Source organism: Bacteroides sp. GM023 (genome assembly GCF_014750685.1).
Taxonomy (GTDB): Bacteria; Bacteroidota; Bacteroidia; order Bacteroidales; family Bacteroidaceae; genus Bacteroides.
Genome location: NZ_JAAXGE010000006.1, coordinates 1 through 115343 on the forward strand (window position 1 = coordinate 1; position 115343 = coordinate 115343).

The window sequence follows — 115343 nt, forward strand, 5'->3', positions numbered from 1 at the left end:
TTTCTATCAACTGCTTGAATGCATCGTTCATATCGGTATCGTTTTCGGGCAATCCGGTGTACTTGTCGCCTGCCATCTTACGGTAAAAATCCGTCAACGTTGAAACATTGGCTGTCAATCCGCCGAGGTCGGTTAAATTTGCCTTATCTTTCGTACCCGTGACAATGTAGATACGTCTGGCACCGGATGTGGTCTTTATGGTGAGGTTACCGGAGCCAAACTCCTCGTTGTTTAGCAGTATGCCCGTCACGTTGTCGAAAATCAATAACCGACCATCGGCAAGAGACGTTTCATCCACACCCGTATCGTCCGTCATGGCAGCACGGGACTTGTTGTTGCCCTCCATCTTGAAGCTGAATGATGCGTATGTCTCTACACCTGCGGGAACAGTGTCAGGAGTATCTTTCCCGACAGTTTCGTCATTGTTGCCACACCCGGCAAAGGCAAATGCCGCCAGTGCCGTAAGAAATAGATTCTTTACTTGTTTCATAAAATGTTTTTTTTAATAAATAATTAATTAATTGTCCTCAAAATATATTTTCACGTAGCCTGCGTTGCGCTGGTTGGGAAAGAGGTGTTCCAGCATCCAGCGGTAGGGAACACCTCTGCGTAGCTCCATCAGCAGCTTCTCTCTCCCCTTGAGCACGGGAACCGTGTCGATGATACGCAGGATCTCTTCACGGTAAGGCACATTGTCCTGGCGGGCGACCATATCGCGCAGTTCGTCCCAACCTTCACCCATGTTGATGATTTCCACGTTTGACTCCGGCACGCCGCGTGCTATGGTGTACTCCCGCAGCGTGTTCGCACGTTTGCCTGCCAGGTAGGTGTTATATTGCAAGGTGCCTTCGATAGAGGCATAACCTACTATCACCAGGCGGGTGATATGGACGGCGCTGTCCTGTGTCATCACACGTAGTACCCTGCTCAGGCGGTTCAGCGTGGCGGTATTGTCCTTAAAGGCGGTATCTATCTCTGCACACCCCTGTCGGAAGAATACACGCAGGGCATTCGGGTCACAGTAATAATTTGCAGTCTGTTTATCGGCTTCATACATTTCCGCGGGGCGGACAAATCCCTCTTCCTGTGCGAGTAATCTTGTAGGAGAAAGCACCGGAACGGGAACGGGAACTACAACGGAGTCTTCCGGTTCGGAGTTTGGTTCGGATTCAGGAATGACAAGCGCCAAGTCGCCGGTTACCAGTGCCGGGGAGAGCATCACCGAACTGCAACAACCGCTTAAGCGGTTATTGATATGTAGTGAAGCATGATTCATCCACGGCTCATAGGGCAATGTGGCTTCATAAAACAGGGTGTCGGAAGCCTGAATGGCAAGCGGCGCGTCAGCCGGCGCAGTACGTGATAAAAGCTCCCTGCGTTCCTGTGAACGGCGGTTCCTGTTTCCTGCAATACGAACAACAGGCAGCAGCACTTCTTCTGCCCCTTTGCGGATGGCAGGGGTAAGGTCCATACGGTAGTTGGAAGATAGTTCGATCGCTTTCAGCACAAGCCGTACATGCACGCTGTCGTCTGCAAAGTAAATATGGGAGTCGATGATCCGGATATCCGCTTTCCGGGCATGTACCTGACCTGACGCCAGAAACAGTAACCCTATAAGGGAAAGAATTATTCTTGATTTCATATTTGTCATAGATAAAGGAAGAGAATTACTTAATAAGATAAATTACGGAAATACCCGCCCGGGTAGGTGTAAAGAAGCCTTTTGTATGATTGGATTCGAGTTTCTTGCCACAGGCGGCGCATTCGAACTTGTCGTAACGGGCATACATATAACCCAGCCCCAATGAGGCTTCCAAATTCCACCTCCGCCCTATCATCCACTGGTAGCCGTAAGTCAGCCCTGCACCTGCCGCGTATCCTTCATAGCGAAACTTATCGTTCAGACCGGGAAATGGAATACCACCAATGTTAAAGGAGCCACCCGACAAATGAACACCGAAAAAATGACCGTTAAAACGTTCGCAGAGCCAGTAGCGTACTTCGGGACGGATAAAAAGATGCTTCATCTTTTTATTGCCGGAAAATGTCCAGGGATTGTAACCTACTGAAATATCTAGTCCCCAATGGGGAGACAACCCGACCTCCGCACCTAAATTAGGGGTAAGCGTTCCCACACCGTAGAGTAGGTTGGTTTTGATACCGATTTTGCCTTGTGCAAAAATAGGCAATGCGAAAAATAACATTGCAAAAGATAGTATTAATATCGTATTGATTCTCATGTATCTCTTTATATTATATAAAAAGCTTTTCCAATATTCTGTCTGTTCCGGTTCTATCTGGTGTTTCCGGTTCACGTATGTGTGGATATAGTGCATATTTCCTGTTTTTAATCATTCTCTATTCCGTAATAGAGAATAGTATAAGTAAAACATATACATACAACTGAATATCAAAGTATTATAGCAGAAAAGCAAACAAAGTGAATGTTTCAGAATCATTAGATAGAAATAAAAAAAACTATATTTGAATAAAAAGCAGATATTTAATTTATTAGGAAAATAGATACTGAAACAATTGTGAAACAAATAAAATCGCACAGATCAAACAATTTAAATAATTATATTCATAAAAACAAAACATATGGAAAGCGAGTTATTATACATTGAAGAGCATCTGTCATGCCAAAACTATATGACAACTATCGAAACCGGATTTAAATTTATTGAATTTACTGAAAACACGGAGTTTGGAGAAGACAATACAAATAAAAACTATCTGTTATTCTTTCTCAAAGGTGACTTTATCATAGACTACAATCAATTTCAAAACAAGTCATTTCAGACAGGAGATATGATACTGATTCCGCGTTCTTCATTATTTAAAGGGGTTGCCCCAAAAGGGGCAACTCTACTTTCAATGTTTTTCGATGTACCCGAAAATAGCTGCGACAAGCTCGCATTACATTTATTATCAAACATTTGCAAAGAGATAGAATATAATTTCGAGCCAATAAAGATACGTTATCCGCTGACTCCCTTTTTAGAAGTACTGACCCACTGTATGAGTAATGGCATGAATTGTTCGCATCTGCATAAACTGATGCAACGGGAGTTTTTCTTTCTGCTACGCGGATTTTATGAGAAAGAAGAAATTGCAACGTTGTTTTATCCCATTATTGGAAAAGGAGTTGAATTCAAAGATTTTGTCATAGACAACTACACTAAAGTGAATAATATTGAGCAACTTATATCTCTGTCCAATCTGGGGAGAAGCTGTTTTTTTGCAAGATTCACTGAAGTCTTCGGAATGACCGCTAAGCAATGGATGCTGAAACAAAGAAACCAACTGATTCTGAAAAAACTGACTGAACCGGGAATATGTATAAAAGATGTGATTGAAGAACTGGGATTTGAGTCACAAGGTTATTTTGGTCGTTACTGCAAACACCATTTCGGATGTACTCCCAAACAAATAATCAAGCGCTACCAGGCTAATAATGAAACAAATTAGCAAGTGTTTTCCCCCATTTGTACAAAATGAACAAATTTTTGGACTTTAGTGCAATTAATATGAAAAAAAATAAGCTTACTTTGCAGCGTGAAAGTTGATAAATCAATAGAGACTTTTTATGCGACTCTCTATTACGGAATAGATTACAATACTGCAAATATATATAAAATATTAATACTCACAATATTTTATTAGGAATTATAGTATAAAAATTCAGACTTTTAGAACAAATTGGTCACTATACTATTCACTTTATCAAGTTGGGACACGTCGAATTCCTTCAGATAAATACGGGTCATTTCTTCTGATGTGTGTCCCAACCCTGCACTAATCACGGAAACCGGCGCACCACAGTCACGGGCAAGGGTAGCCCAGGTATGTCGGGCGGTATAAGTGGTCAAAGGTATGTTGACATCAATCATAGCAGCTATTCTTTTCAGATGCCGGTTTATACGCCCCAATGCCAAACGGTACTGCGCATATTCCGAAGAAGAGTTATCACGGATAATCGGAAATACATATTCTCCTTCTGTTTCATACTTATCCATCAACTCCTGCATCTGAGGGGTTACGGCAATGCGAATGAACTGTTTGGACTTATGCCGGGAATAGGTCAGCACACCATTATAAATATCGGATTTCTTCAAGAGGACAATATCTACAAAGGCCATTCCCTGGGCATAGAAGCTAAACAAATACAGGTCGCAGGCAAACTTCAGTTCAGGAGCATCCTCCAGTTTGAGAGTCGCCAGAGTTTGGAGGTCTTCACGGCTCAGGGCACGCTTCACTGTTTTAGCCGGACGCGTCTGCGCCTTCACAAAGGGGTATTCTCCGTTGGGACGATAACCATCTATCACAGCCTGATTATAAAGAGTCCGCAAATTCCGCAAATAATAGCTCACCGTATTTGCGCCAACCCCGCTATTATACAGAAAATCCTCATATCGCCGGATAAAACGCAAATCAATCGCTGACATCCGGATATCCGAACCGTCAAGAAACTTAGCCAACGATGAACGGGTGCTTTTATATGCCGCAGCCGTCCCCTCTTTCTTCAGCGCCTTTTTCCGTTCAATTTGCGTATCAATATAGCGCAGCATGTAAAATTGTTGCCTTACGCTCTTATGAGTGCATTGTATCAATACATCTTCCACCGTAAAAGATTCCGTTGTCCGTTCAAGCCGCTGAATCCGTATGTGAATCATACTTCTCATTTTCCGCAGTTCACGATTCATCTTTGTGATGTCCGTAGCAGTTAGTACGGCATCCGCATCATCAATAATCTTTTCTTTCAACTCATTGAATGATTCCTCTTTTACCCGGAATCCGGTATATAATAGTCTCTTTTTCCTATTATGTATCACCTGAAACACCAAAGGATAAGTGCCATTATTCAACCTCCTGCCTTTATTCAGCATAAGTTTAACTGATGTTGTCATATTCTTTTCTTTTTTCTATTATTTGTACATTATTAAAATCCCCAGATTGCCCCTCGCAAGCGCGAATAAAGCGTAAAGTTACAACGTTCACTTTATTTATCGGAATCATTTATCAAAAAAAACAAGGAATAGGATAAAAGGTTTTGCAAGTATAAGAATACTTGTAGTATAAATATAGTTAAATTATATATTCATATATTCATTCTATTTTAATTACAAAAAAGCTGTGTATATGCGCGTAAATCAAACAGGTATAATAATAGTAATATTTAGATACATAAATATTATTTTCACATTGGAATACTCTTTGAAAAATCAGAATATTACGTATAGTTTTGCAGTATGGATTTTAAGGAGCCGCCCGTTCCTTTAAAAGAAAGAGGTCGTTCCTCGGTGTGCAACGGGTCGTTCCTTTTAAAGGAACGGCCCGTTGGTTTTAAAGGAAAACCGACATCTGTAACCATTTGAATTTCAACTTCTTACTGAATTAGAATTCCGTCCCCGTACCCATGGGATTTTCTCTAACAAACACGACGGAATCTGCCGCTTCAAGTGGCAATCAGTATACAACAAATTTCAACAATTTAAAAATTCAAATCCCATGGTTACAGTTACGTTTGCCATTAAGCCATATCTGGCGAGGTATATGTATGTCCGGTACGGACAAAGTTCAGAATTCCAACCCTGCAATAATCCACTTTCAAGGCTACCCATTCCCATCCACCTCTCCCACTTCACACTCATTTATCACTTCTTACACCAATTATCCGTTCCTCATCCGCAAGGCGTCTCCTGGAAAGAGACAGGAAATATCACTTTCGTTCTCCCCAGTCCAAGGATTGGCAAAAATCCCGAAGTTTATAATTACTACGGTCAGGATAGCATCTCTATTATAGAAAAAGAAATCGAAGTGGAAATGAAAGCGGATCTCTACTCATTTTTACTGGAAAAGAAGTTCAAAAATGGGGTAATGTACATTAAGGCAGTGCATGAGTTCGTGGAAAAGTATAATATGGTGGAGTTGGTGGAAGAGGAAAGTTTGATGAGAGGGTTTCAGAGGTGGAGAAAGAAGATGAAAGAATAAATCGGGCATCAATCATCCACCGGAATCACTTCCTGCATATAAATAGCATCCAAACTCCAAAGGGCGGCATCATTCGTACTGATACTGATACATTCCTCCAACGGAGCCGGAACTTCCGGTGGAAGCAGGGTCGTGATGCGGAAAGGTGGTGCGGGCGTATGTTCCAAACGGGTAAATAAATCTGTCCAGGCTTCTTTTGCCATTTGTCTGTCACGCAGATGATAAGCTGCATATGCCATCAGGCGGGATACACGAAAACGACTGTGACTAAGTTCCCACGCCTTCTTTTTATAACGGGCGGCGTGGTCAAGCCACGCATTTTTCCATTCAGGGATATCAATCATGCGCATCATTTCATTGGCTATTTCAAATCCGCCCATAATGGTCATTAGGTGGTTGGTTGTCTCCAGTTTCGGGTCACATTCAGTCGTGATGATACCTGTTGCCGGATCAAATCCCAAGGCTTTAGGCCCGGTGAAAAGTCGATTGGGCAGGGCGGATATACTCTTCATTCCTGCTATGATTTTATCACGGTAGGCGGTATTACCTGTACGCTCCCACTCTGTCATCCAATTGCCTGCATATGCCAGCCAGTCGGGGCCGATGCGCAAACGGGCGGGGGCGGTACAAGGATATTCACTTCGTGGTTGAGCCAAACGCATGGGGTCTAGTTCATAGAGTTTATGGTCGGCATCTTTGACTTCGGTCATTAAGTCTCCACTGCGTTCGTCGGTAGTGAGATAGTAATAGAAACGATTCCAGGCAGACTGGCTGATTCTTGCTTCTTTGGCGCCACAGCCCCAATGGCTCACATTATGACGGCTACCCAGTCCGGCATTCACGCCGGTGTGGTAGACATCCACTTCGGCCGTATGGCGAGTCATAGCTTCGGCCATTCGCCAAATATCAGCACGTCCGGTACGCAGGAAGCTATACCAAAGCCACATATTCGAAGCTAGTTCCGTATTGTCCCAAGCAAAACCGCCAACGTCATAAAGCCAAGTATGACGGACGGGGTCATAAGCATGCATCACGTCACCGTAATTCCAAAAGCCGTACCATTTATTCTGTTCGATGGCTTTCTGATAAAAGTCGATGTAGGCTTCCAAACGGTCTTCCACACGGGTACGGAAGGGAGTACTACGGTCGGGAAGGCTCCATATTCCGAAAGCCTGGCGGTCGTGTAGATACTTCGGGGTCGGCATTAGTACACTTGGGGCAGAAAGCTGTTTGGCATAGTCTGCAAAAGCTTTCTTTCCGGCATAACCACTTTGTGGTACGAGTGTGAATGTAGTTGTACGAGCGATTCCATAAGGAGTGCTCATTCCTTCCTGGACATCTTCATAACTGGCATTCAGTCCATGAGGTACATTATCATAATGGCGCAAATCCATAGGTTCTGCTTCAGGGCTCCATAACCAGGCAGTAAGCGTGGCAGTCGGGGTTCGCGCATCGGATATTTCAATCGAAGACGGATAAGATTGCCAAAAATCATGCAGGCAAAGTCCCAGTCCGCCTGTGACATCGCCGACAAAAACGTATCCTTCACTACGAGTGCCGGAAAAAGTTCCTATCCAGGAATTGTCATTATTGGCACGTTTGCGAATTGAAAAAGCATCGGCTGTGAGTTGGGACAGGCGGTAATCATTCCATGAAGCCCAATTATCAAGCAGTTCACGGTTTTTCCCGTCAAATCTTTCATAGGCAGGAATGCGTTTGCCTTCCATCTGTTGCTGTTGCAGGGAAGTTTCATTGTCTAAAGTCAGTACGCGACGACCGACTAAGGGTTGTACCGGCTCGCTCCACACTCCGCCATCGGCACAGGAAAAGGCGACGTGACGATTATATAAAGTTTCACGCATAGGCACATCGAAACGGATTCCTAAACTACGGATGAAGTCCTTATTCTGCTCTCCGTCATACATAAAGCTATGTACCATTTTTATTTGTTCGCTCCCCGCGTAGAAGTAGAGACGAATGACGTAAGGAAGCCATTCACGAATCTCTTCATGGCTATCTTTTGAGTTCTCTTTATCCCTTCTTCTGTGCACACCTTCCAACTTGACTAGTGCACGCACTGAACCGAAACGTTCTACGCTGACAGCTTTTATTTCGCTTGTATAGTGGGCAAAGGATATCTGCGAAGTATTTTCAAGAATCGGTTCACTTTGGGTACTGCATACAAGTCGTGCCTTCTCTCCTACTTTAGTTCCTTTATACAGCAGGCTGTCAATCAGAAATTCTCCATGCCGCGGGATAAATGCAGATAGTACTCCAGTCTCTATCTTAATATTTTCAGACGTTTCAATGATAGAAATAGAAGATGCTTTCTGTCGGACGTCTTTAGGCTTTGTTTTCTTCTCCGCTTTCCCTAACGTCAATGTTTTTGTTCCGGCGGGAATAATACCGGCAACACCGCTCCACTTCACAGAACCATCCGGCCAATATGCCAATGTCCATGTATCAACGGGAATTTCCGTATCATCCATAGTCTTTAATTGTAATGGAGTGTCAGGAAAGACTTCTCCCTCATCAAAAGGGACTCCAAAACTTACCGCTTTATCTTGTTCGGGAGTATCTCCAATCCAGCGCAAGGGAATTGTAGAAGAACTTTGTGGTAAACTCTCATAATGGAAATTTGTAATACGAGTACGGGATAAGGTGGTGCGAAAGCCGAACCAACCTTCCGTCAGAGGTTCGGCATCGCAGAAGTCCACCAATCGCTCACCATCTATGTAATAACTAACCCTATTATTCTCATTGGTTATCTTGATGTGATACCAATGATTTGCTTTCAGCAAATGTCCGGCATCCGTATATTCTTTCAAAACAGTAGGACGGACTTGTGAATCTGTAATACCTGCCTCATTGCCATCATAACGACGAAAGCGCGTAGTGGAGTTGTAATTTCCACCATATCCCATATAATAAAGCTGCAAAGAATAACAATTCAGAAAGATTCCGTTACGCCACTTCTCCCGCTTCCATATATTATCGGGATATTCAGGATCCGAAGCCATCCAAAAGCAATTCAGATCACTCAGGCGATCTCCTTCCCTTTCTACAACGACGCACGCGTCGTATTCAATGGTCACCCGTCCACTCATCTTTTCTTTCCGCCAAAGTGTGAGTCCTTTCGGAGAGAGAATTTCGGCTGTATCACCAACAAATGTCACTTTATAATCGGGAAATTCCGACTCTACTTTCCAGTATTTATGAAACTGACGAGCATTGAGTCCGGAAACTTTATTGGCTTGTGCGTTCGTATTTGTTCCACAAATAATAAACAGGAACAAAAGAGTAAAAATGTTCTTCATACGTAAATAAGCTATCTTACTTTGCAAAGGTAAGAAGTGGTTGTTCATAACGGAATAGAATATCATCCATTTCCATGGCTATTCGTTCATGTTCATGCCGATTCATTCAGACACAAAAAAAGGACAATTCGGCACGACAGCCGAATTGCCCTCTTTCAACAAACTTTTATCAAATGAGTGCTTAATTATTCTGAAACCTTTTTCACCTCTGCTTTCTTCAAAGTTTCCGCACCGACATAATAACCTAAATTGGTTCCTTGGTTGTATCCCATATTCTGCATAGCTTGTGACATATCATAGTTGTGATCTGTCAGCAAGTGAGGAAGACGGAATTCAGTCGGGTGGTTGGTGGAGAAGATGTAAAGAGACTTGCCATCACTCGAGCCCATAATCACTTCTTCACGATAATCTCCTAAAAAGTCACCGTAATAACAAGGATTATATTTAGAACTGTGATTTCCATCACTACTACCGTAAGCTCCAAAATATACTAAACGATTCTTATTCGTCTTGTTAACATCCGGATTTTGCTTATAACTCACAACACAAGCACGGTCTAACATTTCTCTGGTAGGTTGTCCGCTCCAATAAATAGCCACATTATACATAATTCCACTACCAATACCGGTAGGATATGTACTGGAAACCAATCTGCCGTCATTACAACTATATACTCCTGAATTCAAAGAAGACCAGTATTCAAAGTCCGGGCTATCCGGGTCAATATCTGCTACAATACAACGACCAACATCAGTAGTCGAACCCGCCCCATGACCAGTAATCAAACTACCATCTCTTGCGTCAATGACTTGACATGCATAACCATGTCCCTGACCGTTATAATTGCTCGGTTCTTCAAATGAAGCGACAATCTGTAATCCGGAACGATCTTTTATAAATTTCCCTACATATAAACAGTCACCATGGCCGTTTCCAGTGCACCACAATTCACTTCCATCATGATCAATGGCAGCCGAGCCATATAATATTTCATCTTTGCCATCACCATCCAAGTCGGCTACACGGAAACAATGCGAACACATAGACAGCCATTTTGATGAATGATTTGCCGTATCAAATTTCCAGCGTGGAACTAATTCACTTCCTTTCAAATCAAGTGCCCATACCTGCCAGTTATGATAGATACCTCTACTAATAATCAAACTGGGATTGCTGGTTCTTATTCCGGTTGTCTCATCCGGAATACCATCCAAATAAGCGACGCCAATGAAAAAACGATCCATACGGTTTCCGAAATCGTCGCCCCAATATTCACTCCAATATTTTGCACGTGACGTTTTTGAGCCTTCTCCACCACGTGGTATATTGTCGATACGAGTAATTTCACGTCCATCATAACCTCTGCAAATAGAAATATATTCAGGGCCTTCCATGATTAAGCCACAAGTGGTAGCCGTAGAAGCATCATTCTGATCGCGTTGGATAGCCGCCCCTGAATACCAACCTTTGGCATCCGACTGACGAATACGGTAATCATTCACTTTACCATAAGCATCGGTAATAATCTTTCCATCAGCAAATTTTGTTCCTTCAGAAGAACGGAAGGCAATCTCACACAAGCCGTCACCATCAAAGTCATACAAAATATAAGAAGTATAGTGCGAGCCTGAACGAATATTGATACCCATGTCTATTTGCCACAAGAAAGTTCCATCCATCTTATATGCTTCCAACAAAGTGGTACCATTAAACCACACTCCTTGATTCGCTCCATCATAAGGTTCTCTCTTCACCACGATTTCCAATTCACCGTCTCCATCCAGATCACCGACCTGTATATCGTCCGGTGAGTAGGTTACCGATGCATCGGGCACGTTCATATTCAATGAGATCTCACGATAAAATTTCGTTGCCATCTCCGGAGCAAAAGTAAACTCACAAAGAGTTTCTGTCTGATCGGTGAGAGTGACACGATATAGATTCGTTTTTGTAGCGTCAATATCAGCATCGGACCAGGAAGTAGCGTTCGATATCGGATTTTCATTCAATTTTTCTTCTACTCCACCATCTACAGACTTATAAATATCAAATGCGACATTAGACGGATCAGTCTTCAGCAATCTCCAGCTAATCAATGCAGATGATATACCTGAAGAGTTATTAGCATCAGCATTCGGCGTAGGGTCATAACTAACCCACATTGCACGGCTTCCGGTTATAACTTCAGTTGGCAGAGGGGGAAGTTCCTCCTCTGTCTGATTGCCATCATTTACTTCAACAACGGGATCATTGTCCGAGCAGGCAACTACTGCCAGCAAACTGAATAGTCCCAATAGTATATAATATTTCTTCATTTCTCCGTTTTTTATTCTATAAACAATTCTTTTACATAAGCATTCCTTTTTCCGGAATCCGAGATAGATTACCATCCCGGATTCTGTGCTAAATTAGGATTCTTCGACCTTTCACTTTGAGGAATCGGGAAGAAATACATTTTGTCGTCCCATTGGCGGTTGACAACTTTACGGGTGTATGTATATGTATCCGAATTCTTAGTGATTTTCATCTCAGTAATGCTCTTAAAATGCTTGTCGCCTTCTTTCCAACGACGCACATCCCAAAAACGATGTCCTTCGAAAGCCAGTTCTACCATACGTTCGTTCTGATATTTCTTCCAGAAAGCGTCATTACCCATGCCTGTAGGAAATCCCGGCATTTTGGCACGGTCACGCACCTTTTTAACAGCAGCCCTGGCAGACATTGTAAACTCATCTGTAGTAACATCAGCAGCCTTTTCCGTACCACTCAATTCCAGATATTTGAATAACGCTTCCGCATAGTTCAAATAGAATTCTCCCAAACGGAAAGTAATCCATGTATGATAAGTTGTAGACGCAGTACTGGAACGTAAGTCAACGGCTGTCTGACAATACTTCTTCAAATAATAACTTGTCGGTGTAGCACCACTCAATGGTTCTGCATTCACTCCACCCTGATAAGTTTGCAAAGGAGTGGTATTCCAGTTCGGCCATTTCTCGTCTCCGTTTTTAGCAATAGTCAGATAGAAACGCGGGTCACGTCCATCGTAATATGGCAGACTTGAATCATAGCCTGTCGTTTCGTCCGGTCGTAATCCTGTGGCCTGCATTTCATAAGCATCTACCAATGTTTGGGTAGGACAGTTTCCACCTTTACAGTTTTCCAATCCTATCGGGAAGTTATAACCCTCAAAGGAATTAGTAGTTCTTGTGGCACGACGTCCGAAAATCAATTCATCAAGTGCATCGGAATAACTGTCCTTACTCCACAATGAAGAATAGTCATCAATCAATTTCATCTTTGCAGACTCACAAGCATTAATCAATTCCTTATTGGCGAGAGCTGCACGATGCCATAATTCCACATCATTATTGGTATTGAACAAAGGACTTGCGGCATACAGGGCAGCACGTGCTTTCAATGCCAGAACGACCCGTTTATTGGCGCGTCCCGTTTCCAATGATTCTCCCGAAGGAGCCATATCGCCCAAGTTCGCATAATCTTCAACAATCAGATCCTTAATTGCGTCACACTCAGAGATTACATAATCAAAAATCTCCTCTGCCGGACGACGTTCCAGAGTATTGACTTCCGCAGCTGTCAATACATGGTCTGTGAAAGGAACAGCTCCATACTGCCGTACCAGATAGAAATAATAGTATGCCCGCAAGAAACGAACTTCGTACTGGTAGTTGTTATAACGGAACATCTCCTGCTTATAATCCGAGATTAATTCATAATCAGAGAAAGTCAATCCCGTAAATTCCTCCAGATAGAGGTTACAGTTTGCTATCTGATTATAACAGGTAGTCCACATACTGCTTTTTGCATTTGTCGGACTCCACGATCCGTTATAGAAATCTTCGATTTGGTTACCCGAATAAGCATATTCCGACTCATCGGTTGCCGATCCTAAAACCGCTCCGCTATAGTTTCCGAAATCGGTATCCAAGCCTAAATAGATGTTGGCAACCAATCCACCTACATCTCCAAAGGTTCGTTTTACATAATTCGCATCATAATTACTGTATTCTTTATAATCCATCTTATCCGCACAGGAAGAGAGGAAAAAGCAACTCAAGACGCCATATATTAATTTATTCAGTTTCATTCTTTCGCTTTGTTTTTAGTGATTAAAAACCAATTGTCAAACCGACTATCACACTCTTGTTCAGTGGATTTGTCGCACCATAAGATTCCGGGTCTACCACATCAATCTTGTCGAAACAAAGTAAATCCACTCCACGAACGTACAATTTGGCACTGCCCAGTATCTTCGTTTTCTGCAGTAAAGCTTTAGGGAATTTGTAATACACCTCTAAATTTCGTAGTTTCAGGAATGAACGGTCTGCCATCCAAATAGTATTGGTCTGGTAGTTGTTCGCATTGCTCTGTGAACTTAGACGCGGATATTTGGCATTCTGGTTTTCCGGTGTCCAACGGTTTTCATAGTAATGATTGGAAAGAGTAGTGTTGTTTATCAACGGCCAAAACATACTCTTCGTATTTAAAACAGCGGAATAATTGGCAGTTCCCTGAAACATAGCATCAAAACCAAGTCCTTTCCATTCGGCTCCCAAATGAAATGAGTAGTATATTTCCGGTGCAACAGTGCTATATCCAATAGCTGTCTGATCATTAGAATCAATGATGCCATCACCGTTTACGTCTCTATATTTGATATCACCCGGCACTACCGTACTGAAATTTTGTGTAGGACTGTTCGCAATGTCTTCTTCATCTTTAAAGAATCCTTCGGCTATCAAACCATATACCTGGTTCAACCGATTACCTGTCTGCACCAGATTGTTATATAGACGAGGCTCTTCCAGTTGTTCTTTGATTTCATTCCGGTTCCATGCAAAGTTCCCACCAATATTGAATACTACATCGCCTATTCGTTTCGTATAGTCCAAGCCTATTTCTGTTCCCCAGCTATCTACTATACCGGCATTCTCAAACGGAGCATCCATACCCAATACCTCTGAATATTGTCCTGCGGAAGCTACCCAAATGTCTTTTCGTCTCTGATAATACCCCTCTAAAGTCAGGTTCAATCCTTTGAACAGAGTGGCGTCAATACCTACATTATACTTATATGCCTTTTCATGAGTTGAATTAGCTGTTGCCAAACGACTGATGTATGTACTTCCAAAAGCAGAACCATAACCTTCATCAAAACGATACATTGTACCGGTGGTAGTATATATCTGATCCCAGTAATTATTGACTGTTGTATCTCCGTCTTTAGGCAAATAGTCAGCATTAATAACACCAAAAGAAGCGCGTAACTTCAGAAAATCAATCCAGGATACATTCTTTAAAAAGTTCTCTTCCGAAACCACCCATGCAGCGGACACTGTCGGCGAAAAAGCCCATTTATGTCCCGGAGCCAGTAGACTGGATTGCGAACCGACTAACGCAAGATCCAAATAGTAACGTTTGTCATACCCAAAATGAGTATACCATGAAACATTCTGACGATAAACTGTTGTATTCAAACCGTAAGTGTCACGGTATTCATAATCCCACTTCAACTGAGAATACACATCATATTTTCCAAAAGAACGACCATAATCCAAACTACCGGCAAAATTGAATTGACGTGCCCAATCATTTGTATTAGCGTCTTTCGACATTTCACTTGGAGCACCACCGGAAATATAAGTATAGAACGGACCGTTTTCCGTCCAACTGGTAGTGTACCCACCGTAAGAATACGTCTTGCTATGATTCTCCCAAATAGACGAATAGTTGTCGTATGATAAACGGAAGTTAGCTCCCAGCCCTTTCAGGAAACCGGATAAGTCTTGCGACAGAGTCAGGTCGGCATACAAGTTACGGGTATGTCCCTTACTATAGGACGCTCCTTGCGATTGTGCAATAGGATTTGATGTACCTGCCCATGTGGTGCTTCCACCCCATGTTCCGTCTTCCAGTTTCACTGGAAAAGCTGCTGATGGCAATGAATAAATCATATCCCACAAATCCACGGAGGCGCCAGGACGGCTTGATTCTGATAATGTACCAAGAATATTCAATTTCAACTTAGTTGTACTTGTCAGGTCAATATCCAGATTCGTACGCAGATTGGCTCTCGAGTATTTGTTCTGAGTGGAATATCCATCATTTTCATTCGGGTTTTTCACGAATCCTTTGTCTGTCAACAAACCGACCATCGTATAATAGCGGAATTTGGCTCCACCGCCCCGAAACTCAATCGTATATTTATTGGAAATACCTGTATCTTTAAAAGTTTCGTCCATCCAGTTGACATTAGGGTAGATGTAAGGATACAGCCGGGAAGCACCACCACTGCCTGCACCATTACGAAAGGCATCCACTTCTTCGGGAGTGTAACGCGCACTCAACCCTTCATAGCCACGTGCTTCATTCACAGCGTCAGCATATGTGCCTGCGTCTACAAATTTAGGACGACGAGACTGGAAGTTTGTCACATGATCGTAAGTAAAAGTTATTTCTTTAGAGTTATACTTACCGCGTTTGGTTGTAATCAATATCGCACCGTTAACACCTTTATATCCATACAGCGCGACAGCGGCCGCATCTTTTAATATAGAAACGGACTCCACTTCTTCGGGTGTCACAAGACTCATGTCCCGCTCCAACCCGTCAACCAGTACCAATGGTGTACTACTGGACAGGCTCTGCAAACCACGTATATAGAATGTAGGTTCTACTGATGCATAATTGCCTGCATTTTGCAGGGTTGTCAAGCCAAGCCCTTGTCCGAATAAAGAATTAGATATATTCTTGGAAGCCCGCTTATTAAGTTCTTCATTATAAACCGTGGATACGGCAGCAGTCGACTCATGACGACTGAACGTCCGATTGGCTCCTACATCAATCGTCTGTTCTGCATAATCCATCCGAATCATCATCGGTTTTCCCGGCTCTATCTCAACTGTAGCCGATCCCTTATCAACCGTCACAACTTGTAAGTTCTTTCCTGCTTCAGCGGCTATTTCAAACTTACCATCCTTATCGGTTTCCACCCTTTTATCCGGTGCACCCACCACATGTACAGATGCGCCATATACAGGATTTCCCCTTTTATCAACAACAACACCTGTTATGTTACCATTGTCTGTGTTCTGTGCTCCGACCGGAATGCTCAGACAAGCCATCAAAGCCAGTATCAGAATTTTATTTTTTCTCATATTATTATTCTAATATCGTTTAAACATGTTTCCTTGCCTCATCACCAGCCCGGATTCTGAACCAGTCCATATCCCTTATTGATTTCAGCCAATGGGAACGGAGAAAGATACCACTTCGAATCAAATCCATGAGTCCACCAATGACGGACAGGATTCTTCAATTCAAACGGTTCATATTCAAATTTAGTAGGTTGCAAAGCACCACCATTCTTACTGTTGCTGCCTGTACCGTCTCTCCATGCAGTAAGGATACGTTTGCCATCCTCTCCCAAACGATAAATCAGTAGTCCATGTAGACGTTTTTCGAAGCGGTCGGCACGTTTGTAACGTACCAAATCAAAGAAACGGGAATCTTCCATTCCTAATTCACAAGCGCGTTCACGAAGGATTTCCTCCAACAAAGCATCTTTATCAGTCAATAAGTTCTTGTCCGGATTACAGTCTACCAAACCGGATAACCCAACCCGTGCACGTACGGTGTTGACTTGCTCGACTGCCCCGCGAAAATCATTATTTGCCTGAAGCAAGGCTTCTGCATAAGTCAAATAGAGGTCTGAAAGGCGAAGAGCCACCCATTGTGTATATTGACGTAAATAATCATTGTCACCCAAATAGTATTTCATATTATCATATCCGGTGGCATATCTCATCGTTTCATTCTGAGAATTTGTTCCGGCATGAGTACCACCTACCCAAAGTTCATAAGGGTCTCCTCCCATGCTTACAGAGCCCCAACCCAGATTTCCCGGCAGTCCATTTACAATCACTGATTCATATAAGCGTGGATCACGCGTCAACACTATGTTTGAAAGCAACTGCTCTCCTTGATTAAATGTACCTGTCAGGAACATTTCATTCGACCTACCTGCTGCTTTAGTTTCTTCCCAATCGAAGGGAGTACCATCACTCCATGGAAACATTTCCACATATTCCTGTGTCGGTGTATACGAGTTACGCCCATTATCACTCCATGAATGCCAGCAATATGTACTTGAGTTGAATGCGTCAGTTGTGGTGACACGAACAGAATGCAACACTTCAGGACTATCCAGTTTAATATATCCCATGCGATATGCATAACGATATTCTGCCGGTGTAGGATTAGTACCGGAAGCTGTATTCAGCCGATAAGTTCCATTTGCATCCACAGCTTTAAAGAAATCTTCGCAAGCTTTCAGACAGTTATTCCACAGGTCGGCACGATAACCACCATACCATACCAAATGCTGTTGTTCAGCCTCGGAACCACCACCGGCAAAACCCTGGCTGGCATTGAATAACGGTGAAGCAGCAAACTGCCATATTTTGCATTTCAAAGCCATTGCTCCGGCTTTAGTCCAATGTCCTGTTTCAGTAGTAGCATCCGCCCCAGTATATGACCACTCCAATCCACCGGAATTAATGGCATCGTCAAGTAAACTAATCATATAATTCACAGTTGCTTCCACTGTGCCGCGCGGCATACTATAACTTGACTCCGTTCCTGTAAAGGAAGCATAAATCAGCGGCAGACCACCGTAATGACGGAACATATCGAAGTAACGGGAAGCTATCAGACATTTAGCTTCCGCCACCAGTTTATTTTTTTCCGTATTATCCATCCCCGGCACCCTGTCTATGTTTTCAATGAGCAACCAGCACCAGCGCACTACTTGCCATACCATCTCCCGGGTATAGCCAAATACATCACCACGAAGGTCGTAATTGGAGGTATGCGAACCACTATAATAGCTGTTATAGATAGTGGTTGAAGTGTAATGAAGCTGCCAGCAGTCTGTCAATGCCTCAAACTTGCCCAAATAAGGATTGGACGAATCGGGAAGATCACCGGATGAGTCATTTACATATGGTAATCCATAATACTGACGGCTATAACAAGTATTCAAAAATTGCCGCGTATATGTAGCACTATTGAAAACCGTATCAATAGTAGCAGAACCACCCGGAGCTTTATCCAAAAAGGCATTTCCGAATTTTATTTCGTCTACGCAGGAAGTTGAAGCGAGACTGATTGCCACTCCCATCACTGCACCGGTAAGCCATTTATATTTTTGTTTCATTCTATTTTCCTTTCAAAATAATTAGAATCCTAATTTCAAGCTCAATGTATAAGTTTTAGTCAACGGATAGGAAGGTGCATTACTTGCCGTTGCCTCCGGATCACCCCACAGATAAGGAGAGAAGGTCAGCAAGTTGTATCCGCTGAATGCCAACTGGCAGGTAGACAATCCCAGTTTCTTCATCAACGGGAACTGGAAGTTATATGCCACCTGAAGTGTTTTCAGTCGCAAATATTTAGAGTCCTTCTCAAACAGAGTGGAAGTCGCGTAGTTGTTCGTAGCATTCACCTGAGTAGCACGCGGATATTCCGCATTTTGCGACGGATTATCCGGCGTCCATGTATTCTCTAAATGATAGGCTAGCAAACCTCCCGCCGTATTACCCGATGAAGAAACGAACGGTTGACGGAATACATCCGAAATCATACGGCTGACGTTCCATGCCCCTGTCCATTGTGTACTAAGTTCCCAATTTTTCCAGGCAAAACCAAAATTTATACCAATCATATATTCCGGATCATCTGTAAATCCGTAATCATAACTCATGTCATTGCCGTCAATAGTACGGTCACCGTTTAAGTCTACAAAAACAGCATCACCATTCTGAAGTGTTACCGAATGTGTCGGAAATGGACGATTGAACGTTTTCTGATACAACTCGGGAGTTTGTTCATCATAATACCGCCAGAATACATATTGGCTGCGGGCACCGATACGATGACCTTGCTGATATTGATAACCATAGTCTTTCGGAGACTCTTTCATTTCCAATATTTCATTCTGATTATAAGAAAGATTTACACCCGCCCAATAACGGAAATTCTTACCTATTTTATCATTCCACTTCAACGAAAGTTCCCATCCCCAGTTATTCACTTCTCCAAGATTAGAATAAGGCGTAGTAAAACCAAGCATTCCCGGTGCAGTACCATCTCGTACCAGAATATCCCAACGATGTTCGCGATAGTATTCGAACGTAGTTGATAAACGGTCATCAAAGAAGTTTATATCAATACCGTAGTTACGTTTGAATGCTTTTTCCCATGATACATCTGCATTATTTTTAGCCAGCTCACGCGCTCCCATACTGACAGTACCGAGATCGACACCATAAACATATCCCCAGGCATTTGCATTATCATTACTATTCGGGATACGATTAGCAAGACTATTCAGATTCACATTGTAAGGATCGGCTGTATACATAAAACGTTCACCACCAATCTTATCATTACCAACCAAACCTAAACTGGCACGTAATTTCAGAAAACTGACATAAGGTTTCAACGGTTTAAACCATTTTTCCTCGCTCATGATCCATCCTATAGAACCAGCAGGGAAAGGCGCAAAACGCTTTTCAGGCGCAAAGTTCTCAGAGCCATTATATCCAATATTGAATTCAGCCATATAACGGTTCTTCCAGTCATAGGTGACACGTCCCACCAACCCTACGTATCCTCTAGGAATATCTGTGTAGAGACCTGAAACGTAATATGATTTCGATTGATTATAAAGCAATAAAGCACCGACACTATGATTACCGAAAGTGCGATTGTAATTAAATCCTGCTTCCATATACCAGTCACGAGCCTTTCCTGTCCCACTACTGTAGCTTACATCTGTGTACTTACTCCCGTCAATCGGTTTGAGTCCTACAGTCCCATCACTCAGATATGCAGGGTTATAAATCATTTCCGTTCCTCCCGACGCATACTTATAAACAGTAAATGAACTGTTATAAGAGCCTTTCAACTTAAAAGTCAATCCTTTAGTAAGAAAGTCCAGTTTTTGGTCCAGAATCAAGTCAGCGCTCAGAGAATTATTACTGGTTTGGGTACTACCACCACCATAATAAGAAAATGGATCGGTATCACCAACGAAAGGTAATTGCAAACCATCGTCATACGTTTCCGGAGTAGTGTAAACCAATTTATCATTTACAAATCCTGCACTTTTGAACGGAGTAGAATAATAGATATTCTTCACCATACCTGATGATCCTTGACTCGTACGCGGTTTATCAGAAGTATTCACATTGCCACTGATATTGAATGATAGCATAGTAGTCTTGGTGACATCTATATCCAGATTACTACGGTAATTGAACCGACGATATTGATAACTAATGTTATACGGCAAACTGAATTCATTGAACAGACCGCCTTGTGTATAAGCACCGGCTGAAATAAAGTAACGTACTTTGTCTGTTCCACCTGAAATGTTCATATTATGCTGGCTCTGCAATGTAGCATCTCCCATAATATAGTCTGTCCATTGAATGCTTGGGAAACGAATAGGATCCGAACCATCTCTGAATTTTTGAATGACTGCATCGCTAAATACTTGTTGTACTCCATCATTCTTATTCATTGCGTTATAGAACGTAGTATACTGATAAGAATTAGCTTGTTCAATCATTTTTGTCGGTGACAATATAGATGCAGACGTCGTAAATGATATTTTCGCTTTACCTTCCTTACCACGCTTGGTAGTTATCAAAACCACACCATTCGCACCACGCACACCAAATACTGCAGTAGCCGAAGCATCTTTCAATATTGTTATAGATTCTATTTCATTAGGGTCAACCTCATTCATATTACGTTCCACACCATCTACTTGTATCAACGGCGATGCACCATCCTTTGTAAATGTCGCCTTACCGCGAATAAAGATATTTGCGGCATCCGAACCCGGTTCTCCAGAATACTGGACAGTAGTCAAACCTGTCATCTGACCTCCCAACACATTGGATACGGAACCAACGGAAGTACGAGTCAATGCTTCACTTTTCACACTGGCAATAGCTCCAGTCATCGTGATTTTCTTCTGTACCCCGTAAGCTACGATTTCAACTTCCTGCAAAGCTGTAGCATCTTCTGACAAAATCACCCGCATATCATTCTTTGCTACTACCGTCTGGTCCGTATAGCCGATAAAAGATATTTTCAATTTTACGCCGGGATTCACATTGAGCCTGAATACACCGTCAATATCGGTAATGGTACCTACAGAAGTACCCTGAGCAACCACATTTGCACCGATAACCGGTTCTCCCTGGGCATCTACCACTGTTCCTTTTATGACACCTTTCTGCTGTACTACGTCAACAGCGGCCGAAGCAGACTGGAATCCCAGTGCAGGAGCTAAGGTAATCATGGAGAAAAACAATGCGACAGGCAAAGCAGTCCCTATTATAAAGTTTTTCTTATTCATATATTTACATTTTCATGATATAAGTATAGTTGACGGACTTATACCGCCTTGTTTTAATATTAGAATGCAAGCATCATACGGAAATAACCTGCCCCTTCATTGCGTCGTTTATCATTTATCACACCTGTAGAAAAGTTGTGTTGATATACTATTTGTGCATTTCCTGTACGTTCAGCATTACTCCAATGGCGAGACCCCTCAATCAGTTCCTCTCCTCCTACAGCTTTCAACCTGGCATTAATTGTTGATTTCAATCTGTACAGCAAATCCAGTTCCTTTAAAGAAGTGAGGAACCAATCGGAAGTGACTTCAGGCGCAGTTACGTCCATGCGATATGCCTGAACAAAATTTACACCAGCTTCGCATGCATTTACCAACGTAGGGGAGTTAATCATCAATACTGTATGATTATAACCTAAAAATGGCATAGCTGCCACGCCATCACTATCAGTTGTTTTAGTGTCAGTATTAATAAACTTACCAGCCCAATCTTCATCACTACTAAACCAGTTACCATGGAAATAGTCTCTTGCATTTGGAGAAAAGACAGAGGTACTCGCATCGTTATATTTAGCATAATTCACTGCCACGACTAGTCCGTGAGTGCAATTCGGATAATCACGACGTAAAGCATCTTGAGTTTCCGTATATTCTTCGTGTGTTATTGAGGGTTGTATATTACCCGCATAACATACAATGCCAATTACATTCTCCGGCACCGTTTCTGACTCTACAGAAACAATACTTCCATCAGCACAAAAATAATCTCCTACTTGTAAAGTATGGTTGATTTTATTCGCATCATTGATTGTGTACATCTTAGCTGTACCACCATCAAGGGTACCACCGGCTGTGTATGCCATTTCTTTGACTCCACTATATGTTCCCTCGATAGAAAAAGTCTTTTTCGGATTAACCAAAAAGCGATAAGTATCCGTGGCTTCCTGATAATAAGGAGTAGCCTCAGCATTATTCAAGATAAAAGAACCGACATTGACAGGCAATGCATACTCATCTATATTACCGTTTGTAAAACTATAAACGATCTTTGGCATTTGTATAACAGCAAGTGCCATCTGATGCTTCATTGTGAAAGAAATTTTTCCTTTCAAGCGATCGCCTTCCACAACTCCTGTACTCGTCATCAAATCATATTTCGTATATTCACCTTCTTTCTGGTTTTCTCCAATTTTCCAATTACTTACATACGTTTCAAATGGGTCTGTTTTAGCAGGTTCAAAGGTGACATTGGCATCATACGGATAATAAGCATAAAAATTCATTTTCTGATATTCGGAACCTTTATATTCAATAGGATCACCATCATCGTCCAGTGTCCAAATACCATCTTCCATAGTGAACTTCCGGTTATTAATTTCACTTACTATATTTTCACCTTTCACAGCGAAGATACCTATTGCATCTCCTTCGGCAAATTTAGTAGAGTAGCCACTCTCGGTTGCACGTGTCTTATTTTCATCCATACTCTGATACCCCTCATCGAGTACACTGATTTGAAAACCCTGTATGGAGTCCATATTTTCCCCACTCACTTCTTCGTCCTGCGAACATGACGCAAAAATGGCTGTACCGGCAAGGAGAAGCATTGATATATAATTATATACTTTCATAAAGCGAATTTTATTTGTTCATTAGTATTTTTGTATCTCTATATAAGGTCTGAGAAAGATTACTTTACAGGTGTAGGAGTAATCGTTTCTTCTGTGATATTCCAAGAAGGATTGGTAGTCTCTGCATCCGTTCCGGCTACACTTGGATCAGATTCAATAGTTCCTCCGTCCTCATTCTGCCATCCGACAATCTGCGTTTCTTCAGTAATAGTCAACACAAACGGATTATCTTTATATTCGTTTGCCTGGATTGTGTAATTATAGGAAACTCCCGGTTTTAATTCTGATAAATTAGGGAAATGAACTTCATAATAATATCCGTTCATTCCTGCCTGAATATACACTTCCTTACCAACTGTTTGTGGAAGCAAAATAGCCTGTATGGTGTAATTATCAACAGAACCAACCTTTGTCCATACGATATCATCGTCTTCCGTTGCTGGTTTTTCCGTTACTGTTGTAACTCCTGTATTCGGGTTAAAAGTTCCTTTTGTCCTTAGATTAATAAGATAACAAGTTATATCTGACAAAGTAACATTTTCACCGGCAGTGAATGTCAGCTTAATACGGCTCATTACATGATTAAATGCTAATTTTACATTCGGATTTTCAGCTGTAGCCTTGCCCGATGCATAAAGAAAGTCTATTTTCTCGCGGGTTGCAGCTGTTGCTTGATTTTCACTGTCAGTAGTCACCTCCAAAGATAAAGGTTCTTCACCTGATGTTCCCGTGAATGGATAGTAAGCTGTCACATCATACTCTTGAGTACCCAGCACCCAGATATTTTCTGCATATCCACTTTTTGCTGTAAACATACTATTTTCTCCACCAGTATATTCATACTCAATATTCACTTGTCTGGAACCACATGTGATTCCGACTAAGTCTCCCATTTCCCAGTTTGTTTCTGTAGCTCTAGTTACAAGTTCGCTTGCTTCTTGATTATTAATCACTGCACTGAAGGAAACCTTCGCGCCCGACTCTCCCGCAAACTTGATATCGGATTCTTTTACGTCGTTGCTACATCCTGCTAAAAGAAGCAGAGCAAAAGCAGCAGTTACATAGTTTTTTTTCATACCATGTTTTTTAAAGTTAAACAAATATATTTTCATTATTAAATTCACTAAAAGGAATAAAGAATAGCAATCGCAGTGTATTCTTAGCGATAGCTATAAACGAGTAGCAGTGTTTTTCATAAGTTATCATACTTCTAAATATCAATTTAAACAAAAGTTAGATTACTATTTTGAAGTAATAATATTGTATATAAACGAGTTGTTTAAAAAGAACAGTTGGCTAAGGGCAATAAAAAGGCAACTATTGAACATTGTTCAATAGTCGAGAAGAGTATAAAATTGGAGAATATACCTTCAAATAAAATAGTACGGAATTGAGTGATTATAATAACTGATCGAATATTTCTCTAAATACTTTATCAGCATGTTCCTGCATAATTTTTATATAATTAAAAATAGGACGATTGTTCTTCATGCTGTGCCCTATACAATATTCTATCTTTTCTATTTGTATTCCTAAATTATAACCATGTTGCGCAAATGTCTTTCGTGCGGAATAATATGTAACTTTTTTAGTTATTCCTGAAAGCTTCATCACCTTATCTATATGTCGGAAGATTAAACTATATATCTGTTTATAAGATGAATACTTCCCGAACTTCAGTTTGCCTTCTCTAGTTAGATATCTGTTTATGATAGCTTTCGCTTCAGGCTGCAAAGTAAATGCAATTTCATTTACTCCTTTTTTACTATTACGTGTTTTATGGCGTACATATCTCATATACTCTTTATCTATAAAGTCATATGCAAGCAAGTCTCTTAAATTGATACCACCTAAATAATAGGTAAGCATAAAAATATCTCTTACCACTGATAGCGTAGGCTTTAGTAAAACAGTATCTCGTATCTTCTTTAGTTCTTCTATTGATAAATCGAGTTCTCTTACATTACTAGCCGGCATTTTAAAGAGAATAAAAGGATGGATAGAGTAATTCACATAATTCATTTTACCTGCATAATTCAATATCACTTTTATCAGGGTCAGGTATATTCTGACCGTTGTATCAGCCAATTTATCATCTTGCAGCACTTTTGCGAATTCTTGTATATGTAAAGGGGTTAGCTGAATTAACGGAAAGTCACCTTTCATATACTTGATAAATCTTTCGGAAGCTATTTTATAAAGCTTGAAAGATTTATCCCGCTCTTCTCCCTTCATAAAGTTCATGTATTCGGATGCGACCGTTTGAAAAGTAATCCCTTTTTTCTTCTGTTCATAAGTAATAATACGGATTAGCTCTGTACATGAGATTGCAGGTAAATAACTGATTGATGTAACAATTTCCTCATACTCATTTATCAGCTTCCGTAAGCAAGCATTCATATTTGTTGCATTTTCATGCCTGATAACTCTACCATTTTTTAATTGACTTGCAGAATCTAATGTGAACTGGGTTGATATATATCTGGTTTTCGAATGATGTGCTACTGCTATCCTTATCCGATGCCTGCCATTTGCTAGCTTTTTAGTTGGAACAATCACTATTGAAAAATTCGCCATATCGTTTTTTAGGTTTATATAATACTAATCTCCATACAATAAAATAGAAACAAAAAGGTTCATCCCCATTAACCACTAATTGAAAATCTGGCCTACAGCATGGAATATCGTGCAAAAGACGGTATTTTCCATGCATTTGTACGATTCTGCATTGCTATATTTTGATTAAGTCGTTATGTTTGCAACACTTTTTTACAGATAGAGTGTGAAAAAGCTCCTTAAAAAAGAGAATCTAACTTTTGTTTAACTGAATAGCCAAAATGAGTATATAAATATACAAATATTACAATAAGATATGATACTACCAGGCTTCTATATAATACTTTTTAAAGTGATTCTCTAAGAAGTAACAGCAATATACGAGAAATAAAGAATATACAAGTAAACATTTAGAAACTAATGATTAAACATATGAAAAACAGCAATTTTAGGGTACTTCCCTATCATCTACAACGTGAGTACAATAATAATATATTCGTTTAACTTAATAATAACAGTATGAAAAGCAACAAGAAAAGTTATCATTTGTTTGCCAATACGGACATTATCCGACGGCTATTTTTCCTCGCTTTATTTTCCTTTTTAATGGTCGAATCCCATGCCCAAAATAAGACAATATCGGGCACAGTTACCGACTTTGCGGGAGAGCCGGTTATTGGTGCCAGTGTATTGGTGAATGGTACTACCAACGGTACAATTACAGATTTAGATGGTAAATTTACTCTAGCCAATGTACCGGCAAAAGGAACAATCACTATTACTTATATAGGATATAAAAAACAAGAATTATCCGTTGCCGGAAATACCAATTTCAGAATTACTCTTCAGGAAGACACCGAAACGCTGGATGAGGTAGTAGTTGTGGGATACGGTGTGCAGAAAAAAAGTGACGTAACCGGTGCTATGGCCCGAGTAGGAGAAAAAGAACTGAAGGCTATGCCTGTAAGAAATGCATTGGAAGGAATGCAAGGTAAGACAGCCGGTGTAGATATCACATCCAGTCAACGCCCCGGAGAGGTCGGTAACATCAATATCCGTGGACAACGTTCCATCAATGCAGAACAGAGCCCGCTGTATGTTGTAGATGGTATGGTGATTCAGAATGGTGGCATTGAAAACATCAATCCTTCCGATATTGAAGCTATTGATATATTGAAAGACGCTTCGGCCACAGCCATCTATGGTTCACGCGGTGCCAATGGCGTAATTCTTGTAACTACCAAAAAAGGGAAAGAAGGTAAAGTAACCCTGAATTACTCCGGTACTGTTACATTCGAAACATTACATGATGTCACTAAAATGATGTCTGCTGCAGAATGGTTGGATTATGCCCGTTTAGCTAAATACAATGCAGGTTCTTATGCTTCTGCCACTCCTACTTATGAAGCTGATAAAGCCGCGTTCGGTAGCGTAACCGCTTCCTGGCAGAACATAGAAAAAGCATGGGTGAATGGAAATTATGATCCATCGCTAGTTGGCTCCTACGACTGGGCTTCTCACGGAAAACAAACCGGAATCACTCACGAACATACTTTAAGCGCATCCGGCGGTTCTGATAAATTCCAGGGTTATGCCTCATTCGGTTACCTGGATCAGAAAGGTACACAACCGGGACAAGCCTATGAACGCTACACATTGAAAACATCATTCGACGTGACACCTGTCGATTGGTTCAAAATGGGATCTTCAATCAATGCGTCTTACTCCACTCAAGACTATGGATACAGTTTCTCTAAATCCGTTACCGGTTCCGGTGATTTCTACAGCGCATTGAGAAGTATGATTCCGTGGACAGTACCTTACGATGAAAATGGTGAATATGTCCGCTATCCGAGTGGTGACGTCAATATTATCAATCCTATCCGCGAATTGGACTATAATACCAATCAGCGCCGTACTTTCCGTGCATCTGCCAGCATGTACTCACAAATTGATTTCGGTAAAATATGGAAACCGCTGGAAGGTTTATCTTACCGGCTTCAGTTCGGTCCCGAATTCCAGTTTTACACATTGGGAGTTGCTAATGCTGCCGATGGTATCAACGGTGACGGTAATAACGGTGCCCAGTATAAGAACGAACAAAAACGTGCATGGACATTGGACAACCTGATCTATTACAACAAGACTCTAGGTCAGCATAGCTTAGGAGCTACATTAATGCAATCAGCTTCGGCCTATCATTATGAAATGGGAGACATGAGAGCTACCAATGTAGCGTCATCAGATGAACTCTGGTATAACATGGGCTCTGCCGGTACTCTGAATTCTTTTGGTACAGGTCTGACAGAAACTCAAATGGCATCTTACATGATCCGTCTTAACTACGGCTATAAAGACAAATATCTATTAACCGCATCTATGCGTTGGGACGGTGCTTCCCAGTTAGCAGAAGGACATAAATGGGCAAGTTTCCCCTCCGCGGCTATCGCATGGAGAATGGATCAGGAAGACTTCATGAAAGACATCAGTTGGCTGAATCAGTTAAAGCTTCGTGTCGGCATGGGTGTTACCGGTAATGCAGCTATCAAAGCATACGCCACCAAAGGCGCCATCACCGGCTTGTATTACAATTGGGGGCAGAATGAATCGTCTTTAGGTTATGTACCTTCAGACCCTTCACAAAAAGAACCTGCCAAAATGGCTAACCCGACCTTGGGATGGGAAAGAACAACACAATACAACGTCGGTATCGATTATGGTTTCTTCAATAACCGACTCTCCGGTAGTATTGATGCATATAAGACCAAAACTGACGATTTATTATTGGAAATGTCAATTCCTTCACTAACCGGCTATGTCTCTACGTATTCCAATGTAGGTAAAACATCCGGTTATGGCGTCGACTTGCAAGTAAACGCAATACCGGTACAAACAAAAGATTTCACATGGAGTACTACCCTGACATGGTCGATGGACAGAAACCGGATTGATGAACTATCTAACGGCAGAACCGAAGATGTAAACAACAAATGGTTTGTGGGCGAAGAAATCGGTGTTTATTATGACTGGGTATACGATGGTATCTGGAAAACAGAGGAAGCCGAAGAAGCTGCTGTGTACGGACGCAAACCGGGACAAATCAAAGTGAAAGATTTGAATGAAGACGATAAAATAGATGCTAATGACGATAAAAAGATTGTAGGTCATATGCGTCCACGCTGGACAGGTGGATGGAGCAATACTTTCAGTTACAAGAATTTCGAACTTTCCTTCTTCATTCTGTCACGTTGGGGGTTCACAGTGCCGCAAGGTTCTGTCACACTGGATGGTCGCTATATGCAGCGTAAAGTAGACTATTGGGTAGCCGGTACAAATGAGAATGCAAGATACTATTCACCCGGTTCGAATGGTGAAGGAGCCGATTCTTATAATAGTGCCATGAACTACCAAGACGGTTCATACATCAAAGTCCGTAACATCTCATTAGGTTATAATTTTACCCCACAACAATTGAAGAACCTGGGTATCAATAATCTTAAACTGTATGTTCAAGCGATGAATCCATTCAATATCTATAAGGCATGTGACTTCTTGGATACTGACCTGGTAAATTATGACAATAACACCAAGACATTTGGTTCACCTACTACTTCGAGAAGCTTTGTAATAGGCGTCAATATCGGATTCTAATAACCAATTAAAGTAAAGACATTATGAAATTAAACAGAATATTATTTGCAGCCATGCTGGCAAGCGCAATGGGAAGTTCGATAACCTCATGCAGCGAGTCTTTCCTGGACGAAAATCTAACGACTCAATATAGTACCGACCGTTTCAAGACACAGGAAGGTCTTGATGAACTGGTGACCGGAGCCTATCAGAAACTGAAATTCAAATTCAATTATATATGGGGTATCCAGTGTTACAATATGGGAGTAGACGAGTTTACCGATGCCAACAATGTTATTCCGGCATGGAACCACTACAGTCAGGATTTAAACTCTTCTGAAAATGGAGCAAACCAACCTATATGGGATAACTATTACGGATTGGTCGAACCGGCAAATATATTACTCGAGAACCTGCCACAGTATTATAACCAAAGTTCGCCAACCTATAACACACGCTTAGGAGAAGCCTATTTCCTCAGAGCTTATGCCTACTTCGAATTAGTGAAGCAATTCGGTGGCGTACCTTTGAAATTAACCCCTTCTACAAGCGCAGAAACATTTTTCACACGTAATTCTGCTGAAGAAATATATTCCCAGGTTATATCGGACTTTGGAGAAGCCTACAGACTGCTGCCGGATAAAGGGGCATCCATCGGCCGCATCAACAAATATGCTGCCGCACACTTCCTAGCAAAAGCACATCTATTCCGTGCTTCTGAACTATATAGTGACTGGAACAGTAGTTATGTATCCGCCGATTTGGATGCTGTTATCCAATATGGCTCGGAAGTAGTAGCCGCGCATCCTTTGTGTAATGACTATGTGGAATTATGGGATTATCAACAACCGAACGGTGGCAATGAGAAGGTCAGCGAAGTTGTCCTGGCCGCCCAATTCTCCAATGACGAATCAACATGGGGACGTTATGGAAATCAGATGCATCTTTATTATCCTTCCGTATATCAAGGTAATGATATCGGTGGTTGTAAACGCGATATCTCCGGCGGACGCGAATTCTCATATGTAAGTGCTACCGAATATACCATGCAAGTGTTCGACCGCGTCAATGACTCTCGCTTTTGGAAATCATTTACCACTTGCTACGGAGCCAACGAAACCAAGAGTGCTCCTACCTGGACAGCAGAAGATATGCCATATGCACCTGCTGGTGTGAAAGAGGGCGATAAACGCTTTAGCGGTGGTGAACTCGGAATGAAGTACATCGTCAATGATCCGGGAGACAACCGATACGAAAAGTATCCCAACGCTCCGGCCTACACAGCTCTGAAAGACGGAAAGATGTGTAATACTTATACTTACGTACGTTATTTCAAAGGACAGGCACATAGCTGGAACATAAACGAGAAAACCGGAAATTACTATGATATCATACCGCATAAACGTTCAGTCGCATTATCCAAATTCCGTGACGGTTACCGCGTTTCCATTGCATCGCAATTCGGTACCCGCGATGCTATTATCGCCCGTTCGGCAGACGACGTATTGATGGTTGCCGAAGCATATATCCGCAAAGGTGAATCCAATTATGACAAAGCTATCGAATGGATGAACAAACTACGTGAACGTGCCGGTTACGAGACTGGTGAAGACCGTAGCAAAAACGTTGATGGCGGACAGGCGTATAAAAACAATCCTTATTGTTCAGGAAAAGGTGGTGGTCACTCCTCCGAAGGTGCTATTTACTGGGAAGAGAACACTTACTATGAGTCTAATAATATATCGCAGACAACAGCTTCGTCAAAAACAACCATGAAGCTGAATGATGTGGCAGATATTTATAACTCCACAGTTGACACTCCTATTTACAATGAATTGGGTTGTACCTCTAATGCAGATAAGATGATGTGTTTCTTATTGAATGAAAGGACTCGTGAGCTTTGTGGCGAGTTACAACGCTGGGAAGACCTGGCACGTACCAAAACGCTGGATACACGTTGGCATAAATTCAATGATGGTGTCAGCAGAGGACTCGGAGAATTCAATCCACAGAAACACTACTATCGTCCGATTCCACAAGCATTCCTGGATGGTATCACCAACTCTAACGGTTCTGCCTTAAGCAACGAAGAAAAGAAAGCAATGCAGAATCCGGGATATTAATATCATAGACTTTTATTGCCACTTATACTCCTTGAATAAATGCTTTATAATCAAGGAGTATAAGTGGCAATACTTTTTTTATCACAGCATAGGAGAATATACTACTATCTACTTAGATTTCTCCACCATAAACTTTTTAACTTGCTCATTTATCTGCTCCATTCCTTTCACTGAAGGATGCCCACTCTTCTTGTCAATATCATGCAATTCAATGCAATCAATATTATAATGCTTGCAGATAGTTCTTACCGATTCATTAACCTCTTCTTTCAAACCAGTATTCAATATAAAATAGATTTCAACATTGGGATAGCGGTTAGTCATATGATCAAGCATATAGGTCATGGCAGGACGAAATTCATATAGTTTCTCCTTTGTCCATTCCTCATATTGATAGTCTCCGAGAGGAGCACCAGCCCAGTTATCATTTGTAGCACCAAAGATAAAGATTATATCCGGGCATCCCAGTTTGTCCATACGGGTAATAAAGGAACGGTCTGAGTAATCGGCTTGACGATAGCCCGTATTACAAATCGTTGCACCTGAAAAAGAATTGTTGATACAAAGACGGTAGTTGTTTTCTTTGATGAATTTATGCCACCAAGTCTGTTTAACAGAAGTCACGTCCGTCTTGTGTTGCGGAGAGTTGTAATACCAGATGCTATTTGTATCAGGTTGTATATATCCTTCAAAAGTTGAATACGAATCGCCCAAAATAGAAATTGATTTCAGGCTTTGAGCGAAACTAAAGCTGCTACATAAGATGGCTAGTAATAGTACGTAATATGTTTTTTTCATGTTAGAATAAAGTTTTCTATGTTGCGGCAAATATAGTATATATTACTAATATTGCAATATAAAGTTCTCCGCAACTTTCAGAAAAAAGTATCCATCGTACTATTACTATTATTTTAAATTCATTCAAAGATAAGAATCTTATTCAACATCTACATCTTATTCAATATTTACATCGAAAACACCAATACACCCGCTGTTGGAATCTCTGTGGTTCCTACTAATGCCTTGCCGCCTTTCGGTAATTTAAAGGTATAAGGACGATCCGAATAGTTCAGCACAATTCCCAATCCATTCCGGTATTCAAGTGTCACACCATACGGCAAATCCATTACGGGAATATCCAACTGTGAATATAGTTTTTTCAAAAGTTCCTTTTCTAATGTCCCATCGTGGCTGTCCACTCCGATATAAGTAATCGTTCCCTTCCCTAGTTTACGGAAAGTTACAGCCGGACTTCCTTCATAAAATTCGTTCGTATATGTCGCCCAAACCTGTGCGTCAACGGCAGGTATCAGGATTTCTCCCCACGTATTCCATGCATACTCTTTTCCATTCATAACGACTGTACCCGGGTCTTCAGGCAATAGTAAATCATAAAAGTTCATTTCATTGCCGGTCAGAGGGGTAATCATAGAGCCGAAAGGAGCTTCCGGCAGGCGGCCGTAACGGTCTTTTTGTGCCGTACGACAAGTCAATATAAGGTTTCCACCATTTCTGACATAAGTAATCCATTTATCTACCAGTTCTTTATCAGCCAGTTGATAAGCCGGTGCAATGACAACCGGATAATCAGAGAAATCTTTCGATTCAGAAATAAAGTCAACGGGCGCTCCGAATGATTTTAAAGTACGGTAATACTTTTCAATATGTCCGAAGGTATCCCATGTACGGTTCTGTTTTTGCCGTTCAATACTCCAACAGTTTTCATGGTTGAAGAGAATGGCAGTACGACGTGCTATATAGTCGGCAGATTTCGTTTCACGGGATGAGCAATGCTTGCGAAGTTCGTGAATCTCCTTAATGAAAGTCTCATATTCCTTTCCGCCGGGGGTGACGGTTACTCCGTCCGTACCTACTATTCCATAGTGATACTGTTCAGTACCATACAAAGGTTGACGATAACGATAAGTACAGATAAAATCACTTCCACCGGCAAACACGCTCCACATCCACAAGCGGACAGCTCCCGGAAGTGGTTGGGGATTGATACTGCCCCAGTTCACTTGTCCCGGTTGTAGTTCCATTACACCATACGTTCCCTGTATCGGACGGAAGAAATCATTCGCCCATGCGATACGCAATGGATTACCGACACGATAACCACGTCGACCGATACCTTCGTTATCACCATATACCATATATCGGGTATAACTTTGGAAATCAAGAGAAGGAGTTCCGCCGATATGACCTTCGTCATAGTTCGGGATATAATTCGTTGTTACCCATTGATTCTTTGCATATTTCTTTATCAACAGACATTGTTCGTTCAGGAAATCATTGGTCTGCGCTGCTGCAAAACGACGGTAATCCAAAATCTGATGATGATTCATAAACATCTGTACACGTTTGGGAAGCGTTATTTCATCAAAAGTGGAATAAGCTTCGCTCCAAAAAGCAGTGCCCCATGCATCATTCAACAGTCGGATATTATTATTGTATTTGGTACGGAGAAAGTCACGGAAAGCAAGTTCAGCTTTTAGGTTGTAGTCAAACTGTACGGCAGGTTCGTTATCGAGTTGCCATCCGATGATACGGGAGTCATTTCCATAATGCTGCGCCAATTTCTCAATCATCTTATAAGATAACTCCCTATAAAGAGGAGAAGCAAACGAGGCGTGTTGCCGGGCTCCGTGGTCAAGTATCGTTCCGTCCTCGTTCTTCAACAGTATTTCGGGATATTTCCGGCTCATCCATACAGGAGGGGTAGCAGTGGAAGTACACATGATAACTTTCAAGTCATATTTAGCGGCTAGAGCCACAGCCTTGTCCAGCCAAACAAAGTCATAGCGTCCCTCTTCCGGTTCCAGTTGCGCCCACGCAAACTCGGCAAAATGGGTAAATTCAAATCCCAGCTCCCGCATTTTCTTGAAGTCACGTTCCCACTGGCTTTCATCCCAGTGTTCGGGATAATAATAGACACCCGTCAGAGTCAGATCTTTATCATCAAACCAAGCAGAAGTCTGCCTTTTCAAGGCTTCTACGACAGAAGCATCTACTGCAAACGCCGTTCCGTGGCGGATACCTCTTGGGAAAGAAACCAGTTCGGAAACATCTTCCCATGTTTCGCCATTATCAAGGGAGCGGACAGCCCCGTAACGATGGTCGCGGTACTTATCGAAATAGACATAAAGCGTATCGTCCACAAAAAGAGGTGCAGGACCTTCTGCCCAATAATTACCGGTGATTGGTGCCGATACCTTTGTCGGAAATCCCTTTTCTATCTTTTTAGTGCGCGTGACACGCAGATTCTTTTCCGGTGGATTGGAGTTTTCATTCTTGACTACCATTATCAAATCCCCTTGTTTCGGGTCTTTCACAATAGCCGCATCAATCACGCTGAAATCGGGATTGAAAAACATCTTTGTCTTTGAGAATGTGCGGAAGTCTTTCGTAGTCACATAATAGATACGATGGTTCAACCCTTTCTCGCTCTCACTGGTAGGCACTTCCTTATGACGGCCGGGAATCGTGGTCGCCCAAAAGATATAGTATGTCTGCGAAGGCTCGTCATAAAAAAGCTCGGGTGCCCAGCAATTATGCGCATCCGATTCGTGCATCATCACGGGGATGGCTTGTTGCTCACTCCAATGCACCAAGTCGCGGGAAGAAGCATAGCCGATAATCCGGTCTGTCCAACTGGAAGTCCACACCATATGGAAAGTCCCGTCCGGCGACTGGCAGATACTGGGGTCACGCATTAATTTATCTTTACCGACAGCGGGCGTCAGATAAGAGCGTCCGCCGTTTAAAGGCATCCAGTTCAAACCGTCATAACTATACGCCAAGTGCAGTCCGTCCTTACTATTATTTATAAAATAAGAAAAGAGATAAGCAGTCCCGCCCGCGAAAATTGACATTACCGGGCAAAGACACAGAGCCATCCATAGAAATACTTTTTTCATGGTTCCTTTTAAGATTAAAAAGTTTACTCCGCAAATATATCGCATCTCTGAAATATATCGGAACGAAAGCAGATGGATATATTATCAAATCCATGTAGTTTTGTACACCAGCCCTCATACAGGCTCATTTTGATACAATATTCTATGTATCTGTACATCTTTCTATTTATCGAACCCCTAAAAAGCCCTACTTTAGCAGCAGATTTCCTAAAAGGATGAAAAACATATCAATTCTATATATCATGAAACGAATTTTAGCAAGTATTGTCCTCGCAATTGCTTCTGTATGCATCGTAGAGGGGCAAAACCACTCTTTCAGCTTATCCGGCAAATGGAATTTCCAAATAGACCGGGAAGATGCAGGCGTCAGGGAACAATGGTTCAAGAAATCCTTCGACGATTCCATCAACCTGCCCGGTTCCATGCCCGAAAAACTGAAAGGAGACGAAGTGACCGCCCGCACCCAATGGACTGGAAGCTTGTATGACAGTTCTTACTATTTCAATCCATACATGGAGAAATACAGGATGGAAGGACAAGTGAAACTCCCCTTCTTCCTGACTCCCGACAAGCATTATGTAGGCGTAGCCTGGTATCAAAAGAAAGTTACAATACCATCCAATTGGAGAGGGGAAAGAATCACCCTCTTCCTGGAACGTCCGCACATCGAAACCACCGTTTGGGTAAACCAACAGGAACTCGGTATGCAAAACAGTCTTTGCGTTCCTCACATATACGACCTGACTTCCGCGGTCTCTCCCGGCAAAACGTGCCTGATTACCATCCGTATCGACAACCGCATCAAGGAAATCAACGTAGGCCCCGACTCCCATAGCATCACCGACCAGACGCAAGGCAACTGGAACGGTATCGTAGGACGAATAGAACTGCAAACCACTCCGAAAGTCCACTTTGAAGATATCCAGATATATCCCGATTTGAATAATCGGAAAGCCGTGGTACGCATGAACATACAGTCCGCCGCTACCACCAAAGGAGAAATCACTCTTTCCGCCGAAAGTTTCAATGCCGACATACAGCATACGGTAGCTCCCGTCAAACAAAGTTTCAGCATCCGCCCGGGCGATAATCCGATTGAGATGGAACTCCCGATGGGAAAAGACTTCCTGACATGGGATGAATTCAGCCCCGCACTCTATAAACTGACTGCCACGCTAAACAACGGCAAACAGCATGACACAAAACAAGTGCAGTTCGGCATGCGTGACTTCAAAATAGAAGGAAAATGGTTCTACGTGAACGGGCGCAAAACGATGCTCCGTGGTACGGTAGAGAACTGCGACTTCCCATTGACAGGCTATGCGCCAATGGACGTAGCTTCCTGGGAACGGGTATTCCGTATTTGCCGCAGCTACGGTCTGAATCATATGCGCTTCCACTCCTTCTGCCCACCGGAAGCTGCCTTTATCGCTGCCGACCTTGTCGGTTTCTACCTGCAACCGGAAGGCCCGAGCTGGCCGAATCACGGCCCGAGACTGGGCAACGGTCAGCCGATTGATAAATATCTGATGGACGAAACCATCGCCCTGACCAAAGAATACGGGAATTATGCTTCTTACTGTATGCTCGCTTGCGGCAACGAACCTTCCGGCCGTTGGGTGGCATGGGTAAGCAAATTCGTAGATTACTGGAAAGCTACAGACCCGCGCCGCGTATATACAGGAGCATCCGTAGGAAATAGCTGGCAATGGCAGCCGCATAACCAATTCCATGTGAAAGCCGGAGCACGCGGCTTGAGCTGGGCAGGTGCCCGACCGGAAAGTATGTCGGACTACCGTTCACGTATCGACACTGTGAAACAGCCTTATGTATCGCATGAAACGGGACAATGGTGTGTTTTCCCCAACTTCAACGAAATACGCAAATATACCGGAGTCAACAAAGCGAAGAACTTTGAAATCTTCCGGGACATTCTGAATGACAATCATATGGGAAGCCAAAGTTATGACTTTATGATGGCTTCGGGCAAATTGCAGGCGCTCTGTTACAAACACGAGATCGAAAAGACTTTGCGCACTCCCGATTACGCAGGCTTCCAGTTGTTGGCTCTCAACGACTATTCCGGTCAGGGAACCGCACTGGTCGGCGTACTGGACGTATTCTTTGAAGAAAAAGGGTATATCAATGCCGAACAATTCAGGCGCTTTTGCAGTCCGACTGTTCCCCTGGCACGTATTCCCAAATTCGTATATGCCAATGATGAAACATTCCATGCGGACATCGAAGTGTCCCATTTCGGAGCAGCGCCCCTGCAAGGAGCAAAAACAATCTATACCATCAAAGATAAGTTCGGAAAGGTATATGCTCATGGAACGTTTGGAGCAGGCGGAACGGACGATACTGTCGGCACCGCCGGCACCAGCACTGTCAGCACGCAAACTATTCCTGTCGGCAACCTCTGTTCCCTGGGTAGTGTGGACTTGGCTCTGAAAGGAATCGACACCCCGCAGAAACTGAATCTCGAAGTACGTATCGAGGGCAGCGATGCAGTCAACGCTGTCAACGACTGGGATTTCTGGGTATATCCCGCACAAATGGAACTGGCGCATGGAGACGTCTATACCACCGACACATTGGATGAAAAAGCAATCTCCGTATTGAAAGAAGGTGGAAACGTACTGATTACGGCAGCCGGAAAGATACAATACGGTAAGGAAGTCAAGCAATACTTCACTCCCGTATTTTGGAATACGTCCTGGTTCAAGATGCGTCCGCCGCATACGACAGGTATCTTCCTGAATGAGTATCATCCTCTTTTCCGTGAATTTCCGACAGAATATCATAGCAACCTGCAATGGTGGGAACTGCTGAATAAGGCACAAGTCATGCAATTCACCGACTTCCCGGAAGAGTTTCAGCCAACCGTTCAGAGCATTGACACCTGGTTTATCAGCCGGAAAATCGGAATGTTGTTCGAAGCAAACGTATTGAACGGCAAACTACTAATGACGAGTATGGATGTTACTTCCCAACCGGAGAAACGAATCGTTGCCCGGCAAATGCACAAGGCAATCCTGGATTATATGAATTCAGACGCTTTCCGTCCGGCGACAACCGTCAGCCTGGAACAGATACAGGGATTATTCACCAAGGTGGCAGGAGATGTGAAGTCTTATACCAAAGACTCGCCCGACGAACTGAAACCGAAAATTAACTAAACGATTGATTACCGACATGAAAAGTAGAAGCATCCTCTCCCTGCTCCTGGCAAGCACGTTGTTCATAGCATGTACTCCGCCCCAAAAGGCGGGAAGCAACAGCTTCGAATGGGGACAGGTACCGCAACAACCCGATTTGTCATGGGCTGACAGCGTAGGCAGTCGCCGGACTCCCGGGAATCACCTTATTTTATCCGCTAATTCCTTTGGCGCAGTAGCAGACAGCACAGTACTTAGCACGGAAGCTATCCAAAAGGCAATCGACAGCTGCGCAGTCTCCGGCGGTGGCACAGTCACCCTTCAGCCCGGGTATTATCAGACAGGGGCACTGTTTATCAAAAGCGGTGTCAACCTGCAACTGGGAAAAGGGGTCACTCTGCTCGCCAGTCCCCATATCCATCATTATCCCGAATTCCGTTCGCGAATTGCAGGTATCGAAATGACATGGCCGGCGGCAGTGATTAACATTGTCAACGAAAAGAATGCCGCCGTCAGTGGAGAAGGTACTTTGGACTGCCGTGGAAAAGTCTTTTGGGATAAATATTGGGAAATGCGTAAGGAATACGAAACGAAAGGTCTGCGCTGGATTGTGGACTACGATTGCAAGCGTGTGCGGGGTATCTTGGTGGAACGCAGTTCGGACGTCACTCTAGAAGGATTCACCTTGATGCGTACCGGCTTTTGGGGATGTCAGATTCTTTACTCCAATTATTGTACCATCAACGGACTAACGGTTAACAATAACTTGGGCGGTCACGGCCCAAGTACGGATGGCATTGACATCGACTCGTCCACCAACATCTTGATAGAGAACTGCGATGTCGACTGCAACGATGATAACATCTGCATTAAATCCGGACGCGACGCGGATGGTCTGCGTGTCAATCTCCCCACGGAGAATGTGGTAATACGCAACTGTATCGCCCGTAAAGGCGCAGGCCTCATCACCTGCGGCAGCGAAACTTCCGGCAGCATCCGAAACGTATTGGGATACAACCTCGAAGCTATCGGCACTTCAGCCGTGCTCCGCTTGAAAAGTGCCATGAACCGTGGCGGTACTATCGAAAACATCTATATGACCGGTGTAAAAGCCGAAAACGTCCGCCACGTCCTGGCAGCAGATTTGAACTGGAACCCCAGTTATAGTTACAGCACCCTGCCCAAAGATTACGAAGGCAAGGATATCCCGGAACACTGGAAAGTGATGCTGACTCCCGTAGAACCACCCGAAAAGGGTTACCCCCGTTTCCGCAACGTATATGTATCAAAGGTTAAAGCGGAAAATGTGGATGAATTTATCTCTGCTTCAGGCTGGAACGACTCTTTGCGTCTGGAAAATTTCTATCTTTACGCCATCGAAGCACAGACCAGGAAACCGGGTAAAATCTGCTACACGAAGAACTTCAACCTATCGGAGATTACACTGGACGTGACAGAAAAAGGCGCTATCGAACTAAAGGAAAATGAACAAAGTAATATCAAATTCAACTATGCTGAAACAACTCCTGACCATCGCACTGCTGGGAATCTTGCTCATTGATGCGCAAGCACAGGCTCTGACACCGCCTGCCGGTATCTTCAAGCTGGGAATATCGAAAGGAAACGAAAGCCACTGGCTGAAACCGAAAGAAAAGATACAGGGAATCACTTTCCAATGGAAAGCCCTGCCCGATACCCGTGGATTTATACTGGAAGTGGAAGTCGCTTCCACCGCCAAAGCCGATGTACTATTCTGGAGTTTCGGCGATTGCCAGCCGGACTCGGACGTGAACGTATTCAGTGTAGAGGGACAGGCTTTTACCTGCTATTACGGAGAAAGCATGAATCTGCGGACAGTGCAGGCAGTCACCCCTACCGATGACATCCGCTTAAGCGACGGACATAAGGACGAAACTCCCATGACGCTCTACAACTCGGGAAAACGGACAGACCGTCCCGTACTGGCAGGCCGTTGCCCGCTCGTTCCCGACAGCAAGATTTACTTCTGCTTCTACGAACAGAATGAGAAAGCGGATTATAACTATTATATGTTACCGGATATTTTTGCCCAAATCGACAAAAAATGAAAAGGATTTATTTACTATTCAGTCTCCTGATAGGTTGCATCTATACCTATGCAGCCATCTACAACGTCAAAGACTTCGGAGCCAAAGCGGATGGAAAGACAATTGATTCTCCCGCTATCAACAGTGCCATTGAAGCTGCCGCACAAGCCGGCGGCGGAACGGTTTATCTGCCTGCCGGAGAGTATGCCTGCTATTCCATCCGGTTAAAAAGTAATATTCACCTGTACTTGGAACAAGGGACACGCATTATCGCCGCCTTTCCCGGAAAAGAGGAAGGATATGATACTGCCGAACCAAACGAACATACTAAATACCAGGACTTCGGACACAGCCATTGGAAAAACTCCTTGATTTGGGGAATCGGACTGGAGAATATAACTATCAGCGGCCCCGGACTTATCTACGGTAAGGGGTTGACACGTGAAGAGAGTCGCCTGCCGGGTGTGGGCAACAAGGCTATCAGTCTGAAAGACTGCCGGAATGTGACGCTAAAAGATTTGTCCATGCTCCATTGCGGACATTTCGCCCTGCTTGCTACCGGTGTAGACCATCTGACGATTCTGAATCTGAAAGTGGATACCAACCGTGACGGATTCGACATTGACTGTTGCCGGAATGTACGTATCAGCCAATGCACGGTAAATTCTCCGTGGGATGATGCCATCGTACTGAAAGCTTCGTATGGGTTGGGACGTTTTCAAGATACGGAGAATGTGACTATCAGCGATTGTTATGTGAGCGGATTCGACCAGGGTAGTGTACTGGACAGTACCTGGCAACTGGATGAACCGCAGGCTCCCGACCATGGTTACCGCACCGGACGTATCAAGTTCGGTACGGAAAGCAGTGGTGGTTTCCGCAATATCGCTATTACGAACTGTATCTTTGAGCATTGCAGAGGATTGGCGTTGGAAACCGTGGACGGCGGACGTCTGGAAGATATTGTAATCAGTAATATTACCATGAGGGATATTGTCAATGCTCCTATTTTTCTCCGGTTGGGTTCGCGTATGCGCAGTCCCGAAGGTACGCCGGTAGGGAGTATGAAGCGTATCCTTATCAGTGATATAAATGTGTGGAACGCGGACAGCCGCTATGCTTCCATCATCAGCGGTGTGCCGGGAGCTTGCATCGAGGATGTGACTTTCCGGAATATTCACCTCTATTATAAAGGTGGTTACAGCGAAGAGGATGGCAAACGCGTTCCGCCCGAACAGGAAGAAGTATATCCCGAACCGTGGATGTTCGGCACGATTCCCGCCAAAGGATTTTATATCCGCCATGCCCGGAATATTACTTTCGACGGCATCCGCTTCCACTTTGAAAAGCCGGACAGACGACCGCTTTTTGTAACCGATGACGCAGAAAGCATAGACTATTATAACACACCGAAAGAATGATGAATAAGAAGCAAATTATAATTCTCTGTCTGCTTGCAACAGGCGGAGTGATGCAGGCACAACAATGGCCGGATGCTCCGGCAGAAGCACGTCCCGGCACCCGATGGTGGTGGCTGGGAAATGGCGTAGACGAAAAGAACCTGACGTACAACCTGGAAGAATATGCCCGCACCGGAATGGGTGCGGTGGAAATTACTCCTATCTACGGTGTGCAGGGAAATGACGCAAATGATATTCAGTTCCTCTCTCCCCGTTGGATGGAAGTGTTCAGACATACCCAGGCGGAAGGTAAGCGCACGGGCATCGAAATTGATATGAATACGGGAACGGGCTGGCCTTTCGGTGGACCGGAAGTCAGTATCGAAGACGCTGCTACCAAAGCTATTTTCCAGACTTACGAGATAGAAGGTGGAAAGGAAATCGTGCAGGATATTCATGTGACCGACCCCAAACAGCAGCCATCTTCCGTACTGAGCCGTGTGATGGCTTATGACGAAAACGGGCGATGTGTGAATCTGACTTCCCATGTCAGGAAAGATAAGTTGCAATGGAACGCTCCTGCCGGTAAATGGGAGATAGTAGCCCTTTATACAGGCAAGACACGTCAGAAAGTGAAACGTGCCGCTCCCGGTGGCGAGGGGTATGTGATGAACCATCTTTCTAAAAAGGCCGTGAAGAACTATCTTTCCCGATTCGACCGTGCATTCAAAAGTAGCAAGACGAAGTACCCGCATACTTTCTTCAATGACTCTTACGAAGTGTATCAAGCGGACTGGACGGATGATTTTCTCGAACAATTCGCCCGTCGCCGGGGATATAAACTGGAAGAGCATTTCCCTGAGTTTCTGGACGAAAGCCGTCCGGAAGTCAGCAGGCGTATCCTGTCCGACTATCGGGAAACGATTTCCGACTTATTATTGGAGAATTTCACCCATCAATGGACGGACTGGGCACACAAGAACGGCAGTATCACCCGCAACCAGGCACACGGCTCGCCCGGCAACCTGATTGATATTTATGCAGCCGTAGACATTCCCGAATGTGAGGGGTTCGGACTTTCACAGTTCCATATCGAGGGACTGCGCCAGGATTCATTGACCAAGAAGAATGATTCGGACTTATCCATGTTGAAATATGCCTCTTCGGCTGCACACATTGCGGGAAAAACCTATACTTCTTCCGAAACATTCACGTGGTTGACGGAGCATTTCCGTACCTCCCTCTCGCAATGCAAACCGGACATGGATTTGATGTTCGTTTCCGGTGTCAACCATATGTTCTTTCACGGGACTCCATATTCTCCGAAAGAAGCCGAATGGCCGGGTTGGCTGTTCTATGCTTCTATCAACATGAGCCCGACAAACAATATCTGGCGCGACGCTCCTTCGTTCTTCAGTTATATCACCCGTTGTCAGAGCTTTCTGCAAATGGGACGACCGGACAATGATTTCCTGATTTATCTTCCGGTATACGATATGTGGAACGAGCAACCGGGACGATTGTTGTTATTCACCATCCATCATATGGATAAGTTGGCTCCCAAATTTATCGACGCCATCCACCGTATCAACAACAGCGGTTATGACGGTGATTATATTTCTGACAATTTTATCCGCAGCACCCGTTTCAAGGACGGACAGTTGGTCACTTCGGGCGGAACCGCATACAAAGCATTGGTAGTACCTGCCGCTCATCTAATGCCGGATGATGTCCTCGCACACCTTTTGGAACTTGCCAAACAAGGGGCTAACATCGTATTCCTGGAGAATTACCCGACAGATGTGCCGGGATACAGTCAGTTGGAGCAGAAACGTAAGAGTTACCAACGTACGCTTCAGCAACTTCCGTCTGTCTCTTTCTCTGAAACGACCGTCACTCCGGTTGGAAAGGGAAAGATTATCACGGGAACGGATTATGCACGTACATTAGCCAGTTGTAATATTCCATCTGAAGAAATGAAAACTAAATTCGGTCTGCAAACGATTCGCAGAGTGAATGATACGGGACATCATTACTTTATCTCTTCTTTGCAAAACAAAGGAATAGACGGTTGGGTGACATTGGGAACGAATGCAACCGCAGCCGCCCTCTTCAATCCGATGACCGGAGAATGTGGGGAAGCAAAAGTACGTCAAGCGGATGGCAGGACGCAGGTATATCTGCAATTAAAATCCGGTGAATCGGTTATCCTGCAAACATACCAACAGCCTTTGCAGGTATCCAAACCGTGGAAGTATCTCAAAGAACAACCGTTCAGCCTTAGGTTAGACCATGGTTGGAAGTTGCACTTTGCCGAAAGCAAACCGGAAATACAAGGCACATTTGAGATTGACCGCCCCTGCTCATGGACAGGCATCGACCATCCGGCAGCCAAAATCAACATGGGAAGCGGTGTTTATTCTTTAGACATCGAATTACCGGCTTTGCAGGCTGACGAGTGGATACTTGATTTGGGTGATGTACGCGAAAGTGCCCGTGTCCGCATCAACGGACAGGAAGCGGGATGTGCATGGGCAGTGCCGTATCAGCTAAAGGTAGGGCAATTCTTAAAACCCGGAAAAAACCACATCGAAATAGAAGTCACAAATCTCCCTGCGAATCGAATTGCAGAATCGGACAGACAGGGGGTACAGTGGCGCAAATTCAAAGAAATCAATATTGTAGATTTGAACTATCGTCCGGCCAATTACGGGCATTGGAGTCCTTTGCCTTCCGGGCTGAATGGTGAAGTACGGTTAATTCCGGTAGATTTTATGCAGCACTAAGTGTCTGTATTTAGTTGATTTCTTTCTGTTACATAGTCGTCACTTAAAAAAGTCTATTTTTCAAGTGACGACTATGTAACAATCAAAGTACACGCTTCAGGAGCATTGGTATTATTTCATTGCTAATTCATTAGAGAAAAAAGTTCAAATAATTGTTCCTTCTTCAAGGGCTTTGTCAGAAATGCATTACATCCTGCTTCCATAGCGTCTACTTTGTCAGTATCGAAGGCATTAGCGGTAAGCGCAATAATGGGGATAACAGGATTCAGTTCCCTGATTTTCCGTGTCGCTTCCAAGCCTCCCATAATTGGCATCTTCATATCCATAAGAACAATATCGAACTTGTCGCTTCGTACTTTTTCCACCGCTTCTACTCCGTTCACTACACGGGTGATTTGATATTCTTTAAGGATATGTTTTACTAACGAATAATTGCTATCATTGTCTTCGGCAATCAGAATTCTCCATTTTCCGTAGTCTTTTTCTTTTAAAGAGCTTGATGGCTTTGAAGAAGTCGCTTGTTCTGATTGGGCAGTAACTTGGGATTCATTATCTTCTTTCATGTTTATTTCGCACGGAACCCATGCCCAGAAAGTAGAGCCTACACCGGGGGTAGAAGTAAATCCGATTTTTCCCCCAGCACCTTCGACTATGGCTCTTGAAATAGCCAATCCGAGTCCTGTTCCTTGTGCAAATTCATTAAGTTTCTGGAATCGTCCGAACACCCTGTCTTGCAATTCTGTCGGGATCCCGACACCCGAATCTTCCACATAGAACCTTATACCACCGTTCTCAATACCAAATCCCATTTTTATTTGTCCGTCATAAGTACATTTTACGGCATTGGTAAGGAAATTCGTCCATACCTGTTTAAGCCGGTTTCTATCCAGTTTTACCCAGCAATTTTGAATAGGGTAATCCAAACAGAACTCAACATTCGGATTAGTGATTTTCGGTTGAATTATGGTGTAAAGCTCACTGGCTACTTTTGCAAGATTAAACTCTTCTCTCTTACGTTCAAGAATACCCGACTCGATCTTGGAAAGGTCAAGAATGTCATTAATCAGTCGTAACAGCAATTCGTTGTTTGATTCAATAATACTCAGGTATTCTTTCTTCTCTTCGGGATTGTCACAATCCACCATCAAGCCGGAGAAGCCAACTATGGCATTCAGCGGAGTACGTATTTCGTGGCTCATGTTGGCGAGAAACGCCGATTTGAGACGATCGGACAACTCGGCTTTTTCTTTAAGTTCCACAAGTTGTTGTGCCATCTTCTCCCATTTGGTATTGTTGAAGCTGATGCCAGTGTAGCGGATTGTTCTACCTCTCTTGTCTTTCTCCACCTGAACGCCGGTAATGATTAGGGTCTGCCATTCTTTATCCCACTTTGTCTTTGAACGATATTGGAAACTAAATTCATGCTCTTTACCCTGAACCATACTTTCGAAATGTTTGCGCACTGCATCCGCATCGTCCGGATGGGCGGCACTCACATATTGGTCGATAGAAATCGGAGTCTCCGGGTGATAATCGTTCACAGGATCATTAAACGCAGTGAATTGCTGGCATATCACATCAAAGTCCCAATAAGACATCCCGACGGTTTTGAAGGTGAGATCCATTTTGTAATTTCTCTCTTTGAGTTCTTCGTTCAACCGATGCAGTTTAGAAATGTTTTGGCGGAAACCGGTATAACGTATGGTCTTTCCGTTTTCGTCCTGTTCGAAAGGAACACCGATAACATTGCAATACTGCCATGCAGTGTCGTACTTTGTCTGTATGCGGCAGGTGAAATTAACCGTCTGGTTTTCCCCCGAAAGCATGGATTGCATGGCGTCGAAATAGGTAGAACGGTCGTCGGGATGTACGACGTTTTGAAATTCTTCGACACTCACAAGTTTATTGGGAGCATAATCATTGATAGGGTCATTGTAGGATTCAAATTTTCGGGTATTTATATCGAAATCCCAATGCACGATATTGCTGACCTGCATAGCAAGTTCACGCTTTGTTATAAGGTCTTGCGTTTTTTTCAACATTTGTACTTTCTCCGTTACATCCATCTGAGTACCGATAATTAACAATTTTCCCCGATGTTCGGAAGATAAACGCATTCGGCTTTCGTAAAAGCGGTACTGTCTCTCTTCTCTATTATAAAAACGCAATGTCGTTTGCACTTGCTGGGTTTCCTTGTTTATCAGTTGAGAGAAAAGTTGCATTAAATGTAAACGGTCTTGCGGATGCAACACACTTTGCATCTGTTCCAGTGACATTGTTTCTTTTGCCAGAGAATCTCCATACAAGGTACTGAATGTCTTCTTATGCACATCATATACCCATGATGCCATATTGGCTGCTTCCATGGCCATTTCCAAATTCTTCTTGCTTTCCTCTGTACGGAATTCCACTTCTTTCACGCTAGTCACATCATTAGAAAGTAGTATGTACCCGATGATGTTTCCTTTATCACTTAATACCGGAACTATCCGTGCTTCATAAATTATAGAGTTTGTATTTTTACTACTGAAGTAAGCATCGTTGTTTATACGTTCAAAATCATATTCGAATTCTAAAGTAACTTCCTCTCCCCTCTGCATCTTGGATTTTACATCTTCGTCCATATAGGGGCTTTCAAATAGATTGACTTTATTTATTACCGTTTCCCGATCACTGACTCCGTACATTTCCAATGCCTTGTCGTTTATCTTGCGCAATACGCCGTTAATGTCATAGACTTCAATACTCATGGGCATAGCAGCATAAATATTTTCCGCAAACAAGAGTTGGTTTTGCGCCAATTCGGAAAGTTCATTCTTTGAATATGCAGAGTCATCTGCGAGGTAGTGTAAATTGTTTTGTTTCATTTGTCGCTTTTTATAAAAAATTAGAACTGATAAATTTAAGCTTTCAGACTCATCGCATTGTTTTACAACCTTAAATACAGTAAGTATCTATCTGCAAATATAGACCTTTAAAGCAAGAAAGCGAAATTATGTATGATAAAAAAGAAAAAACGAACAGCATTTTTTATTTACCTTTCAAAACAAACATATCAGCATACTGATTAAAACAGTATTCGGAAAACAATCCTAAGATACAGGAAAAACAAAGAACATTTCCACTTTTAAGACGTTCCTTTGTTATTATTGCACAATAAAATTACCCCCCGAAGGGGGGATATAATAGCCTCTTATAAATGAAAAAACTATAAATTCTTGCCGATTTATTTTAATTCTGTCACTGCTTGTTCCAATTGTTTCAATGCCCGTTCCAACGTAGCACGGGGACAAGCGATATTTAACCGCATGAATCCTTCACCCTCTTTACCAAATGTAGTTCCCTCATTCAATGCCAGATGAGCATCTTCTGTGAAAAGACGGTTCAATGCTTCCTGATTCAATCCTAATCCGCGACAATCTAAGAAGATAAGGTAAGAGGCTTGCGGACGAATCATCTTGATGGCAGGAATATGTTCTTTCAGGAAATTCTCTGTAAAGTCCACATTTTCTTTGATATAGGCAATCACTTGTTCCAGCCATTCCGTACCATGACTATAAGCAGCCGCTACACTCAAATAAGCAAAAAGATGTCCTTCACTAAATTCACTTGCTTCCATATAAGTCTTGAAACGGTGGCGGAGTTCCTCATTTTCTATGATTACATAAGAGCTTGCCAGTCCCGGCATATTGAATGCTTTACTTGGAGACATAAAGACAAGTGAGTTCATTTGTGCTTTCTCTGAAATAAGAGCGAAAGTAGGATGCTTGTAAGGCGGTAAAGTCAAGTCGGCATGAATTTCATCGGAAATGACTAATGTGCCGTTTTCGTAGCAAATATCGGCTATTTGAGAAAGTTCTTCTTTTGTCCACACACGTCCGCCGGGATTGTGAGGATTGCTTAGGATAAGCAATTTACAACCTTGAATATCTTGACGGAAGCGGTCAAAGTCGATATAATATTGCCCATCTTTCAATACTAACGGACTGAATACCACCTCGCGTTCATTCTTTTGAGTAACCAAAAAGAAAGGATGATACACAGGGGGCATCACCATGACCTTATCTCCTTTTTGCGTAAAACAGTGGATGACAAAAGCCAGTCCACGTACAATGCCGGGAGTGAACGTCAGCATTTCCTTGTCCACTGTCCATCCGTAGCGTGCTTGCAACCAGTTGACAATGGATTCCGACCATTCTTTGCAGGCAAAAGTGTATCCCAGCACTTCATGCAACAGGCGTTTCTTTATAGCTTCTATCACGAAAGGAGCTGTGCGGAAATCCATATCAGCTACCCACATAGGAATCAGGTCCTTGCGTCCCCAACGACCTTCTACACTGTCCCATTTAACGGAATCTGTACCGTTACGGTCTATTATTTCATCAAAATTATACTTCATACTGCATGATGTTGTTATGTTATGTGAGACAAAAGTAGTACATTTGTACTCAATTCAAAAAGGAATCTATGACGAAAGCATTATTTTTTGATATAGACGGAACTTTGGTTAGTTTTAAAACTCACCGCATCCCGTCTTCTACCATCGAAGCTTTGGAGGCTGCCCGTGCAAAAGGACTGAAAATATTTATCGCTACCGGACGCCCGAAAGCCATCATCAACAATCTGTCCGAACTACAAGACCGGAATCTCATTGATGGATATATAACCATGAACGGAGCTTATTGTTTTGTCGGCGAGCAAGTGATTTATAAAAGTACTATCCCACAAGAGGAGGTAAAAGCCATGGGTGCTTTCTGCGAGAAGAAAGGAGTTCCTTGTATCTTTGTAGAAGAGCATAACATCTCTGTCTGCCAACCGGATGACATGGTCAAAAAGATTTTCTATGATTTCCTGCACGTGAATGTGATCCCGACTGTCTCTTTCGAAGAAGCGACAAGCAGGGAGATTATACAAATGACTCCTTTTATCAATGAGGAAGAAGAAAAGAAAATACGCCCTTCTATCCCTACTTGTGAAATAGGCCGCTGGTATCCGTCGTTTGCCGACGTCACTGCCAAAGGAGATACAAAGCAAAAGGGAATTGATGAAATAATCCGCTACTTTGATATAAAACTGGAAGATACGATGGCATTCGGAGATGGTGGAAACGATATCAGTATGCTTCGCCATGCAGCTATCGGAATAGCTATGGGACAAGCTAAAGAGGACGTCAAGGCGGCTGCCGACTACGTGACGGCGCCTATTGACGAGGACGGAATCAGCAAAGCAATGAAGTATTTCGGAATCATTGAATAAACAGAATAAAAAGGATTTACCGTATTTACAAGAATGAGCGTAGACACTAACAACGCTGAGTTTCAGGATGCCCTGAACCTGATTCAATATACACGCCAATCGGTTTTTCTAACCGGAAAGGCGGGTACAGGGAAATCTACATTCCTGCGTTATGTCTGCGAAAATACGAAAAAGAAGCATATCGTACTTGCGCCGACTGGTATTGCCGCAATCAATGCCGGTGGAAGTACTATGCATAGTTTCTTCAAGTTACCTTTCTATCCGCTATTGCCGGACGACCCGAATCTAAGCCTTCAACGGGGACGTATCCACGAGTTTTTTAAATATACCAAACCACACCGGAAGTTACTGGAACAGATAGAACTGGTTATTATCGACGAGATTTCAATGGTACGGGCGGATATTATTGATGCTATCGACCGTATCTTGCGCGTATATTCCCATAACTTACGCGAGCCTTTCGGTGGAAAACAGTTGTTATTGGTAGGCGATGTTTTTCAGTTAGAACCTGTCGTGAAGAACGATGAACGGGAAATATTGAATCGCTTCTATCCCACTCCTTACTTTTTCTCGGCACGGGTATTCGGACAGATAGATTTAGTGTCTATCGAACTGCAAAAGGTCTATCGGCAGACTGACCCTGTTTTTGTCGGTGTACTCGACCATATCCGTACCAATACCGCCGGAGCTGCGGACTTGCAACTGCTGAATACCCGCTATGGAAGTCAGATTGAAGAAGCGGAAGCGGATATGTATATCACGCTTGCTACCCGAAGGGATACGGTAGACGCAATCAACGAAAAGAAACTGGCTGAGCTTCCGGGAGATTCGATTACTTTTGAAGGAGTTATCGAAGGGGATTTTCCCGAAAGCAGTTTGCCTACCTCACAAGAGCTTGTACTCAAACCCGGTGCACAGATTATCTTTATCAAGAATGATTTCGACCGCCGATGGGTAAACGGTACTATTGGCGTCATTGCCGGCATCGACGAAGAAGAGGAAACGATATACGTTATCACTGATGACGGAAAAGAATGTGATGTAAAACGTGATTCATGGCGCAATATCCGTTACCGCTACAACGAGAAGACCAAAGAAATAGAAGAAGAAGTATTGGGCAGTTTCACCCAATATCCGATTCGGTTGGCTTGGGCGATTACTGTTCATAAAAGTCAGGGACTGACTTTCAGCCGGGTGGTAATTGACTTTACAGGTGGGGTATTCGCAGGCGGACAAGCGTATGTTGCGCTCAGCCGCTGCACTTCACTGGATGGTATTCAACTCAAGAAACCTATCAACCGGGCAGATGTTTTCGTCCGTCCCGAGATTGTGAACTTTGCGGGACGTTTCAATAATCGTCAAGCCATTGATAAAGCATTAAAGCAGGCTCAAGCCGATGTGCAATATGTCGCAGCCGCTCGTGCTTTCGACAAAGGGGATATGGAAGAGTGCCTGGAACAGTTCTTCCGTGCTATCCATTCCCGCTATGATATTGAAAAGCCTGTTCCCCGACGTTTGATCCGCCGTAAGCTCGGTGTCATAAACACGCTGAAAGAGCAGAATAAAAAACTCAAGGAACAAATGCGGGAACAACAGGAGCGTCTGCGACAATATGCCCATGAATATTTATTGATGGGTAACGAATGTATCACCCAAGCACATGACCCTCGTGCCGCCCTCGCCAATTACGACAAGGCGCTCAGTCTCGACCCGAACTATGTAGACGCCTGGATACGAAAAGGAATTACCCTCTTCAACAACAAAGAATATTTTGATGCGGAAAACTGTTTCAATACAGCTGTAAACCTTCATCCCGCAAACTTCAAGGCTGTTTACAACCGGGGAAAACTCCGATTAAGAACAGAGGATACGGAAGGAGCAATTGCAGATTTGGACAAAGCGACAAGTCTGAAACCGGAGCATGCCGGTGCGCATGAACTGTTCGGTGATGCCCTACTGAAAATAGGGAAAGAAGGAGAAGCCGCCTTGCAATGGAGAATTGCGGAGGAACTCAAAAAGAAAAAAGGGAAATAGGACTGCCCTTTTGGCGGAGTTAATTCATAAATGTACGAAAAGGAACAATTCTCTCCCTTCTACACAAAGTTTAAAAAACAAAATTTATCTGCCATCTGCAACAAAACAGCTATATACTGCTGATAATAAACACTTTAAAGCGTTGCAGATACCTGTTGCAGATGGTGGCAGATAAAGGTATCTGCAACACCATTACTTTCTCTCTACCATTCTCCGATAGAGTCTTTTAATTTGCGGGCAGTTTCAACTTGTTCCAATGGCTTGGAACAGTTTGTTTCAATAAGTTGAACAGTTTGTTTCAATGCCTTAAAACAGTTTGTTTCAAAGTAGCGAACACTTTGTTTCAAGGCGTCGAACATTTTGTTTCAAGGTAGCAAACACTTTGTTTCTCCTGATGAAACGCTCTGTCAGCTTACACGTGTAGCTTACTCAGCCTACGTTTAATTACTGTTTATCTACCAGCTCTGTTTTCTTCGATTACACGTGTTGCAGATAACTTTATCTGCAACCATCTGCAACAGGTATCTGCAACGCTTTAAAGTATTAATTGTCAATAGTATATAGCGATTTTGTTGCAGATGGCAGATAAAATCTGTTTTTTAAACCTTATGTAGAAAATAGAAATTTACTCCTTTCGGTGCAAAAATGAATTTCTTCACTCCCACTATACATCTGAACTGTCTGGCGAAGAGGTATGCAATCACTATCTTCCCTTTTCTACATGTTCAAATCTTATTGTTGTTTAATAATGACTTTTTTTTCAAGAGTAAGGCTCTGTTAATCAAAAAGTTTTATTAGTTTTGTTCGTTGTTTATCCGATAAACACTTAAAATAAAAGCAAATGAAAAAAGGTTTGAAAATCGCAGCTATCACCGTAGGAGTCATTATCATTCTGATGCTCCTTCTCCCTTTCGCCTTCCAAGGTAAGATAGCCGATATCGTAAAAACAGAAGGCAACAAGATGCTCAACGCACAATTCGACTTTAAGAAACTCAACATTAGCCTGTTCCGTAACTTCCCACAGGCTTCTGTCACTCTCGAAGATTTCTGGCTGAAAGGTACAGGAGAATTCGCTAACGATACCCTTGTACAAGCCGGTGAGGTTACTGCGGCTATCAATCTGTTCTCATTATTCGGAGATAGCGGCTATGATATTTCCAAAATATTCATTGAAGATACCCGCCTGCATGCCATTGTATTGCCGGATGGGCAAGTCAACTGGGATATTATGAAACCGGATACAACGGCGACTGCCGAAACGCCTGCCGCAGAGGAAGAATCTTCACCTTTCAAAGTGAAGTTGCAACGTTTCGTTATCAAGAACATGAATTTGGTTTATGATGACCAGCAAGGCAAAATGTATGCTGATATTCGCGACTTTAATGCTATTTGCTCAGGAGATTTGGGAAGCGAACGCACTACTTTGAAGCTGGAAGCGGAAACCAAATCCTTGACTTACAAGATGAACGGGATTCCTTTCCTGGCAAATGCCAATATCTCCGCAAAAATGGATGTAGATGCCGACCTTGCCAACAATAAATATACATTAAAGGATAATACGATTCGTTTGAATGCTATTCAGGCCGGTATCGACGGTTGGGTTGCTTTGAAAGACCCGGCTATCGACATGGATTTGAAACTCAATACGAATGATATTGGTTTCAAAGAAATTCTTTCGTTAATTCCTGCCATCTACGCTACGGAATTCTCTAGTCTGAAAACCGACGGAACAGCTACCCTTACCGCAACGGCCAAAGGTATTCTGCAAGGAGATACGGTACCTGCATTCAATATTGATATGCAAGTCAAGAATGCTATGTTCCGCTATCCGGCTTTACCGGCAGGAGTAGACCAAATCAATATCAGTGCCAACGTTCAGAATCCTGGGGGAAATATCGACCAGACTACCGTTGACATTAATCCGTTCAGCTTCCGTCTGGCAGGAAATCCGTTCTGTCTGACTGCTAACGTGAAGACTCCAATCAGCGACCCGGACTTTAAAGCCGAAGCGAAAGGGATTCTCAACCTGGGAATGATTAAGCAGGTATATCCGCTTGGAGATATGGAATTAAACGGAACAATCGACGCCGATATGCAAATGTCGGGACGTCTTTCCTATATCGAACAGGAGCAGTACGAACGTATGCAGGCTTCCGGCACTATCGGCCTGACAGGTATGAAGCTTAAAATGAAGGATATACCGGACGTAGAGATTAAGAAGTCGCTTTTCACTTTCACTCCGAAGTATCTTCAGTTGAGTGAAACGACTGTCAATATCGGAAAGAATGACATTACTGCCGATAGCCGGTTTGAAAACTACATCGGTTATGTCCTGAAAGGAACTACTCTGAAAGGTACACTGAATATTCATTCCAACTATTTCAATTTGAATGATTTTATGACTGCTTCTACGGATGAAGCCGCTACATCGGATGCGGCAGCTACAGATTTCGTAGCCACAGCCACCGGAGTTGTTGAAGTGCCGCGTAACATTGACTTCCAAATGGATGCAAACCTGAAACAGGTATTATTCGACAAGATGTCTTTCAACAATATGAATGGCAAACTCGTTGTAAAAGACGGTAAAGTAGACATGAAGAATTTATCCATGAGTACCATGGGCGGAAATGTGGTAATGAACGGATATTATTCTACTGCCAACGCGAAGAAGCCGGAATTGAAAGCCGGATTCAAACTGACGAACATTGGTTTTGCGCAAGCCTACAAGGAGTTGGATATGGTACAGAAGATGGCTCCTATCTTTGAAAACCTGAAAGGAAATTTCTCCGGCAGCATCAATGTGTTGACGGACTTGGATGCAGCAATGAGCCCCGTACTGGATACGATGCAAGGGGACGGTAGTCTTTCTACCCGTGACCTTAGTTTAAGCGGAGTAAAAGCTATCGACCAAATCGCTGATGCAGTGAATCAACCGAGCCTGAAAGACATGAAAGTGAAAGATATGACTTTGGATTTCACTATCAAAGAAGGACGGGTAGAAACGAAACCTTTCGATATCAAGATGGGCGATTATAACCTGAATCTTTCCGGTAGCACAGGACTCGACCAAACCATTGATTACACAGGAAAGATTAAGTTACCTGCATCCGTGGGGAATATCTCCAAGTTAATGACTCTCGATTTGAAAATCGGTGGTTCATTTACTTCTCCGAAAGTCAGCGTCGATACGAAGAGTATGGCAAACCAAGCTGTTGAAGCCGTAGCCGACGAAGCTATCAGCAAACTCGGTCAGAAGCTTGGATTGGACTCTGCCGCTACTGCCAATAAGGATTCCATCAAACAGAAAGTGACGGAGAAGGCTGCTGAAAAGGCATTGGATTTCTTAAAAAAGAAACTTAAATAAAGAATAAGGGAAGGAAAAGAGGTTATGCTTCTGAAGCTATATGATAAAAATAATAACCCGCAGGATTTACAACGTGTCATTGATATCCTGAATGACGGCGGACTTATCATCTATCCCACCGATACGATGTATGCCATCGGCTGCCACGGTCTGAAAGAACGTGCCATAGAACGGATTTGCCGAATCAAAGAGATTGACCCACGGAAAAATAATCTGTCTATCATCTGTTATGACTTGAGTAGTATCAGTGAATATGCCAAAGTAGACAATAGCGTCTTCAAACTTATGAAGCATAACCTTCCGGGACCATTCACCTTTATTCTGAACGGTACGAATCGGTTACCCAAGATTTTCCGTAACCGGAAGGAAGTGGGTATCCGTATGCCGGACAATAACATTATCCGTGAGATTGCCCGACTGCTCGATGCTCCGATTATGACCACTACCCTGCCTTATGAAGAACATGAGGATTTAGAGTACATGACTGATCCTGAACTTATAGACGAAAAGTTCGGTGACATCGTGGATTTGGTCATTGACGGTGGTATCGGTGGAATAGAACCTTCCACTGTCGTAAAATGCACGGAGGACGAACCGGAAATTGTCCGTCAGGGAAAAGGTTGGTTGGAAGAAAATTAACTCTTCTACCTGATATTCTATTATACAAAAATGGGCTGCAATCGGTTTATCACTGATGCAGCCCATTCTTTATAGCGTCTATACTATTCTTACTTAATCAAAGATTCAGGATCCAAGTGAGCAGATTCGATATCTTTAAAGTAGCGGTAAGTACCCACTTTCAGGTCTACGGTAGCAGCATCGTCACAAACAATGATACCCTTTTCATGCATCTGTAAAGCACTGATAGTCCACATCTGTGTGATAGAGCCTTCTACTGCGTGATACAAAGCACGTGCCTTGCTATGACCATTAACGATAATCATCACTTCTTTTGCAGAAAGTACTGTACCCACTCCCACTGTCAATGAAGTCTTGGGAACTTTGTTGATGTCATTATCAAAGAAACGAGAGTTGGCAATGATTGTATCCATTGTCAATGTTTTCTGACGAGTGCGTGAAGTCAGAGAAGAACCCGGTTCGTTGAAAGCGATATGTCCGTCAGGACCGATACCCCCCATAAACAAGTCGATACCGCCATAAGACTTAATCTTTTCTTCGTAACGTGCACATTCAGCATCCAGGTCGGGAGCATTACCGTTCAGGATATTGGTGTTCTCCGGTTTGATGTCGATATGACCGAAGAAGTTGTTCCACATAAAAGAATAGTAACTTTCAGGATGTTCTTTCGGCAATCCTACATATTCATCCATATTGAATGTTACTACATTTTGGAAAGAAACGATTCCTTTCTTATTCAAGTCAATCAACGCTTTGTACATACCCAAAGGAGAAGATCCGGTAGGGCAACCCAGTACAAAAGGTTTTTCAGGAGTTGGATTAGCAGCTTTTATTTTTGCAGCAACGTAATGTGCAGCCCATTGAGATACGGACTGATAGTCCGGTTGAATAATTAATCTCATAAGTCGATTGTTTTATAGGTTAGTAATAAATTAATATCTCATTCACTGTTTCAACGGTCTTTCTTCAAGCGATCCGCCATGGCACGTGCCAGGTTCTCGCATTGAGTATAGGTAATATCCTTCATCGCCTGCTTCATCTCTACCGGATCGCCTATCAGTTCAAATTTGCTCTTTTCCGCAAACTCCGCTAGACGTTTCACAGCAGCACCCGCCCATGTGAAAGAACCGAAATAGCCTAGATAACGACCTTTCACCTCACGCAGCAGAATCTTTGAAAGCAGTGCTTCTACTTCCGGGAATATCTGATTGCTATAAGTAGGAGAACCGATGATAAGCCCTTTATAACGGAAAATATCAGCTATGATATAAGAAGGATGACTCTTCGTCACATTATGCATAACGATGTTCTTAACTCCTTGAGCGGAAAGTTCCGCAGCAATAGCTTCAGCCATTTGCTCCGTATTTCCATACATGCTGCCGTAAGCAATAACCACACCTTCGTCCGCGTCATAACGGCTCAAGCGGTCATATATGCCAATCACTTTGGCTATATTCTCCGTCCATATCGGCCCATGAGTAGAGCAAATAGCGGAAATAGGAAGTCCGCCGAGTTTCTGCAACGCCTTTTGTACAGGGTTTCCATATTTTCCTACGATATTAGAGTAGTAGCGCACCATTTCTCCCCAGTACTTATCTACATTCATACGGGTATCCAGGAAACCACCATCCAACGTGCCGAAACATCCGAATCCGTCACCGGAGAAAAGAATGCCATCTGTTTCGTCAAATGTCATCATCGTTTCCGGCCAGTGTACCATCGGAGTCATATAGAAACGTAGTGTGTGGCGTCCTAAGGCCAGGAAGTCTCCGTCCTTCACCAGGTATTGTTCGCCAGTCACGCCATAGAAGCCTTCAATCATGCCGAATGTCTGCTTATTACCCACAATAATAATTTCCGGGTAGTGCTGCTTAATCAATCGGATAGAGCCGGAATGGTCCGGTTCCATATGATTTATAATCAAATAATTAATGGGACGTTCTCCAATCACTTGCTTAATCTTACGCAAGTAGACTTCAAAATAACAGATATCCACCGTATCCACCAATGCCACCATTTCATCATCAATCAGATAAGAGTTATATGAAACTCCATAGGGCAATGGCCACATCGCTTCAAATCTGTGTTTGTTACGGTCATTTACTCCCACATAGTGGACATTTCCTTTAATTCTTGTTTTATGTTCCATTCTTCAAATTACATTAAATATCTCTCTCACCACTCAATGTTCCCCAAAACAGATATTTATCAAGTGGTAATCTTATCATCTGCAAAAATAAGCCTTTTTTCCGAATCCCTATACTTCTTACCTTGATAAGCACCTCTTTCTTTCATTCTTTTTTGTAAACGTGTTACAAATTCATAATTTTTCAATCCCCAGTCCGGTGCTATTAATAAATCTTTAGGAGATTGAGAGACAAAACGCTCTACGACAATATCGGGACGAAGATGTTCTACATAGTCAATCACCAAATCAATGTATTCATCCACTTTCGTAAACAAACGGAAATCATCGGGATTTCCGTCATACTCATGCGCCATACGTGTGCCACGAATCAATTGCAACTGATGGATTTTCAGAGTAGACAAAGGTAATTCCGAAAGGATTTCCGCCTGTTCTACCATCGTATCATGGGTTTCTCCCGGGAGTCCGAGGATAATATGTCCCCCTGTCAGAATGCCACAGCCGGCAGTCCGTTCGACAGCTTCTACCGTATCTGCATAAGTATGTCCCCGGTTTATACGCTGCAAAGTCTTGTCACAGGTGCTTTCTATACCATATTCTACCATGAGGAAAGTATGTTTGTTCAACTCTTCCAAATAGCGCAACAAGCCTTCAGGCATACAATCCGGGCGTGTACCTATCACCAAGCCTACCACATCATCCACTTCCAACGCTTCTTCATATTTACGTTTCAGTCCTTCCAGTTCCGCGTAAGTATTGGTATAAGCCTGAAAATAGGCCAAATATTTCATTTCCGGATATTTATGGGCGAAAAAGCACTTGCCTTCTTCCAGTTGGGTAGCGATAGATTTCTCTGTCCGGCAATAGTCAGGGTTGAAAGTCTGATTGTTGCAATAGGTACAACCGCCCCATCCTTTCGTTCCATCCCGGTTGGGACAAGTGAAACCTGCATTCAATGAAATCTTTTGCACTTTGTAATGAAAATACTTCCGCAGGAAAGTTGGAAAATCATTATATAAGATATGTGTAGACATCGTTACTTCATACTTTTGTTATTTAACCAACAAACATAAGAAAAAACAGCGAGTTACGGAAAGATGGTACAAAATATCTTCAATATATTAAAATAATCATAAAGTCCATAAGATAATTTAATAATTATTGCTATCCCAAAAACTATTTAATTAGCTTTGCCTTGATTTTAGGCATTGACGGGAGGATACTTGTGAAAGTCTTGTGCAATTTATTCCCCAATTATGATTTCATCTCACCATACCCCATGCAACTCTCGTCAATAAAATTAACCTCTTTATATTCCTAATAAGAATATAAAGAGGTTTTTAGTTTAAATAACTATCGTTTATTTAAGTATCAATAAAGTTTGAAAGGAGATGATAACACACAGTATACGGGGAAAAAATAAGCAAAAACGAGTATAATTCGTTCAAACCACTTTCCTCTCTTTCTATTCCGGTTTGTTTTGCCTATTTTTGCTTTAAACATTAAAGCAACTACTATGAAACGGCTTTGCACGCTATTGCTTCTTCTTTCGACAGCAATTATAATAATTGCCCAACCCATCTGTCAGGTAAAGCATTTCTCTGTCAGTGACGGTCTTGCCCAAGGGGTTGTTATGAGCATTCTACAAGACCGGAAAGGGCTTATTTGGTTTAGTACCTGGAATGGGCTTAATAAATTTGACGGTTATACTTTCAAGACCTATAAAACCTCACAAGAGAGTACGTATGCATTCGGAAGCAATCGCATGGGGACGATCTCCGAAAGTAAATACGGAGATATATGGTGTCCTACTTACGATGGGCAAGCTTGTTTATTCGATGTGGAAACCGAGAAGTTCATAGATGTTCTCCAACCGATAGAGCGTTCCACTAAACAGACTCATTATGTCACCCGTATTTATTCTCTGAAAAAAGGAATTGCCTGGATTCTCTGCGAAAACGGATATGCCTACAGAGTAGACGAACAGTTATGCAAAAAAGGGGAAGGCATCACGCTTTATACAACTTCCAACCACAACCTGAAAGGGGAGCAAATAGTTACTGTTTATCAGGATTCGGAAGAGGACGAATGGATATTGACCGATAAAGGTATTTCAATCATAGGGAAAAAGACGTTAGATACCGACTTTCCTTTTCAATTTATCACTCAAATAAAAGAGACTATCTATCTGATTGCAGAAAATGATAAGTTGGCCAGATATGATTTTCACACTAAAAAACTAAAGTTCGTAGATATTCCTTATCCCCATGACAAGATAAACAATGTCACGGCCATAGGGAAAGATATGCTGGCACTGGGAACAAATAACGGGTTGATACTATATTCCACTCAAAAGAATAGTTTCCAACAAATAGATATCCGTACAGCTACCCAACCTTCCAACTATGTAGAAACGGTCTATCAGGATTATTTGGGAGATATTTGGATATTCTCCAAGGATCCGGGAATTATCCATCTCAATCTCGCCACCAATGAAAAAGAGCACTTGTTTACTCCCAAAGATGAAATCATCAAGCATGGACGCAAAAGTCGCAAACTCATTTTTGAGGATAAGGCAGGAAACTTATGGTTACTCCCCACCGAAGGGAACTTTTGTTATTATGACAGGAAAGAGAAAACCCTAAAACCGCTTCTTACGGATATAAACAATCCCAAATCTATTTTCAGTCCATTAGTCAGGTCTTACACATTGGATAATCAGGGCAACTGCTGGTTTGCAACAGCGCGTGGTGTAGAGAAATTATGTTTTTTCCCACAAAGCTATCAATTTAACCTGACTGATTATGAAGCGGAGACACGCGCTTTCTTACGGGACAGTAACAAACGGCTTTGGACGGCATCCAAATCAAACTATATTCAGATATACAAACCGGACGGAACTTTGGAGGGCTATTTATCACCGCAGGGAAACATCGTCAAAGAAAAGCAACCGTTCTTTAACGGAGTATATTCCATCCTGGAAGATAAAAACAATAATATATGGTTGGGGACGAAAGACATCGGTCTTTTCCAGTTAAGGAAAACAGGAGCAAATCAGTACTCTATCCACCATTTTGAGCATCAGCCTACTGATCCTTACAGCCTGAGCAGTAACAGTATCTATGCTATCTATCAGGATAGTCGCAGTAATATTTGGGTAGGCTGTTATGGTGGCGGATTAAACTTGCTGACACAAACCAAAGATGGAAAAACATCATTTATTCACGGTAACAATGAATTGAGAAACTATCCCATAGCTTACGGCATGAAGGTTCGGAATATTGCCGAAGCTCCGGGCGGAGTTATCCTTGTGGGAACTACTAATGGACTACTTACATTCTCAAGCAACTTCGAACGTTTGGAAGAAATTAAATTCTACCGGAATATCCGCAGGCCGGGAGATAAAAACAGTCTCAGCGCTAATGACATCATGCACATATATACCGACAAGAATAAAACCACTTATATCATCAGCTTCACCGGAGGAGTAAATAAAGTTATATCAGACAAACTACTCAGTGAGAATATCCAGTTCAAGAACTATGATAAAAACAATGGGCTAGCTTCGGATTTGGCACTATCAATGATTGAAGATACACAGAACCAACTATGGGTGGTTTCAGAAATAGCTCTTTCCAAATTCGATCCTGTCAAAGAGACATTCGAAAACTATGAATTGAGTTCGATTTATCAAGAGTTTAATTTCTCGGAAGCGATTCCTGTTATCAATGCCCGTAACCAAATAGTATTAGGAACGGATAAAGGTTTCCTCGAAGTGTCACCGGAAAAGATGCACAAAAGCGAATATGTTCCGCCTATTGTATTCACAGGACTTAAAATTCAAGGACACTCTACGGATTATTCTATCGACAAATTGAAAGAACTGGAACTCAAATCGTCACAACGAAATGTCACTTTCCAGTTTGCCGCACTTGATTATGTAAATCCCAAAGGTATTTTATATGCCTATCGCTTGCAAGGGCTGGAGGAAGAATGGAATGAAGCCGACAATAACCGGTCTGCAAGCTATATCAACTTGCCTGCCGGCAGGTATAAGTTACAAATAAAATCAACGAACAGTGATGGAGTCTGGACGAACAATGTACGCACCCTGCCTATACATGTGCTTCCTACATTTTGGGAAACTTACTGGGCGTGGCTGCTCTATTTCATCCTATTCATACTTTTCACAGCGACAATCGTGTACGTGTTGTTTTACATCTACCGGTTGCGCCACAGAGTCGATATGGAGCAACAATTAGCTAATATAAAATTAAGGTTCTTTACCGACATTTCTCATGAGTTACGCACTCCGCTGACTCTCATCAGCAGTCCCGTAACAGAAGTACTGGAGAATGAACCTCTTTCGCCTTCCGCACGCGAGCATCTTACTTTGGTACATCAGAATACAGAGCGCATGCTCCGGTTGATGAATCAGATACTGGATTTCCGTAAGATTCAGAATCAGAAGATGAAACTGTTGATAGAAGAAACCGATTTGATTCCGCTCTTACAAAAAGTTATGAATAGTTTCAAGCTGATAGCTGAAGAGAAAAATATAAATTATCAATTACATTCTACAGTTCAATCGGTATATAGCTGGATAGACAGGGATAAATTCGAGAAGATATTCTTCAATCTACTTTCTAATGCATTCAAATATACGCCTGCCGACAAATCAATAACCGTCCATATCACGACGAAAGAAAAGACGATAGAGATAGAAGTGGCAGACGAAGGTATCGGGATTGCAGTAGAGAAGCAACATTCACTGTTCCAACGTTTTGAGTCATTAGTGAAACAGAATATACTGCAACCGTCTTCAGGCATTGGCTTATCCTTAGTAAAAGAAATGGTGGAAATGCATCATGGCACTATTGATGTAATTAGTCAGCCTGGGATAGGCAGTCGCTTCACGGTTGTCTTGCCCTTGCAAAAGAAAGTTTTCGAAGAAGACGGGCAAGTGGAATTTATTCTGAATGACAGCCAAAGTTCAACGCCTCATCCCGTTGACAGCATGAAAGCGCCGGAGGAGACAGAGGAAAAAGACGAATTGGAAAACAATGCAGAAAATTTCTCCATACTGGTCGTAGAAGATAATGAAGAATTAAAAGCTTTTTTGAAGAATATACTATCGGAAAGCTATACCGTGATAACGGCTTCCAATGGGGAGGAAGGATTGCAACGTGCCGTTATTGACCTGCCCGACCTTATCATCAGCGATGTCATGATGCCGGTTATGGATGGTTTGGAGATGATAGGGCAAATCAAAGAAAACAAGAATATTTGTCATATACCTATTATCGTGTTATCGGCCAAAGCATCCCTGGACGACCGTATCGCCGGACTGGAACAAGGTATAGATGATTATATCACCAAACCTTTCAGCGCTACTTATTTAAAAACCCGCATAGCATCGCTGCTACGCCAACGCAAGGCACTGCAAGAATTATATATGGATAAACTGATGGAAGGAAAGAACACCTCGCCTTCCACCGATTCCCTCGTTCCGTCGCAACCGCAAATTACTCCGTACGATGAGCAATTCATGGAGAAAGTTATGGAATTTATGGAAGAACAGATGGATAATGCCGAACTGACCATTGATGAATTTGCAGAAAAGTTAATGCTTAGTCGCACTATCTTCTACCGGAAGCTCAAATCAATTATCGGACTGACACCCGTAGACTTTATACGGGAAATACGAATCAAGCGAGCTGTTCAGTTAATTGACAGCGGTGAATATAACTTCTCGCAAGTAGCCTACATGACAGGCTTCAACGACCCGAAATATTTTAGTAAATGCTTCAAAAAAGTAATAGGAATCACGCCGTCTGAATATAAGGAGAATAAAAAGTGAGTAAGTACTCCTTTTCTACCGGATATTCCCCACAAAACTAATGAAAAGCGCGTACTATTGCAGTCTCAAATCTAAAAACTAAAAGAATTAGAAAATGAAAAAGCAATGGATTATCGCCTGTCTTACCGGAATATTCATCATGAACGTACAGGCACAACAACCAGACAAGTATCCCTACCAGGACACGAAACTGACTGCTGAACAACGGGCAGACGACTTGCTTCAACGTCTTACACTGGAAGAAAAAGTCGCATTGATGCAAAACAACTCTCCGGCCATCCCCCGCCTGGGCATCAAGCCTTACGAATGGTGGAATGAAGCCCTTCATGGAGTTGCCCGTGCCGGACTGGCTACTGTCTTTCCGCAAGCAATAGGGATGGCCGCTTCTTTTAATGACGAATTAATCTATGAAGTCTTCGATGCCGTCTCCGACGAAGCACGTGCCAAGAACCGCCAATTCAATGAACGGGGACAGTATAAGCGCTATCAAGGACTTACCATGTGGACGCCGAACGTCAATATCTTCCGTGACCCACGCTGGGGACGTGGACAAGAGACATACGGAGAAGACCCTTATCTGAACGGACGCATGGGAATGGCAGTGGTCAGAGGTCTGCAAGGGCCGGAAGATGCCGAATATGATAAGCTTCACGCCTGCGCCAAACACTTTGCCGTACACTCCGGCCCCGAATGGAACCGCCATAGTTTCAATGCAGAGAACATAGCTCCCCGGGATTTATGGGAAACCTATCTTCCCGCATTCAAGGAACTGGTACAGAAAGCAGATGTAAAAGAAGTGATGTGCGCCTACAACCGCTTTGAAGGTGAGCCCTGTTGTGGAAGTAATCGTCTGCTGACCCAAATACTTCGTAATGACTGGGGTTTCAAAGGAATCGTAGTTACCGACTGCGGAGCTATCGGAGACTTTTTCCAGCGCAGAAAACATGAAACTCATCCTGATGCCGCGCACGCTTCAGCAGATGCTGTCTTAAACGGAACCGACCTCGAATGTGGTGGCAACTTCAAAAGTATCACGGATGCCATCAAACAAGGATTAATCTCGGAAGAGAAAGTCAACACTTCCGTCAAAAGACTGCTGAAAGCCCGTTTTGAACTGGGGGAAATGAATCCAACCCATCCCTGGAGTGAAATCCCCTATTCCGTCATTGACTGTCCCAAACATAAAGAACTGGCACTGAAAATGGCACACGAAAGTCTGGTATTACTCCAAAACAAAGGTAATATTCTCCCGTTAAACCGTCAGATGAAAGTTGCAGTTATCGGTCCCAATGCCAATGACTCCGTCATGCAGTGGGGTAACTACAACGGCTTCCCTTCACAAACCGTTACTTTACTGGAAGGAATACGTGCCAAACTCCCCGACGCGCAAATCATCTATGAACCTGTATGCGGATATACCAACGACACTACTCTGCATAGCCTGTTCAACCAGTGCAGCATTGACGGAAAATCCGGCTTTGACGCTACCTACTGGAACAACCGTGAATATAAGGGCAAGATTGCCGCAACCGACCGTCTGACTACTCCTTTCCATTTCAGTGCGGAAGGTGCTATCGTATTCGCTCCCGGCGTAGGATTGAAAAACTTCACCGCCATCTACCGCTCCACTTTCCATCCGACAGATTCCGGTGCCGCCACTTTCCGCGTGATGACTAACGGCGGAGTTACCTTATTCCTCAACGGAAAACAGATAGCCGAAGCAACCAATATCAAGAATCATACCAACCTGTATTCTTTCAACTACGAAGCAGGAAAAAGTTACGATATTGAACTTCATTTCATCCAAGTAAAGGATAACCCCGCACTCAACTTCGACCTGGCAAAACAGACTCCGATGGATGCCCGTGACATTCTGAATAAACTGCAAAGTGCAGACGTTGTCATCTTTGCCGGCGGTATCTCTCCTCTACTGGAAGGAGAATCCATGCGGGTATCCGACCCCGGATTCAAAGGTGGCGACCGTACAGAAATCGAACTGCCCGCCATCCAGCGTGAGGTTCTTGCCCTTTTCAAAAAGAATGGAAAGAAAACCATATTCGTCAACTTTTCCGGTTCGGCTATGGCAATCGTGCCCGAAACACAGAATTGCGACGCCATCCTGCAAGCATGGTATCCCGGACAGGCGGGCGGAACAGCAGTTGCCGATGTTCTTTTCGGAGATTACAATCCTGCCGGACGATTGCCTGTCACTTTCTATAAAGGTTTGCAGCAATTACCGGATTATGAAGATTATTCCATGAAAGGACGTACGTACCGTTTTATGACGGAAACACCTCTTTATCCATTTGGCTACGGATTAAGTTATACCCGTTTCGCCTACGGAAAGGCAAAACTCAGTCAATCCAAGTTGCGCAAAGGAGAAAAGGCTGTTCTCACTATTCCGGTGAGTAATGTCGGACAGAAAGAGGGTGAAGAAGTCGTACAGGTATATATCTGCCGCCCCAACGATAAGGAAGGTCCTCAAAAAACGCTTCGTGGTTTCCAGCGAATCAATATAGCCAAAGGAAAGACACAGAACGTCAGCATCGAGCTTCCTTACGATTCTTTCGAATGGTTTGACACAGCGACTAATACGATACGTCCTCTAAACGGAACTTATAAAGTATTATATGGAAGCAGCTCCGATTCGAACGACTTGCAGTCTGTCAATATTCAGGTTCAATAGGTTATCGGACATATAAATCATTCACTTTAACAGGGGTTGGGATAGTATAGTTATCCCAACCCCTGTTTCTTTATGTTCTCCCCCTGCACAACAACATCTTCTTATAAACCCTATTCTCTATCTTCAAAGCATACTCATTACCCTTTATCGTTCTTACTATCTCATCACCTACTACCTGTCTCCCCATCTATTAAGAGAAAAGTTCCATTGCATTAGATGCAAACTTCCTTTCCCTTTATAGTAAACTCTTTCTTCATTAAGCTCAAACTATAAATGAAAGCTTCAATTATATAATTTCAATCTTTGTTTTTATAAATGCAAGCTTTGTTTTTATAATCAAAGCTTGCATTTATAGATTGATCTTTGATAAAAGAAACTTTGGTAATAAGGGAAAGGAAGTTTGTAATAAGGAGAAAGGAAGTTTTCTATTAATAGCTGACAGCTGGCAGAATAGTATAACACAACGAAGGGCTGAATGTACATCATCCAGCCCTTCATATCATATATGGTATCAGGTATTAGTTCTTTGTAAGCAACCGCTTCTCTGAAATCGTTCCTAATTCTTTTCCATTGATGGTTATATCGGTTGTATTTTCAATCTGTATCATAGAGTTATCAGGAGTCTCTATTTCAACATTCTCAATATTGAGTTTTGCCACTTTATTAACCACAATGCCTTCTTTCGCCCCGGTCACTACCATATTCTTGATGGAAATATTCTCAATCGGCATTTCCGGCAATCCGTTTATATAAGCTGCGCGTCCCGCTCCTCTGCAAAACACATCCGAGATAAAGATGTTCTTGAATGCGGGAGTCCCTTCACACACCTCCGGCACCGGTTCACCGGGAGCACCTTTGACCGCATAATACAAATCAGCAATCAAGGCATCATTGGGGATATCAATCATATTTATATTATTGATATAAATATTCTCTACGACACCACCGCGGCCACGGGCACTCTTAAACCGCAATCCAACATCCGTACCGATAAAAGAACATTCGGACACATACACGTTTTTCACACCACCGGACATTTCACTGCCGATGACAAAGCCACCGTGCCCGTGCAGGACGGTATTGTTTCTTATAATCACATTCTCACAAGGTTCTCCCCGCCTGCGACCGTCTTCATCCTTACCCGATTTCAGACAGATAGCATCATCACCCGCATCAAAGAAACAGTTGACAATCAACACATTCTTGCATGACTCCACATCAAGCGCGTCTCCATTTTGCGAATACCAGGGATTGAACACTTTCACGTCATTCAATATCAGAGATTCGCACGATAGCGGATGCAGGCACCAACTCGGTGAGTTCTTGAATGTCACTCCTTCCAACAGCACCTTTTTGCTCTTCACGATACTAAGCATCACAGGACGCAACCAACTTTTCATTTCTTCCCAGTCTGCATTATCAATATCCTGTCGTTTGTTTCCCCAGTCAGCCATGAGAACAGATGCTTTCAAAGCTCCTTCATTGGGATACCACACTTTTCCGCTTTCGTCTACTTTACCACCGGAGTTCAACAGTTTCTTCCATTGCCCATCCGTCATCTTGCTTTTCTTTACGGGACGCCATCTGTCACCCGCTCCATCAAAAACACCGTAACCGGTAATGGCTATATTCTCGGCATTCATCGCTGAAATAGGCGACTGGCAACGCCGGGTATTCAATCCTTCAAACGAAGTTTCGATAATCGGATACAAAGACGTGTCACCGCTGAATACAATGAGCGCATTCTTTTCCGCATGCAGATTTACATTGCTCAACAGTACGACAGGCCCGGTCAACCACAATCCTTCAGGAATGATTACTTTACCGCCGCCCTTTTCATGTACTGCTTTGATAGCCTTGTTGATAGCTTCCGTATTCAGCGTCACGCCGTCGCTTTTTGCTCCGAAATCACAAATATTCACCTGATAGTCGGGAAAAGCGGGACGTTCCACAACAGGCATGGAGAAAGGCAGGTCTGCATACATGGCTTTCAAATCCGTCTCTGTGTATACCTGCCTGGCAGTACTCTGACAAGCACAGAACAGCCCCAGGATGGCTGGTACAAGACCAGCCATTTGAATCAATCTACTCATATCTTCTTTTACCTTAAATATTCAATTACTTAAACCAGGCAGCATCGGTATATCCGTCCCAACTCATTATGATTTCGCGCGTACCGAAATGCTGGTCGTACTGTTCCTTACTGAGTGGCAACACTGTGCTGCGTACTGCTGCCGGGATAGATTCATAGAGGTTGGCACCGGATTCCGTCTTGCAGTTGTAGAGTTTACAGCCGGTGGTAACAGTAGGTGTGGCCGGTGTCAGCGGTTTATTTTCACCTACAAAGTTAGGGCCATATACATCGGCAAACGTACAATTCAAGAAAGTAAGGTTGTCCGGTTCGTACTGATAAATCAGAGTAGAGTTAGTGACACCTGCACCAACCGTGAAACGGCTGTTCAAGAATACATAACCCAAATATCCTTCTCTGACACGCGCCTGCATCACCGCACGTGTGCCGGTTGGTGCATGGAGCTGACAGTCTTCGAACAATACTACCTTACCCGAACCCCAGATAAAATCGGTAGCTCCGGCTATGAAGCAATCTTTGAACCAGTTGTAACCACCACCCGGAAGCAGTGTATCCTGGAAGCTCAATACACGACAGTTGATGAAAGCTGCCGACTTGTTGTTGATGTAAAGCGCCTCGGCTTGCCCGTTCTTTCCCAATGTCCAGCCATAAGCATTCTCTATTGTCACATTCTCAAAGCGGATTTTATCGGAATTTCCATCGAGTATGACTACTGAGCGACCGCCGGAAGAAGGAACCGTAGTGCCTACCGGAGCAAATTGGTCGATATTGGTACCGCCACCGATACCACCGTTTATATCATTACTGTTATCATACTGGATATTTACGGCTGTATTGTCACTGGCATTTCCTTTTACCGTAATGTTGCTTTGGTCGCGCAAGTAGATGATTTCCTGATAGATGCCATTATCCATTTGGAAAGTTTTGGCAGTATTCAGTTCAACGTGTGTTGCACAAAAGTCAATAGCACCTTGCAAGGTGTAGAAGTCAGCGTCAGGATTGGTATGACTAATCTTCACTGTATAGTTCGGTCCGGTCAGTACCGGTTCGGGCTTGGTTTTGAAAGTCCATGCACGGCCATATACTCCTTTGAAGTCCGTCTGCTTTACGGCAGCCTGTTCGATAGTTACATAGTATTCGGTGTCATATTGCAAGCGTTGTTGATGAGGCTTGATGATGAAGTCGTTGCCTTCCACTCTTGCCGGATAGTAGTTTACGATACGACGGCTGACGGAAGAACCCTTAGGAGTGACGCCGATAATATCCATCCATGTATTCAGTTTAGTCTGACCGTCTACAATGGATACTCTGCGCTCTGCCATGTTGATTTCGTCTACCAATTTATGGTCGTTCATACGATAAATACGGATAGAGCCACTCGTACCAAGTTCGGGGGCAACACCTTCAAATGATAGTTTTAGTTCGGTATCTGCAAGTGCTTGCTGTGTGCCGTCGGCAGGGGTTAAGCTATATCCGGCCACAGGTGTCTTGTCGCCATCGGCCGTACCGTCTTCGTTGCTTCCGTCTTCCCAGGGAGCGGATGAGTTTCCACCATCTACATTTTCAAGGCGTCCCATTTCCACAAAGCCGCTATCATCAATGTAGAGTGCGAAGGTATAACTATAACCTTTGTGGAATTGCGGCAAGGCGATATCCAAATTGGTAAATATCCATTCTGTCTCTCTATCGTTCAGTACAAAAGATACTTTGTAGGTATCCTTCAGTGCCGAAGGAAGAATGATAGACTCGTAGAATCCTGTTGTAGCATTGTGATAAGGGGTAATAGTAGCAATGGAGTTGCCGTCAACTGTCAGTACATCGGTCTGTATATTGAACGAAGCCGCAGTCTGCATACCTTCAATGCGTACATTACTTACTTCCAACGGTTCTTTTTCCATATTCACAAACTTCAGAATCACTTTAGCCAAACGATGTGTAAAGTTCAATGCAATATGGGGTTCATTCTCCAGAGAGTAGGTATAATCTTCTTTGGTGGCAGCATACAGTAAGTCGCAGGCCGTACTACCCTTTCCTTGTGAAGCCAGTTGCACGGGATAGTTGAAATCACGCACATCGTCATTATAGGGATAGTATGCTACAAACTTCACCGGTATTCCGTCATTCTGCACTTTAAGCGGTGCAGTGGAAGTGAAAGAGACGGATGCACCTTCTTCCGAGCAAACGTAAGGTGCGTTAGCTACTTCCGTGGCAGGTTCAAGAGTCTTCATGTCCAACACGTATGTGCCAATCTTATCGCCCTTATTCCATGACGAGCCGTCTTGAGTGACACGGGTTGAGAATGCTGTGAGGTCTACACCGAAGGTAACCTCGCCCGCAGTAAGAGGCTGCTTCGTGCCCGTATCCTGCTCGTCATCCGAGCAAGAAAGGCAAAACAGGCTACCTACTAATAAAGGGTATAGTAATGAATGAAATAGTTTCATAACTGGATTGTTTAATCTGTATTACAATAACATTTAAAACAGCATTACCGGGCATTCTTATACCAACGAGGGTCACCGACCTGTGCGTCAATCTTTAGTTTGAAGTTACCGTTCGCGGCATCTTCAAAGAGTTCGGCAGCAGTCTTGGATACATCTATCCATGCATTAGGGAAAGTATTGGTATCTATCGCTTTTCCATGTACATTCACTACTGCCATTTGTCCGTCTTCGGTAGGTGCGGCTGCATAGTTGCCTGAAAATTCCCGTACATCCATCTTATAGCCTATGTTAGGATTGCTAGTCACGAAGCAAGCTGAAATATTATTCTTATAGTACAAATTACCATTCGCATATCGACTTTCAAAAGGAGTCTTTCCCATATCTGCCAATGTACAATTCTCTATAGTAACAACTACACCATTGGCATCTTTCACATAAAAGACACGTTCTGTCATCGTATAAAGTGTAGAATTGGTGACAGTGATTGCTTTAGAACCATAATAGTTGAAAACGCTTTGCATATTTGTAAATAAGCAATTGTCAATCAATACAGCAGAAGGCAAGTTTTGTGCTCCATTATCTCCATCCGGCCAGTCACAAACAGTCTTCATATTGGTGAAGTTACACTTCTTGAAATCTATTACAGCATCATTTGCAAGTTGAGCGGTTTCATTGTTAGTCAATAAAGCTGTCGAGTTATCACCTGTAATATCCAAGTTATTCAATGCAATCTTCTGAAGGCTGGTATATTGTATCTGCTTCAGATTCACTTTTACTTGTTCTTCCGTGTCGGCTATCAGCAACAATTCCGTTACTGCTTCGGGCACTACTATTGCATCGCTAAACGTATAACCTTCCGCATTGGCAGCAAATACTAACGCTACTTTACCGGAAGCACCGGACAATACTGTTGACAGGTTCGTTTCCGCATGAATCGCTTTTTGTGCATAGTCGGCGGGAATCGCTTCATTCTCTGATACTTTGTCACCGTCGCCATCTTCGCTACCGCCATCACCCCAAGGTGTGTTGCTGCCGTTACCGCCACCGATTTCTCCGGTTGTCTCTTTTCCGACATTGATATTGAAGGTGTATTCGTGGCCTGCCATAAACTTATCTATCTTGCTGCCTTCAGGCACTGTGTATTGATACTTACCACCATCTGCCATGATAGTGAGTGACAGTTTATTTATCAACTCTTCAGTAGGCAACATGATACCGATGAAGGATTTATCTCCTGTTTTTTGCAGGGCAACAGACTTCTGCGTATCCATGTTAGTCAATTTACCGTCTATCAGGTTGAAAGTAGCAGTCGTATTCATGCCACCTACCGTTACACTAGTCACATTGGATACATTCTCATTCGTTATCTTGACACGCAAAAGCACTAACTGGTGATGGAAAGTAAAGGCCAATCCACCTGCCAACAGGGCATCTGTTGACTGATTGGTAGCCTTTGCCCACATTAAATCGTGGGCAGAGATGTCATCGGACTGATTGCTCAGGTCTACTTTATAAAGTGCTGCTGTGGCGTCAATAGCATCCGTAGCCGTAGTATATGGATAATAAGCTACAAAGTTAGTAGGCGCATCATAGATGGCTATTCCCGGATTGGATGAGAAGTTCACCGTAAGCCCGCTGCCAATAGTTGTATATTGCACGTTGAGGGCTTCGTTCAGGATATTCTTATCTTCTGTATCAAACATATATATACCGATGGCATCACCGCTCTCCCATTCACTGGTTTCGCTGTTCAATCGTGTAGAGAAACGGTCGTTGCCCGAACTGATAGTACTAAGCATTCTCTGACCATTCGTATCAGTAGGAGAATTTTCATTCACTTCGCTACATGCTACTGCCAAAGTACCGGCAGCCGCTAAGAAAAACAATTGTTTCAGATTCATAATATTATATTTTAATTTATTTCTAATCATGTAAACGTATAATCGCAACTTAAATTTAAGGTAACCAACGGGTATCACCGGCACGATCTCTTACAATCGGAGAAGAGGTATCTTTTATCGTCAAGTCTCCACTAGCCGGATTGGCAAACAGTTCGGCTGCCGTAATCTTCAAATCGGTGGCCTGCATATTCTTACCACCCAATGTATAGTCTGCGGTGGTATAGTTATTAGAGAATGTTGTAGTAGTGTTAGCGCCGATAGCAAACAAATCCCCACAGGGTGACGCCAACAAGATGCGTTCCATCACCAGTTCTGAACCGACGGCCGATTCTATGTTAATCAGACGTTGAGTACGGCTATAATTATAGATAGTCACATTCTTATACTCCAAGTAAATAGGTTTATCCATATACGGTGCATAGAAGAGATTACCCCAGCCATAACCATTGGTTCCGTCATTATCGTTACTGAATGTACAGTTGCGGAAAATTGCACGGTCTACCTGATCATAAGATACTCCATTAGTTTTGTTGAAAGACTGGAGATTTATCATACCGTATGCACTCGTCTGCCATCCACAGCCTTCAAAGCGACATCCTTCCATTTCGAAGTTCATAATGTACTTGGCGTTAGCTTCCTGATGACGCCAGAAACCGCGACGCAGACTTATGAAGTCGCAATTCACAAAGCTCACATTTTCTATCGTATAGGGTTTGCTGGTATTCACAAAATAGTTATTATTTACTTCATGGCGGAATTTGATGTTATCAAACTCCAAACTAGTGAGATAAGAACCTTCTGCGATACTCCAGCTACCTTCTAAAGTAACAATAGGCTTAACACCGTCACGACTACCTGCCAGGCGGAAGCCCTTCATAAGAGGAAACGGAGTAACACGATAGGAAGAACCTGCCGGCAGATAATATTCCGTACCTTCGGGCACTTCGGGATCTACATCGTTATTCAGCAACATGGCGGACAGGTCATCATCCAAACCTACTTGTATGGACATAGCCGACGGACCAGCTGTACGGAACGTAACCTGATTGTACGGTTTGTCATACTTACGAGGTTTACTTGTATCATAGAGATTGACTGCATACAGTGTATTTTTAGTCAAGCCATCTACTTCGGCATATCCCTGCATCATTTCTTCAATAGTCAGGTAGCGACTGATACCGGGCAATGAAGTATCCATCATAGGCATAATGCTGATACTATCCACCGGATTCTGTTTATTGTCTTTCTTCCAGCGAACTACAGCCGATGATTCTGTAATCTCGGTTTTGGAAACATCTTCCACCAATTTGGCATATTCCGGACGTGCTTCAGTAGAGGTACTGACATAGCTCCATTGCGAGTTATTAATGGTTTGAACAGCATTGCTACGTACACGGATATAGAAAGTTGTCCCGTAAGGAATATCATCGAGAAACACATAAGGATTGGTAGTTTCCACCCCCATGAACAATTTTGTATAATATTGATCCTGATACACTTCTACCGTATAGGAAGTAGCGTCATTCACTTCATACCATACCATTGCTACGGAGTTTCCTTTCACCTCTGGTTTTTCCAATACAAACCGTGGTTGAAACAGGTCGTCTATTTGGGTATATTTATCATCTCCCTCACAACCTGCGAGCAGAGTGCCGCATAGCAGTGCAGGTAATATAGCCATTGCAAGTTTTCGTAATAACTTTATCATAACGTTTGTCTTTTTACTGATTAGTATCCATAATAGTTCCGAATCAATCCGCGATGGTCTGTTATGACCTTTGAGGGATAAGGACACAGGTATCTCACAGGAGTGGTCGGCTTCACCAACTGGTCATTGTTCTTGTTGATAAATCCACGAAAACTCCAGGATATGGCATCCAGTGTTTCGTAAAGTTGTGTTTCTTTATTCAACACCCTCCATCCTAGCGCATACTCTAATACCGTGTAACCGGCAGGACGCCCCACTCCGGGGCCATATTCATCAAGGCCTACAATATCCAGTATCTTCCTGTCAGAATGTTCCGGGTCCGGCACTTGCTTATAATATATATTGCTCGGTACTTTCTCAACACCCGGAACATAACCACCGCGTGCCACGATACCCCAATTAATCATTTCGTTATAAAGATTATAAATGACTTCCCCATATTTGTTCCAACGGGCAAGGTCATATTTACGAATACCTTCTCCACCAAATTCCCACTTGCGTTCATCCATGATGGCTTGGAAGAATTCAGGTTCGTTAGTCAGAGCCTCAACATAACTCTCGACTTTATCCGCCCATTGAGATGCGTCGAAAGCACGGCGGCGGACACGCTTCAGCGCTTCTTTAGCATCGTCACGCGGCCCATAGAGTTCATTCACCGCTTCAGCATACATCAACAGTACATCGGCAAAGCGCATACGTACGCTATTGATTCCGGTATTGGAACCACTGGAAGCGCCTAGCGGAGATTGCATATAAAGTTTGGACCATTTACCGGCACCCATACCGGTAACTCCCATATCAATCTCCTGGTTCAATTCCTTATCATATTTGTAAGGTGTGCAAGTCATATCCCGGCGCAAGTCATCCTTATCAAACGAATAGACGTAAGTACCGCAGAAAGTCACATAGTTGCGGGCACTGCCATACGAGTGTTTACCCTCTGCAATGGTGACGCCGATATTATAACCATAACGACTAGTGACACTTTTCAGCATCGGAACGGCAAACAGCACATCATCGTTGTTGGCTGTACTCCAGTTACATTCATTCACCCATAAGCTTTGAAAACTTTGACTAAGGTCGTGCTTGCCTTCTTTAATCACCTTGCCCAAGTAAGTGACGGCAATCTCATAATAATGTTCGAAGTTATCGCCACGTTCCATATAGCCTACATGGGTTACATCTTCTTTATCGGAACGAAGTGTCCAACCACCACGATAGAGAGCTAATTGCCCGATAAGTGCCTGGCAATACTCGCGCGAAGCACGTTCCACACCATAATCCAAATTGGCAGCATATTTCATCATCGGTTCTACAGCAATCAAGTCATCTATCAGATATTCCAAAATGACATTCCGGTCGGTAGTGCCCCGGCTGAAGAAATCGTCGGTAGATTCGGTCGGTTCCGTCACAAGCACTACATCTCCCCATGTACGAATCAAATCAAGGTAGAGCATGGCGCGAAGAGTTTTCACTTCTCCGAACATCTGTTGCGTTTCGGAAGGAGTGTCTCCGGTTACTTTGGCTGAAAACAACGGGGACTCCTGAACGGCCTGCAAAAAGTCGTTGGCATAGTTGATGGCATAATACAGATTATTCCAAGTAGAGTTCAGCACCGCCCAGGTAGGACGAGGGTCAAAACAGCCAATGTCCGAACCGTTGGTGTTGACCGTGTTGTTCTTGAATGAGCTCATCTCTACGTCGGTATTTGTATTCAAGCCGCTGGCAAGATTGCTTCCGTACAGTCCGTCTTCCGTCATGGAAGAGTAGATACGTGTCATCAGCGCCTTCATCTCCGACTCACTGGAGAAGATATACTCGGGAGTAAAGCCGGAAGCCGGTTGTACATCGAGGAAATCATTGCACGAAGACAAAGAAAGCATCGAGCCGACAATGATTGTATATACTAGTTTCTTATTCATAGTTCTTTCATTTTATGTAATTCGATTAAAAAGTCAACTGGGCACCAAATGTATAGGTACGGCTACGCGGATAACGGTTGTAGTCAATATTCGGGGTCAAGCCGGTAGCGATATTCACTTCGGGGTCATAACCGCTATATCCGGTGAGGATAAACAGGTTATTGCCCGATACGTAGAAACGTACTTTGTTCAATCCTACCTTCCTAGTCAATGCAACGGGTAAAGTATAACCGATAGTAGCTGAATTAAGACGCAGGAACGAACCGTCTTCCACTGCATATGACATACTGATAGGCCGCCCGATGGAAGTAGGATTCCACATCGTAGCATTTTTATTAAACTCTGCCAGTATCTCCGGTTGATAACGGATTTCGTTGCCCATATCGTCAAAATTGCGCCAACGCTTGTTTGAAGCAATGTCCATCAGGAAATTGTTTTCTTTATTATCCGCCCAGGTAGTCAACATGATTTTATTGGCATTCAGCACATCAAAATCATACATAAAGTTGAAGAACGCACTCATATCAAATCCCTTATAAGTAGCATTCAGACCGAAACCGCCCGAAAACTTCGGAGTAGTGTTACCAATAACGGTACGGTCGGCTTCCGTCAACTGATAAGGATTGGTGCTATTGGGGTCTACCGGAGTCAGTTTCTTGAACTTGGCATTGCCGGGACGCGGAGTGTCGGATAGCGGACTCGAATCTACCACTCCCTCTTTCAGCTTCCATGTGCGAGCTTGTGCATCGAAAGATTCAAAGTCGGCTACGGTGTAGAACCCGTCATTCACATATCCATAAATCAAACCACTGGTACCACCCACATAAGCACGGTAGTCATCGGAGTTCACGACATCGTTTCTCCAGCCGGAAGTAAGAATCCATTCTTTTTCGCCGCTTGCCAGTTTATCTATCTTATTTTTATTATGACCGATATTGAAGGTGGCATTCAGTGAAAAGTCTTTCGTCTCAACCAGCCACGCATTCAACTGGAGTTCGATACCCCGGTTGGACGTTTGTCCTACATTGGTCATCAATTTGGTGTAACCAGTGTAACCGGGAATATCCGACGGAACCAGCAAATCTTTCACTGTATTCCAGTAGTACTCGATAGTACCGCTAAGATGCTCGTTAAAGAAACCGAAATCAAGACCAATGTTACGTGTAATGGTCTTCTCCCACTTCACGTTAGGATTGTACACATACTTAGTGTTATAGAAGGTATAATAATAATGGCTGTTTTCTCCCCAACCTGCCGGGCGATTATTGTTTGCACGATACAATTTCTGATAAAGGTCGGTATCAATGCGGTCGTTACCGGAAATACCATAACTAAATCTCAATTTTAAGTTAGATACCACAGAATTGTCTTTCAGGAAATCTTCGTTGGACAAACGCCATGCCAATGCTCCTGCCGGGAAGAATCCCCACCGATTGCCGGATGCAAATTTGGAAGAGCCATCGGCACGCAGCGTCACCGTAGCCAGATATTTGTCATTATATCCATAGTTGATACGGCCAAAGAAAGAAGAGATACGCGAAGGGGAATCGGCTGACGAAGAGTTTTGGTAAGGAGAACCCAACGACTGATTATCAAATGCTTTTTCCGCAGTGATAGTTTCCGGGAAATAGCGAGTGGAGAAAGTCTTGTTGGTCGTTTGGTTATGCTTGATTTCCTGCCCCAACATCAAACCGATGTCATGCACGTCTTTCAACATGAAATTATAGTTCCACACGTTGGTAAGCTGCCACTTAGTACCCTGTTTCATGCTCCATTCCGCCATAGGCTGGTTATTATTATTGCGGGCATTGCTGGTACCCATCCCCCAAAAGCGGCGCTGCTCTTCGGAGTTGTTTTCAAAGCCGAACTCAGTGCGGAAAGTCATGCCTTTTATGATATTCCAGGTTGCGGCACCCATCGTATTAAGTGACTTGTTGATTCTCTTTTTATAATTTTTCTCCGATTCTTCTTTCGGGTTGAAACGGGTCACTTCGTCCAATTGGTCCGGGTCAAAATAGGTGTCATCTTCGGGAAGCGTCATGTATTCATCCAAACCGGTAGTAGGCCGTTCACGCAAGGCGGTCAGCAGGCTGACGCCGTCTGTACCCGAGCCGTCAACGACTTTATGCAGCAGGCGCGTACGGTATTCCAATGTCAGGAATTTGAAAGGCTGAAAGTTGAAAGAGGCATTCATATTGTTTTGTTTCAATCCGTTACCCACCATCACACTCGGTTGGTCCTGGTGAATGAAGGAGAGTTTATACTTTGCCTTTTCCGTACCACCGTTTATACTAAGGTCTATATTCTTTGCTACCGGGTTGGTACCGAACACTTCGTCCTGCCAATCGGTTCCGGCATTGCCCTGATAGATATAATGCTCGTATGCATGCCCGTATTTGTTATTAAAATCAGTAGGGTTAGAGCTTTTCTGACGGGCGTTCTCATACTGCATCAATACAAATTCATAAGGCTCCATCACATCCAACTTGTTGGATAATTGCTTGATTTGTACGTATGTATTCAAATTGATGACTACACGTCCTTCAACAGGGCGTTTGGTGGTTACGAGGATTACACCGTTGGCACCACGCGCACCATAGATAGCCGTAGAAGCGGCATCTTTCAATACTTCGATAGACTCGATATCGGTAGGTGGAACATCGTTCAGACTGCTTACTTCAAATCCGTCCAGTATGATAAGCGGGCTATTATCTTGCGTGATAGAACCACCGCCACGCACCAAAATCTTGATTTCGGCATCGGGAGAACCGTCTACGGCAGTTACCTGTACACCCGGCAGTTTACCGACGATAGCCTCGGCGGCAGAAGTAGTCTGTACTTTTTCCAATATCTTGCCGGATACGCTGGCGATAGAACCGGTCAGGTTTCCTCTTTTCTGCGTACCGTAACCAATCACCACTACATCATCCAACATTCCTACTGCTTCTTTCATTTGGATATGAATGTTCGAAGTACGTCCTTTCAACGGCTCTTTGGCTTCTTCCATACCTACAAAACGAACTATCAACACGGCTTTGGCTACATTGGGCACACTGGTCAATGTGAATTTACCGTCCAAATCGGTCGTGGCACCTATTGAAGTGCCTTGCACCGTCACTGTGGCACCTATCACCGGACCCAAGTCATCGGTCACCGTACCGGTCACGGTAGCAGTCTGCGCCATAGCACCTACCGCTATCCACAGCAGGGTAAATATGCTTATGATTATTTTATTCATCATTCTATGCTTTTATTGTAAATAGATTTATTTGCTCCACACCTTTGCTTATTTCTTTTCCATCGCTATTCCGCCCTGATTCTGATAGTAAATGATGTGCTGAACCAAGTTGTGGAAATAAACTTCGATGTTCGGATAGCGCCCGTTGGGGTCGACCGATGAACTGATTTGTTGTGCATCACTCGGGTCATTGGGGTTCAGTCCGTAAGCCTCTTCCCAAATATCAGGAATGCCGTCACCGTCGGTATCAGGCCAAGGCTTCAACGATTTCACCGCAATGTAGCCTTCGGTATCTGATACCGTATCAATGATACCGGGTTGCTTGGCTTTACCGTCTTCTTCGGGTTTAGAGCCGATATAGGTATATGTGCCATTCTTCACTTCACGGACTACACGCTGGTCTATCAGGTCTCTGCGAAGAGAAGCTCCGGCATAGTCTAGTACTTTCTCATAGGCTTGTTCGGCTGTATGATTTGTCAGTTTGCTATAAGGTTGGTAGTCTGCCATCTTCATAGCTTTCTTATCAGCTTCGGAAACGTCTCCCAGTGAAGAATCAAATTGTTCCCAAACACCTTTTGTCCAGTTATCTGCTGTCACCTCCGAACTACCCTGTACATAGTTGCCATTGATATATGCCCGTGCAGTGGGGTCGCTTGACAGTACACGGTAAGAACGATTATTCGTTCCGGTGGCAGGTCCCGGTTTGTAGTAGCAGTTGGTAAGATTGAAAGATGCGTACTTTCCGCCGTAACTGCCTGCACCTCTTCCACTCCAGTTATAGTAGACATTGTTTCGTACATCGAAATATCCAGTAAAGTCATAAGATTCCTGTGTACCGGGAGCGGACAAGTCGGAAATACGAGGGCAACGGCTACCGTGATGCGCCAGCAATATGTGGTGGAACGAAGCATTGTCACCACTGAACATAGCGCCATAGCCGTGAGCACCTTTAGCATGGTTGGAAAGGTTCATACTTTCAGAGGCAATGCACCATTGTGCCGTGAAATTCTGTACGCCATAGAAAGTGAGTGTTTCATCCACACTCCAGCCAGCTGTAACATGGTCAATGATGGCATCTTTGAAGTAACGTCCACCAATAGCGTCTTCACCATAATCGGCGAACTGGTCGCCCGGACGACAACGCAGGAAGCGAACAATCGCATTCAAACTGGAGCCTGCGCCTATAGCCGGGTCTTTAGAGAGGTTAAAGGTGAAGTTGTAGTTCTTTAATGTGATACCGTCACCCGGCGCAGTCTGTCCGATAATACTCAAATTAGGGAATTCGTTCAGATAGATTCCTCTTTTCAGTTCGATGATGCCGGATACATCAAAAATGATGGTACGTGGCTGTTTGGACTTCTCGATACCGTAACGCAAGCTACCTTCGATAGGAGTTTCATTTTTGTTATAGTCCGCCAAAGTTGTCACACGATAGATTTCACCGCCACGACCACCGGTAGTAAAGCGGCCGCCACCTTCTGCACCCGGGAAAGCTAAGAGAGAAGCGATACGGTCGTCACCGATACTTGTGTCGGGTTTGCCGTATTGGAAAATGGTAAGCGTCTTATCCAGCATCTTGACTGTTGTCGAACGTGGCAATGCGGTTTCATTGTCTGCTATATTCAGCACCACTTCATCGGTGGTGGAATTTCTCTTGTCTTGTGTAATCCAAGTACCTTCCTCAGGTATGATGACCTCATAATCCACCGGATTTTCTCCTTGCGGAGCAGAGACAACCAGTTTACGGCATTTATAAGGAATAATATACTCATCTTGTTCGATAGTCACTTTACCGCTTACTCCGTCCTGTGTCACTGTCAAGACGCGTTGCAAGGTGTACTCACCTACGGATTTGAATACAAGGACAGCTGTTCTGGTTTCTTTCGGATTGGCATCTATTCCAAACGTTACTTCATCGGTCACAAAACTACGGGTTTTCGGAGTTGTTTCTTTCAGTTTAATCCAGTTGTATTCTTCAGCTATATCCAAATCCCACTCTACGTTTGCCACTACCTTACAGATAAATGTACCTTCCCGGAACGACAACGGGTCTGATGAACAATCGAACAAAATATCCGGGTCGGCACCCAGTTGTTCTACGTTAATCTCCTGCTCCAATGTAGAGCCTGCCCCCGACATTGAAACTTTTACCGTACCTGTACGCTTGGGACCATCCGCATTCTCGGTGAAAAACAAGCGAAGGTCGCCATTTCCTTCTCCCGAGTTTTTTGATATGCTCAGCCATCCGCCTGTCGAAGTCACCTCGGCAGTCCATTCAGAGGTAGCCGTCACGTTGATGGTGAACGAACCGTTCACATTACTCAACTTCACCTCATTTTTCGACACTTCCAGCTTGGCGGCAGTTGCAGCAGCATTGGATTCGTCATCCGAACTACATGCGCTCAACAAGCCTGCCAACAGTATGAATAGAAAATATCTCATGTCTTATATCTGTTATATTATTAATACTCTATTGATTATTTAATCCAATACGAATCACCGATTCCGTTAGTATATACTTCCGAATTTGTATCGGTGATGGTGAAGTCTCTGCCTGCCACATCTTTGAAGAGTGTTTCCATAGGAAGAACTGCTTCTATCGGCATTTCAGCGGCATCTACTCCCCAGTTGGCTACAACAAAGCCGTTGGTGCGATAGTTATTCGCGAAAGTCTTGGTTGTGATGTTTCTTGTCGTAAACCAAGTGCCCTGACCGGCTTCACAAACACCGCTAAAGAGATTGTTGCGAACAACCAGGTTGAATGAAGAAGTATTCTTCGGATTCAAGTCAAAGAAGGTCATTCCGGCAGGAGCCATACTAACGAATGTACAGTTTTCTATTGTCACGTTCAATTCTCCTGTCATAGCGCTTAAACCGGTAATCAAGGCTTTCGACAAGTTCTTGGCATGGAACGTGGAATTTCTGAATACGAAGTTGTGTACTGGTGCATCCTTCTTGGTAGAAATACCAAAGAGCCCGCTCTTCTCTGAATTCAAGCCCAAAAAGCGGCAATCTTCTACCACAATATTATCAACAATCTGTTTTTGGTCTTCATCCACTTCCTGATACCACATCGTACGTCCCAGATCGCTTATCTCACAATTCTTCCAAGAGAAAGTAGATACGTGGAAAGCCTGATTCTTAAATTTGAAGAAGTCGGAGGTAGTTACTTTTATCTTCAGATTCTCAAAATGGAAGGCTTCAATAATGGCATCGGGGCAGTTAATACTCATATTTCCCATTTCCATAGATGTCAGTTCTTCACCGGCGCTCGGTGTCTGCCCCATGATATAAAGGGCTTTCGGTATTTCGGTCTGCGTACCTAACTTATAGCTAGCTCCGGCTTTCAAGAACAGTTTTACCTCGTTCACCGAAGCATCTGCCAGCATCGACTTACAGATAGATTCCAGGTTTTCTTCAGGACTTACATATCTGTATCCGTCGGGGATTCTCATCGGAGCTTCGGGATTGATATCTTCTTCGTTCCATCCTTCCGAAGCAATCGTTACTGTGTAGTCCTGTATCACCGGTTCGTCCACATTATTCAGAGCGAATGCCACTTGCACGATATCATCAGGCAGAATGGTAAATGCTCCATCAATCGGTTTTGACTGTATAACCGTATTATTCTTATCCAAATAGTCGATACGTACCGATACTTCTTTGCCTTCACTCTGCGTTTCAAACAAAACGAAGTCATCGGTATAATTCACACCACCGGTATCAGTCACTTTCTCACGTTGTACTTCTATCTGAGTTTTTACGAAAGTGGCATCCGATAGTTTATATCCCGAAATCGGTGAAGATATTACTGCACGCAATTTCGAGTAGCTCTTGTCCGACTTACGGTCGGTAGATTTCAGACGAAGTACGCCTGTACGGTTGTACATACGCACACTAAGCGGTTCGTTAAACGGAGATTTGTACGTCACCGGTGCCGAAATCGCATACTCGGTCTTGGCTGTCGGGTCCTGGTTTATCACCACATCATTCAGATTCTTCGGAGCAGGAATAGAATCGGATTGTGTAGTAGAAATGATGTTATAACTTCCGTTGGCCAATTGAAAACGGTAAAGCGATGAGTAATTAGCCACATATTCACCATCGGCCGTATAGATAAACAGAGGTTTGTTGGACGAGTTCGTGTTTACATTCCACGGTTCATCATCCAGGAACAGCTCTATATCTTTTACTACCGAAGTGGTGTATCGTTCTTCTTCCGAACAAGCTGTTATTCCCAACAGGAGTATGATTCCTGCCAGTGAATAGAATATATTTCTCATAAGATTCCTGTTTTTAAAATTCTGAAACTTCTATTGTAAAGGGGTGAGCCAGTACACCTTTATATGCTACTGTGCGTATCAAAGACCAGGGTTCATCCAGGTAATTCTCATCCGTAATCTTCATATGTACGGTAGAACGCTTGGATGACTCAAAGCCTATACCCGTGTCGAGAGGACTGATAATGCGGTTCACCTCTTCGCCCCCTTTCAGATATGTCACATCCACCGATGTTCTGGAATCACCTTTTATGGTAGGGAATGAATAGACTGATGCGCCAAAACCTGTGGAAAGATTGGTGGAAACGGTTACATCTTCTATAATACATTCTTTACTTTTCACTTTATAGCCTACTGCTACATTCGTAAAGGTGACATTCAACTGGTCAAAGCGGGTGATTGCATTCAATTCTTCTTCCGTCTCTTTAGGTTGAAACACGGCTTGTCCCACCAGGCGTTTCAGTTCAATTTTGAGCGAGCTGACCGAATTGTCCGACGTAAAGCCTGTAACTTCTGAGATATACACCGGTTTTTGAGCATAAGCATCCTGGTATACCACCACTTTGGAAAGGCTGTCCGTATCTACCAACCGTTCGGCATTTGCTACTACAAACGTTTGCAGACTTTCGCCCAAGGGAAGGTTCACTTTTATATCTCCATTATTCAAAGGAAGATTCTTTCCATAAACCATGGAATCCGTCAGATACACATAAATGCCTATTTCGGTAATTCCCTGTTCGGCAAAAGTTTCAAGACTCGCCCTACTGAAAGAAACGCCGACAGGATGCGTTTCGGGCTCATTGGGAAGTTGTTCATTCGGTTTCCATTCATTATCCATTTGCTGTGAACAAGAACAGCAAAGCAGAAACGACAGAAGAAATAAACTTGCTAGATGTTTCATAAATATTAGTTTATATAGTTTAAAGATATTCATTAGTATCGGATTCATGCTTCTCATTTGCTTAGATTTATATAATACAGTCATCTCGTTTTTCGCATATGTGAAACCTTTGTTCTTTCACCAGTGCAAAATTGAGGAAACATATGGAGAACAAAGAGTAAGATTTAGTAGAAAAGGAGTAAAAAACAGACTTGGTTCAAATAATACTCCTTATCTGTACAGAGGCATATAAATGACATGCTCCCTGAATGTTATCATCAAACATCCAGGGAGCGTAAGCGTAATAATTATCGGTTTAAACGGTAATAATCCGATCGCTATTTGTTCTGAGCATCTATTATTTCCTGCACCAAACCATTCAGGTACATTTCGAGATTTGTATATTGTCCTTTCGGGTCAAGAGTTTTTGTATTTCCATCCGCAGGGTTATGAGGGTCCAGTCCGTGCTTCGTTTCCCATTCGTCAGGCATACCATCGCCGTCCGAATCTACCGGAGCCGAGACACCTGCTATTGCCAGCTCCGGCCAGGGAGAATTGCCCGTATCATTTGGGCTATTGATATATCCCGGTTTATTATCTTTGCCGGTGAAAGTAGCTGTTCCTTTCCGGGTATCAGAGATAATGCGTTTATCTACCTCATCCCGGTAATTACAGCATCCGGCAAAATTCATCACCTGTTCATATGCCTTATCGGCTGTATAGGTAGTAATAACTCCAAAGTCAAGAGGTTCTTTCAGGCGAACGGACTCTTTGGCTTCGTCCGTCCATAAGAAATCTACTTTTTCATCGTTCCTGATTTGAGCATAGACTCCATCTGTCCAGTTATCGGCAGTCACCTTGTTGTTGCCTGCCACTTTATTTCCATCAATATAGAAAGTTCCCCATTTTTGGAGATAGGGTTTGAAGGCCAGGTTCTTTTTTTCTTCACCGTCGACATAGACATAAGCGAGCGGATAAACTCCGACTTTGGCGATACGATATTGTACCTGTTTAGAAGCCTGTTTTGTTGCCGGGCCCGGCTTATAATAATTATTGACGATATTCACGTGCTGGTCTTCTCCGCCATAACAGCCACCACCGGCCCAGTTGTAAAAGACATTGTTACGGATATCGACGCACTCGCCGAGGGCTAATGTGGAAGGACGCGGGCCGAGACGCGGAACACGGCTTTCACAATGTGCTATCAGGTTATGATGATAGGAAGCTTTGTGTCCGCCCCAGTTACCGCCATATCCATGTGCGCCTTTCACATGGGTGGCCTTTCTTAATGCTTCGGATGCGATGCACCATTGTACGGTGGAGTTTTCCATTCCATAGACGGAAAGACATTCGTCCACACTCCAACTGATGGAGCAATGGTCTACCATAATATCTTTTTTATCACAACCGCCCAATCCATCGGGTTCCTTTCCGCTGGCTTCTCCGGGACGGAAACGGAGAAAACGGATAATTACGTTATTGGAATTAATGGCAAAACCATAATCAGCCAAACAAATCCCGCCGGGAGAAGTCTGACCGGCAATGGTAAGATTATCTTTGCCTGTTCTCAATTCCGATTTCAGACGGATAGTACCTGCCACATCAAATACAATCGTTTTAGGGCCATTCTGTTTTAGCGCCCAACGCAGAGTGCCTTGCGTGCCGTCATCTTCGAGGGAAGTCACATGATATACTTTACCGCCACGTCCGCCTGTCGTGTATCTGCCGTGTCCTTCAGCACCGGGGAAAGATGTGACCTTATCTTCCTGCGAGGAAAAAGACATCAATCCTCCTGCAAACAGTATCAGCAGACAAGCATAAACTAATTTTCTTTTCATTTCTTATTCACATTATTAGATGATGAAAACAAAAGTAGTGGAAGCATTCCATTTTCACGTTTATTTTTTGACTGATAATGGGTAAAAATCAGTTTTTAGATTGTATTGAACAGATTTTATATCCCCAGCCGTTCTTTTAATAGCCGGTAGCCGGAAAGGCTTACTCTCAATTTCACGCCATTCTTTAATAATAACTGGTAGGTTTCCTTGCCGAAAAGTTCGACACGTGAAATCTGTGTCACATTCACAATCGTAGAACGATGCACGCGGACAAAGGTGTCAGGAGACAGATGCGTTTCAAAATACTTCATCGTCTGTTCTTTCAGATATTCCCCGGAAGGAGTTATCAGCATCACGTAATCTCCACATGCTTGTATGTAGATTAATTCTTCCGACTTTACCAAATGAATACGGGAACCGTCTTTCACTGTGATGCGGTCAATTAATTCGATAGATGGTTCAGCTTGCTGTTCAGTCACCTGATGTACAACCAGTTCTTTTTCGAGTTCCTGGTTCAAGGCTTCTTCCTTAGCAACAATCAAGCGATACCAAAGAGTGACCGCAATCAGAGTCGGCAGTCCGAATAATAACCGGAAAGGGATTGTCTGTGCAAAAGGAATATAGGATACTCCTACAATCCGCACCATAATATCGCATACCATAAAACTACCTGCCAGCCAAAGAAGACTTCCAACCAGTATCATAATGACATCCGTCTGGAACAACGAAACAAGTCCGACGACAAACCAAGCCAGGTAAGCAATGGCCACCAACCAACCAATCGTTGCTATTCCATCTACTAAAGCGGGAATATAGTCGATTCCGGTATATCCACACACCAAGGCAACCTGGAGGGCAACCAAAACCAACGCCAGCACCGCCATCGGAATCCAGCGAAAAGGATAATCTATAATCGGATGTGCTTTCATACGCTAGCCTTTCACTTCCAGGCCGCCAAAAGAAACGGTACCTCGAATCACTAATATACTATCCTGGTTAACATTCCCATTCTGCCAACGTTTATCATCACATCCGCCAAAGAAGGCGTTACACTTAAACACGATTTTCCAATCAGAAGGAGCATAAATCTCAACTCCGCCCCAATTACAATCCACGTCGATATATGTTTCGCCTGCCGCAATGTGGGTATGACGCAAATCAATAGTCGTCCCGCCGAATGAAGTACGCACTTCAGCCCCTTTAAAAAGCTCATCGAGTACGACGTGGCGGGCAGCCCCCCAAACATTCTCCGAATGTAAAAAGCCATCGACCGAATCGGACTGTTGCTGCTGTTCATTCCCAAAGTTCATACCGGGACGTCCCTGTTTCATTTTCATCTTCACAAAGTTCCGGCGATTCTGTAATGTACGATGGTCCGCCCAAGGTCCTCTTCTCTTCGGTTTGAAGAAAAACAGAATACCTGCCATAATCAGGGCGAAGGGCCAAACCATTGCCTGCGAATTCTCCGGCAGCCATGAAAGTCCGCCTATCAAAAAATAGACACCTATCAATAAAAGGATGATTCCACCGATGAAATGGCGACGAATCATAGAATAGATACCTATTATTATAAGAAGTGAATGCCAGGATACTACCAAATCAAATAACTCATAAGTGATCCATCCCATATTACGGGCGAACAACAAAAGCCCGGAGATGATAAAAAGCGAAGCTATCAGAATTTTAGCAGAAAAGCCTCCGGCAGGTGAAAATGTTTGTTTCTCTTCCATTGTCTTTATATTTAATTGATTAATGGTTCAAAGATACGTCATTTCTTTATGCTTCTACAGCCTTTTCTGTCGATTTACGGTTAAAAACACGATGAACACCGGATAAAAACCGATGAAAAAACCTATTTATAAATCCCGGATTCGTATATTTGCCGCGTTTCGTAACACAAATAATACCTTCCAAAGCTAATTCCTACACCTTGTGGCAAACTAAAACAAAAAATACGAGGTGAAAAACAAATATTGCACATCACTATATCTTCATTCTCATACTTTTGTAGCGATGAATGAACTCTCATTAGAGGTTTTTACGAATTATCAAACAACAACCATTAATTAATAAACATGCAAAGAATGTCTAACAAAGTGAAAAACATGCGCTCCTTATTGCTAATACTATTTTCAGCAATATCGCTTAGCGTATCTGCGCAGACGATTACCGTGCAAGGTAACGTGAAAGACACCAGCGGAGAGCCTGTTATTGGAGCCTCTGTTGTAGAAAAAGGTAATACGTCCAACGGTACGATTACAGATTTAGATGGTAACTTCTCTATTAAAGTAGACGGTAAAAAAACATTGGTAGTTTCATATATAGGTATGAAAACACAGGAAATAGCCGTTCAGGGTAGAAAGACAATCAACGTACAGATGGTCGATGATTCAAAAGCATTGGACGAAGTCGTAGTAATTGGTTACGGTACGGTGAGCAAGAGAGACTTGACAGGTTCCGTGGCATCCGTAAGTTCCAAAGACCTGGCTGCCGTTCCTGTAGCGAGTGCGACCGAAGCTCTTACCGGTAAACTGGCCGGTGTAAGCATCACTACTACGGAAGGTTCTCCCGATGCAGATATTAAAATCCGTGTTCGTGGTGGCGGTTCGTTGTCACAGGATAACTCTCCTTTATATATAGTAGATGGTTTTCCTGTTTCAAGCATCAGTGACATCGCTCCTTCTGAAATTCAAAGCATCGACGTATTGAAAGATGCTTCTTCAACCGCTATCTACGGTGCCCGTGGTGCAAATGGTGTTATCATCGTTACTACCAAGAGTGGTAAGGAAGGCAAGACACAGGTAGATTTCGGAGCTTCTTTCGGTTTCAAACAAGTAACAAAGCTGACTGAAGTGTTAAGCCCATACGATTTCGTTGCTTATCAACGTGAAATCGGTTCTTTAGACTATGGTAACTTTGCCGATATGGATATCTGGCGTTCTATTGATGGCACTGACTATCAGGACGAAATGTTCGGACGCACCGGAAATCAGCAACAATATAATATAAACGTCAGTGGTGGAACAAAGCAGATGACTTATAGTGTCAGCTATGCCCACAATGAAGAAAAGAGTATCATGCTCAATTCCGGTTTCAAGAAAGACAATGTAAATGCTAAAATCAAATCTGAACTGAGCAAATGGATGACATTGGACTTCAATGCCCGTTTAAGCTACTCTACAGTCGACGGTCTGGGTGGTGGAGCCGACACGAACGAATCCAATGCAGCCAATTCAACCGTAGCTAACGCCGTTGTATTCCGCCCGGTTAGTTCACTGAAAAACAGTGATGATGACGAAGAAAATAGTTCGGCACAGCAAAAGTCTCCGTTGGAACGCTTGCTTGCAACAGACAAGACACGCAATACTTTCAATCAGAACTATAACGTAGGCTTAAACTGGAAACCGTTCAAGAACTGGACATTCCGTTCTGAGTTCGGTTACGGATGGAAGTATGACGATACGGAACAATACTGGGGAGTAGACGCAGTATCCAACTCCAAATACGGATACAATGGTCAGCCACAGGCTTATTTATTAAGAGAAAAGACCATGAGCTGGCGTAATGCCAATACTGTGACTTATGATAACAAGAAGTTATTCAAAGGTCGTGATAAACTGAATGTACTGTTAGGACATGAAGTAAGCAGCAGTCAGAAGAAATCAATCGAGAATGTATCGGTTGCGTTCCCTGTTACCATGAATTTTGATGATATGAAAGCCAATATGGGTGCGGGTAAAGCTCTTGCCAACCAGTCCACTATTGCTGCAAAAGAAAACATTTTATCTTTCTTCGGTCGTGTGAATTATAGCATGATGGACAAATACCTGCTCGCCGTTACAGTACGTGCGGACGGTTCCAGCAAGTTCAGTTCAGGAAACCGTTGGGGTGTTTTCCCGTCAGCCGCTTTGGCATGGCGTGTTTCCGATGAGGCTTTTATGAGCAACACTCACGACTGGCTGTCGGCATTGAAACTGCGTTTGAGCTTCGGTACTGCCGGTAACAACCGTATCAATTCCGGTTTGCTTGCCACTACTTATTCTCTGGGTGGTAATGATGCACGTAACCCGTTCTTCAACGGTGAAAGCACTACTATGCTCGAACATGGTACAAACCTTTATAATCCCGACCTGAAATGGGAAACGACAGTAACCCGTAACCTCGGTCTTGACTACGGATTCTGGAACAACCGTATCTCCGGTGCCATCGACTTATACTGGAATACTACCAAAGACTTGTTGATGCGTACTGAAATTCCGTCTCTTTCCGGTTACAACTACCAGTACAAGAACTTCGGACAGACATCCAACAAGGGTGTGGAACTAACAGTAAGCGCAGTCCTGTTTGACAAGAAGAACTTCTCTTTGAACTTTAATGCCAATATCTCTTACAACCGTAACCGCATCGATAAACTGAACACGGACTCTCCCTGGCAGAGCAGTAACTGGTCAGGTAGCACGATGGCTAAGTATGAAGACTTCCGCGTAGAGAAAGGCGGACGCCTGGGTGAAGTTTGGGGATATAAGACCAACGGCCACTATACCGTATATGACCCTGTTACCAATCCTACCGGTGAACTGGTTTGGGGCGGCAGCGAATGGGCTTTGAAAGACGGTATGCAAGATAACAGCCCTACCATCACAGGTGGTAAATACTACCCGGGTGGCTTGAAACTGGAATGTGATAAAGACGGTACCCCTCTCAAGCAACGCTTGGGCAACACAATTGCTCCGACAACCGGTGGTTTCGGATTCGATGGTCGCGTAGGTAACTTCGACTTCAACGTATTCTTCAACTACTCTGTTGGAAACGTGATTGTCAATGGTACGAAACTGGCTTCTGCTTTCCGTTCAGGTTCAAGAAACGGCTATAACCTCAACAATGATTTCAGACTGTCCAACCGTTATACATGGATTGACCCGGAAACAGGCTTGAACCTCTCTTCCAGCTCAACAGATGTTCTCAACACTTACGGAGATATGACCGCTGCCGGATTACGCCTGAATGAAATAAACGCGAATGCCAATATGTATAATCCTGCCAGTGCTACTACCATGCAGTTGATAGATTATGCAGTGGAAAAGGCTTCATTCCTGCGTTTGAACAACGTAACCATCGGATACTCTCTTCCGAAAGCAATCGTAAAGAAAGCATTTATGCAGAATGTGAGAATCTATCTGACAGGATACAACCTGTTATGTTGGACTAACTACAGTGGTGCAGACCCCGAAGTTGACACTAGCAGCAAGAAAAATGCTATGACTCCGGGTGTAGATTATGCCGCTTATCCTAAGAGCCGTACATTCGTCGGTGGTATTAACGTTACATTCTAATTGAAACATGAAACAGATTTATCGTATGAAAATATATAAGACATTATTCCTGGGACTAGGGTTCGTTGCCCTGTCTTCCTGTTCGGATTTCCTGAATCAGACCTCACCGTCTGAACTGGATAATGAATCAACTTTTAATAATGCCTATTATGCAGAATTGGCACTAAACAAAGTTTACGGTAGCCTGACGCAAGACCAGACTTACTCTAACTTCCTGCCTATCATTGCAGGAACCAACACCGATTGTGAGTTAATCGACGGTTTGGGTACTGACGCAAGCAACACTTCCAGCGAACGTGGTAATATGAACTACAACGCCAATCCGGGATGGGCGCAACTCTCAAAAGTATGGGATGCGATGTACGGAGTGATTGAGAATGCCAATCTCGTAGTGGATGGTATCAACAACAGCCAACTGATACAACAATCGGGAGCAACCCGCACCAGCATGATGAGATTCCGCGCCGAAGCTATGACATTGCGTGCCATGGTTTATTTCGACATGATTCGTCTGTTCGGAGATATTCCTTTTAAAACGGAGACTTCCCAAAGCGACCTGTCCAACGTTTATATCGGCAAGACAGACCGTGACGATATCATGGACGAATTGATGCTCGAACTTGACGAAGCTATCGGATATTTACCCTGGGCCGGCGAAGACGGTTATACTACCGAACACGTAAACAAAGGTTATGCACACGCCTTATTGGCTAACATCGCAATGACACGCGCCGGATACGCTATCCGCGAACAGGCGAAAGACGGATATATCACCGGAACAAACAGTGATGCCACTTATCCTACTCAACGTTGTAGCGAAGCTAAACGTCAGGAACTGTTCAAATTGGCAGAAAAGCACCTGGCTGCTGTTGTAGGTTCGGGAAAACATAACCTGAATCCTTCCGTTGAAGAATACTGGCGTTTGATGAATATCGCACGTTTGGACCAAACTTATCAGGAAAATCTGTTTGAAATCCCGATGGGACTGAATAAAAGCGGTGAGCTGGGTTATACTATCGGATACCGTATAAACGGTGTCAGTTCCCTGTTCGGCCCGAAAGGAAACTCATCCGGTAAGTTGAAACTGACTGCTCCTTATTATCTGTCATTTGGCGAAGGAGATATCCGTCGTGACTTGACTTGCGCTATCTCTCAACTTTCTACAGACAAGAATACCAAAGAATTCAAAGAAGCCATGTTGGGTAACGCACCTTTCGGTCTTTACTGTGGCAAATGGGATTATCGCAAGATGATGGAAAATACTGAATGGTACGCAGCCGTACTTGCCAGCGACCAAAAGGTTTGCTCCGGTATCAATGTAGTAAAGATGCGTTATGCACAAGTATTACTGATGTATGCTGAAGTGGTGAACGAACTTTATGGTAAGGGTGCAACAGCCGAAGGTTGTACACTGACAGCCACAGAAGCATTGAAAAAAGTACATGACCGTGCCTATACCGATGCTACCAAACGTGATGCTGCCTGGACGGCATTGATGCAGAAAGATTTCTTCAATGCTATCGTTGATGAAAATGCTTGGGAACTTGCAGGTGAAGGAGTTCGTAAGTTCGACTTGATTCGCTGGAACCTGTTGAGTGAGAAAATCGAAGGATTCAAAACCGAATATACAAATGCTGTGTACAATGGTACATACCCTCAGTATGTGAACTACAAATACCGCACGGACAATCCGATGTATATCGATATGACTTCTCTTATATTTGGTGCCAAAGTGAGTGGATATGAGAATAAGGGTTTCTTTGGTGCTGAAACGACAGACAAGGAACAGAAGAATCTGAAAGTTAACTTGCCTAGTATTTCAGGCGGACTGAACAAATCTGTGAAGAATCGCTACTTATTGCCGATAGCTTCAACAACTATCTCTACTTCAAACGGTAAATTGCATAACTCTTATGGTTATTCTGATTAATCTTAAAATCGTAAAATGATGAAGAATATAAAAAACATATTGAGAACGGGAGCTTTCATGCTCCTTGCCTCTCTAGCTGTATCTTCGTGTACAGAGAAAAGTGATTGGGACATCGACTCTTCTTACAGCCGTCCTTTCGGAACTGACGAAAACGGAATCGGTGTAGAAATAGACAGCAAAGTAGCCAGAGCGGTAGTGACATGGAGTTCAACACCGAGCACGAACTATTATCTTATCGAAATCAGTCCGAACGAGATGACGGATGATACTCCGATGGGGGCGGACGAAAACGACAGCCAGGTTTATGGTAATGATCCTGCAAACCGTATCACGAAGTCACCTTATACCATAGATGACCTGACTGCAAATACGACTTATTACCTGCGCATAAAATCGGTTTCTGGCGAGAAGGAATCTCGTTGGGTAAACTATAAAAAGACTTTCTCTTCAGTGAAGGAAGAAGCAATCTTGAATATCCCGTCTTCTGAAGACTTGCCGCAAGGTCAGGGAAAAGTACGTATGTCATGGGAAGCCGGATTGGCAGTAGACCATTTCGAGATTGTGGCAACCGGTTCAACAGATGTAACTTCACGTGACATATCTTCTGCCGAAGTTGCAGCAGGTGAAGCATGGGTTGAAAATCTGAAATCGTTCACTGAATATACAATCAGTATCTATAACGGAAATACTTTGCGTGGTTCGCAAACTGTTACTATTCCGGGATTGGAAATCGAATCTACAATCAGTGATATCACTGCTAACTCTGCTGTATTCTCTTGGGAAGAAACAGTCGATGTAGACGAATATGCTTGTGTACCTTCTACTGAAGGAGTACCTGAATCGGGAACTAAATTATCAGCAGGAGACATTGATGCACATAAAGTTACGATCACAGGCTTGGCTTCCAGCACAGAATATACAGCTTATGCATTTGCAAACGGCTCTATCTGTTCTCGTATCACCTTTACAACGAAGAAGGGTAAGCCGACTGATTATACTCAAATGACATGGGAAGACGCTCTTGCCAATTGGGATAACCTGTCAGGAAAAGTTCTTATCAATGTTTCCGGTACAGAAGGATTCGCACAAGAGAAAGAAAGTATAGCATCAGGTGTTACTAATTTAATGTTCTGGGGTGATAGTCAAAACGGCCAAGTTGATATGACTATTAAAAAAGGAATTGGCGCCAGCGGAGTATGTGATAAAGTAGAATTCCATAATCTAAATATTACAGACGAAGGAAATACAACTTTAATATATCAAAACGGTGCATCAGGCTGTATCAAAGAAATTGGAGTCACATCATGTACAATTACCAATATTCGCGGTATTGTTCGTATGAATGCAAGTACAAGTGATGCTATGTCTGTTATCATTGACGATTGTGTTATAAAGGGATTGGGAAGGGCTGCAACATCTAATCTTTACGGATTGCTTCTTTCTGACAAAGTTACCTTGACTTCTATCAATTTAATGATTTCCAACACTTCTGTCATTGTAGCTAAGGGGGCTTCTGCATCCCAGTTCATAAGACATAAGTCTGGACAAACCGGTACGGTAACGATTAAGGATTGCACATTCTATGATATGGCTGGAACTGATGCTTTCTGCAGAGATACTAAAGATATGACTATGACCATATCAAATACTCTGTTCGCTAAAGGTGGAGTTAAACCTTTCTACAATACAAGTTCTGTTGCTACATCTCTGAATATTAATGGCTTGTACAAGGCTTCCGACTTCACATTCGGTGCTGTTGATTGGGGAAAAGATTACACGAATATTCCTTTAACTTCCGACCAACTCTTCCCTAACGGTGCAAGTGAAGATTTAACTTTTGGAGCAGACGTACCCGTAGAATACAAAGCCATCGGTGACCAACGTTGGAACAAATAACTAAATAAAACCACAAGGTTCTTCGTCAGAAACAAGACCTGACGAAGAGCCTTCTCTAAAAAGCAACAGATATTATGAATACAAATTCAATCTATACAATAAGTAAATACTTACTTCTGTTCTTGCTGATTTTCACAGGAGTTGCTTGTAGCGACAACGATGATGCAGAAGACACAAGCATCCCTGTTCTGATTTCACAGAACATAAATGAAGGTGATGTAGTAGGCCCGAACGGATATGTAGAACTGACTTTCAGCAAAGCTATGCGCCAAGCACCGGATACGGAAATCTACTTCAACGGGGGAATAGTACGTGTATCTATCAACTACGAAAGAGTACGTTATACATTCTCGGGCATGGAGAATAAAGAATGTACGTTCGAGATTCCTGCCGGAGCATTGACTGATATGCAGGGAAAAGCTTATGATGAAGACTTTTTTCTTAGCTTCACAGCAAAATCAGAGATTTCGGGTGGTGGAAAAGTATTTGACGCAGTAGTCGATTCAAAAGGAAATGGGGACTTTACAACCATTCAAGCTGCTATTGATGCCGCTTCCGGAGAAAAAACCAGCCCTTATAAAATCTTCATCACTAATGGTTCATACAATGAATGTATCCGAATCACTAAGAACAAGACTTTTATTCATCTGATTGGTGAAAGCCGCGATGGTGTGAAGATTCAGTACGCTTTGAACCGTGTAGGAAGTTACAACGATGAAGCTCAGGATGGCGCCACAGACGATGCATGGAAGTACTCCAGTAATAATGTAAATTCTGCCGCTCGTAAAGCAGGATACACCAAAGACCAAAACTGCGTTGTTTTAGTTGAAGCTACAGATTTCTATGCAGAGAATCTCTCAATCATCAATCTTTACGGTGCATTACCCAGCCGCTACACAGGTGGTTTAGGCAAAGACGGACAAGCTGAAGCGTTGATTACACGTAACGACCGCTCCTCTTTATACAATTGCGTACTCGTATCTTTCCAGGATACATGGTGGTGTCGCCATACTGCTTACTCTGAAAATCTAGCTTACCTCAACAATACCTTGATAGAAGGTCGTACCGACTATATTTGGGGAAGTGGCAATGTATTTATAGAAAACAGTAAGTTCTATAATACAGGAGATGGCGCTTACATAACCGCATCCGGCGAAACTGGAACTTGGGGATTCATAATGAAAGACTGTACTGTGGATGGCGAAAACGGCATCACTGCCTTCTCATTCGGACGCCCGTACAAGCCAAATACGAAGACTGTTTGGATTAACACTACGCTAAAGATGGATATTGTAGCTCCACACTGGTCTTCCTGGTCAAGCATTCCTGCACTTTACGGTGAATACAATACGGTTGATAAAAACGGGGCAGTCATTTCTACAGAAGGCAAAACTGTTGGAAGCGGTGATAATCAATTCGTCAGTTCAGTACTTACAGCGTCAGAAGCAGCTAATTACACTTATGAAAAGATTGTGAGAGCCAATAGCTGGAATCCGAAAGAATATATGGAAACTCCTCTTGCAGCACCGACCAACGTCAAGCTGAGTGGAAACGAGCTGTCATGGGATGCCGTATCAGGCGCTGCCGGTTACCTCATCTTTATGAACGGTAACTACGCAGGTCAGACTACTGACACTACCGTTACGCTGACTAACACCGACGAAGGCAATATCTATACAGTGAAAACTGTATGCCAGTACGGTACAGTAAGCGAATAAAAAAAACAACAAGATTTAATAAAGAGTTCTTTGTCACATCATCAGTAAATACAGTGTATGAGACAAAGAACTCTGTTTTTTAAAAGATAATATTTGTATGCTCGATTTTATTAAAATGGGATTGGTATGCTTCTGCCTGCTCAACCTGACGGTTGCCTGCAGCAGCGAAGACCCAAGCACTACCGATGAGACACCGGGACAAAGTACCGGTAACGGTGGTAACGAAAACGAAGGCGGTGAAGATACACCTGACGAAACGCGCTATGCCTTTCCGGGCGCTTATGGCGCAGGACGTTACACCACCGGCGGTGCAGGCGGAACTGTCTATACGGTAAATTCGCTTGATGACAACATGGCACCAGGAACACTACGCTACGCATTAAACCGTACCGGAAAACGTACGATTGTATTTGCCGTCAGCGGATTGATAGAACTACAAAGTCCCCTGAAGATAACCAACGGAGATGTAACAATCGCCGGACAGAGTGCACCGGGTGACGGTATCTGTCTGAAAGGACATCCCGTATCCGTACAGGCAGACAACGTAATCATCCGTTTCATGCGCTTCCGCATGGGCTCGGACAACTTTACGACAGAAAAGGAAGCAGACAGTGGCGACGCTTTATGGGGAAAACAACATAAAGACATTATTATCGACCATTGCTCCATGAGCTGGAGTACCGACGAATGTGCTTCTTTCTATGACAACACCAATTTCACGATGCAATGGTGCATTATCAGCGAAAGCCTGAATCGTTCGGTACACACCAAAGGGAATCATGGTTATGGTGGTATTTGGGGTGGTTCACCCGCTACATTCCATCACAACCTGTTGGCTCATCACAGTAGCCGTACACCGCGTCTATGTGGCAGCCGCTACACCGGAAAACCGGAAAACGAAAAAGTCGATTTACGCAATAATGTATTCTACAACTGGGGACCAACCAATGGCGGTTATGCCGGAGAAGGCGGAAGTTATAACTTCGTGAACAACTACTACAAACCCGGTCCCGTTACCAACACCAAAAAAAACATTGTAAACCGTATCTTCCAACCGAACGGTGATGACGGTTCAAATAAAAACGTCTTGGGAGTATGGGGTAGCTTTTACCTGAAAGGAAACTACTTCGACGGCACATGTCCCAAATTGGAATCAGAATATCAATCTCTGCTTACTTCCGTAAACAACGACAACTGGGTAGGATTACAACCCAATGAAACGGAAACAGCGCCACTTCCCAATGGAGGAAAAACAGCTATTCAATCAAATAGTGAATTTACAATTGGTGAAGATGCATCCGAATTTACGCAGTCGGCCAAAGACGCCTACAATTCAGTCTTAAAATATGCCGGAGCTTCCTTGAAGTATGACAATGTCGATAAACGTATCATAGCCAATGTTGTCAACGGAGATTATACAGCCAATGGTAGCAATGGCAGTGAATATGGTCTTATCGATAAAGCCAGTGACGTAGGTGGTTGGCCTGAATATCCCAAAGTAGAAGGTCCGAAAGACACAGACGGCGACGGTATCCCCGACGAATGGGAAACAGCTCACGGTCTGAATCCGAAAAGTGCCGCCGACGGTGCTAAATACACATTGAGCAAAGTATATACCAACCTGGAAGTTTACCTTAACAGCCTGGTAGAAAACTTATACCCTGCCAAATAAGATTCTTTATCTCCCTCAAACACTTCAAAAGATTATGAAACAGAAAATATCATTGTTTTATCTAGCCATACTCTTCGGTATGACAGGATTGTGCACAGTATCGTGTTCTTCCGATAATCCTACAGATGACCCGGGCGGAGGGACAAACAATCCCGGTGATTCGTCTTCCGACATCAAGCAACTGGATTACGGTTCACTTCTTGCTTTCCCCTATGCCGAAGGTCATGGTCGCAACACCACCGGCGGACGTGGTGGTAAAGTCTACCATGTGACCAGTCTTGACGACGACGCAAGCGGAAGCACCAGCGGAACGCTACGTTGGGCAATGAAACAAGACGGTCCTAAGACGATTGTATTCGACGTATCAGGTACTATCTATCTGAAAGCGGAACTGAGAACGCAAAAAGACAACCTGACTATTGCCGGACAAACCTCACCCGGTGGAATCTGTATAGCCAGTTATCCTTTCACCATCAATTCCAGTAATGTCATTATCCGCTTCATTCGTTTTCGCCCCGGAAACAAAGACGTGGACTGTGACGGATTGGGCGGGTCCGACAAACAGAATATCATCATCGACCACTGTTCAGTAAGCTGGGGCAGCGACGAATGTCTTTCTGTTTACGGTATGCAAAACTCTACCGTACAATGGTGTATCGCTTCTCAAGCCTTGCGTGTCACTGACGCAAAGATAGCAGCCGCAGCCGATGGCAAATTTGCCGCACACGGATATGGCGGCAACTGGGGTGGAAACTACGCATCCTACCATCACAACCTGATAGCTCATTGTGAAAGCCGTGTTCCCCGTCTTGGCCCGCGCTACACTACATTGGCATTGAACAACAACGATGGAGAGTGCGTAGATATGCGCAACAACGTTTACTACAACTGGGGTGGTGAAGGATGTTACGGCGGTGAAGCCCAGCATGTCAACATCGTAAACAACTACTACAAGCCAGGCCCCGGCACCGATGATACCGGTAAGGCAGACCGTGCTTACCGCATCGCCAAGCCGGACGTATATCCGGTGAATTACTCCGGCGCAGCTTATGCCAAATGGCTTCAAACCTGGGGCAAGTTCTATATCAACGGAAACAAGATAGTAGGTAATACCGAAGTAAGCAACGACAACTGGACAAAAGGTGTATTTGCTCAAATGGACAACAAAAATTGCGGAACCACCGGATTGTGGGACCAACATACTGAAATAAAATCAAGCTCACTGGTAGTTGAAGCAGGCAAAGTTACAACTCACACGGCAGATATAGCTTATGAACGCGTAATGTCATACGTAGGAGCCAGCAACTATCGGGATAAAGTCGATGAATTAATAATCAGCGATGTAAAAAACAGGGCTGCAAGCAGTACGGGTGACGCTAGTAAGTGGAAAGATTATATTGGTTACTCACAGAACAAAAGAGGATATATCAACTATCCGTCAGACGCTTGTGACGCTTTAGGAGTTAGCGACCCTTACAATGTCCTGAAATCCGTGACTAACGCCAACGTAAAAGACACGGACGGTGACGGTATCCCCGATTACTGGGAAGAAGAATATGGCTTGAATCCCAAGAAATCGGCGGACGGCAAAGAAACGACTATCGACAAAAACGGAAAGTACACCAACCTGGAAATGTATCTTAACAGCCTGGTACACGAAATCATGGTAAATGGTGCAGCAGGTGGTAGCGTTGTGGAATAATTTTAGTAAATTCGAAGTCTAAAAGATAAGTAAGAATGAAAAAGAATATAATAGCAATCTGTAGCTTTGTACTGGCTTTTCCCTTGTTGGGACAAGCCATGCAACCGGCCCTTTCGGGTGAAAAGACAACGAAGGAGTATCCCGTTCCCGACCGCTCAAAAATAGTAGCTTTTCCAGGTGCCGACGGCGCCGGAAAATATACCACAGGCGGAGCCGGTGGTGCTGTCTATACAGTCACTTCACTAGCCGATGACGGTTCCGAAGGAACTTTCCGCTGGGCTGTCAGCAAGAAAGGTCCCCGCACCATCGTCTTTGCCGTCAGCGGCATCATTGAACTGCAAAAGGCGCTGAAACTGAATAACGGTGACGTAACTATCGCCGGACAGACAGCTCCGGGAGACGGTATCTGTCTGAAAAACTACACGTTCTCTATTCAGGCAGACAATGTAATTGTCCGCTTTATCCGTTCACGCATGGGAGTAGACATCAAGCAGAAAGGTGACGATGCCATGAACGGAACGAAAGCTCACAAGAACATCATCATCGACCACTGTTCTCTGAGTTGGTGTACAGACGAATGTGCCACTTTCTATGATAACAGTAACTTCACTCTCCAATGGTGTCTTATCAGCGAAAGTCTCGCCAACTCCATCCATGAGAAAGGAGCGCACGGCTACGGTGGTATTTGGGGCGGACAGCCTGCCACTTTTCACCATAACTTGCTGGCTCATCATACCAACCGCACTCCCCGCCTTTGCGGAAGCCGCTATACCGGCAAACCGGAAGATGAAAAGGTGGAACTGTTCAACAACGTGATATACAACTACGGAAGCGACGGAGCATATGCCGGCGAAGGGGGTTCTTACAACTTTATCAACAACTACTACAAGCCCGGTCCATTCAGCGCAACGAAAGGTGCTTTCAAACGCTTATTCACCGCTTACGCCGATGATGGTAAGAACAATAATGCAGCAGGTGTTCACGGCGTATTCTACTTCAATGGCAACTACATGGACCCTACCTGTTCAAAGTTGACGGACAAGCAAAAAGAAGCCCTCTACAAAGTAAATATGGACAACTCTTACGGCCTAGTCATCAAAAAAGACTTTGCAACCGAAAAAGAAGTGTTATCAAAAAAAGCATTTGATATAGCGGAACATATTTCACTGCAACCGGCAAAGAAAGCCTATAAGGACGTTCTCCAATTTGCAGGTGCTTCCTATCGTCGTGATGCCGTAGACCAGCGTATCGTAGAAGAGACACGCAAAGGCACTTATACCTACGAAGGCTCTCACGGAAGTACGAATGGAATGGTCGACCAACCGTCTGATGTAGGCGGATGGCCTGAATATAAATCAGAACCGGCTTTGACAGATACAGACGGCGACGGTATTCCTGATGAATGGGAAAAGAAACACAACCTGAATCCCAATGACCCGTCAGACGGAGCGAAATATACTTTAAGCCCGGAATATACCAACCTGGAAATGTATATGAACAGCCTGGTCAATCATTTATACCCTAAAAAGTAACTTCAGGTAATAAGAATGATTCCTATAAAAAAAGACTGTATCAAAAGCAAGTGATTACTATCCTGCTTCTGATACAGTCTTTTCCTTTTATTCTTATTCTTTTCTTTTATTCTTATCTCCCTACTTTCTCCCGATACTCCGTAGGCGTCATACCGACTTGTGCCTTGAAGCATTTACTGAAATAACGCGGGTCATTAATACCGACCATATACGAAATCTGCGTCATGTTAAATTCTCCCGTTTCTATTAATTGGGTGGCACGCTTGATACGCATCTCTTTGATAAACTCGATAGGTGCCAATCCGGTAAGCGTTTTCAGTTTCTTGAAGAACACAGAACGGCTGACAGCCAGTTCACGTACCAAATCATCCACTACCAATTCCCCATTATCCATATTCCGTTCCATCAACTCTACCAACTTATCCATAAACTTACGGTCGTTAGGAGACATTTCAAGAGTCGGAGGAGCAACCTCAGGCGCAGCTTCAACTGTTGTCCCCTCTTCTACCGATGCCGATGTCGTAGCCACATCCGCAGTCGCAGAAATATCTTCTTGAGTGACCGCGACATTGATATGCATCAAACTATCCCGGTAGAAAGTTTGCAGTTTCCTGCGCTGCATCAGCAAGTTTTCAACACGGGCTTGCAGATAAGTAGCGCTGAAAGGTTTCGTGATATAATCATCCGCACCATATTCCAGTCCTTCCAACTTACTTTCAATCGTTGTCTTAGCAGTAAGCAGAATAATCGGTATATGGCTCGTCGTCATATCCGCCCTCAATTCCCGTGTCATTTCGATACCGTCTTTCTCCGGCATCATCACGTCACTGATAATAATATCCGGCAGATACTTCAAAGCCTTATCCCGTCCTTCCACTCCATCGGCAGCTTCTATCACCCTATATATCGGAGAGAAAATACTACGCAGGAATACACGCAACTCCTGATTATCTTCCACCAGCAGCATAAGCTCCTTCGAGTTATTATCTTCCGCTTCTTCCGCCGTAACAGACGACGGTTCAGCAGTATCGGACACATCGTCCGCATCACCCATAGCCGCTTCCGTCTGAAGAGAAGAATTTGCTATGTCCACAATGCGCTCCATACTTACCGGAGTCTCGGAATCAGCCAAAATGAATTCTACTTCCTTATCATAGTGTTCTTTTCCTTTCAGGAAATCAATCTTGAAGCAACTCCCCTCGCCCAAACGGCTATCCACGGTAATCGTCGCCTTATGCATCTCCACCAGTTCTTTCACCAGTGAAAGCCCGATACCCGTACTTGCCTGATTGAAGATATTCGTATCCACCAAGTTCTCAAAACGGATGAACAGAGATTTCTTCTTGCTCTCCGCAATGCCAATGCCCTGGTCCTGCACTCCTATGGACACCATGTTTTCATCTTCACGGATAAAGACCGTTATCATCTTCCCGTTTGCCGTATATTTGAAAGCATTGGAAAGCAGATTGAACACAATCTTCTCCAACTTATCAGCATCTACCCAAAGATAAAGCGATTCATTTTCCGTCTGAAACAGGAAATCAATATGATGTTCTTCCGCCACCGACTCGAAGTTATCCATAATCTTGCGGACAAACGGCACCACGTTCAACCGCTGCACCTGCATCTTCATCTTCTTATTCTGAATCTTCCTGAAATCGAGAATCTGATTCACCAGGTGCAACATACGGTTCGTGTTCCGCTCTACCACCACCAACTGTTCACGCGCATCGGCAGGCAACCTGTCATTCTTCAACACCTGTTCCACCGGTCCGGAGATTAGCGTTAAAGGCGTGCGAAGCTCATGCGAGATATTCGTAAAGAAACGCAGCTTTATATCCGAAATCTGCTGTTCCACAGACACTTCATGCTTCAATCGGTAAATAGTAAACAGGATATAAACCGCCACAAGGATAATCAGCAACACAAAGCCGATATACAGGATATACGCCAACGGAGTTTCCCAAAACGAGGGTAAAACCGTTATATTCAGCGTGCGCTCGTTCTCCGCCCATGCCCCGTCACTATTGGTAGACCGGACACGGAACACATAATCGCCTTTCGGAAGATTGGTATACGTCACACTTCTCTGCTTATCCGCAAACGTCCACTGCTTCTCGAACCCATCGAGCATATAAGCATACTGTATATTTTGCGGATTCGTATAATCGAGTGCCGCATACTGGACAGAGAAAATATTCTCGTCATGCGAAAGCACCAGTTTTTCCGTATCATCCAAATCGACTTTCAGGATAGATTCCTTCCCCGGAGTGACATCCTCATTATTCACCATCAACTTACCGAAAACAATCGGCGGCACATAACTGCTTTTCCGTATCGAATCCGGATTGAACATAAACACCCCGTTACTCGTACCGAACATTACATTTCCCTTAGATGTGAGCACAGAAGCCGCCTCGCTGAAGCGAACCCGGAAACTGATACTTCGCTCGTCATAATTCTCGAAACGTTCCTCGGAAGGAATGAATTTACAGATTCCATTCTCCGTGCTGAGCCAAAGATTCTGCTTATGGTCTTCGCGAATAGAAAGCAATACGTCCGAAGAAAGCCCGTCGAGAACCGAGTAAGACTTGAACTCTCCGTGCCCGTCTTTGCTGATAGACAAGAGTTTATTCAATCCGCCACCGAAAGTAGCCAAATAAAGTTCTTTCTTTTTCGTCGGGATAATCCAGTGCACATCATTATTGCTCAAGCTGTTCGTATCATTAGGTACACGCGAGAAATGATGGAACTGTATATCTTCCGGCTTCTTGAAATTCTCGTCGAATGCAATAGCTCCCGTCGTCGTTCCTACCCACATACGCCCGTTATTGTCCGAAGTGATAAAGCGGGTTCTGTAACATAAGTCGATAGGATAACCTTTCAGATTATTGCGATGGTTGATGAAAAGAGTCTCCCCTTCCTGATTTTGAGTGATATAATTGATTCCGCCACCAAAGGTAGCCGCCCAGATGCGCCCGTGATGGTCTTCATACACACAATACACATTGTTGTCGCTTAGGCTATACATATCATCCTTTTCGTGTTGGTAGCGCGTCAACCGATACGACATACCCGTGGGAGAAGTTTGCCGGGCAGATATCAATCCGTTGCCTTTCGTAGCAATCCACATCGTCCCATTCGAATCCTGCATAATAAAATAAGCAGTCCCCTGCATCGGAGCGCCGGAAAGAGAAATCGTTCCGCTCTCCGTCAGATAACCTTTATAACGGCGGTTGGAATCATAGATACGCACGATTCCATCTTTCAGCCCCACCCATAGATTACCCAGTTTATCTTCACAGATGGCACGTGTCTCGTTACTCAACGATTCATATTCGTGAGGAACCGGAGTCAGCATGGAGAAAGGAACATTGCGGAAAGTCACCTTTTCCAATCCTTTTGAATGGGTACAAAGCCATAAGTTGCCTTGTTTATCCGAGAAAGCGATATGAATCTTATTAGAGAAACGCCAGTTATGACTATCCAAATCATCATAGAAAGGAACCAGGCAATTCCGCTCGCGGTCGAAGTATGAGAAACCGCCGCCATAAGGATGCACCCACAAATATCCGTTCACATCTTCGTGAATATGGAAGGCCGGACGAGAACGGTCGGCATTGCTATATTCCACTTTCATCTGTTCCCGCTTTACTACCCCGGTGGCAAGATTGAAATGAACCACCACACCGAGCTCTTCCTGTTCCAACCAAATTTCCGAAGAACGGTCTACATACATAGAAAGAATCGGTTTATCGGGCAAATCCTTGCAAGTCACATGAGAGTAATGCACACTCGCTCCAGTTTTCAAATCATAGGTGAAGAAACCGTCCGTATCCGTTGCCATGACAGCCTTATCCTGTTCGGCATAGATAGCAGTGATATTGGCTTTGGTAGGTATTTCGAGTAGATGAAACTCACCGTTACTTTTCTGATAGCGCCACACTCTTCCTTTGTCCGAAGCAAAGCAGATGTCTTCGTCACGCTCCTGAACGGCATAAAAAGCCTGGTTCATTCCACCGGACTTCCCTTTGGTATCGACAAAGTAAGAAACCGGTGTCTTTTCACCGGGCGGTATCATTCCCAGTCCGTTATCAGTCAGCAGCCAGTCATTTCCGGCTTTATCTTCATAGACCTGATATACATGAGTGGCAGGAAACAGCCCCGACTTGCGGGAATAGATGTCAATATCCAGTTGATACCCTTTTTCGGGATTTGTGCTGACACGGATAGCTCCGTCGCTCTCGGTCAGCAGCCATACGACGCCATTCGGCAGCACTTTGATAGTCCCCACATAGTAGGTACTCCCCTCTTCACCGGCAGCAGGAACCTGCTCGAAAGTCTCGGTCTTCGGGTCAAAACGATGGACGCGATTATCATAGGTAAGCAGCCATATAAAACCATAGCGGTCCTCATACAAGCGGTCTACCCGGTTGTTTGTCAGGCTGATATAGTTTCCCTGACGTGCCTTATACGTCTTAAAGGTATATCCGTTGAAACGATTGATTCCATCCCAGGTAGCAAACCAAAGGTTATCTTTATGGTCCTGCAAGATGTTCATCACCGTGTTTTGGGACAATCCGTCTTCAGTAGAATAATGGGTAAAAAAACTGTTTGGCTGTGCCTGTGTCGTGAACACAATAGCCAGCAATAGAATCACTGATATTAAGGTTTTCTTCATCATATTACGCGGTTCTGTGGCGTAAAGATAGAAAAATAACAGCATTTTAATACTATCTTTTATCTGCTATTTCACAGAATCACGTCATTCCGTCGTTTGACCACCCTGTTTGGACGAGAAGTATCTTCTCCACAACTGTACCATCCAGTGGGTTGTCCGGGAAGCCAAAGATTCGTCCAATCTTGATATAACTGCTCTTTCGATTTTATGAACGCGCTCCAATTCTGTATCAATCACTTCCGACAACTTTTCTAATTCGGTAATTTTCCCTTGTTGATGGTTTATTTGTATCTCCTGCATCTTAATGACTTCACGATATATATCGTTCATAGTAGTCTGATTATAACAAAACATTTCCAAATCTTCCAAATAATCTATCGAAACCCGGCATGTCTTTCGCCAAATCAAGTATTCTTCAAGTATCTTACCGTTTACCCAAACTTCATCTCCTCTTTTACGAATTCCTTCAAATTTTTCCAATTCTACCCAAAGACGAATGGTCTCTTCCTTTATTCCATACTTTCGGGCGGCTGCTCCCAAACTAATCAATTCTGACATAGTGTTTGTTTTTAAGTGTGTTAATAATAAGGAGTAAATAACAGTATATCGAATGATAAAAGTAGCATTCATGCTTTCAGATTCCCAATCAGCATGCCACAGTGGTAGGGTTAGTCCATAAGTATTGAAAGACCGACCGGACATAAGAAAGGCATGAATGCTGTTGTATCATATATCCACCTTCAAGGCTAGCTACACCCTTCACAAGATAATGATATCAACAGACACCCACGCCATTCGTTTATATATAACACATCCTTTACGAATATGTTGACATACATCCGTTCACGTGGAGTATCTGTCGTATCATCCCCCTGCTATAAAAGTGGCTATTTTTGAAAGTGAGAGATAATACGTTTCCACTCCATTTAGAAATAAAAACCGCTTTCTGCCAATTCCATCTCGCTGATGGGCAGAAAGCGTACGACAAAGATATATCTTTTTTTTAATATAATGACAATACGGAGTGGAAATATGGAAGTAAATACAAGAAGTTTTGTATCAAGCGCAATGTATCAGGTATTCCATACAGAGAGAAATGTAAAGGTTTTAGTTAGTAATCATTGCTATTCCTAATATATTTAGTAAATTTGACAGCAATAAAGAGATATGATTCCCATATGACATATTTACAACTACCATATATTTATGGGCAAGGGTTCATACGAAAGAACAATTATTATTTTAATAATTTCACTAAAGACAAGAAGTATGCTGATTCATCTCGGAACTCAAACAATTGATACAAGAAGACTAATACTCAGAGCTTTTCATCATACAGATAATGATGATATGCTAACGTATTGGGTTAGTGATCCTAAAATTCAGTCGCTGTATTCAGAACCAACATATACAACAACAGAGGAAGTCAAAGAACTATTAGACAAATACATCAATTCGTATGGAAGGTCAGATTATTACCGATGGGCTATTGTAGAGAAAGAATCTAATATATGCATCGGACAAATTGCCATATTCCTTGTAGATAACAAAAATCATTTTTGTGAGATAGAATATGCTTTAGGCAGTAAATTCCATCGTAAAGGATATGCAACAGAAGCCGTAAAATCAATCTTGGATTTCAGCTTTAATAAATTGAATTTTAACAAAGTACAAGTTTGTCATAAAGAAGGTAATATAGCATCTCAAGGCGTTATTAGAAAATGTAATTTTACATATGAAGGAACTTTGCGTGACTTCTTTTATATGAATGGGAAATATATCAATCGTTTATATTATTCTATGCTCAAAGATGAATATGTAAAATAACAAAAGAATTCCCCCCTACGCATATAATTGGCTTCTTTTTATGTCAAATAAGCCCGTTCAAAACAATATTAAATCTAAGCAATACCGTGTTCGGGAGATAGTTCCTGTTTCATAATATGATTCCCTCATTCATTACGTTCAAAGAAAAAGGAGTCTGAAAAGGACGATTTTCCCATAACTTACGCAACATAATCATAGGGCTGATAATAACCCCCGATTTTACTTCCAATTCATAAAGCGGACGAATGATTTCCTGCTCACGTTCGGGAGTAAGCTGTGGCTCATCCACCAAAATAAGCAAGTCAATATCACTATCCGACCGTGCATCCCCACGAGCTTCCGAACCATAAAGTATGGCTTGGGCATTGGGAGCCACCTGCCGAAGAATATTGCGTATCATATCTACAATCTCGTTTCTTTTCATCCGTCATTCTCTTTTCTTTTCAAAGAATGTTTTTAAACGGAACAAATATAAGAATTATTATAGGGCATTACTTACTATTTTAGAAAAAACATTCTTATTCTCCGACTATAATAAGTGATTATTCGTGAACTATACAATGTCTTGAAAACATCTTTTATATCGAAATTTGCTTAATACACCAAGATCATGATTTTGAAAAATAAGAGAAAGGTTCCTTTTGGGAACCTTTTCAAAATAACGGATACATTAAAATCAAAATCCAAGCCTAAGAAAAGCATAAACTCATATATTCATTCAAAATGAATAAACAAGCCCCAATAAACAATCAATTCTATACATCTGAATGCGATTCCATTTTTCCGGTTTTACCGTTGACTTTTCATTATTAATTGTTATTCGATTTTTATTAAAGTTATTTGCAGCCAAACACGAAATTCCACCTCTTAAAGAAAGTCTCTTTAGCATCTCATACTCAAACATAAAATCCATATTTACAGCATATGAATTTGAAGTTGTTTTCATCTTTATTTCATTAGCACTGACACTCTTATAATGCATATATCCGATACCACATGTCAGACTTATCAGAAATGTTTTTTTCAAATGACGCCTTACTTCCAGTTGAGGAGCAATATAACTTATTTCTATATCATCAGCATACTTTGTTTCACCATCAATTAAATAGTTACCAGTAGTACAGAAGATGTTCCCTTTTAGTCCAACACCAATTTGTTTGTCTAAAAAATATAGCGCTTTTACATTAAGAGAATATCCACTGCTATATTCATTCCGATAATCCACTCCCAGGGGTGAAAGATTTGTTTTTCCGATTAATATACCTTTACCAGCTTCCGCAGATACAAGAATCCTTTGTACTGATTCGTTTTGTGCAATAGCAGATAATGCAATAATAAAGAGAAATACACATATAAGAAGCCTTTTCATCTTTAATAAATTAGTTATCAATTATTCTAAAGCATCAGTAGTATCATCACTAACCTTTTCCCATAATAGAGTACTATTACCACCAACTACTACGGACGAAATCAAAACTTGCTGCTCTTCTATACTTAAATCAGAACGTTCAACAACTCTAACATAACCTTCAGTATATTCCTTAATATTTTCTTCAGGCAATACTTCAGCTGTTGCCACATATCTCTCTATTACTTCACATTGTTGTGCATATTGAGGACGTACAGAACTTACATGACTAATAAATGTCTCATTATCAAGAAGAACATTCTCGTTTGGTACTATTGCAGAAATTTCGTTCTGTACTTCAATTTTCTGTTCACTTGATAACAGAAGATTTCGTTCTTCCATTTTATTCGAGATAGCAGTTAATAATTCATCATAGCTAGTTGTCTTCTCAAAAATCGCCGGATTTTCCATTTCTATTTCAGACAAGATTTCATTATGCAAATACCCTATACTATCTAGTCCTTCATATTGAGGACAAAATGCATATGCTTGTACGGTAAATGATTCGCATTTTTCAGTTGCTGTATAACTTTGGCGTTCAAGCAAGTACGCCACAGTTGCCGAACCCACAACCGCCCCCAGTAACATACCTATAAATCCACCATACTTTCCACCTGCTACAGCACCACAGCAATCTCCACACACTATAGCCTTTCCTCTCCTATGCCACCATGACCTCGTGCCTGAAACGGCGTGAAGTGCCAGGTAAGATTGACTGTACAAATCTAAATCCGAATTAAGTTTTGAATACACATCTTCGATTTCAGTTTTCTTCTTAACATCCATATTCGAATCTTCAGAAGAACAAGCTCCAATAAATAATAACGATGTAGCAATAACAGATACTAATAAATACTTTTTCATAAGATTAGTTTTTTAGTTAATACTTTGTTTGCATGTCGTTGCAATATAGTTAATTATTTTCTCATATCCAACAATTGCTACATATTTATTTTCAATCAATTACATTCATAAGAGAAGCATATTCTCCATAACTTTATTATCCAACTAGTAGTTTGTGATGTAATAGATTCCTCCTAGTTTGATATAATTGTATTTTCGATTATCTGAATCCGTTCTATCTATGCATCTATCACTTCCGCCATCTTTTCAATTGTTTCTATCATGTTTTTCATCGTTTTATTGCTTAAGCGGCGTATATAATTCGATGAGGTTTTCTTCCGGATCGTACAAATGAACCACACGCATTCCCCAACCGGGCATATCCATCGGCTCATTAATGAATTTCATATCCCTTTCGTTTTTAATTGTTATCATATTGATTTTCTATAATCCCCATCCTTTATTCTTATAAAGCCATTGCTCAATAAAGTTTTTATGGATGCAATATTTTCTTCGTCGGGGTCAGCAAGTATCTCTTTTCCGCCTATTTCAATAATTTTTGCTTCCAGTTTATTGACGATCATTTTCCCGAATCCTTTATTCAGGTATTCTTCGTTACCAATAAGAAAACCTATTTCAAAAGCGTATCCTTCATCGAAAGTCTTTCCGTAATTCTCCAACGAATATTCCGGCTCAAAATGTAAATCAAGATATAGACAGTATCCAATTTTTATATCGTTGTGATTCACAATAAAATGATTGAAGTGATTGTGTTTGCTATCAACATTTCTCACTTCATCAAGCCAGTCTGCCCTTTGTTCATCGCCATCGGGACAAAACCATTTGTAGATATAATCTTTATCCAACCAGTTACTAAAAAGATTTATATCTTCGTCCGAAAGCGGTTTAAGCACAATTGTGTTTTTACTCATGTCTATATTTACTCCACCCGATTTCCATTTACTTCGGACTTAATCCATTGGTATAGTACTGATAGCTTTCCTCTATATTCTCCGGGGTATCGGCATCCAAAGCGTATAATACTTCCCGGCAAAAGTCCAAGGCTGCCGTTCCGTTGGCTGTCACAATGTTCCCGTCCCGGACGGCTTGCTTATTAATATAATTAGCCTCACCTATATATTTATCACCAGCTTGTTTTATATATTCAAGTCCATTGCTTGTATGTTGGACATGGTTGAGGAATCCATGCACACCCAGGAAAAACGAAGCGTCACATATTCCGGCAACTAACTTTTTGTCTTTAATCGCTTTTTCCACAAGCGGAACGATTTGCAGGGCTTCGGGTGAACGCCAACTCATGCCGCCAATCAGCACCAGTCCGGCATAATCATCCGGCATATCATTGATTCCATAATCAGGCAAAACCTTGAATCCTCCAATTGAAATAACAGGTTCTTTACTGATAGACAAAGTCTTTACAGTGTATTTCACCGGACTTCCGGGCTTAACACCCCAATTCAAACAGATGGAGATATAAGCTCCTTCCCAATCTGCAAAGCCATTCAACAGTATAAAAATCACTTCTTTTTTGCTCATTGTTATTATTCTATTGATTTTTCAGAATGTTGTAAACGATAAAAATTCTTCTGTCGTTCAATCTCATTTCGCAATTCCTCTTCGGTAGGCATATAAAGCATATATTTGGAAGCAAAAAGTTGATTGTTATCATGTAATATGGAATATCGTGCAATGTCATCATCAGTTTCAGAACACAGTACAATACCGATAGTAGGATTATCCCCCTCGCCACGTACCCGTTCATCGTACATTCTCACATACATATCCATCTGTCCCACATCCTGATGTGTAATAGCCGCAGTTTTTAAATCAACCAGGACGAAATTTTTGAGTATATAGTTATAGAACACAAGGTCAATGAAATAATCTTTCTTTTCCGTACGCACTAATTTTTGACGTGCAACAAAAGACCAACCCTTTCCAAGTTCAAGAAGAAAACGTTGCAGATTTCCAATGATAGCCGATTCTAAATCCGATTCTGTAAAATCAGTATTGGGCGATAACCCGATGAATTCCGCTACTGTAGGGTTTTTAATGAATTCCAATTTATCCTGTTCAAAGGAATGGGTTAATAATTTCATTTCCGTTTCCACCTTATCTTTGTTGTGCGAAAGCAACAAACGTTCATAATATTGAGAACCGATATTACGGTCGAGCGTACGATAACTCCACATTTGTTCTTGCGCCTCCTTCAGATACCATGCACGGGCTTCCGGATTGCTCACTTGCATAATTCTCTTATAATGAGACCACGACAATATTCGCCACGGTGTAGCGAATATTTCGGGAAAAGTGATGTAGAACTGACGATAATAATACAAAGAGCCTACAGAGAACCCCTTTCCAAACTCCGATGTCAATGCTTTGGAAAGTTCTTTGAGTAATTCCGTTCCATATTCAGCACGTTCCTTCCCTTGTTGCTGTTCCTCTACAATACGTTTACCCATGAACCAGTAAGCCTCTACCATTGCGGAATTAATGGCGGAGTAAGCCTTTTGGCGAGCTTCTGTAACTATTTGTTTTATCTCATAGATGAAATTCATTTCATCTAAAGCTATATTTTTATTATCATTCATTAGATGCAAGTATTTTAAGCCACTACAAAAGTACATAAAAAACTTGCAACTAATTATAATGTATCAGGTAATAGTTTGAACTAATTAGTCAACGTTTTACATCCAACAATCTATTTCCATCTTCCACCGGATTCCATCCGTCATCCCCTGCCAAAACAGTTTTGATTTCGTATCCTTTCAGATTCTTCAACTGATGGGAGAAAGCGGCACGAGCTTTGGGATTGGCCCCTTCGCCACGGCTTTCGTATTCGGCATAAAAGGCAGTTTTCTCGTTTTCCTTTTTGCCCCAGTTGTTCCAACCTTCGGGAAGGATGTGTTTTCCCATTTCGCAGCGGATAAAGACAGCTTGCGCATATGGACGCCAGGGACGGGACAGATATACTTTCGTGGCTTCCGGCTCAGCGGTGAGTTTGCAGTCATAGAAGACATAGCCATACTTTTTTCCTTTGTCGGTAGAGGGGGCAGTCACATAGCCGTCACGCTTGCTGTGAATGTGGCAACGATTAAAGACAGCGGTAGACCAGCCAAAGATGAAATCGACGGTTCCTTCGATGTAACAGTCTTCGTAATATTGGCGGCTTTGTTTGCTGTAAGTGTAAAGGGTATCCTGGAAACCCAGGAAGCGGCAGTTCTTGAAAAATGCACGGTCGGCGGAGACAAAACAGGCGACGGCTTGTCCTACGGGGCCGGATGAGTTCTCGAATGTGATATTTTCTGCATAGAAGTCGGGAGCGTAGATATAGCAACCGGATGAACCGGAAGTTCCCATGTTTTCGCCGAATACGTTTTTCTTATTGGCAAAACCGTCATAGGTTAGCACTGCACCGTCTTCTCCAATCAGAGAGATGTTAATCTTGCTTTCG

At 43.0% G+C, this 115343-nt stretch carries 64 protein-coding genes and 1 pseudogene (1 of these 65 running past the window's edge); 23 read left to right on the top strand and 42 right to left on the bottom strand.

Going from position 1 to position 115343, the window contains the following annotated elements:
* The 3 genes from HC965_RS13875 to HC965_RS13885 all read right to left on the bottom strand — a co-directional run.
* Window positions 1–490: hypothetical protein (locus tag HC965_RS13875; RefSeq protein ID WP_191032025.1), on the bottom strand; the 490-nt coding region annotated here is incomplete at its 3' end.
* 27 nt (window positions 491–517) lie between these two features.
* A complete protein-coding gene (locus HC965_RS13880) occupies window positions 518–1507 on the bottom strand; it encodes an OmpA family protein (protein WP_370539981.1) in 990 nt (329 codons plus the stop codon).
* 160 nt (window positions 1508–1667) lie between these two features.
* Window positions 1668–2240, bottom strand: coding sequence for a DUF3575 domain-containing protein (locus HC965_RS13885; RefSeq protein WP_191032306.1), 573 nt, complete (start codon window positions 2238–2240; stop codon window positions 1668–1670).
* 346 nt (window positions 2241–2586) lie between these two features.
* On the opposite strand from HC965_RS13885, the gene HC965_RS13890 reads away from it, so the two are divergent.
* Window positions 2587–3471 (top strand): AraC family transcriptional regulator, encoded by an 885-nt coding sequence (locus HC965_RS13890; RefSeq protein ID WP_191032307.1) that lies wholly within the window; start codon window positions 2587–2589, stop codon window positions 3469–3471.
* 221 nt (window positions 3472–3692) lie between these two features.
* Here HC965_RS13890 and HC965_RS13895 read toward each other — a convergent pair whose 3' ends face one another.
* Window positions 3693–4910 carry a site-specific integrase gene (locus tag HC965_RS13895; protein ID WP_191032027.1) on the bottom strand — a complete coding sequence of 406 codons (1218 nt, stop codon included), beginning with the start codon at window positions 4908–4910 and terminating at the stop codon, window positions 3693–3695.
* Between the two features lie 601 nt (window positions 4911–5511).
* Here HC965_RS13895 and HC965_RS13900 point away from each other — a divergent pair.
* A complete protein-coding gene (locus HC965_RS13900) occupies window positions 5512–5994 on the top strand; it encodes a hypothetical protein (RefSeq protein ID WP_191032028.1) in 483 nt (160 codons plus the stop codon).
* 8 nt (window positions 5995–6002) lie between these two features.
* On the opposite strand, the gene HC965_RS13905 is transcribed toward HC965_RS13900, so the two are convergent.
* The 9 genes from HC965_RS13905 to HC965_RS13945 all read right to left on the bottom strand — a co-directional run bounded on the left by HC965_RS13905 (window position 6003) and on the right by HC965_RS13945 (window position 25976).
* On the bottom strand, window positions 6003–9311 hold the full coding sequence (locus HC965_RS13905) for a DUF6250 domain-containing protein (protein ID WP_191032029.1): 3309 nt from the start codon (window positions 9309–9311) through the stop codon (window positions 6003–6005).
* A 185-nt stretch (window positions 9312–9496) separates the two neighbouring features.
* Window positions 9497–11626, bottom strand: a complete 2130-nt coding sequence (locus tag HC965_RS13910) for a hypothetical protein (RefSeq protein WP_191032030.1) — start codon at window positions 11624–11626, stop codon at window positions 9497–9499.
* Between the two features lie 68 nt (window positions 11627–11694).
* The gene (locus tag HC965_RS13915; protein WP_191032031.1) at window positions 11695–13422 is read right to left on the bottom strand and encodes a RagB/SusD family nutrient uptake outer membrane protein; all 1728 of its coding nucleotides are present in this window, start codon (window positions 13420–13422) and stop codon (window positions 11695–11697) included.
* Between the two features lie 22 nt (window positions 13423–13444).
* Window positions 13445–16492: a SusC/RagA family TonB-linked outer membrane protein gene (locus HC965_RS13920; protein ID WP_191032032.1), complete on the bottom strand. Its 3048-nt coding sequence runs from the start codon at window positions 16490–16492 to the stop codon at window positions 13445–13447.
* A 41-nt stretch (window positions 16493–16533) separates the two neighbouring features.
* On the bottom strand, window positions 16534–18552 hold the full coding sequence (locus tag HC965_RS13925) for a RagB/SusD family nutrient uptake outer membrane protein (protein ID WP_191032033.1): 2019 nt from the start codon (window positions 18550–18552) through the stop codon (window positions 16534–16536).
* Window positions 18553–18573: 21 nt separating this feature from the next.
* Window positions 18574–21768, bottom strand: a complete 3195-nt coding sequence (locus HC965_RS13930; RefSeq protein WP_191032034.1) for a TonB-dependent receptor — start codon at window positions 21766–21768, stop codon at window positions 18574–18576.
* 59 nt (window positions 21769–21827) lie between these two features.
* A complete protein-coding gene (locus HC965_RS13935; protein WP_191032035.1) occupies window positions 21828–23399 on the bottom strand; it encodes a fimbrillin family protein in 1572 nt (523 codons plus the stop codon).
* A gap of 59 nt (window positions 23400–23458) precedes the next feature.
* A complete protein-coding gene (locus tag HC965_RS13940) occupies window positions 23459–24475 on the bottom strand; it encodes a fimbrillin family protein (RefSeq protein WP_191032036.1) in 1017 nt (338 codons plus the stop codon).
* Window positions 24476–24797: 322 nt separating this feature from the next.
* Entirely contained in the window at window positions 24798–25976 is a 1179-nt protein-coding gene (locus HC965_RS13945; RefSeq protein ID WP_191032037.1) for a phage integrase SAM-like domain-containing protein, read from the bottom strand.
* A gap of 498 nt (window positions 25977–26474) precedes the next feature.
* Between HC965_RS13945 and HC965_RS13950 the strand changes: the two genes are divergently transcribed.
* Together HC965_RS13950 and HC965_RS13955 are read left to right on the top strand one after the other, a co-directional pair.
* A complete protein-coding gene (locus HC965_RS13950; protein WP_191032038.1) occupies window positions 26475–29606 on the top strand; it encodes a TonB-dependent receptor in 3132 nt (1043 codons plus the stop codon).
* 23 nt (window positions 29607–29629) lie between these two features.
* Entirely contained in the window at window positions 29630–31708 is a 2079-nt protein-coding gene (locus HC965_RS13955; RefSeq protein ID WP_191032039.1) for a RagB/SusD family nutrient uptake outer membrane protein, read from the top strand.
* Between the two features lie 108 nt (window positions 31709–31816).
* Here the strand turns inward: HC965_RS13955 and HC965_RS13960 are convergent, their stop codons facing one another.
* Both HC965_RS13960 and HC965_RS13965 read right to left on the bottom strand, forming a co-directional pair.
* Window positions 31817–32506, bottom strand: coding sequence for an SGNH/GDSL hydrolase family protein (locus HC965_RS13960; protein ID WP_191032040.1), 690 nt, complete (start codon window positions 32504–32506; stop codon window positions 31817–31819).
* A gap of 167 nt (window positions 32507–32673) precedes the next feature.
* A complete protein-coding gene (locus HC965_RS13965; protein WP_370539982.1) occupies window positions 32674–35673 on the bottom strand; it encodes a beta-galactosidase in 3000 nt (999 codons plus the stop codon).
* A 197-nt stretch (window positions 35674–35870) separates the two neighbouring features.
* Here HC965_RS13965 and HC965_RS13970 point away from each other — a divergent pair, with 197 nt between their 5' ends.
* Genes HC965_RS13970 through HC965_RS13990 form a run of 5 tightly spaced genes read left to right on the top strand, consistent with a single transcriptional unit; the run spans window position 35871 to window position 45038 of the window.
* Complete coding sequence (locus HC965_RS13970; RefSeq protein ID WP_191032041.1) at window positions 35871–38807, top strand: sugar-binding domain-containing protein; 2937 nt, start codon at window positions 35871–35873, stop codon at window positions 38805–38807.
* Window positions 38808–38823: 16 nt separating this feature from the next.
* Window positions 38824–40347, top strand: a complete 1524-nt coding sequence (locus tag HC965_RS13975; RefSeq protein WP_191032042.1) for a glycoside hydrolase family 28 protein — start codon at window positions 38824–38826, stop codon at window positions 40345–40347.
* Window positions 40298–40873: a DUF4450 domain-containing protein gene (locus tag HC965_RS13980; RefSeq protein ID WP_191032043.1), complete on the top strand. Its 576-nt coding sequence runs from the start codon at window positions 40298–40300 to the stop codon at window positions 40871–40873. The genes HC965_RS13975 and HC965_RS13980 overlap by 50 nt, the downstream gene beginning before the upstream one ends.
* Window positions 40870–42273, top strand: a complete 1404-nt coding sequence (locus tag HC965_RS13985; RefSeq protein WP_191032044.1) for a glycoside hydrolase family 28 protein — start codon at window positions 40870–40872, stop codon at window positions 42271–42273. Before HC965_RS13980 ends, HC965_RS13985 begins: the two co-directional genes overlap by 4 nt.
* Window positions 42270–45038: a glycosyl hydrolase gene (locus HC965_RS13990; RefSeq protein ID WP_191032045.1), complete on the top strand. Its 2769-nt coding sequence runs from the start codon at window positions 42270–42272 to the stop codon at window positions 45036–45038. The genes HC965_RS13985 and HC965_RS13990 overlap by 4 nt, the downstream gene beginning before the upstream one ends.
* A 122-nt stretch (window positions 45039–45160) precedes the next feature.
* On the opposite strand, the gene HC965_RS13995 is transcribed toward HC965_RS13990, so the two are convergent.
* Together HC965_RS13995 and HC965_RS14000 are read right to left on the bottom strand one after the other, a co-directional pair.
* A complete protein-coding gene (locus HC965_RS13995; RefSeq protein ID WP_191032046.1) occupies window positions 45161–47905 on the bottom strand; it encodes a response regulator in 2745 nt (914 codons plus the stop codon).
* A 359-nt stretch (window positions 47906–48264) separates the two neighbouring features.
* Window positions 48265–49437: a MalY/PatB family protein gene (locus tag HC965_RS14000; protein ID WP_191032047.1), complete on the bottom strand. Its 1173-nt coding sequence runs from the start codon at window positions 49435–49437 to the stop codon at window positions 48265–48267.
* Window positions 49438–49505: 68 nt separating this feature from the next.
* Between HC965_RS14000 and HC965_RS14005 the strand changes: the two genes are divergently transcribed.
* The 4 genes from HC965_RS14005 to HC965_RS14020 all read left to right on the top strand — a co-directional run bounded on the left by HC965_RS14005 (window position 49506) and on the right by HC965_RS14020 (window position 56331).
* Window positions 49506–50294, top strand: a complete 789-nt coding sequence (locus tag HC965_RS14005; protein ID WP_191032048.1) for a Cof-type HAD-IIB family hydrolase — start codon at window positions 49506–49508, stop codon at window positions 50292–50294.
* 33 nt (window positions 50295–50327) lie between these two features.
* Complete coding sequence (locus tag HC965_RS14010) at window positions 50328–52328, top strand: tetratricopeptide repeat protein (RefSeq protein WP_191032049.1); 2001 nt, start codon at window positions 50328–50330, stop codon at window positions 52326–52328.
* Between the two features lie 841 nt (window positions 52329–53169).
* On the top strand, window positions 53170–55692 hold the full coding sequence (locus HC965_RS14015) for an AsmA-like C-terminal region-containing protein (protein ID WP_191032050.1): 2523 nt from the start codon (window positions 53170–53172) through the stop codon (window positions 55690–55692).
* Between the two features lie 24 nt (window positions 55693–55716).
* Complete coding sequence (locus HC965_RS14020) at window positions 55717–56331, top strand: L-threonylcarbamoyladenylate synthase (RefSeq protein ID WP_175631197.1); 615 nt, start codon at window positions 55717–55719, stop codon at window positions 56329–56331.
* A gap of 89 nt (window positions 56332–56420) precedes the next feature.
* On the opposite strand, the gene nagB is transcribed toward HC965_RS14020, so the two are convergent.
* The 3 genes from nagB to HC965_RS14035 are packed head-to-tail and all read right to left on the bottom strand — an operon-like array spanning window position 56421 to window position 59511.
* Complete coding sequence (gene nagB / locus HC965_RS14025) at window positions 56421–57233, bottom strand: glucosamine-6-phosphate deaminase (protein WP_191032051.1); 813 nt, start codon at window positions 57231–57233, stop codon at window positions 56421–56423.
* Window positions 57234–57283: 50 nt separating this feature from the next.
* Window positions 57284–58480, bottom strand: a complete 1197-nt coding sequence (locus HC965_RS14030) for an FprA family A-type flavoprotein (protein WP_191032052.1) — start codon at window positions 58478–58480, stop codon at window positions 57284–57286.
* 59 nt (window positions 58481–58539) lie between these two features.
* Complete coding sequence (locus HC965_RS14035) at window positions 58540–59511, bottom strand: TIGR01212 family radical SAM protein (RefSeq protein ID WP_191032053.1); 972 nt, start codon at window positions 59509–59511, stop codon at window positions 58540–58542.
* A gap of 482 nt (window positions 59512–59993) precedes the next feature.
* On the opposite strand from HC965_RS14035, the gene HC965_RS14040 reads away from it, so the two are divergent.
* Together HC965_RS14040 and xyl3A are read left to right on the top strand one after the other, a co-directional pair.
* Window positions 59994–64337: a hybrid sensor histidine kinase/response regulator transcription factor gene (locus tag HC965_RS14040; RefSeq protein WP_191032054.1), complete on the top strand. Its 4344-nt coding sequence runs from the start codon at window positions 59994–59996 to the stop codon at window positions 64335–64337.
* 94 nt (window positions 64338–64431) lie between these two features.
* The gene (gene xyl3A / locus HC965_RS14045) at window positions 64432–67023 is read left to right on the top strand and encodes a xylan 1,4-beta-xylosidase (protein ID WP_191032055.1); all 2592 of its coding nucleotides are present in this window, start codon (window positions 64432–64434) and stop codon (window positions 67021–67023) included.
* A 518-nt stretch (window positions 67024–67541) separates the two neighbouring features.
* On the opposite strand, the gene HC965_RS14050 is transcribed toward xyl3A, so the two are convergent.
* The 12 genes from HC965_RS14050 to HC965_RS14105 all read right to left on the bottom strand — a co-directional run bounded on the left by HC965_RS14050 (window position 67542) and on the right by HC965_RS14105 (window position 89053).
* Window positions 67542–69116, bottom strand: coding sequence for a glycoside hydrolase family 28 protein (locus tag HC965_RS14050; RefSeq protein WP_191032056.1), 1575 nt, complete (start codon window positions 69114–69116; stop codon window positions 67542–67544).
* A 25-nt stretch (window positions 69117–69141) separates the two neighbouring features.
* The gene (locus tag HC965_RS14055; RefSeq protein WP_191032057.1) at window positions 69142–71556 is read right to left on the bottom strand and encodes a pectinesterase family protein; all 2415 of its coding nucleotides are present in this window, start codon (window positions 71554–71556) and stop codon (window positions 69142–69144) included.
* Between the two features lie 44 nt (window positions 71557–71600).
* On the bottom strand, window positions 71601–73457 hold the full coding sequence (locus tag HC965_RS14060; RefSeq protein ID WP_191032058.1) for a fimbrillin family protein: 1857 nt from the start codon (window positions 73455–73457) through the stop codon (window positions 71601–71603).
* Between the two features lie 55 nt (window positions 73458–73512).
* The gene (locus tag HC965_RS14065) at window positions 73513–75165 is read right to left on the bottom strand and encodes a DUF5123 domain-containing protein (RefSeq protein WP_191032059.1); all 1653 of its coding nucleotides are present in this window, start codon (window positions 75163–75165) and stop codon (window positions 73513–73515) included.
* A 20-nt stretch (window positions 75166–75185) separates the two neighbouring features.
* The gene (locus HC965_RS14070) at window positions 75186–77087 is read right to left on the bottom strand and encodes a RagB/SusD family nutrient uptake outer membrane protein (protein ID WP_191032060.1); all 1902 of its coding nucleotides are present in this window, start codon (window positions 77085–77087) and stop codon (window positions 75186–75188) included.
* 25 nt (window positions 77088–77112) lie between these two features.
* On the bottom strand, window positions 77113–80325 hold the full coding sequence (locus HC965_RS14075) for a TonB-dependent receptor (RefSeq protein ID WP_191032309.1): 3213 nt from the start codon (window positions 80323–80325) through the stop codon (window positions 77113–77115).
* 48 nt (window positions 80326–80373) lie between these two features.
* On the bottom strand, window positions 80374–82767 hold the full coding sequence (locus HC965_RS14080; protein ID WP_191032061.1) for a BACON domain-containing protein: 2394 nt from the start codon (window positions 82765–82767) through the stop codon (window positions 80374–80376).
* A 35-nt stretch (window positions 82768–82802) separates the two neighbouring features.
* A complete protein-coding gene (locus tag HC965_RS14085) occupies window positions 82803–84608 on the bottom strand; it encodes a DUF5123 domain-containing protein (protein ID WP_191032062.1) in 1806 nt (601 codons plus the stop codon).
* A 13-nt stretch (window positions 84609–84621) separates the two neighbouring features.
* On the bottom strand, window positions 84622–85506 hold the full coding sequence (locus tag HC965_RS14090; protein WP_191032063.1) for a hypothetical protein: 885 nt from the start codon (window positions 85504–85506) through the stop codon (window positions 84622–84624).
* Window positions 85507–85823: 317 nt separating this feature from the next.
* Entirely contained in the window at window positions 85824–87323 is a 1500-nt protein-coding gene (locus HC965_RS14095) for a pectate lyase (RefSeq protein ID WP_191032064.1), read from the bottom strand.
* 116 nt (window positions 87324–87439) lie between these two features.
* Window positions 87440–88252 carry a LytTR family DNA-binding domain-containing protein gene (locus HC965_RS14100; RefSeq protein WP_191032065.1) on the bottom strand — a complete coding sequence of 271 codons (813 nt, stop codon included), beginning with the start codon at window positions 88250–88252 and terminating at the stop codon, window positions 87440–87442.
* 3 nt (window positions 88253–88255) lie between these two features.
* Complete coding sequence (locus HC965_RS14105) at window positions 88256–89053, bottom strand: LiaF domain-containing protein (RefSeq protein ID WP_191032066.1); 798 nt, start codon at window positions 89051–89053, stop codon at window positions 88256–88258.
* Between the two features lie 345 nt (window positions 89054–89398).
* Between HC965_RS14105 and HC965_RS14110 the strand changes: the two genes are divergently transcribed.
* From HC965_RS14110 to HC965_RS14140, 7 genes are all read left to right on the top strand, one after another.
* Window positions 89399–92656, top strand: a complete 3258-nt coding sequence (locus HC965_RS14110) for a TonB-dependent receptor (RefSeq protein ID WP_191032067.1) — start codon at window positions 89399–89401, stop codon at window positions 92654–92656.
* A 25-nt stretch (window positions 92657–92681) separates the two neighbouring features.
* Window positions 92682–94586 (top strand): RagB/SusD family nutrient uptake outer membrane protein, encoded by a 1905-nt coding sequence (locus HC965_RS14115; RefSeq protein ID WP_191032068.1) that lies wholly within the window; start codon window positions 92682–92684, stop codon window positions 94584–94586.
* Between the two features lie 15 nt (window positions 94587–94601).
* Window positions 94602–96482: a DUF5123 domain-containing protein gene (locus tag HC965_RS14120; protein ID WP_191032069.1), complete on the top strand. Its 1881-nt coding sequence runs from the start codon at window positions 94602–94604 to the stop codon at window positions 96480–96482.
* A 74-nt stretch (window positions 96483–96556) separates the two neighbouring features.
* A complete protein-coding gene (locus HC965_RS14125) occupies window positions 96557–98200 on the top strand; it encodes a pectinesterase family protein (protein ID WP_191032070.1) in 1644 nt (547 codons plus the stop codon).
* A 97-nt stretch (window positions 98201–98297) separates the two neighbouring features.
* Window positions 98298–99872 (top strand): pectate lyase, encoded by a 1575-nt coding sequence (locus HC965_RS14130; RefSeq protein ID WP_191032071.1) that lies wholly within the window; start codon window positions 98298–98300, stop codon window positions 99870–99872.
* A gap of 34 nt (window positions 99873–99906) precedes the next feature.
* The gene (locus HC965_RS14135) at window positions 99907–101574 is read left to right on the top strand and encodes a polysaccharide lyase family 1 protein (RefSeq protein ID WP_191032072.1); all 1668 of its coding nucleotides are present in this window, start codon (window positions 99907–99909) and stop codon (window positions 101572–101574) included.
* A gap of 35 nt (window positions 101575–101609) precedes the next feature.
* On the top strand, window positions 101610–103106 hold the full coding sequence (locus HC965_RS14140; RefSeq protein WP_191032073.1) for a pectate lyase: 1497 nt from the start codon (window positions 101610–101612) through the stop codon (window positions 103104–103106).
* A 112-nt stretch (window positions 103107–103218) separates the two neighbouring features.
* Here the strand turns inward: HC965_RS14140 and HC965_RS14145 are convergent, their stop codons facing one another.
* Entirely contained in the window at window positions 103219–107790 is a 4572-nt protein-coding gene (locus HC965_RS14145) for a two-component regulator propeller domain-containing protein (RefSeq protein WP_191032074.1), read from the bottom strand.
* An 81-nt stretch (window positions 107791–107871) separates the two neighbouring features.
* Complete coding sequence (locus tag HC965_RS14150; RefSeq protein WP_191032075.1) at window positions 107872–108345, bottom strand: hypothetical protein; 474 nt, start codon at window positions 108343–108345, stop codon at window positions 107872–107874.
* Between the two features lie 711 nt (window positions 108346–109056).
* On the opposite strand from HC965_RS14150, the gene HC965_RS14155 reads away from it, so the two are divergent.
* Entirely contained in the window at window positions 109057–109614 is a 558-nt protein-coding gene (locus HC965_RS14155; RefSeq protein ID WP_191032076.1) for a GNAT family N-acetyltransferase, read from the top strand.
* Between the two features lie 109 nt (window positions 109615–109723).
* On the opposite strand, the gene HC965_RS14160 is transcribed toward HC965_RS14155, so the two are convergent.
* The 8 genes and pseudogenes from HC965_RS14160 to HC965_RS14195 all read right to left on the bottom strand — a co-directional run.
* Entirely contained in the window at window positions 109724–110038 is a 315-nt protein-coding gene (locus tag HC965_RS14160; RefSeq protein ID WP_191032077.1) for a nucleotidyltransferase domain-containing protein, read from the bottom strand.
* 294 nt (window positions 110039–110332) lie between these two features.
* The gene (locus HC965_RS14165) at window positions 110333–110983 is read right to left on the bottom strand and encodes a hypothetical protein (RefSeq protein WP_191032078.1); all 651 of its coding nucleotides are present in this window, start codon (window positions 110981–110983) and stop codon (window positions 110333–110335) included.
* A 21-nt stretch (window positions 110984–111004) separates the two neighbouring features.
* Window positions 111005–111886, bottom strand: coding sequence for a hypothetical protein (locus HC965_RS14170; protein WP_191032079.1), 882 nt, complete (start codon window positions 111884–111886; stop codon window positions 111005–111007).
* Window positions 111887–112162: 276 nt separating this feature from the next.
* Window positions 112163–112267 (bottom strand): annotated as a pseudogene (locus tag HC965_RS26865) (VOC family protein); the annotation flags it as partial.
* A gap of 29 nt (window positions 112268–112296) precedes the next feature.
* The gene (locus tag HC965_RS14180; protein WP_223854896.1) at window positions 112297–112797 is read right to left on the bottom strand and encodes a GNAT family N-acetyltransferase; all 501 of its coding nucleotides are present in this window, start codon (window positions 112795–112797) and stop codon (window positions 112297–112299) included.
* Between the two features lie 28 nt (window positions 112798–112825).
* The gene (locus HC965_RS14185; RefSeq protein ID WP_191032080.1) at window positions 112826–113422 is read right to left on the bottom strand and encodes a type 1 glutamine amidotransferase family protein; all 597 of its coding nucleotides are present in this window, start codon (window positions 113420–113422) and stop codon (window positions 112826–112828) included.
* A gap of 5 nt (window positions 113423–113427) precedes the next feature.
* Window positions 113428–114480 carry a YhcG family protein gene (locus HC965_RS14190; protein ID WP_191032081.1) on the bottom strand — a complete coding sequence of 351 codons (1053 nt, stop codon included), beginning with the start codon at window positions 114478–114480 and terminating at the stop codon, window positions 113428–113430.
* Between the two features lie 88 nt (window positions 114481–114568).
* Window positions 114569–115343 carry the end of a pectinesterase family protein gene (locus tag HC965_RS14195; protein WP_191032082.1) on the bottom strand. Its footprint extends 965 nt past the window's final position, so only the last 775 of its 1740 coding nucleotides appear in the window; its start codon lies beyond the right edge, outside the window — the gene reads right to left on this strand; it ends in the stop codon at window positions 114569–114571.

Bases quoted from the DNA above. Each gene is read 5' to 3' on its own strand.
- HC965_RS13885 (WP_191032306.1), bottom strand. From the start codon at position 2,240: ATGAGAATCAATACGATATTAATACTATCTTTTGCAATGTTATTTTTC.
- HC965_RS13895 (WP_191032027.1), bottom strand. From the start codon at position 4,910: ATGACAACATCAGTTAAACTTATGCTGAATAAAGGCAGGAGGTTGAAT.
- HC965_RS13900 (WP_191032028.1), top strand. From the start codon at position 5,512: ATGGTTACAGTTACGTTTGCCATTAAGCCATATCTGGCGAGGTATATG.
- HC965_RS13905 (WP_191032029.1), bottom strand. From the start codon at position 9,311: ATGAAGAACATTTTTACTCTTTTGTTCCTGTTTATTATTTGTGGAACA.
- HC965_RS13910 (WP_191032030.1), bottom strand. From the start codon at position 11,626: ATGAAGAAATATTATATACTATTGGGACTATTCAGTTTGCTGGCAGTA.
- HC965_RS13915 (WP_191032031.1), bottom strand. From the start codon at position 13,422: ATGAAACTGAATAAATTAATATATGGCGTCTTGAGTTGCTTTTTCCTC.
- HC965_RS13920 (WP_191032032.1), bottom strand. From the start codon at position 16,492: ATGAGAAAAAATAAAATTCTGATACTGGCTTTGATGGCTTGTCTGAGC.
- HC965_RS13925 (WP_191032033.1), bottom strand. From the start codon at position 18,552: ATGAAACAAAAATATAAATGGCTTACCGGTGCAGTGATGGGAGTGGCA.
- HC965_RS13930 (WP_191032034.1), bottom strand. From the start codon at position 21,768: ATGAATAAGAAAAACTTTATAATAGGGACTGCTTTGCCTGTCGCATTG.
- HC965_RS13935 (WP_191032035.1), bottom strand. From the start codon at position 23,399: ATGAAAGTATATAATTATATATCAATGCTTCTCCTTGCCGGTACAGCC.
- HC965_RS13940 (WP_191032036.1), bottom strand. From the start codon at position 24,475: ATGAAAAAAAACTATGTAACTGCTGCTTTTGCTCTGCTTCTTTTAGCA.
- HC965_RS13945 (WP_191032037.1), bottom strand. From the start codon at position 25,976: ATGGCGAATTTTTCAATAGTGATTGTTCCAACTAAAAAGCTAGCAAAT.
- HC965_RS13950 (WP_191032038.1), top strand. From the start codon at position 26,475: ATGAAAAGCAACAAGAAAAGTTATCATTTGTTTGCCAATACGGACATT.
- HC965_RS13955 (WP_191032039.1), top strand. From the start codon at position 29,630: ATGAAATTAAACAGAATATTATTTGCAGCCATGCTGGCAAGCGCAATG.
- HC965_RS13960 (WP_191032040.1), bottom strand. From the start codon at position 32,506: ATGAAAAAAACATATTACGTACTATTACTAGCCATCTTATGTAGCAGC.
- HC965_RS13965 (WP_370539982.1), bottom strand. From the start codon at position 35,673: ATGCGATATATTTGCGGAGTAAACTTTTTAATCTTAAAAGGAACCATG.
- HC965_RS13970 (WP_191032041.1), top strand. From the start codon at position 35,871: ATGAAACGAATTTTAGCAAGTATTGTCCTCGCAATTGCTTCTGTATGC.
- HC965_RS13975 (WP_191032042.1), top strand. From the start codon at position 38,824: ATGAAAAGTAGAAGCATCCTCTCCCTGCTCCTGGCAAGCACGTTGTTC.
- HC965_RS13980 (WP_191032043.1), top strand. From the start codon at position 40,298: ATGCTGAAACAACTCCTGACCATCGCACTGCTGGGAATCTTGCTCATT.
- HC965_RS13985 (WP_191032044.1), top strand. From the start codon at position 40,870: ATGAAAAGGATTTATTTACTATTCAGTCTCCTGATAGGTTGCATCTAT.
- HC965_RS13990 (WP_191032045.1), top strand. From the start codon at position 42,270: ATGATGAATAAGAAGCAAATTATAATTCTCTGTCTGCTTGCAACAGGC.
- HC965_RS13995 (WP_191032046.1), bottom strand. From the start codon at position 47,905: ATGAAACAAAACAATTTACACTACCTCGCAGATGACTCTGCATATTCA.
- HC965_RS14000 (WP_191032047.1), bottom strand. From the start codon at position 49,437: ATGAAGTATAATTTTGATGAAATAATAGACCGTAACGGTACAGATTCC.
- HC965_RS14005 (WP_191032048.1), top strand. From the start codon at position 49,506: ATGACGAAAGCATTATTTTTTGATATAGACGGAACTTTGGTTAGTTTT.
- HC965_RS14010 (WP_191032049.1), top strand. From the start codon at position 50,328: ATGAGCGTAGACACTAACAACGCTGAGTTTCAGGATGCCCTGAACCTG.
- HC965_RS14015 (WP_191032050.1), top strand. From the start codon at position 53,170: ATGAAAAAAGGTTTGAAAATCGCAGCTATCACCGTAGGAGTCATTATC.
- HC965_RS14020 (WP_175631197.1), top strand. From the start codon at position 55,717: ATGCTTCTGAAGCTATATGATAAAAATAATAACCCGCAGGATTTACAA.
- nagB (WP_191032051.1), bottom strand. From the start codon at position 57,233: ATGAGATTAATTATTCAACCGGACTATCAGTCCGTATCTCAATGGGCT.
- HC965_RS14030 (WP_191032052.1), bottom strand. From the start codon at position 58,480: ATGGAACATAAAACAAGAATTAAAGGAAATGTCCACTATGTGGGAGTA.
- HC965_RS14035 (WP_191032053.1), bottom strand. From the start codon at position 59,511: ATGTCTACACATATCTTATATAATGATTTTCCAACTTTCCTGCGGAAG.
- HC965_RS14040 (WP_191032054.1), top strand. From the start codon at position 59,994: ATGAAACGGCTTTGCACGCTATTGCTTCTTCTTTCGACAGCAATTATA.
- xyl3A (WP_191032055.1), top strand. From the start codon at position 64,432: ATGAAAAAGCAATGGATTATCGCCTGTCTTACCGGAATATTCATCATG.
- HC965_RS14050 (WP_191032056.1), bottom strand. From the start codon at position 69,116: ATGAGTAGATTGATTCAAATGGCTGGTCTTGTACCAGCCATCCTGGGG.
- HC965_RS14055 (WP_191032057.1), bottom strand. From the start codon at position 71,556: ATGAAACTATTTCATTCATTACTATACCCTTTATTAGTAGGTAGCCTG.
- HC965_RS14060 (WP_191032058.1), bottom strand. From the start codon at position 73,457: ATGAATCTGAAACAATTGTTTTTCTTAGCGGCTGCCGGTACTTTGGCA.
- HC965_RS14065 (WP_191032059.1), bottom strand. From the start codon at position 75,165: ATGATAAAGTTATTACGAAAACTTGCAATGGCTATATTACCTGCACTG.
- HC965_RS14070 (WP_191032060.1), bottom strand. From the start codon at position 77,087: ATGAATAAGAAACTAGTATATACAATCATTGTCGGCTCGATGCTTTCT.
- HC965_RS14075 (WP_191032309.1), bottom strand. From the start codon at position 80,325: ATGAATAAAATAATCATAAGCATATTTACCCTGCTGTGGATAGCGGTA.
- HC965_RS14080 (WP_191032061.1), bottom strand. From the start codon at position 82,767: ATGAGATATTTTCTATTCATACTGTTGGCAGGCTTGTTGAGCGCATGT.
- HC965_RS14085 (WP_191032062.1), bottom strand. From the start codon at position 84,608: ATGAGAAATATATTCTATTCACTGGCAGGAATCATACTCCTGTTGGGA.
- HC965_RS14090 (WP_191032063.1), bottom strand. From the start codon at position 85,506: ATGAAACATCTAGCAAGTTTATTTCTTCTGTCGTTTCTGCTTTGCTGT.
- HC965_RS14095 (WP_191032064.1), bottom strand. From the start codon at position 87,323: ATGAAAAGAAAATTAGTTTATGCTTGTCTGCTGATACTGTTTGCAGGA.
- HC965_RS14100 (WP_191032065.1), bottom strand. From the start codon at position 88,252: ATGAAAGCACATCCGATTATAGATTATCCTTTTCGCTGGATTCCGATG.
- HC965_RS14105 (WP_191032066.1), bottom strand. From the start codon at position 89,053: ATGGAAGAGAAACAAACATTTTCACCTGCCGGAGGCTTTTCTGCTAAA.
- HC965_RS14110 (WP_191032067.1), top strand. From the start codon at position 89,399: ATGCAAAGAATGTCTAACAAAGTGAAAAACATGCGCTCCTTATTGCTA.
- HC965_RS14115 (WP_191032068.1), top strand. From the start codon at position 92,682: ATGAAAATATATAAGACATTATTCCTGGGACTAGGGTTCGTTGCCCTG.
- HC965_RS14120 (WP_191032069.1), top strand. From the start codon at position 94,602: ATGATGAAGAATATAAAAAACATATTGAGAACGGGAGCTTTCATGCTC.
- HC965_RS14125 (WP_191032070.1), top strand. From the start codon at position 96,557: ATGAATACAAATTCAATCTATACAATAAGTAAATACTTACTTCTGTTC.
- HC965_RS14130 (WP_191032071.1), top strand. From the start codon at position 98,298: ATGCTCGATTTTATTAAAATGGGATTGGTATGCTTCTGCCTGCTCAAC.
- HC965_RS14135 (WP_191032072.1), top strand. From the start codon at position 99,907: ATGAAACAGAAAATATCATTGTTTTATCTAGCCATACTCTTCGGTATG.
- HC965_RS14140 (WP_191032073.1), top strand. From the start codon at position 101,610: ATGAAAAAGAATATAATAGCAATCTGTAGCTTTGTACTGGCTTTTCCC.
- HC965_RS14145 (WP_191032074.1), bottom strand. From the start codon at position 107,790: ATGATGAAGAAAACCTTAATATCAGTGATTCTATTGCTGGCTATTGTG.
- HC965_RS14150 (WP_191032075.1), bottom strand. From the start codon at position 108,345: ATGTCAGAATTGATTAGTTTGGGAGCAGCCGCCCGAAAGTATGGAATA.
- HC965_RS14155 (WP_191032076.1), top strand. From the start codon at position 109,057: ATGCTGATTCATCTCGGAACTCAAACAATTGATACAAGAAGACTAATA.
- HC965_RS14160 (WP_191032077.1), bottom strand. From the start codon at position 110,038: ATGAAAAGAAACGAGATTGTAGATATGATACGCAATATTCTTCGGCAG.
- HC965_RS14165 (WP_191032078.1), bottom strand. From the start codon at position 110,983: ATGAAAAGGCTTCTTATATGTGTATTTCTCTTTATTATTGCATTATCT.
- HC965_RS14170 (WP_191032079.1), bottom strand. From the start codon at position 111,886: ATGAAAAAGTATTTATTAGTATCTGTTATTGCTACATCGTTATTATTT.
- HC965_RS14180 (WP_223854896.1), bottom strand. From the start codon at position 112,797: ATGAGTAAAAACACAATTGTGCTTAAACCGCTTTCGGACGAAGATATA.
- HC965_RS14185 (WP_191032080.1), bottom strand. From the start codon at position 113,422: ATGAGCAAAAAAGAAGTGATTTTTATACTGTTGAATGGCTTTGCAGAT.
- HC965_RS14190 (WP_191032081.1), bottom strand. From the start codon at position 114,480: ATGAATGATAATAAAAATATAGCTTTAGATGAAATGAATTTCATCTAT.